The sequence below is a fragment of the Cupriavidus sp. 01L43 genome, from assembly GCF_056399925.1.
Genome location: NZ_JBFTSH010000013.1, coordinates 1 through 111075 on the forward strand (window position 1 = coordinate 1; position 111075 = coordinate 111075).

At 66.8% G+C, this 111075-nt stretch carries 112 protein-coding genes and 1 tRNA gene (1 of these 113 only partly in view); 40 read left to right on the top strand and 73 right to left on the bottom strand.

Annotated elements, in window-relative coordinates:
• Positions 1-601: 601 nt before the first annotated feature.
• The gene (locus tag AC1DP9_RS19750; protein ID WP_092299000.1) at positions 602-1378 is read right to left on the bottom strand and encodes an enoyl-CoA hydratase; all 777 of its coding nucleotides are present in this window, start codon (positions 1376-1378) and stop codon (positions 602-604) included.
• Between the two features lie 253 nt (positions 1379-1631).
• Here AC1DP9_RS19750 and AC1DP9_RS19755 point away from each other — a divergent pair, with 253 nt between their 5' ends.
• From AC1DP9_RS19755 to AC1DP9_RS19770, 4 genes are read left to right on the top strand one after another with little or no spacing between them, the layout of a single operon-like run.
• Positions 1632-2192 (top strand): lipid-binding SYLF domain-containing protein, encoded by a 561-nt coding sequence (locus AC1DP9_RS19755; protein ID WP_477108280.1) that lies wholly within the window; start codon positions 1632-1634, stop codon positions 2190-2192.
• Positions 2193-2214: 22 nt separating this feature from the next.
• Positions 2215-3519, top strand: a complete 1305-nt coding sequence (locus tag AC1DP9_RS19760) for an LssY C-terminal domain-containing protein (RefSeq protein WP_477108281.1) — start codon at positions 2215-2217, stop codon at positions 3517-3519.
• Positions 3516-4742 carry an LssY C-terminal domain-containing protein gene (locus AC1DP9_RS19765; RefSeq protein ID WP_092299006.1) on the top strand — a complete coding sequence of 409 codons (1227 nt, stop codon included), beginning with the start codon at positions 3516-3518 and terminating at the stop codon, positions 4740-4742. The genes AC1DP9_RS19760 and AC1DP9_RS19765 overlap by 4 nt, the downstream gene beginning before the upstream one ends.
• Positions 4729-5802, top strand: coding sequence for a lipase family protein (locus AC1DP9_RS19770; RefSeq protein WP_477108282.1), 1074 nt, complete (start codon positions 4729-4731; stop codon positions 5800-5802). The genes AC1DP9_RS19765 and AC1DP9_RS19770 overlap by 14 nt, the downstream gene beginning before the upstream one ends.
• 17 nt (positions 5803-5819) lie before the next feature.
• Here AC1DP9_RS19770 and AC1DP9_RS19775 read toward each other — a convergent pair whose 3' ends face one another.
• Complete coding sequence (locus tag AC1DP9_RS19775) at positions 5820-6044, bottom strand: hypothetical protein (RefSeq protein WP_255370941.1); 225 nt, start codon at positions 6042-6044, stop codon at positions 5820-5822.
• Positions 6045-6351: 307 nt separating this feature from the next.
• Here AC1DP9_RS19775 and paaG point away from each other — a divergent pair, with 307 nt between their 5' ends.
• The 3 genes from paaG to paaK are packed head-to-tail and all read left to right on the top strand — an operon-like array spanning position 6352 to position 8964.
• Positions 6352-7176, top strand: a complete 825-nt coding sequence (paaG, locus tag AC1DP9_RS19780) for a 2-(1,2-epoxy-1,2-dihydrophenyl)acetyl-CoA isomerase PaaG (protein ID WP_477108283.1) — start codon at positions 6352-6354, stop codon at positions 7174-7176.
• 52 nt (positions 7177-7228) lie between these two features.
• Positions 7229-7663 (top strand): hydroxyphenylacetyl-CoA thioesterase PaaI, encoded by a 435-nt coding sequence (gene paaI / locus AC1DP9_RS19785; protein ID WP_441593351.1) that lies wholly within the window; start codon positions 7229-7231, stop codon positions 7661-7663.
• The gene (gene paaK / locus AC1DP9_RS19790; RefSeq protein ID WP_477108284.1) at positions 7660-8964 is read left to right on the top strand and encodes a phenylacetate--CoA ligase PaaK; all 1305 of its coding nucleotides are present in this window, start codon (positions 7660-7662) and stop codon (positions 8962-8964) included. The genes paaI and paaK overlap by 4 nt, the downstream gene beginning before the upstream one ends.
• A 21-nt stretch (positions 8965-8985) precedes the next feature.
• Here paaK and mltA read toward each other — a convergent pair whose 3' ends face one another.
• Complete coding sequence (mltA, locus tag AC1DP9_RS19795) at positions 8986-10080, bottom strand: murein transglycosylase A (RefSeq protein WP_255370934.1); 1095 nt, start codon at positions 10078-10080, stop codon at positions 8986-8988.
• 179 nt (positions 10081-10259) lie between these two features.
• On the opposite strand from mltA, the gene AC1DP9_RS19800 reads away from it, so the two are divergent.
• Positions 10260-10457, top strand: a complete 198-nt coding sequence (locus AC1DP9_RS19800; RefSeq protein ID WP_092299023.1) for a hypothetical protein — start codon at positions 10260-10262, stop codon at positions 10455-10457.
• A 13-nt stretch (positions 10458-10470) separates the two neighbouring features.
• On the opposite strand, the gene apaG is transcribed toward AC1DP9_RS19800, so the two are convergent.
• Complete coding sequence (gene apaG, locus AC1DP9_RS19805) at positions 10471-10845, bottom strand: Co2+/Mg2+ efflux protein ApaG (protein ID WP_092299026.1); 375 nt, start codon at positions 10843-10845, stop codon at positions 10471-10473.
• Between the two features lie 260 nt (positions 10846-11105).
• Here apaG and rpe point away from each other — a divergent pair, with 260 nt between their 5' ends.
• From rpe to AC1DP9_RS19845, 8 genes are all read left to right on the top strand, one after another.
• On the top strand, positions 11106-11807 hold the full coding sequence (gene rpe / locus AC1DP9_RS19810; RefSeq protein ID WP_092299461.1) for a ribulose-phosphate 3-epimerase: 702 nt from the start codon (positions 11106-11108) through the stop codon (positions 11805-11807).
• A 17-nt stretch (positions 11808-11824) separates the two neighbouring features.
• Complete coding sequence (gene gph / locus AC1DP9_RS19815; protein WP_092299029.1) at positions 11825-12571, top strand: phosphoglycolate phosphatase; 747 nt, start codon at positions 11825-11827, stop codon at positions 12569-12571.
• 448 nt (positions 12572-13019) lie between these two features.
• Entirely contained in the window at positions 13020-14537 is a 1518-nt protein-coding gene (gene trpE, locus AC1DP9_RS19820; protein WP_092299031.1) for an anthranilate synthase component I, read from the top strand.
• Between the two features lie 23 nt (positions 14538-14560).
• A complete protein-coding gene (locus AC1DP9_RS19825; protein ID WP_441593356.1) occupies positions 14561-15130 on the top strand; it encodes an aminodeoxychorismate/anthranilate synthase component II in 570 nt (189 codons plus the stop codon).
• Positions 15131-15186: 56 nt separating this feature from the next.
• Positions 15187-16215 carry an anthranilate phosphoribosyltransferase gene (gene trpD / locus AC1DP9_RS19830; RefSeq protein WP_092299037.1) on the top strand — a complete coding sequence of 343 codons (1029 nt, stop codon included), beginning with the start codon at positions 15187-15189 and terminating at the stop codon, positions 16213-16215.
• Positions 16216-16221: 6 nt separating this feature from the next.
• Complete coding sequence (trpC, locus tag AC1DP9_RS19835) at positions 16222-17025, top strand: indole-3-glycerol phosphate synthase TrpC (RefSeq protein WP_441645326.1); 804 nt, start codon at positions 16222-16224, stop codon at positions 17023-17025.
• A 15-nt stretch (positions 17026-17040) separates the two neighbouring features.
• A complete protein-coding gene (locus tag AC1DP9_RS19840) occupies positions 17041-17694 on the top strand; it encodes a CYTH domain-containing protein (RefSeq protein WP_092299043.1) in 654 nt (217 codons plus the stop codon).
• A gap of 17 nt (positions 17695-17711) precedes the next feature.
• Complete coding sequence (locus tag AC1DP9_RS19845) at positions 17712-18485, top strand: uracil-DNA glycosylase (protein WP_441593361.1); 774 nt, start codon at positions 17712-17714, stop codon at positions 18483-18485.
• A 14-nt stretch (positions 18486-18499) separates the two neighbouring features.
• Here AC1DP9_RS19845 and AC1DP9_RS19850 read toward each other — a convergent pair whose 3' ends face one another.
• From AC1DP9_RS19850 to AC1DP9_RS19875, 6 genes are all read right to left on the bottom strand, one after another.
• On the bottom strand, positions 18500-18790 hold the full coding sequence (locus AC1DP9_RS19850; protein ID WP_477108285.1) for an acylphosphatase: 291 nt from the start codon (positions 18788-18790) through the stop codon (positions 18500-18502).
• A 171-nt stretch (positions 18791-18961) separates the two neighbouring features.
• The gene (locus tag AC1DP9_RS19855) at positions 18962-21319 is read right to left on the bottom strand and encodes an FUSC family protein (protein WP_477108286.1); all 2358 of its coding nucleotides are present in this window, start codon (positions 21317-21319) and stop codon (positions 18962-18964) included.
• Between the two features lie 106 nt (positions 21320-21425).
• Positions 21426-23249, bottom strand: a complete 1824-nt coding sequence (locus AC1DP9_RS19860; RefSeq protein ID WP_477108287.1) for a M61 family metallopeptidase — start codon at positions 23247-23249, stop codon at positions 21426-21428.
• A 76-nt stretch (positions 23250-23325) separates the two neighbouring features.
• On the bottom strand, positions 23326-24327 hold the full coding sequence (gene acuI / locus AC1DP9_RS19865) for an acrylyl-CoA reductase (NADPH) (protein ID WP_477108288.1): 1002 nt from the start codon (positions 24325-24327) through the stop codon (positions 23326-23328).
• A 121-nt stretch (positions 24328-24448) separates the two neighbouring features.
• Positions 24449-25207 (bottom strand): DsbC family protein, encoded by a 759-nt coding sequence (locus AC1DP9_RS19870; RefSeq protein ID WP_454757357.1) that lies wholly within the window; start codon positions 25205-25207, stop codon positions 24449-24451.
• 58 nt (positions 25208-25265) lie between these two features.
• Complete coding sequence (locus AC1DP9_RS19875; RefSeq protein ID WP_477108289.1) at positions 25266-26573, bottom strand: UbiH/UbiF family hydroxylase; 1308 nt, start codon at positions 26571-26573, stop codon at positions 25266-25268.
• Positions 26574-26712: 139 nt separating this feature from the next.
• On the opposite strand from AC1DP9_RS19875, the gene ychF reads away from it, so the two are divergent.
• Complete coding sequence (gene ychF, locus AC1DP9_RS19880; protein ID WP_092299064.1) at positions 26713-27804, top strand: redox-regulated ATPase YchF; 1092 nt, start codon at positions 26713-26715, stop codon at positions 27802-27804.
• An 80-nt stretch (positions 27805-27884) separates the two neighbouring features.
• On the opposite strand, the gene AC1DP9_RS19885 is transcribed toward ychF, so the two are convergent.
• The 3 genes from AC1DP9_RS19885 to AC1DP9_RS19895 are packed head-to-tail and all read right to left on the bottom strand — an operon-like array spanning position 27885 to position 30513.
• Complete coding sequence (locus AC1DP9_RS19885) at positions 27885-28385, bottom strand: GDYXXLXY domain-containing protein (protein WP_092299067.1); 501 nt, start codon at positions 28383-28385, stop codon at positions 27885-27887.
• Entirely contained in the window at positions 28382-29500 is a 1119-nt protein-coding gene (locus AC1DP9_RS19890; RefSeq protein ID WP_477108290.1) for a DUF4401 domain-containing protein, read from the bottom strand. Before AC1DP9_RS19890 ends, AC1DP9_RS19885 begins: the two co-directional genes overlap by 4 nt.
• A complete protein-coding gene (locus AC1DP9_RS19895; RefSeq protein ID WP_477108291.1) occupies positions 29497-30513 on the bottom strand; it encodes a DUF2157 domain-containing protein in 1017 nt (338 codons plus the stop codon). Before AC1DP9_RS19895 ends, AC1DP9_RS19890 begins: the two co-directional genes overlap by 4 nt.
• 173 nt (positions 30514-30686) lie before the next feature.
• Here AC1DP9_RS19895 and AC1DP9_RS19900 point away from each other — a divergent pair, with 173 nt between their 5' ends.
• Entirely contained in the window at positions 30687-31460 is a 774-nt protein-coding gene (locus tag AC1DP9_RS19900) for a 5'-methylthioadenosine/adenosylhomocysteine nucleosidase (protein ID WP_441645318.1), read from the top strand.
• A gap of 22 nt (positions 31461-31482) precedes the next feature.
• Here AC1DP9_RS19900 and AC1DP9_RS19905 read toward each other — a convergent pair whose 3' ends face one another.
• Positions 31483-31725: a GlsB/YeaQ/YmgE family stress response membrane protein gene (locus AC1DP9_RS19905; protein WP_092299079.1), complete on the bottom strand. Its 243-nt coding sequence runs from the start codon at positions 31723-31725 to the stop codon at positions 31483-31485.
• 171 nt (positions 31726-31896) lie between these two features.
• Between AC1DP9_RS19905 and hemA the strand changes: the two genes are divergently transcribed.
• The 6 genes from hemA to AC1DP9_RS19935 all read left to right on the top strand — a co-directional run bounded on the left by hemA (position 31897) and on the right by AC1DP9_RS19935 (position 37012).
• Positions 31897-33201, top strand: coding sequence for a glutamyl-tRNA reductase (gene hemA / locus AC1DP9_RS19910; RefSeq protein ID WP_092299082.1), 1305 nt, complete (start codon positions 31897-31899; stop codon positions 33199-33201).
• Between the two features lie 133 nt (positions 33202-33334).
• On the top strand, positions 33335-34417 hold the full coding sequence (gene prfA / locus AC1DP9_RS19915; protein WP_477108292.1) for a peptide chain release factor 1: 1083 nt from the start codon (positions 33335-33337) through the stop codon (positions 34415-34417).
• 203 nt (positions 34418-34620) lie between these two features.
• On the top strand, positions 34621-34944 hold the full coding sequence (locus AC1DP9_RS19920) for a hypothetical protein (protein ID WP_092299088.1): 324 nt from the start codon (positions 34621-34623) through the stop codon (positions 34942-34944).
• 167 nt (positions 34945-35111) lie between these two features.
• The gene (prmC, locus tag AC1DP9_RS19925; protein ID WP_477108293.1) at positions 35112-35996 is read left to right on the top strand and encodes a peptide chain release factor N(5)-glutamine methyltransferase; all 885 of its coding nucleotides are present in this window, start codon (positions 35112-35114) and stop codon (positions 35994-35996) included.
• Between the two features lie 78 nt (positions 35997-36074).
• Positions 36075-36386: a Grx4 family monothiol glutaredoxin gene (gene grxD, locus AC1DP9_RS19930; RefSeq protein ID WP_092299094.1), complete on the top strand. Its 312-nt coding sequence runs from the start codon at positions 36075-36077 to the stop codon at positions 36384-36386.
• A gap of 2 nt (positions 36387-36388) precedes the next feature.
• Positions 36389-37012, top strand: coding sequence for a UbiX family flavin prenyltransferase (locus AC1DP9_RS19935; protein ID WP_092299097.1), 624 nt, complete (start codon positions 36389-36391; stop codon positions 37010-37012).
• A gap of 87 nt (positions 37013-37099) precedes the next feature.
• Here the strand turns inward: AC1DP9_RS19935 and AC1DP9_RS19940 are convergent, their stop codons facing one another.
• From AC1DP9_RS19940 to AC1DP9_RS19950, 3 genes are all read right to left on the bottom strand, one after another.
• Positions 37100-37330 carry a hypothetical protein gene (locus AC1DP9_RS19940; protein WP_477108345.1) on the bottom strand — a complete coding sequence of 77 codons (231 nt, stop codon included), beginning with the start codon at positions 37328-37330 and terminating at the stop codon, positions 37100-37102.
• A 198-nt stretch (positions 37331-37528) separates the two neighbouring features.
• Positions 37529-39049, bottom strand: a complete 1521-nt coding sequence (gene amaB, locus AC1DP9_RS19945) for an L-piperidine-6-carboxylate dehydrogenase (protein ID WP_477108294.1) — start codon at positions 39047-39049, stop codon at positions 37529-37531.
• A complete protein-coding gene (locus AC1DP9_RS19950; protein WP_477108295.1) occupies positions 39046-40257 on the bottom strand; it encodes a saccharopine dehydrogenase family protein in 1212 nt (403 codons plus the stop codon). Before AC1DP9_RS19950 ends, amaB begins: the two co-directional genes overlap by 4 nt.
• A gap of 148 nt (positions 40258-40405) precedes the next feature.
• Between AC1DP9_RS19950 and AC1DP9_RS19955 the strand changes: the two genes are divergently transcribed.
• Positions 40406-40855, top strand: a complete 450-nt coding sequence (locus AC1DP9_RS19955) for an Lrp/AsnC family transcriptional regulator (RefSeq protein WP_092299110.1) — start codon at positions 40406-40408, stop codon at positions 40853-40855.
• Between the two features lie 56 nt (positions 40856-40911).
• Entirely contained in the window at positions 40912-41721 is an 810-nt protein-coding gene (gene dapB / locus AC1DP9_RS19960) for a 4-hydroxy-tetrahydrodipicolinate reductase (RefSeq protein ID WP_441593373.1), read from the top strand.
• A gap of 160 nt (positions 41722-41881) precedes the next feature.
• On the opposite strand, the gene AC1DP9_RS19965 is transcribed toward dapB, so the two are convergent.
• From AC1DP9_RS19965 to AC1DP9_RS19985, 5 genes are all read right to left on the bottom strand, one after another.
• Positions 41882-42634 carry a hypothetical protein gene (locus tag AC1DP9_RS19965; protein WP_477108296.1) on the bottom strand — a complete coding sequence of 251 codons (753 nt, stop codon included), beginning with the start codon at positions 42632-42634 and terminating at the stop codon, positions 41882-41884.
• A 98-nt stretch (positions 42635-42732) separates the two neighbouring features.
• A complete protein-coding gene (locus AC1DP9_RS19970; RefSeq protein ID WP_092299119.1) occupies positions 42733-43005 on the bottom strand; it encodes a hypothetical protein in 273 nt (90 codons plus the stop codon).
• Between the two features lie 187 nt (positions 43006-43192).
• Entirely contained in the window at positions 43193-44707 is a 1515-nt protein-coding gene (locus AC1DP9_RS19975; protein WP_092299122.1) for a chloride channel protein, read from the bottom strand.
• An 80-nt stretch (positions 44708-44787) separates the two neighbouring features.
• Positions 44788-45768, bottom strand: coding sequence for a Bug family tripartite tricarboxylate transporter substrate binding protein (locus tag AC1DP9_RS19980; protein ID WP_092299125.1), 981 nt, complete (start codon positions 45766-45768; stop codon positions 44788-44790).
• Positions 45769-45819: 51 nt separating this feature from the next.
• Entirely contained in the window at positions 45820-47325 is a 1506-nt protein-coding gene (locus AC1DP9_RS19985) for an acyl-CoA synthetase (protein WP_477108297.1), read from the bottom strand.
• 120 nt (positions 47326-47445) lie between these two features.
• Here AC1DP9_RS19985 and AC1DP9_RS19990 point away from each other — a divergent pair, with 120 nt between their 5' ends.
• From AC1DP9_RS19990 to AC1DP9_RS20000, 3 genes are all read left to right on the top strand, one after another.
• Positions 47446-48366 (top strand): LysR family transcriptional regulator, encoded by a 921-nt coding sequence (locus AC1DP9_RS19990; RefSeq protein ID WP_477108298.1) that lies wholly within the window; start codon positions 47446-47448, stop codon positions 48364-48366.
• A 74-nt stretch (positions 48367-48440) separates the two neighbouring features.
• Positions 48441-48971, top strand: coding sequence for a winged helix-turn-helix transcriptional regulator (locus AC1DP9_RS19995; protein WP_477108299.1), 531 nt, complete (start codon positions 48441-48443; stop codon positions 48969-48971).
• Entirely contained in the window at positions 48964-50331 is a 1368-nt protein-coding gene (locus AC1DP9_RS20000) for an MATE family efflux transporter (protein ID WP_477108300.1), read from the top strand. The genes AC1DP9_RS19995 and AC1DP9_RS20000 overlap by 8 nt, the downstream gene beginning before the upstream one ends.
• 12 nt (positions 50332-50343) lie before the next feature.
• Here AC1DP9_RS20000 and AC1DP9_RS20005 read toward each other — a convergent pair whose 3' ends face one another.
• From AC1DP9_RS20005 to AC1DP9_RS20020, 4 genes are all read right to left on the bottom strand, one after another.
• Positions 50344-51819 carry an efflux transporter outer membrane subunit gene (locus tag AC1DP9_RS20005; RefSeq protein WP_092299463.1) on the bottom strand — a complete coding sequence of 492 codons (1476 nt, stop codon included), beginning with the start codon at positions 51817-51819 and terminating at the stop codon, positions 50344-50346.
• A complete protein-coding gene (locus AC1DP9_RS20010; RefSeq protein ID WP_477108301.1) occupies positions 51816-54989 on the bottom strand; it encodes an efflux RND transporter permease subunit in 3174 nt (1057 codons plus the stop codon). The genes AC1DP9_RS20005 and AC1DP9_RS20010 overlap by 4 nt, the downstream gene beginning before the upstream one ends.
• Before the next feature lie 13 nt (positions 54990-55002).
• Positions 55003-56196, bottom strand: a complete 1194-nt coding sequence (locus AC1DP9_RS20015; protein WP_092299143.1) for an efflux RND transporter periplasmic adaptor subunit — start codon at positions 56194-56196, stop codon at positions 55003-55005.
• A gap of 171 nt (positions 56197-56367) precedes the next feature.
• Complete coding sequence (locus AC1DP9_RS20020) at positions 56368-58794, bottom strand: carbohydrate-binding family V/XII (RefSeq protein WP_477108302.1); 2427 nt, start codon at positions 58792-58794, stop codon at positions 56368-56370.
• Positions 58795-59082: 288 nt separating this feature from the next.
• Here AC1DP9_RS20020 and AC1DP9_RS20025 point away from each other — a divergent pair, with 288 nt between their 5' ends.
• Positions 59083-60216 (top strand): metallophosphoesterase, encoded by a 1134-nt coding sequence (locus AC1DP9_RS20025; RefSeq protein ID WP_477108346.1) that lies wholly within the window; start codon positions 59083-59085, stop codon positions 60214-60216.
• Between the two features lie 57 nt (positions 60217-60273).
• Here AC1DP9_RS20025 and ettA read toward each other — a convergent pair whose 3' ends face one another.
• A complete protein-coding gene (ettA, locus tag AC1DP9_RS20030; RefSeq protein ID WP_441593380.1) occupies positions 60274-61941 on the bottom strand; it encodes an energy-dependent translational throttle protein EttA in 1668 nt (555 codons plus the stop codon).
• 169 nt (positions 61942-62110) lie between these two features.
• Here ettA and AC1DP9_RS20035 point away from each other — a divergent pair, with 169 nt between their 5' ends.
• From AC1DP9_RS20035 to AC1DP9_RS20055, 5 genes are all read left to right on the top strand, one after another.
• Positions 62111-62953: a hypothetical protein gene (locus AC1DP9_RS20035; RefSeq protein WP_477105951.1), complete on the top strand. Its 843-nt coding sequence runs from the start codon at positions 62111-62113 to the stop codon at positions 62951-62953.
• Between the two features lie 10 nt (positions 62954-62963).
• Positions 62964-63455, top strand: coding sequence for a hypothetical protein (locus AC1DP9_RS20040; protein ID WP_477108303.1), 492 nt, complete (start codon positions 62964-62966; stop codon positions 63453-63455).
• Positions 63456-63661: 206 nt separating this feature from the next.
• A complete protein-coding gene (locus AC1DP9_RS20045; RefSeq protein ID WP_477108304.1) occupies positions 63662-63964 on the top strand; it encodes a hypothetical protein in 303 nt (100 codons plus the stop codon).
• A 74-nt stretch (positions 63965-64038) separates the two neighbouring features.
• Positions 64039-64260: a hypothetical protein gene (locus AC1DP9_RS20050; RefSeq protein WP_092299156.1), complete on the top strand. Its 222-nt coding sequence runs from the start codon at positions 64039-64041 to the stop codon at positions 64258-64260.
• 49 nt (positions 64261-64309) lie between these two features.
• Positions 64310-64813, top strand: coding sequence for a M48 family metallopeptidase (locus tag AC1DP9_RS20055; protein WP_211942914.1), 504 nt, complete (start codon positions 64310-64312; stop codon positions 64811-64813).
• Positions 64814-64852: 39 nt separating this feature from the next.
• Here the strand turns inward: AC1DP9_RS20055 and AC1DP9_RS20060 are convergent, their stop codons facing one another.
• From AC1DP9_RS20060 to petA, 11 genes are all read right to left on the bottom strand, one after another.
• Entirely contained in the window at positions 64853-65749 is an 897-nt protein-coding gene (locus AC1DP9_RS20060) for an endo alpha-1,4 polygalactosaminidase (RefSeq protein ID WP_477108347.1), read from the bottom strand.
• A gap of 63 nt (positions 65750-65812) precedes the next feature.
• The gene (locus AC1DP9_RS20065; protein ID WP_477108305.1) at positions 65813-66493 is read right to left on the bottom strand and encodes a DUF2894 domain-containing protein; all 681 of its coding nucleotides are present in this window, start codon (positions 66491-66493) and stop codon (positions 65813-65815) included.
• A complete protein-coding gene (locus AC1DP9_RS20070) occupies positions 66486-67133 on the bottom strand; it encodes an OmpA family protein (RefSeq protein ID WP_477108306.1) in 648 nt (215 codons plus the stop codon). The genes AC1DP9_RS20065 and AC1DP9_RS20070 overlap by 8 nt, the downstream gene beginning before the upstream one ends.
• On the bottom strand, positions 67130-69025 hold the full coding sequence (locus AC1DP9_RS20075) for a DUF802 domain-containing protein (RefSeq protein ID WP_441645026.1): 1896 nt from the start codon (positions 69023-69025) through the stop codon (positions 67130-67132). The genes AC1DP9_RS20070 and AC1DP9_RS20075 overlap by 4 nt, the downstream gene beginning before the upstream one ends.
• Positions 69026-69035: 10 nt before the next feature.
• Complete coding sequence (locus AC1DP9_RS20080; RefSeq protein WP_477108307.1) at positions 69036-69734, bottom strand: DUF3348 domain-containing protein; 699 nt, start codon at positions 69732-69734, stop codon at positions 69036-69038.
• 81 nt (positions 69735-69815) lie between these two features.
• Positions 69816-69891, bottom strand: a tRNA-Thr gene (locus tag AC1DP9_RS20085).
• 50 nt (positions 69892-69941) lie between these two features.
• A complete protein-coding gene (locus AC1DP9_RS20090; protein WP_092299231.1) occupies positions 69942-70430 on the bottom strand; it encodes a ClpXP protease specificity-enhancing factor in 489 nt (162 codons plus the stop codon).
• A 27-nt stretch (positions 70431-70457) separates the two neighbouring features.
• Positions 70458-71069 carry a glutathione S-transferase N-terminal domain-containing protein gene (locus tag AC1DP9_RS20095; protein ID WP_008643086.1) on the bottom strand — a complete coding sequence of 204 codons (612 nt, stop codon included), beginning with the start codon at positions 71067-71069 and terminating at the stop codon, positions 70458-70460.
• Between the two features lie 244 nt (positions 71070-71313).
• Positions 71314-72057, bottom strand: a complete 744-nt coding sequence (locus AC1DP9_RS20100; RefSeq protein ID WP_092299234.1) for a cytochrome c1 — start codon at positions 72055-72057, stop codon at positions 71314-71316.
• Between the two features lie 37 nt (positions 72058-72094).
• A complete protein-coding gene (locus tag AC1DP9_RS20105; RefSeq protein WP_477108308.1) occupies positions 72095-73498 on the bottom strand; it encodes a cytochrome b in 1404 nt (467 codons plus the stop codon).
• Between the two features lie 2 nt (positions 73499-73500).
• Positions 73501-74118 carry a ubiquinol-cytochrome c reductase iron-sulfur subunit gene (gene petA / locus AC1DP9_RS20110; protein WP_092299240.1) on the bottom strand — a complete coding sequence of 206 codons (618 nt, stop codon included), beginning with the start codon at positions 74116-74118 and terminating at the stop codon, positions 73501-73503.
• A 218-nt stretch (positions 74119-74336) separates the two neighbouring features.
• Between petA and mscL the strand changes: the two genes are divergently transcribed.
• Positions 74337-74771 (top strand): large conductance mechanosensitive channel protein MscL, encoded by a 435-nt coding sequence (gene mscL / locus AC1DP9_RS20115; protein WP_477108309.1) that lies wholly within the window; start codon positions 74337-74339, stop codon positions 74769-74771.
• Between the two features lie 25 nt (positions 74772-74796).
• On the opposite strand, the gene AC1DP9_RS20120 is transcribed toward mscL, so the two are convergent.
• Complete coding sequence (locus AC1DP9_RS20120; protein ID WP_092299246.1) at positions 74797-75543, bottom strand: Nif3-like dinuclear metal center hexameric protein; 747 nt, start codon at positions 75541-75543, stop codon at positions 74797-74799.
• Between the two features lie 20 nt (positions 75544-75563).
• On the opposite strand from AC1DP9_RS20120, the gene AC1DP9_RS20125 reads away from it, so the two are divergent.
• On the top strand, positions 75564-76757 hold the full coding sequence (locus AC1DP9_RS20125) for a Do family serine endopeptidase (RefSeq protein ID WP_477108310.1): 1194 nt from the start codon (positions 75564-75566) through the stop codon (positions 76755-76757).
• Positions 76758-77112: 355 nt separating this feature from the next.
• On the opposite strand, the gene AC1DP9_RS20130 is transcribed toward AC1DP9_RS20125, so the two are convergent.
• From AC1DP9_RS20130 to AC1DP9_RS20260, 27 genes are all read right to left on the bottom strand, one after another.
• Entirely contained in the window at positions 77113-78255 is a 1143-nt protein-coding gene (locus AC1DP9_RS20130; RefSeq protein WP_477108311.1) for a porin, read from the bottom strand.
• Between the two features lie 254 nt (positions 78256-78509).
• Positions 78510-79298 carry a twin-arginine translocase subunit TatC gene (gene tatC / locus AC1DP9_RS20135; RefSeq protein ID WP_092299256.1) on the bottom strand — a complete coding sequence of 263 codons (789 nt, stop codon included), beginning with the start codon at positions 79296-79298 and terminating at the stop codon, positions 78510-78512.
• Positions 79299-79392: 94 nt separating this feature from the next.
• On the bottom strand, positions 79393-79908 hold the full coding sequence (gene tatB, locus AC1DP9_RS20140; RefSeq protein ID WP_477108312.1) for a Sec-independent protein translocase protein TatB: 516 nt from the start codon (positions 79906-79908) through the stop codon (positions 79393-79395).
• Positions 79909-79985: 77 nt separating this feature from the next.
• Positions 79986-80222 (bottom strand): Sec-independent protein translocase subunit TatA, encoded by a 237-nt coding sequence (gene tatA / locus AC1DP9_RS20145; RefSeq protein WP_092299262.1) that lies wholly within the window; start codon positions 80220-80222, stop codon positions 79986-79988.
• A gap of 152 nt (positions 80223-80374) precedes the next feature.
• Positions 80375-80731, bottom strand: coding sequence for a histidine triad nucleotide-binding protein (locus AC1DP9_RS20150; RefSeq protein WP_092299265.1), 357 nt, complete (start codon positions 80729-80731; stop codon positions 80375-80377).
• A 36-nt stretch (positions 80732-80767) separates the two neighbouring features.
• Positions 80768-81160, bottom strand: coding sequence for a DUF4870 family protein (locus AC1DP9_RS20155; RefSeq protein WP_092299268.1), 393 nt, complete (start codon positions 81158-81160; stop codon positions 80768-80770).
• A 72-nt stretch (positions 81161-81232) separates the two neighbouring features.
• Entirely contained in the window at positions 81233-81619 is a 387-nt protein-coding gene (locus AC1DP9_RS20160; protein ID WP_477108313.1) for a phosphoribosyl-ATP diphosphatase, read from the bottom strand.
• A 2-nt stretch (positions 81620-81621) separates the two neighbouring features.
• Entirely contained in the window at positions 81622-82023 is a 402-nt protein-coding gene (gene hisI, locus AC1DP9_RS20165) for a phosphoribosyl-AMP cyclohydrolase (RefSeq protein ID WP_092299274.1), read from the bottom strand.
• A gap of 2 nt (positions 82024-82025) precedes the next feature.
• On the bottom strand, positions 82026-82796 hold the full coding sequence (gene hisF / locus AC1DP9_RS20170) for an imidazole glycerol phosphate synthase subunit HisF (protein ID WP_092299276.1): 771 nt from the start codon (positions 82794-82796) through the stop codon (positions 82026-82028).
• Between the two features lie 68 nt (positions 82797-82864).
• Positions 82865-83608, bottom strand: coding sequence for a 1-(5-phosphoribosyl)-5-[(5-phosphoribosylamino)methylideneamino]imidazole-4-carboxamide isomerase (hisA, locus tag AC1DP9_RS20175; protein WP_477108314.1), 744 nt, complete (start codon positions 83606-83608; stop codon positions 82865-82867).
• 184 nt (positions 83609-83792) lie between these two features.
• A complete protein-coding gene (gene hisH / locus AC1DP9_RS20180; protein ID WP_177219986.1) occupies positions 83793-84446 on the bottom strand; it encodes an imidazole glycerol phosphate synthase subunit HisH in 654 nt (217 codons plus the stop codon).
• On the bottom strand, positions 84443-85066 hold the full coding sequence (locus AC1DP9_RS20185; RefSeq protein ID WP_092299282.1) for a YchE family NAAT transporter: 624 nt from the start codon (positions 85064-85066) through the stop codon (positions 84443-84445). Before AC1DP9_RS20185 ends, hisH begins: the two co-directional genes overlap by 4 nt.
• A 97-nt stretch (positions 85067-85163) precedes the next feature.
• Positions 85164-85751 carry an imidazoleglycerol-phosphate dehydratase HisB gene (gene hisB, locus AC1DP9_RS20190; RefSeq protein ID WP_092299285.1) on the bottom strand — a complete coding sequence of 196 codons (588 nt, stop codon included), beginning with the start codon at positions 85749-85751 and terminating at the stop codon, positions 85164-85166.
• 7 nt (positions 85752-85758) lie between these two features.
• Positions 85759-86859: a histidinol-phosphate transaminase gene (gene hisC / locus AC1DP9_RS20195; RefSeq protein WP_092299288.1), complete on the bottom strand. Its 1101-nt coding sequence runs from the start codon at positions 86857-86859 to the stop codon at positions 85759-85761.
• A gap of 39 nt (positions 86860-86898) precedes the next feature.
• Positions 86899-88236 carry a histidinol dehydrogenase gene (gene hisD, locus AC1DP9_RS20200; protein WP_092299291.1) on the bottom strand — a complete coding sequence of 446 codons (1338 nt, stop codon included), beginning with the start codon at positions 88234-88236 and terminating at the stop codon, positions 86899-86901.
• A 38-nt stretch (positions 88237-88274) separates the two neighbouring features.
• The gene (hisG, locus tag AC1DP9_RS20205) at positions 88275-88949 is read right to left on the bottom strand and encodes an ATP phosphoribosyltransferase (protein ID WP_092299294.1); all 675 of its coding nucleotides are present in this window, start codon (positions 88947-88949) and stop codon (positions 88275-88277) included.
• A gap of 42 nt (positions 88950-88991) precedes the next feature.
• Positions 88992-90242, bottom strand: coding sequence for a UDP-N-acetylglucosamine 1-carboxyvinyltransferase (gene murA, locus AC1DP9_RS20210; RefSeq protein ID WP_092299297.1), 1251 nt, complete (start codon positions 90240-90242; stop codon positions 88992-88994).
• Positions 90243-90299: 57 nt separating this feature from the next.
• A complete protein-coding gene (locus tag AC1DP9_RS20215) occupies positions 90300-90551 on the bottom strand; it encodes a BolA family protein (protein ID WP_092299300.1) in 252 nt (83 codons plus the stop codon).
• Positions 90552-90595: 44 nt separating this feature from the next.
• Positions 90596-91366 carry an ABC transporter permease gene (locus AC1DP9_RS20220; protein WP_369823521.1) on the bottom strand — a complete coding sequence of 257 codons (771 nt, stop codon included), beginning with the start codon at positions 91364-91366 and terminating at the stop codon, positions 90596-90598.
• Positions 91367-91440: 74 nt separating this feature from the next.
• Positions 91441-92391: an ABC transporter ATP-binding protein gene (locus AC1DP9_RS20225; RefSeq protein ID WP_092299306.1), complete on the bottom strand. Its 951-nt coding sequence runs from the start codon at positions 92389-92391 to the stop codon at positions 91441-91443.
• Positions 92392-92661: 270 nt separating this feature from the next.
• Positions 92662-92964, bottom strand: coding sequence for an STAS domain-containing protein (locus AC1DP9_RS20230; RefSeq protein ID WP_441593416.1), 303 nt, complete (start codon positions 92962-92964; stop codon positions 92662-92664).
• 137 nt (positions 92965-93101) lie between these two features.
• Positions 93102-93737, bottom strand: a complete 636-nt coding sequence (locus AC1DP9_RS20235; RefSeq protein WP_092299312.1) for an MlaC/ttg2D family ABC transporter substrate-binding protein — start codon at positions 93735-93737, stop codon at positions 93102-93104.
• A gap of 236 nt (positions 93738-93973) precedes the next feature.
• Positions 93974-94885, bottom strand: coding sequence for an MlaA family lipoprotein (locus AC1DP9_RS20240; RefSeq protein WP_477108315.1), 912 nt, complete (start codon positions 94883-94885; stop codon positions 93974-93976).
• Positions 94882-95436 (bottom strand): outer membrane lipid asymmetry maintenance protein MlaD, encoded by a 555-nt coding sequence (gene mlaD / locus AC1DP9_RS20245; RefSeq protein ID WP_092299318.1) that lies wholly within the window; start codon positions 95434-95436, stop codon positions 94882-94884. The genes AC1DP9_RS20240 and mlaD overlap by 4 nt, the downstream gene beginning before the upstream one ends.
• A gap of 38 nt (positions 95437-95474) precedes the next feature.
• Entirely contained in the window at positions 95475-96251 is a 777-nt protein-coding gene (gene mlaE / locus AC1DP9_RS20250) for a lipid asymmetry maintenance ABC transporter permease subunit MlaE (protein WP_092299321.1), read from the bottom strand.
• Entirely contained in the window at positions 96248-97099 is an 852-nt protein-coding gene (locus tag AC1DP9_RS20255) for an ABC transporter ATP-binding protein (RefSeq protein WP_255370940.1), read from the bottom strand. The genes mlaE and AC1DP9_RS20255 overlap by 4 nt, the downstream gene beginning before the upstream one ends.
• 134 nt (positions 97100-97233) lie before the next feature.
• Positions 97234-98355, bottom strand: coding sequence for a tripartite tricarboxylate transporter substrate binding protein (locus AC1DP9_RS20260; RefSeq protein WP_477108316.1), 1122 nt, complete (start codon positions 98353-98355; stop codon positions 97234-97236).
• A 194-nt stretch (positions 98356-98549) separates the two neighbouring features.
• On the opposite strand from AC1DP9_RS20260, the gene AC1DP9_RS20265 reads away from it, so the two are divergent.
• The 3 genes from AC1DP9_RS20265 to AC1DP9_RS20275 all read left to right on the top strand — a co-directional run bounded on the left by AC1DP9_RS20265 (position 98550) and on the right by AC1DP9_RS20275 (position 99986).
• Positions 98550-99074, top strand: a complete 525-nt coding sequence (locus AC1DP9_RS20265) for a GNAT family N-acetyltransferase (protein WP_477108317.1) — start codon at positions 98550-98552, stop codon at positions 99072-99074.
• Between the two features lie 145 nt (positions 99075-99219).
• A complete protein-coding gene (locus AC1DP9_RS20270; protein WP_477108318.1) occupies positions 99220-99651 on the top strand; it encodes an STM2901 family protein in 432 nt (143 codons plus the stop codon).
• On the top strand, positions 99651-99986 hold the full coding sequence (locus AC1DP9_RS20275; RefSeq protein ID WP_144200380.1) for a DUF1493 family protein: 336 nt from the start codon (positions 99651-99653) through the stop codon (positions 99984-99986). The genes AC1DP9_RS20270 and AC1DP9_RS20275 overlap by 1 nt, the downstream gene beginning before the upstream one ends.
• Before the next feature lie 346 nt (positions 99987-100332).
• Here AC1DP9_RS20275 and AC1DP9_RS20280 read toward each other — a convergent pair whose 3' ends face one another.
• The 7 genes from AC1DP9_RS20280 to AC1DP9_RS20310 all read right to left on the bottom strand — a co-directional run.
• Positions 100333-101796, bottom strand: coding sequence for a glutamate synthase subunit beta (locus AC1DP9_RS20280; protein ID WP_477108319.1), 1464 nt, complete (start codon positions 101794-101796; stop codon positions 100333-100335).
• Positions 101797-101917: 121 nt separating this feature from the next.
• Positions 101918-106585 (bottom strand): glutamate synthase-related protein, encoded by a 4668-nt coding sequence (locus tag AC1DP9_RS20285; RefSeq protein WP_477108348.1) that lies wholly within the window; start codon positions 106583-106585, stop codon positions 101918-101920.
• A gap of 378 nt (positions 106586-106963) precedes the next feature.
• The gene (locus AC1DP9_RS20290) at positions 106964-107695 is read right to left on the bottom strand and encodes a transposase (RefSeq protein ID WP_477108320.1); all 732 of its coding nucleotides are present in this window, start codon (positions 107693-107695) and stop codon (positions 106964-106966) included.
• A gap of 80 nt (positions 107696-107775) precedes the next feature.
• Complete coding sequence (locus AC1DP9_RS20295; RefSeq protein WP_477105957.1) at positions 107776-108912, bottom strand: deoxyguanosinetriphosphate triphosphohydrolase; 1137 nt, start codon at positions 108910-108912, stop codon at positions 107776-107778.
• A 52-nt stretch (positions 108913-108964) separates the two neighbouring features.
• Positions 108965-110071: a 3-dehydroquinate synthase gene (aroB, locus tag AC1DP9_RS20300; protein ID WP_092299348.1), complete on the bottom strand. Its 1107-nt coding sequence runs from the start codon at positions 110069-110071 to the stop codon at positions 108965-108967.
• The gene (locus AC1DP9_RS20305; RefSeq protein ID WP_092299352.1) at positions 110068-110640 is read right to left on the bottom strand and encodes a shikimate kinase; all 573 of its coding nucleotides are present in this window, start codon (positions 110638-110640) and stop codon (positions 110068-110070) included. Before AC1DP9_RS20305 ends, aroB begins: the two co-directional genes overlap by 4 nt.
• Positions 110641-110900: 260 nt before the next feature.
• Positions 110901-111075, bottom strand: the 3' portion of a protein-coding gene (locus tag AC1DP9_RS20310) for a type IV pilus secretin PilQ (RefSeq protein WP_092299355.1). The gene runs 1958 nt beyond the window's last position; 175 of the gene's 2133 nt are visible here — the last part of the coding sequence; the start codon falls outside the window, past its right edge; it ends in the stop codon at positions 110901-110903.

Sequence of the window (111075 nt, forward strand, 5' to 3'; positions counted from 1 at the left end):
TCAATACCTGTGTGGTGCCGAAGCACCTCGCTCTTTCGAGCGGTCGCTCACTCTCAGAAAACTGACTCGATCCATTCCGAAGAACGAACCGAACATGTTTTACTGTGCGAGCACTTAATAACTTTTGAAGCAACACGCAGACCGAAGTCCACGTGGCGTTCGCCATCAAGCGCCCACACTTATCGGTTGTTTGGTTGTTAAAGAACTGGCCACACCGGCTTTGCCGGGGGCGGTACTGCTTGTCTGCGCTGCGTCGTTTGCGTTGCAGCAGAGAAACGAGATTATGAAGAACAACCTGCGTTTCGTCAACAGGTCAGCGAAGTTTTTTTCGCTGCGGTCAGCGCTGGAAAACTCCTCAGCCCGACCACCCATCAACCCCGCAACCCTTGTCGCTGCTGCGTTTGCAGCGCGGTTTGTGTTGCGAGGGGACGAATAGTAGGCCCGTTTCCAAGGCTTTGCAACACGCTTGTCATGCCACCGTGCGTGACAAGCGCGCATTATCCAGACAAACCCTTGATCGATAAGGAAATTCCACTCCGCAGAATATTTTTGCCGCGGGATAATACCCCTCAACTGGCCTCGGGTATTCCCTAGTCAGTACTCAACGATGCTTGAAATCAGGTGCGCGTTTCTCCACAAACGCGGCCATGCCTTCCTTCTGGTCTGCCGTGGCGAAGGTGGCGTGGAACAGCCGGCGCTCGAAGTGGACGCCTTCATTCAGTGTCGTCTCATAGGCGGCGTTCACGGATTCCTTGATCATCATGACCACGGGCAGCGAATAGCTCGCGATGGCGTCCGCCGCGGCGAAGGCTTCCTCGAGCAACTTGTCGGCGGGCACCACGCGCGATACCAGCCCGGCACGTTCCGCCTCCGCCGCGTCCATCATGCGGGCCGTCAGGCACAAATCCATCGCCTTGGCCTTGGAGACCGCGCGCGGCAGGCGCTGGGTGCCGCCGGCGCCGGGCATGGTGCCGAGCTTGACCTCGGGCTGGCCGAACTTCGCGCTATCCGCGGCGAGGATGATGTCGCACATCATCGCCAGTTCGCAGCCGCCACCCAGCGCATAACCGGCCACCGCGGCAATCACGGGCTTGCGGATGCGCCGGATGGTTTCCCAATTCCGGGTGATGTAATCGCCCTTGTAGACGTCGATAAACGAATATTTCGCCATCATCCCGATATCGGCACCCGCCGCGAATGCCCGCTCGCTGCCGGTAATGACGATGCAGCCGATCGCCTCGTCCTGGTCGAAGGCGGTCAGCGCGGCGCCGAGTTCGTCCATCAGCGCGTCATTCAGCGCGTTCAACGCCTTGGGACGGTTCAGCGTGACCAGGCCAACGCGCCCGCGCGTTTCCACCAGGATGTTCTCGTACGACATGTCTGCTCCTCTTTCTCTCTAATAAATGGGTTGGTCTGCTGCCAGCGCACGATACTGGCGCGGGGGCGGCTGAATGGTCAAGCGGGAAGACCGGCGCGACGCTTGCGCGGCGCCATACCGTCGCCTAATCTGAACCCACGATTTTGCGGTAACACTTACAAAAAGCGCCGCACCTCCTATTGCGCCGAGCGGCATCCCAGATGCTTTGCCAGCATCCGCATTCGACCCCGTCGATGCGGAGAAGGGAGCCATCATGAATCGTCGCACGGCCACATTCTCCTTAATCCCCCTGATCGCCTTCCCCGGCCTCGCCTTTGGCGCGAGCAAGGCGGAAGAGCAGGCTGAAGTACGCAAGGCTGCGCAAAATGCCCTGAATGCGCTTTACAAGGCGCAGCCGGCGGCGCGCAAGCAGGTCGAGTCCGCCGCCGGCTACGCCGCGTTCAGTAACTTCGGCATGAAGATCCTGCTGGCGGGGAGCGGCAAGGGGGAAGGCATCGCCGTCAACAACAAGACCAAGTCCATGGTCTATATGAGGATGGTCGAGTTGCAGGCCGGGTTGGGCATCGGCGTGAAGAAATTCCAGATGGTCTGGGTGTTCGAGAACGACAAGGCGCTGAACGAATTCATCAACTCTGGCTGGACGATTGGGGGGCAAGCCACCGCCGCCGCGAAAACCGGTGACAGCGGCAGCGCCTTCCAGGGCGCGGTGGCCGTCGCGCCGGGGATCTGGGTCTACCAGATCACGGACAGCGGGCTGGCCGTCGAACTGACGGCCAAGGGCACCAAGTATTACAAGGATGAAGACCTGAACTGAGTCGCCCTGCGCGTGCGTCGCCATGTCGCCCGGGCATTCGCGGGCCGGACTGGCCGCCTGGGTGGCGGCGACCATCGGCATGGCCGTGCTCGTGACCGGTTGCGCCGGCCCGGCGCCCGAGTCCGGCGCCGGCTACCGGGACCGCATGCGGTCACGTTCGGACAGCGGCGTCAACGTGTCGGTCTCGGTCCTGTCCGCGACGGAGAGCGAAGCGCTCTACGGGGTGCCGCTGGCGAAGCGGGGCATGCAGCCGGTCTGGGTCGAGATCGGCAATGAGACAGATCGCCCGATCTGGCTCATGTACGTAGGACTGGACCCCAGCTTCTTCCCCAGCTCCGAAGCCGCCGATGTCTTTGCCGCCGACGCCTCCCGCGAAGCGCGGCGCGAGGCCGCCGAGCGATTTGGCCGCCTCGCCTTCCGCAACCCGGTACTCCCCGGCCAAACCCGTTCGGGCATGGTCCTGACCCACCTCGAGGAAGGCGTCAAGCTGATCCAGCTCGACCTCGTCGCCAAAGACCACGCCCACGCCTTCTCGATCTTCACCGTCGTGCCGGGCTTTCGCGGCGATTACCAGACCAGCGCCGTCTTCCGCCGCGAGGTCTATCCGCCCGACCAGATTCGGGACTACGACGATGACGACGCCTTCCGCGCGGCGCTCGAGGCCCTGCCCTGCTGTGCCACCAACGAGGGCGGCAGCAAGCCCGCCGATCCGCTCAACCTGGTGATCGTTGGCGGGCTGGACGATGCCTTCCCGGCCCTCGTGCGCCGCGGCTGGCGGCCGACGGAGACCAAATGGTCGGGCGCCATCATGCGAGTTGTCTCATCGGCACTCTCAGGCGAGCGCTACCTCAACGCGCCCGTCAGCGACCTCTACCTGTTCGGCCGCCCGCAGGACCTCGCGCTGCAGAAGGCGCGCGACACCATCCACCAGCGCAACCACCTGCGGCTCTGGCTCAGCCCCCTGCGCTATCGCGGCAAGCCGGTCTGGGTCGGCCAGATCAGCCGCGACATCGGCAGCCGCCTGACCATCCACTCGCCCACGCTGACCACGCACAAGATCGACCCGGATGTCGATGAAGCCCGCACCGCGCTGGCCGAGGACATGGCGTATTCGCAAAGCCTGGTGATGATCGGTTACGCCTCGGGCGTCGGCGCCGCCCCGCCCGAGCAGCCGCGCCAGAACCTGACCACGGACCCGTACTACACCGATGGGGACCGCCTGGTGATGGTGTTCGACCGCCGGCCCGTGTCGCTGGACAGCATCCAGTTCTTCCGCTGGCAGGACCACGACGCCCAGCGCCGGGCCACCCCGGGGATCGGCCGATGACCCTGCGGCGATTCTCCCTGCGCTGGCTGCCCGCGCTCTTCCCGATGACGTTCCTCGCCTGGCTGCTGGCCGGCTGCTCCACCTGGCAGCCGCCAACCACAGACGCGGTGACCGCGCTGCGCGCCCGCGCGGAGACCACGTCCAAGCAGGGCATCACGCTCCGCGCCGCCGTGCTGAGCCAGGCCGACACCGACCGGATGTTCGGCATCGACATCCGGGGCACGGGGGTCCAGCCGGTATGGATCGAGGTGGAGAACGCCTCCGAGCGGTCAATGATCCTGCTCCGCACCGGCACCGATCCGGACTACTTCTCGCCGCTCGAAGTGGCGTGGTCCGTGCATAGCTGGTTCGACCGCAAGTCCAACGCGCGGCTGGACGAGTGGTTCAACCGGCAGGGCTTCCGCAATCCGATCCCGGCCGGCGCCACCCGCTCCGGCGTGGTGTTCACCAATCCGTCGCGCGGCACCAAGCTGCTGAATGTCGACCTGCTCGGCGATCAAACCCTGATCGCCTTCACGCTGTTCCTGAGCGTGCCGGACGATGCCAGCCACCCGGACTTCTCGCGCAAGCTGTTCGCCTATCCGCCCGCCGCCGTGACGGACTATCCCGACCTCGGCAGCCTGCGCGCCGCGCTGGAGCGCCTGCCCTGCTGTGCGACGGACGCCGCCGGGCAGGGCGTGGGTGAGCCGCTGAACGGCATCGTCGTCGGCGCCGTGGCGGATTTCAGCGCGGCCATGATCCGCCGCAACTATCGGCGCAACCAGCAGGACTTCGACAACGCCCAGCGCGTGTTCGGCCGGATTCCGGACGCGGTGCTGCGCAAGCAGGCGCAGGCGGGGGCGCCGGCCACGTGGATCCGCGTCTGGCTGGCGCCCATCAGCTATCAGGGGCGACCGGTGTACCTGCTGCAGGTTGGCCGCCCGGTGGGCGGACGCTTCGCGGCGGCCGATGTCGCGCAGCTGATGCATGGGGATGTCGATGAGGCGCGCAACCTGATGGTCCAGGACTGCATGTATTCGGAGGGCCTGGAGAAGCTGGCCTTCGTCCGGGGCCCCACGCCGGTGCCGCTGGCGCAGGAGCGGGCCACCTTCAGCGGCGCCCACTACCACACCGACGGGCGGCGCGCGGTGATGTTCTTCGTGCTCCGCCCGCTCAGCCTGTCGGACATCGACATCCTGGACTGGGAGCCGATCGTCGAAGGGGAGTCCCATGCGCGCGAGTAGCCTAGCGTTGGTACTGGCGTTGGCCTTGGCGGGCTGCGCCTCGAAGCCGCTGGTGCCCTACTCCACCGAGACCCCGCCGCTGGTCCTGCTGCCCGCCGCCGCCGCCGGCGTGGGCGATGGGCGGGCGCGCTTCCGCGAGATCTTCTGCGCGATCCTGCAGACCCGCCAGCAGACCGTGCCCGACTATCGCCCGTGCGAGGAAGCCCTGACGCGCGTCGGCACGGAGCCGTCCGGCACCGGCAAGCCGGCCGACCTCGGCCCTGCGCGCCGGCCACTGGTGGCGATGGTCGTGCCCGGCATCGGCTTCAATTGCTTCGCGCCGTGGCTGAATCCGCCCGATGCCGTGGGCAAGCACCTGCGCGAGTTCGGCTATGACGGGGCGATGCTGTCGGTCGATGCGCTGTCCAGTTCGGCCTACAACGCGCGCCAGATCCGCGACGCGGTCATGGCCACGCCGCTCGACCCCGCTGGGCCGCGACTCGTACTGATCGGCTATTCGAAGGGCGCGCCGGACATCCTCGAGGCCCTGGTCAACTACCCGGAGATCCTCGGCCGCGTGGCGGCGGTGGTCAGCGCGGCGGGCGCGGTGGGCGGCTCGCCGCTCGCCAACGATGCCGAGCAATATCAGGCGGACCTGCTCCAGCACTTCCCCGGCTCCACCTGCCAGCCCGGCGATGGCGGCGGCGTGATGAGCCTGCGGCCGGCCGTCCGCAAGGCCTGGCTGGCGGCACATCCGTTGCCGGCGGGGCCGCGCTACTACTCACTGGTGACGTTTCCCCAGCCGGGGCGTATTTCGTCGATCCTGACGTCGAGCCATGAAAAGCTGGCGCAGATCGATCCCCGCAATGACAGCCAGATGCTGTTCTACGATCAGGTGATTCCGGGCAGCACGCTGCTGGCCTACGTCAATGCGGACCATTGGGCACTCGCCGTGCCAATCGCCCGCACGCGCACCACCGTCGCCGCGCTGTTCGTCACGCAGAACGCCTACCCGCGCGAGGCGCTGTCAGAGGCGCTGCTGCGCTATATCGACGAGGAACTGGCGGGACCAGCGCGCTAGATCCAGAGATCCGCCTATTAATACTTGATGTCGCGCGCGGTCTCCCGGCCCTGCTGCTTGGTCTGGCGCTTGTCCTGCCGGCACTGCGGATTGCTCTTCTGGTCGTTGGCGCGGCAATCCTGCTTCGTCTCCCGCGATCCCTGACGGGTGTCCTGGCGCACGTCGCGCCCTTCGCGGCGTTGCTGGGCCTGCTCGGTGGCCGAGGCCGTGGCGGGCACCACGGGTAATACCAGCGCCGCCATCAAGACGGCCAGCCATGGATTCCATTTGCGCATACGGGCCTCGCAGAGGTGATGAAAGCGCTAGCTCACGCGCTAACCGTAGTCGAAGGGCAAGAATTGTCAAATCTGCGAGGGGATGGCAGTCGGCCTGATCGAGGCGGCTGCGCGTAACCCCATCTTGCGCCCAATCCGCAGGCCTACTATTATTTGCCGACCGACTGGTCGGTTTATTTAATTGCGCGCGATGGCTGTCTACAATGGCCGGGCGCGCATCGTGGCGTCAGATCCACTCACCGACCCGGAGAACAATATGGCGCAGGAGACAACCATGCCCCCATCCTCATCGTCGGCCACGGCCCGGGCGACGCTCGACGCCGGCCCGATCCTGCTGCGCTGGCAGGGCGACGTGGCCGTGGTCACGCTGAACCGCCCCGACAAGCTCAACAGCTTCACGCACCAGATGCACGAGGCGCTGGTCGCCGCGCTCGACCACGTGGAAGCCGGCGGCGCCCGCGCCCTGCTGCTGACCGGTGCCGGACGCGGTTTCTGCGCCGGCCAGGATCTTGCCGATCTCGATTTCACGCCCGGCCACAGCACCGACCTCGGCGAACTGATCGACACCTGGTTCAACCCGCTCATCCGCCGCCTCCAGGCGCTCCCGCTGCCCGTGGTGGCGGCCGTCAATGGCACGGCAGCCGGCGCTGGCGCCAACCTCGCGCTGGCCTGCGACATGGTGCTGGCGGCCCGCTCGGCCTGCTTCATCCAGGCCTTCGTGAAGATCGGTCTGGTGCCGGACTCCGGGGGCACCTGGCTGCTGCCCAAGCGGCTCGGCATGGGCCGCGCGATGGGGCTGGCGATGACCGGCGACCGCCTCAGCGCTGACGAAGCCGAGAAATGGGGCCTGGTCTGGGAAGTCATGGACGACCCCCTGCTGGCCGAACAGGCGATGGCGCTGTCCACCCACCTCGCCGCCCAGCCCACCCGCGCGCTGGCGGCGATCAAGCGGGCGATGTACGCCAGCGCCACGAACACGCTCGACACCCAGCTCGACCTCGAACGCGACCTCCAGCGCGACCTCGGCCAGTCGCACGACTACACGGAAGGCGTGAACGCCTTCCTGGCGAAACGCGCCCCGCACTTCACCGGCCGATAGCCCGCTGCCCAAAATCGCCCCCTATATATATAGACAGCCCGAGGAGACCCGCTTGCCCCAAGACCCCCAGGCCCTGGCCGAAGCGGCCGCCGCCGCCATGTATGAGGCCGATGCGTGCAGCCGCTGGCTCGGCATCGTCGTGGAAGCCGTGCGCCCCGGGTACGCCCGGCTCTCGATGCCGGTGCGGCCCGAATTTCTCAACGGCCACGGCATCTGCCATGGCGGGCTGATGTTCACGCTCGCCGATTCCAGCTTCGCGTTCGCCTGCAACAGCCACAACATCAACACCGTGGCCGCCGGCTGTTCGATCGAGTTCCTGCGCCCGGTGCACGGCGGCGACGTGCTGACGGCCGAGGCCCAGGAGCAGGTGCTGTCCGGCCGCCACGGCGTCTACGACATCCGCGTGTCCAACCAGGCCGGCGAGCCGGTGGCGATGTTCCGGGGCAAGTCCGCCCAGATCAAGGGCCACGTGGTGGAGCCGACATGAGCGCGCGCCTCACCGACCTGCCGCTGGAGCCCATCGAGACCGCCAGCCGGCAAGACCTCCAGGCCCTGCAGCTCGATCGCCTGAAATGGTCCGTGCGCCATGCCTACGACCATTCGCCGGTCTATCGGCGCAAGTTCGACGCCGCCGGGGTCCATCCGGACCAGATCCAGTCGCTGGCGGACCTGGCGCGCTTTCCGTTCACCACCAAGCAGGACCTGCGCGACCACTACCCGTTCGGCATGTTCGCCGTGCCGCAGGACCAGATCGCGCGCATCCACGCGTCCTCCGGCACTACGGGCAAGCCCACGGTGGTCGGCTACACACTGCGCGATATCGACACCTGGGCCACGGTCATGGCGCGCTCGATCCGCGCCTCCGGCGCGCGGCGCGGCGACAAGGTCCACGTCAGCTACGGCTACGGCCTGTTCACGGGCGGGCTGGGCGCGCACTACGGGGTGGAAAAGGCCGGACTGACGGCAATCCCGTTCGGCGGCGGCCAGACCGAGCGCCAGGTGCAACTGATCCAGGACTTCAAGCCCGAAATCATCATGGTCACGCCCAGCTACATGCTGGCGATTGCCGATGAATTCGAGCGGCAGGGCATCGACCCGGCCAGCACCTCGCTGCGCATCGGCATCTTCGGCGCCGAGCCGTGGACGCCCGAGATGCGCCTGGCCATCGAGCGCCGCATGGGCATCTCGGCGGTCGATATCTACGGATTGTCCGAGGTGATGGGCCCCGGCGTGGCCAACGAATGCGCCGAGACCAAGGACGGCCCGACGATCTGGGAGGACCACTTCTACCCCGAGATCATCGACCCGGACACCGGCGAAGCGCTACCCGATGGCGAGTTCGGCGAACTGGTCTTCACCTCGCTGACCAAGGAGGCGATGCCGGTGGTCCGCTACCGCACGCGCGACCTCACGCGGCTGCTGCCGGGCACGGCGCGCGCCGCGTTCCGCCGGATGGAGAAGATCACCGGCCGCACCGACGACATGATGATCGTGCGTGGCGTGAACGTGTTCCCGTCGCAGATCGAGGAATTGATCCTGAAGCACGCCGAACTGGCGCCGCACTACCAGTGCGTGCTGGGCAAGGAAGGGCCGATGGATACGCTGACGGTGCGCGTGGAATGCGCCCACGGCGCCGAGCCCGAGGGGGCGCAGCACGCCCGGTCGGGGCTGGTCCACGATATCAAGGCGTATATCGGCGTCACCGCCGCCATCGAGATCCTGCCCGAAGGCGGCGTGGAGCGGTCGGTGGGCAAGGCGCGGCGCATCGTGGATCAACGGCCGCGCTAGCCCGAAGTGGAAGGCTGCCGCTTAGCTGCGCGGCATCAGCACCCACATCCGGCCGCCCTGCTTCATGCGGCCGGCCGTCTCGCCGGCGGCGTCGCCGGCACCCCAGAAGAAGTCGGCCCGCACGCCGCCCTTGATGGCCGAGCCGGTGTCCTGCGCGAACATCAGGCGCTGGATCGGTTCGGTCGAGAGCGGCCGGGTGGTCGAGAGGAACACCGGCACGCCCAGCGGAATCGTGGCCGGATCGACGGCAATCGACCGCTCGGCCGTCAGCGGCACGCCCAGCGCGCCGACCGGGCCGTCGTTGTTCGCGGGGAGTTCGCGGAAGAAGACGTAGCGCGGATTGACGTTGAGCATCTCCTCCACGCGGGCCGGATTGGCGCGCGCCCACGCCTTGATGCCCTGCATCGTGGCCTGCGCGGACGTGATCTCGCCCCGGTCGAGCAGCCATTTGCCGAAGGACCGGAACGGCTGGTCGTTGGTGCCACCGAAGCCGACGCGCATCACCGAGCCATCGGGCAGCCGGATACGGCCCGAACCCTGAATCTGGAGGAAGGCGGCTTCCACGGCGTCGTCCACCCACACCACCTCGTTGCCGCGCAGCGCCGGGTTGCGCAGCAGCTCGGCCCGGGCCGGCAGCGCGCCCTTGCCCAGTTGCGGCGGACGGCGGTACAGCGGAATCTGGAAGGTGCCCTGGCGCGTGCGCGATCCGTGCAGGATCGGCTCGTAATAGCCGGTGATCAGGCCGCTATCGGTGCCGTCGCCATTGATCACGCGGAACGGCTGGAAATGGGTCTCGAAGTACTCGCGCATGGCGGCGAGGTCGCCGGCATCCACCATCAGGCCGACCGCGCAGACGCGGTTCCAGTCGGCGCGCTTCTTCAGGGCCTGGCAGCTGGCCTGCAGCGCGGGCCAGGCGGCGCGCACGTCGTCCTGGCTCCAGCCGCCGATCTCGGCCCAGCTCGCCGGCTGCAGCCGGCCGGCGTTGGCGGAGGGCGGGGGCGTCGGGGTGCCGGGCGTGCCGCCCGGGCCTTCCACGCGCGGCGGCGGGCCGCTCATGCAGCCGGCCAGCAGCACGGCTGCCCCGGCCAGCGCCAGCCACGTGCGCCATCCAGCCATGGATGTCACCGATTTCCCGCCCGTTGCCGGCCGGTTGCACGGAGATACCGCCCCAAAGGATTCCTGATATGCCATCGTCTTCGTTGTTAGCACCGTGCGCGCGCTGCACGGCGGCACGCATGTCCTACAATCTCGTACCTGTCTGACCGATCCACGCCTCGATCCCGATCCTGATCCCGATGAGCCAGTTCTTCGAAGACCATCCCACCCTGCTGCTCGCGGCCGAAGCCGGCGTGGCGCTGTTGCTGCTGATCTTCATCGTGGTCTGGACCATGGGCACGGCGCGCAAGCATCCGCGCCCGAGCCGCGCGCCCAAGGATCATCCATCCCGGACCGCCGAGGCACCGAAGGACGCAGACCCGCCGCCCGCCGCCTGAGTTCCCGCCAGTCTTAGTGGAGCATGCGCGGCAGCACCAGCGCGAACTCGGGAATCGGCACCTCGAAGCGATGGCCATCCTCGGCCACGCAGAAGTACAGGCCCTTCATCGACCCCACCGGGGTGGAAATCGTCGCCCAGCTCGTGTATTCGAAGTGCTCGCCCGGCTTGAGCAGCGGCTGATGGCCCACCACGCCGAGGCCGGCCACTTCCTGCGCGGCGTTGTCGCTGTCCGTGATGGTCCAGTGGCGCGAAATCAGCTGCGCGGCCACTTCGCCGGTGTTGTGGATGGTGATGGTGTACGCGAACGCGAAGCGTCCGCGATCGGGGTCCGACTGGTCGGGCAGGTACTGGGTGCGTACCGCCACGGAAAAAGCGTACTCGCTCATTGCTGGCTCATGCGTCGACCGGGATCGACGGATCGGATGGAGGATCGGGGCGGCCTGCGGCGCCAGGCGCCACGGTCGGGTGTCCGCATTGTGCGGCAAGGCCCCGGCAGGGGCAAGCGGGCGGATTTTGGGCGTGGTTGGGCGGGATTCTGGGTGGCGCCGGCGCCGGGGGCCCGGTCCGGCGTAAAATACGCGCCATTCCCATGCCGACGATCCGGATGCCGGCCGGGCCACCCGCCCCGCCCGCACCGCCCCACACCATGAGCACGCCCACCTATCGCATCGCCCCGTCCATCCTGTCCGCCGACTTCGCCCGCCTGGGCGAGGAAGTGCGCCGCGTCACCGAAGCCGGTGCCGACTGGATCCATTTCGACGTGATGGACAACCACTACGTGCCGAACCTGACCGTGGGCCCGCTGGTCTGCGAGGCCATCCGCCCGCACGTGACCGCCCCGATCGACGTGCACCTGATGGTGCGCCCGGTAGACCGCATCATCCCGGACTTCGCCAAGGCGGGCGCCAATATCATCACCTTCCACCCGGAGGCGAGCGATCACATCGACCGTTCGCTGGCCCTGATCCGCGACCACGGCTGCCAGGCCGGCCTGGTGTTCAACCCGGCCACGCCGCTGCACCACCTGGACCACGTGATGGACCGCCTGGACGTGATCCTGCTGATGTCCGTCAACCCGGGCTTCGGCGGCCAGTCGTTCATTCCCGAGACACTGAACAAGCTGCGCGCCGTGCGCGCCCGCATCGACGCCTACACGGCCCGCACCGGCCGGCAGATCCTGCTGGAAGTGGACGGCGGCGTGAAGGTGGACAACATCGCCGAGATCGCCGCGGCCGGCGCGGACACCTTCGTGGCCGGCTCCGCCGTGTTCAGCAAGCCGGACGCCGATGGCGGCTACCGCGGCGTCCTCGGCCAGCTGCGCGACGCGCTGGCCACGGCTGGCCGTTGAGCGGGCGGGCCGGACAGATGGGTCTTGAAATCCTGCGCCGCACGGACTGGAGCGGCATCGAGGCGGTGATCGTCGATCTGGACGGCACCATGGTCGATACGGCGGGCGACTTCCACGCCTCCGTCAACGCGATGCTGCTGGCGTTGGCGCACCTGCATCCGCACCTGGGGCCGGTGGCGCCGATGTCCACCCAGGAGATCGTCAGCTTCGTCGGCAAGGGCTCGGAAAACCTGATCCGCCGGGTGCTGGACGCGCGCTTCTCGCCGCTGCACGCCAACGGCCTGTTCGCCGAGGCCTACGCGCTCTATGACCGCGAGTACGTGCGCATCAACGGCCAGTTCTCGGCGCTCTACCCCAATGTGCGCGAGGGGCTGGCGGCGCTGAAGGCGGCCGGGTTGCGGCTGGCCTGCGTGACCAACAAGCCCTGGAATTTCACCGAACCGCTGCTGGCCAAGACCGGCCTGGCGCCGTTTTTCGAACTGGTCTACGGCGGCGACGCCTTCGCGCTGCGCAAGCCCGATCCGTTCCCGCTGCTCAGGGTGGCCGAGGCATTCCGCCTCGATCCGGCCGCCGTGCTGGCCATCGGCGACTCCGAAAACGATGCGCAGGCGGCCCGCGCGGCCGGCATGGGTGTGCTGTTGGTGCCATATGGCTACAACCATGGGAACCCTGTACAAGGCGTTGACGCCGATGGTATAGTCCCCGACATTGCCCGCGCCGCAGCGCTTGTTACCGCACAGCGCGCACAGCGGGTACCACGCTGAAAACTCCATGTTTCTCAACCGCAAACGCATCTTTTCTGGCAGTGATCGGCAGGCCTGGCCCTGGCGTCGCTGGCGCGCCTCTGAACAGGCGTAAAGTGCGTTCGCGAGTCACCTGACGGACTTGCCGGGCCGGGCCAAGCTGCTTCACGCGGCCAGCCGTCCCCGACGAGTTCCGGTTCCGCCGGACCCGGCCCCGCCACACCAGGCCGGCCTCCGCGCCGATCCCCAGATCCCTCCGCCAGCGCCGTAGCCGCATGTGCTACGGTTAGCTCAAGAACGCGCCGCACGCCACGCCCGGCCGTGTGCGCGCTTGTGCGCCTTCGTGCAAGCCCTTCGCACCACGGTCCGCCCCCGGGGCGGGTTGCCAGCGTTGCCAGCCCTCCCCTGCCGACACAAGCGGTGCCGCGCCCCACATCCGATACGCGGGTGCCGCAAGAAGAGGATCGACATGACCGAACTGGAATTCAAATCGCTGGCCGACCAGGGCTACAACCGTATTCCGATCATCGCCGAGGCGCTGGCCGACCTGGAGACGCCGCTCTCGCTCTATCTGAAGCTGGCTCAGTCGCAAACGCGCGGCGTGAACACCTTCCTGCTGGAATCGGTGGTGGGCGGTGAGCGCTTCGGCCGCTATTCGTTTATCGGCCTGCATGCCCGTACGCTGCTGCGCGCCTACGGCCAGCGCGCCGAGGTGGTCACCGACGGCAAGGTCGTCGAGACCCATGAAGGCAATCCGCTCGACTTCATCGCCACGTTCGAGAGCCGCTTCAAGGTGGCCATGCGCCCCGGCCTGCCGCGCTTCTGCGGCGGCCTGGCCGGCTACTTCGGCTACGACGCGGTGCGCTATATCGAGAAAAAGCTCGCCGACAGGCAGAAGCCGGACGATCTCGACCTGCCCGACATCCAGCTGCTGCTGTGCGAGGAACTGGCGGTCATCGACAACCTGTCCGGCAAGCTCTACCTGATTGTCTACGCCGACCCGACCACCCCCGAAGCCTACCCGCGCGCCCGCCAGCGCCTGCGCGAACTGCGCATGAAGCTGCGCCAGCCGGTGGACGTGCCGGTGACCAGCCCGTCCGTGCAGTCCGAGGTCTACCGCGAATTCGCCAAGGCGGACTACATCGCCGCCGTGCACAAGGCCAAGGAATACATCATGGCCGGCGACATGATGCAGGTGCAGATCGGCCAGCGGCTGGTCAAGCCGTACCGCGACTCGCCGCTGTCGCTGTACCGTGCGCTGCGCTCGCTGAACCCGTCGCCCTATATGTATTTCTACAATTTCGGCGACTTCCAGGTGGTGGGCGCCTCGCCGGAGATCCTGGTGCGCCAGGAAACCCGCAAGATGGGCACCAACGGCGATGCCGACAGCAAGCACATCGTGACGATCCGCCCGCTGGCCGGCACGCGCCCGCGCGGCAGCACGCCCGAGCGTGACGCCCAGCTCGCCACCGAACTGCTCAACGATCCGAAGGAGATTGCCGAGCACGTGATGCTGATCGACCTGGCGCGCAACGACATCGGGCGCATTGCCGAAACCGGCACGGTCAAGGTGACCGACAAGATGGTCATCGAGAAGTACTCGCACGTGCAGCACATCGTCAGCTCGGTGGAAGGCACGCTGCGCGAGGGCATGAGCAATCTGGACGTTTTGCGTGCCACCTTCCCGGCCGGCACGCTGTCCGGCGCGCCCAAGGTGCGGGCGATGGAAATCATCGACGAACTGGAGCCCCGCAAGCGTGGCATCTACGGCGGCGCGGTGGGCTACCTGTCGTTCGGCGGCGAAATGGACCTCGCCATCGCCATCCGCACCGGCATCATCAAGGACGGCAATCTCTATGTGCAGGCTGCCGCCGGCATTGTCGCGGACTCGGACCCCGAGGCCGAATGGAGGGAAACCGAGGCGAAGGCGCGCGCCGTGATCCGCGCCGCCGAGCAAGTCCAGGACGGCCTGGACGCCGACCTCTGACCCCAGGAACTGGAGAAACGACCATGCTGCTGATGATCGACAATTACGACTCGTTTACCTACAACCTGGTGCAGTACTTCGGCGAACTCGGCGCCGATGTGCGGACCTACCGCAACGACGAGATCACCCTCGAGGAGATCGAGGCGCTCAACCCGGAGCGCATCTGCGTGTCGCCGGGCCCGTGCAGCCCGAAGGAAGCCGGCATCTCGGTGGCCGTGCTGCAACACTTCGCGGGCAAGATCCCGCTGCTGGGCGTGTGCCTCGGCCACCAGGCCATCGGCGAGGCATTTGGCGGAAAAGTGATTCGCGCCAAGCAGGTGATGCATGGCAAGGTCAGCACCATCGAAACCACCCAGGAAGGCGTGTTCGCCGGCCTGCCCCGGCACTTCGACATCACGCGCTATCATTCGCTGGCGATCGAGCGGGAGACCCTGCCCGATTGCCTGGAAGTGACCGCGTGGACGCCGGACGGCGAGATCATGGGCGTGCGCCACAAGACGCTGGCCGTGGAAGGCGTGCAGTTCCACCCGGAATCGATCCTGTCCGAACACGGCCATGCGCTGCTGGCCAACTTCCTGAAGGTGCCGCGATGAGGCGGCTCGATCCCGCAACGTTCGCCCCCGCCCCCGACCCTATTCAAGAATCCGCCATGTCCATCACGCCGCAGGAAGCGCTGACGCGCTGCATCGAACACCGCGAGATCTTCCATGACGAGATGCTGCACCTGATGCGGCAGATCATGCAGGCGCAGATCTCCCCGGTGATGGCGGCCGCCATCCTGACCGGGCTGCGCGTGAAGAAGGAAACCATCGGCGAGATCTCGGCGGCGGCGCAGGTGATGCGCGAGTTCGCCAACAAGGTGCCGGTGACGGACCGCGACAATTTCGTCGATATCGTGGGAACGGGCGGCGATGGGTCGCATACGTTCAACATCTCCACGGCGTCGATGTTCGTGGCGGCAGCCGCCGGCGCGAAGATCGCCAAGCACGGCAACCGGGGCGTGTCGTCCAAGTCGGGCAGCGCCGATGTGCTGGAGGCGCTGGGCGTGAACATCATGCTCACGCCGGAGCAGGTCGGCCAGTGCATCGAGCAGACCGGCATCGGCTTCATGTTCGCGCCGACGCACCATCCGGCCATGAAGAACGTCGCCCCGATCCGCAAGGAGATGGGCGTGCGCACCATCTTCAACATCCTCGGCCCGCTGACCAACCCGGCGGACGCCCCCAATATCCTGATGGGCGTGTTCCACCCGGACCTCGTCGGCATTCAGGTGCGCGTGATGCAACGCCTGGGCGCCAAGCACGCCATCGTCGTGTACGGCAAGGACGGCATGGACGAGGTCTCGCTCGGTGCCGCCACGCTGGTCGGCGAACTCAAGGATGGCGAGGTGCGCGAGTATGAGATTCACCCGGAGGACTTCGGCCTGTCGATGATCTCCAACCGGGGCCTGAAGGTGGCCGATGCCGTGGAATCGAAGGAGATGCTGCTCGAAGCGCTGACCGATGTGCCGGGTACGCCGCGCGAGATCGTCACACTGAACGCCGGCACCGCGCTCTACGCGGCCAACGTGGCCAGCTCGATCGAGGACGGCATCGAACGCGCCCGCAAGGCCATCGCCAGCGGCGCCGCCCGCGAGAAGCTCGACCAGTTCGTGCGTGCCACGCAGCAATTCAAGTAATCCGCCATGTCCGACATCCTGCAAAAAATCCTGGCCGTGAAGGCCGACGAAGTGGCCGCCGCGCGCAAGAAGCGCGACCTGCCCAGCCTGCGCGCCGAGGCCGAGGCCCTGCGCACCGAGCCCGGCCTGGCGCCGCGCGGCTTCGAGCGGTCCCTGCGCGAGAAGATCGCGGCGGGCCACGCGGGCGTGATTGCCGAGGTCAAGAAGGCGTCGCCGTCCAAGGGCGTGCTGCGCGAGCATTTCGTGCCCGAGGCCATCGCGGAGAGCTACGCCAGCCACGGCGCGGCCTGCCTGTCCGTGCTGACCGATGTGAACTTCTTCCAGGGCCATGCCGATTTCCTGAAGCGCGCGCGCGGGGCCTGCCCGCTGCCGGCGCTGCGCAAGGACTTCATGGTCGACCTGTATCAGGTCTACGAGGCCCGTACCTGGGGCGCCGACTGCATCCTGCTGATCGTGGCCGCGCTGGACCCGGGCCTGATGGCCGAACTGGAAGCCTGCGCGCTGGAACTGGGCATGGACGTGCTTGTGGAAGTGCACGGCGCCGACGAACTGGACCACGCGCTGCGCCTCAAGACCCCGCTGGTCGGCGTGAACAACCGCAATCTGCGCACCTTCGAGGTCTCGCTGGACAACACGCTGGACCTGCTGCCGTCGATGCCGCCGGAGCGGCTGGTGGTCACGGAGTCCGGCATCCTCGGCCCGGCCGATGTGAAGCGCATGCGCGACGCCAACGTCAACGCGTTCCTGGTGGGCGAGGCGTTCATGCGCGCGCCGGATCCGGGCGTGGAACTGGCACGGCTGTTCGCATAACGACGGATCGCTGCCATGCCGCGTGAAATCGAACTGAAGCTGGCCGTGCCAGACGCCGCGCTGGCGGCCGTGGCCGCGTGGCTCGATGCCAACGGCGAGGCGCGCGGCGAAACCACGTTGCTCAACGTCTACCTGGACACGCCCGCGCGCGACCTCGCCCGCCAGCGTGCCGCGCTCCGACTGCGCCAAAAGGGCGACCAGAAGGGCAGCCAGTGGCTCCAGACGCTGAAGACCGCCGGCAGCAGCCAGGGCGGGATGGCCTCGCGCAACGAGTGGGAGTGCGACGTGGCCGGCGAGGCCATCGAGCTGTCCCGCTTCCCCGACGAGGCGCGCGCCGTGCTGGCGCCGCTGGCCGACCATCTGGCGCCGGTATTCCGCACCGATTTCGTCCGCCGCACATGGATCGTCATGCAGGACGGCGCGCGCATCGAAGCCGCGCTCGATACTGGCAAGATCACCGCGCCGGGGCAGGCCCAGGTCGAGACCATCCAGGAACTCGAACTCGAATGGCTGCCGGGCGATGACAACGGCGGGGCCGACGACAGCCAGCTTGCCGAAGCCGCGCTGCGCGCGTTCGCCGCGCGGCTGTCCCATGTGGCGCCGCTCACCCCGTCCGATCTGAGCAAGGCCGCGCGCGGCTATCGCCTGACAGGCGGCGAACTCTCCTGACTCTCTCCCCTCCCCGCATGCAAGCCGACTTCTTTGCTGCACCCGTGGCCGCCGAGCCTCCTGCCATCGCCCCTTTGCAAACCCAGGTCGATGCGCTGCCCGCCGCGTGGCGCACCCTGCTCGCGCCGTGCCTCGGCCATGCCGCGTGGGACGAGTTGGCGCGCTTTGTCGATGGCGAGCGCGCCGCCGGCAAGCCGGTGTTTCCGCACGCGGTCTTCCACGCGCTGCACCTGACCCCGCCCGATGCCGTCAAGGTCGTGATCCTGGGGCAGGACCCGTATCACGGCACCGGCGTGGTCGGTGGCGCGGAGATTCCGCAGGCGCACGGGCTGGCGTTCTCGGTGCCCGAGGGCGTCAAGGTGCCGCCGAGCCTTCGCAATATCTTCAAGGAAATCGGTGCCGAGTACGGCGCCGAGCCCACGCGCGCCTCCGGCAATCTGGAGGGCTGGGCGCGCCAGGGCGTGCTGCTGCTGAACACCGTGCTGACCGTGGAGCAAGGCCAGGCGGCCAGCCACGCCAAGCGCGGCTGGGAGGCGGTGACCGATTGCCTGATCCACGCGCTGGCGGCGTCGCAGCCCAATCTCGTGTTCCTGCTATGGGGCAGCCATGCGCAGGCCAAGCGGGCACTGCTCGATGGGCAGACCGCGCACACGCATTGCGTCCTGGAGGCGCCGCATCCGTCGCCGCTGTCCGCGCATCGCGGATTCCTGGGTTGCGGGCATTTCCGGCAGGCCAATGACTGGCTGGAACGGCATGGCCGGGCGCCGATTGATTGGCTGAAGGCCGACTAAGCGCTGTCTAATATTTAAGCAGTCGGCAGCCAGCGGAACCCGCTGAAGGGCCCTTCGTCGTCCGCCGGGGTCATCTCCACCTTCGACACCTGCGCGGCCGGCGGGCCCGCCGCCATCCACGTCCGCAGCGCCTCAAGCCGGTCACGCGGCCCCTGCGCGATCACCTCGACCGTGCCATCGGTCCGGTTGCGCACCCATCCCACCAGCCCCAGCGCCACGGCGCGGTCCGCGCAGGCCGCGCGATAGCCCACGCCCTGCACGCGGCCATGGGCGATGAGATGCCAGGTTTCATGGATGGCTGTCATCGGTGATTCTCCGTTTGAGGTGCTGCGGGCGCCTGCCCTCTCCCCCAGCCCCTCTCCCGGAGGGAGAGGGGAGCAAACCATTACCCTTCAGCCGCTGCCTGTGGTCTCCCCTCGCCCGCTTGCGGGAGAGGGGCCGGGGAGAGGGTCGGCGCATCCAGTCGCACGGTTCTTTCAATCCTTCTCCGCCATCGATCGGCCAATCGCGCCGGTGCGCAGCGCGATCTTGGCGGCGTCTTCGCGCAGCGCGCGCAGGCGGCGCTCCAGCACCGCGTTGGCGGCGCGGCCGGTCGAACTCGCGCCCGACTCGGCAGGTTGCGCGGCGGCATCGCGCTCGTCCGCGCCGATCTCGCCCGCCGCGGCGGCCTGGACCAGCACGTCCGCCTTGCGCCGATCCGCCGAATCGGCGATCCGTGCGCGGCGCTCGCTGGCTTCGTCGTCATCGGCGGCGGCCCCTGCGACCAGTTCGTGCGGCGGCAGGCCCACCCCGGCGACGGCAGTTTCCGTCGGCGTGCGGATAAAGCCAGCGCCGCGCGGCCCGTGCCGCTCCTCGCCCGCCAGCCGTTCGCTCGCCAGCGTCAGGCTGCGCGTGGCGGCTTCCGTGGCCTGCTCGATGGCCGCCTCGGCCGCCGGCACGTCCAGTTCCTCGTAGTGCTGGCGCACCTGGATGCGCGCCGCCGCCACATGCGCCGCCACCAGATAGTTCTGATTGATGAAGCGGCTCAGGTTGTCCACGGCGCGGTGCCGGCTGCGCGGTTCGTCGAGCATGCGCTGGAACGAGGCGATCAGCGCCGACAGGTTGTCCATGAACTGCTTGCGCTGTACGCGGTAGGCAAAGTCGTCCTGGGCGCGGCGCAGCAGCAGGTCGCGCGTGGCGGCGATATAGCGCCGGTTGGCCTGAAGCACGTTCTCCACCAGCTTCGGAATCGCCCGGTATTCCCAGCTCGGCAGCACAAAACTGAAGATGGACGCGATCACGCCGCCGATCACCGTATCGATCAGCCGCTCGCCTACCACGGTCTGGCTGCCCGGCATCAGCAGGTTGATCTGGATCAGCACCTGCACGCAGGCGGCGATTGCCGTGTAGCGGTACTTGATGGTGGAAAACGCCGAACTGGCCACCAGTGCCACGTAGAGCACCGCCAGCAGCGCCAGCGGCTCCGTCACCACGCGCAGCACCACCACGCTGATCAGGCAACCAATCAGCGTGCCGATCAGCCGGTCGTTGTAGCGCTGCTTGGTCAGGCTGTAGTTCGGCTTCAGGATTACGACAATCGTGAGAAGAATCCAATAGCTGTGCGACGCATACGGCAGCCGGTCGCCCAGCCAGAGCCCCACCGCCACCGCCATCGTGATGCGCAGCGAGTAGCGAAACGCCGGCGAGCGCCAGCGCAGGTTGTCCAGGATCACGCCCAGCTCGTACTTCTGGCGGGTCAGGAACGGTGTCATGTCCGACCCCGGCATCACCTTGGCCGGCTCCACCGGTGTGCGGGACGCCTCGTGCAACTGGCCGACCAGCGTGATGGCGCCGCGAATCATCTCAACCGTCTCCGCGACCGCCGTCATGGCCGCCGCCGACACGTGGTGATGTCGTAATTGTTCGATTTCCGTCGTCACGGCGCGCAGGTCGGGGCCGTAGTCATGGGCGCTGTACGAAGGCTTGCCGCGTGTGACGTCGTAGGCGATTTCCTCGAGATCCTTGCCCAGCCCACGTACCAGTCGCCGTATCGCGTCCAGCGCCGGCGTGCCACCGAAGGTCTGGCGCAGCAAGGGATAGTCGGTGTTGGTGGAAAGGATGTACTCGTAGAGATCGAGCATCCGCAGGTGCACGCGTACCAGCAGGCCGTCACGCTTGGTGCGGTTTCCACGCAGCACCAGATCGCGCGCCGCCTGCTGGCGCTCGGCCACCACGATCTGCTGGCGCACCAGCTGGTTGAACTGTTCCTCGTAGTCGGTGCCGGCATCGTAGAAACCTGCCTTGATCTCGAGGTAGTGAGACATTTCGTACAGCGACTCGGCCAGGATCTGCTGGCGCGTGCGCCGCTCCATGACCCAGCTGACCGCCATCGCATAGGCCATGTAGGCCACCGCCCCGGCCCCGAACAGCCCGGCATGGACGAACGCCTTCTGGAGCACGAAGTCCTCGTTGACGGTGAGCGTCATGACGAACAATGCCGAAAACTGCAACGGCATGGTCTTGTTGCCATAGACCGTCATCATGCCGGCGAGGAAGGTCACCAGCACCAGCACCCACGGCAGCACGCGCGGGAACGGCGTGGCCAGCGCCACCACGGCGGTCACGGCGGTACACAGCAGCACGCTGGCCAGCATCTCGTTGAACTTGTGGTTCAGCGGGCTGGGCAGGTCCATCAGGCTGGTGCAGAGCGCGCCCATCGACACGACCATGGCGCTGGGCAGGTCCATGACCTGCATGGCCAGCAGCGTGGCGCCGATGACCCCCGTGGCCGAGCGCAGGCCACGGTAGATATAGTGGGAGAACAGAAACGTACGAGGATCGTGCGCGTATTCCATGGGGCGATGTTGGGCTGGCGGACGATGGCGACGTTGGGGCAGCGGGGGCAATTGTCGACTGTCGACTGGCGCCCGGTGTCAGGACCCGGGCGCCGTCATCGGCCGGTTACTGCCCCAGCCAGCGCGTGCGGGCCGCATGCTTGCCGGGCTCCACGTTCACTTTGTACTGCATGGCCGGCTCGCGCGCCAGCGTGACGGGCAGCACCTGGAGTTCATCGCGCCGGAACAGGTGGAGCTGCACGGCGTCGCCGGGCCGGTAGCGCGCCAGTTGCTTGTCGAGCTGGCCGGGCGCCAGCCGCAGGCCGTCCAGCGCCACGAGCAGGTCACCCGCCGAGACGCCGGCGGCCTGCCCCGCCCCGCCGTCGAGCACCTGGCTCACGCGCACCCAGCCTTCCTCGTTGCGGGTCTTGATACCCAGCGCCGCGCCGGCAGATGGCTTGCCCGGCTCGACCTTCTCGGCCTTGATGCCGAAGGCGCGGAACAGCGGCGGCAGGTTGATCTCGCCCGTGCCCTCGGTCAGTGCCCGCAGCAGCGTGCCGAGCCGCAGCCCGGTCACCTGATCGAACAGGGCATGGACCTCGGCCTCCGTCACGCCGCGCTGGGTGGCGCCCGGCGCGTAGAAGTCGCGGCCGTAGCGCTGCCAGAGCGCGCGCATGATGTCATCGAGCGATTTCCGCCCGCCGGTCTTCTCGCGGATGGTCAGGTCCAGCGCCAGCCCTACCAGCGAACCCTTGGTGTAATAGCTGACGATGGCGTTCGGCGCGTTCTCGTCCTGCCGATAGTATTTCGTCCAGGCATCGAAGGCGCTGTCGGCCACGCTCTGCTTGGTGCGGCCGTTGCCACGCAAGACGCCGTTCCAGGTCTTGGCCAGCATCTCGACGTACTGGGTGGTCGAAACCAGCCCCGTCCGGGCCAGGATCAGATCGTCGTAGTAGCTCGTAAATCCTTCGAACAGCCACAGCAGCGGCGTATAGGTTTCCTGCGCGAGCTGGTACGGCACGAACGCCGCCGGCTTGATCCGCTTGACGTTCCAGGTGTGGAAGTACTCGTGGCTGCACAGCCCCAGGAAGGTGCGATAGCCCTCGCTGGTCTCGGCGTTGCCGCGCACCGGCAGGTCGCCGCGCGCGCACATCAGCGCCGTGCTGGCGCGGTGCTCCAAGCCGCCGTAGCCGTCAGTGGTCACCATCGTCATGAAGACGTAGCGGCGATTGCTGTCCAGGAACGGCGCGCGGGCCGAGCGCGGCTCGAACAGCCGGATCTGGGCCTCGCAGATCTGTTTCAGGTCGCGGCAGACGCGTTGCAGGTCGAGGTTCGGCACCTTGCCCGTGAACACCACGTCGTGCTGGGCGCCGCAGGCACGGAAGCTGGCCATGGCGAACGTGCCCATCTCCACCGGATGGTCGATCAGTTCGTCGTAGTTGGCTGCCTGATAGCGCCCAAAGCCGTAGCGGCGCGCGCCGCCGGGGCCGCGCGCCTCGGGCAGCGCCGTGGCGACGCGCCAGTCGGCATACGCCTCGCCGGCGGGCGCATGGAGATCGACGGTGCACGGCTGGTCGTCCTGCCCCACCACGCGCAGGAACACGGAGCTGCCGTTGAAGAAGCCGTGGGTGGTGTCGAGGTGCGCGCTGCGCACCGACAGGTCCCAGGCATAGACCTCGTATTGCAGGACCAGCGGCCCGGCATCGGCAGCCACCGGTGCGGCTTGCCAGCTCTGCTTGTCGAGCTTGGTCAGTGGCACCGCCGCCCCGCCCGCATCGGCCCGAATGCGGACGATGTTGCGCGCGAAGTCGCGGATCATGTAGCTGCCGGGAATCCACGCGGGCAGCGTGAAGACCTGGCCGGCGGGGTCGGGGACGTCCACCGTCACGGTCACGGCGAACAGATGGGCTTCGGGCTGAAGCGGGGCGATGGCGTAGCGGATCGGCGTCATGGTTGTGATTGTAGCGCCACGCCCCGTCACCCTTCGAACGTGGACTTGTCTTGTGGGCGTTCCCTCGGACGTTCCCTCAGGCGTTCACATCGACCACCACGCGGCCGCGCATGCCGCCCGCCATGATCTGGCTGGCGGCGTCGATGGCCTCGCCCAGCCGGATCTCACGCGTGATGGCCTGGAGCCGGTCCGGGGCCAGATCCCGCGCCAGCCGCTTCCACGCGGTTTCGCGCAGCGACATCGGCGCCATCACGCTATCGATGCCGGCCAGCGTCACGCCGCGCAGGATGAACGGCGCCACCGAGGCCGGGAAATCCATGCCCTGCGCCAGCCCGCACGCCGTGACCACGCCGCCGTAGCGCACCTGGGCGCAGGCGTTGACCAGCGTGTGCGAGCCGACCGAATCCACCACGCCCGCCCAGCGCTCCTTCTGGAGCGGCTTGCCCGGCGCGCCCAGTTCGGCCCGGTCGATCACGTCGGCGGCGCCCAGCGCACGCAGGAAATCCGCCTCGGCGGTCTTGCCGGTGGAGGCCACCACGCGATAGCCGAGCTTCGACAAAATGGCGATGGCCACCGAGCCCACGCCGCCCGAGGCGCCCGTGACCAGCACCTCGCCATCGCCGGGCTTCACGGGCCCAAGCGCGCCGCCGCGCTCCAGCGCCAGCACCGACAGCATGGCCGTGTAGCCGGCCGTGCCGATCGCCATGGCCTGCCGCGACGTGAACGCGTCGGGCAGCCGCACCAGCCAGTCTCCCTGCAGCCGCGCGCGCTGCGCCAGGCAGCCCCAGTGCGTCTCGCCCACGCCGAAGCCGTTCAGCACCACGCGGTCGCCGGTGCGCCAGCGCGGGTCGCTCGAATCGAGCACCGTGCCGGCGCCGTCGATCCCCGCCACCATCGGCCACTTGCGCACCACCGGCGCGCGGCCCGTGATTGCCAGGCCGTCCTTGAAATTGATCGTCGAATAGTCGACGGCCACCAGCACGTTGCCGTCCACCGGCAGCGCGGATTCATCGAGTTGGGTGACGGCGGCGGCCGTCTTGCCATCGGTCTGGGTCAGCAGCAAAGCCTGGAACGTCATGGTGTCTCCTCGATCTCTTTGATTTTTCAGGGAATTTGGTAACGCAGCGCAGGCGCCGGAAAGCAAAACGGCCGGACAGTGCCGGCCGCTTCAGACAGCCGGGAGGGTCCGGCGCCACGCGTTACTTCTTGAGACTGGCGAGCTTGCGCTCCAGCGTGGCGATGTCCGCCGCGCCCGGGATGCGCGTGCCGTCGGTGAAGAACACTGCCGGCGTGCCCGAGATATTCAGGCTCTGGCCCAGCGCCAGGTTCTCGTCCACCGGCGTCTTGCAGCTGCCGTTGCCGGTGATGGCCACGTGGTTCAGCATCCAGTCGCGCCACACCTTGGTACGGTCTGTTGCACACCAGACCTGCTTGGCCTTGGTGGTCGAATCGGGCGACAGCACCGGGTAGAGGAAGGTGTAGACCGTGATGTTGTCCATCTGCTGGAAGGTCTGTTCGATCTTCTTGCAGTAGCCGCAGTTCGGGTCCGAGAACACCGCCACGGTGCGGCTGCCATCGCCCTTCGTCCATTTGATGGCGCGCGCCAGCGGCAGATCGGACCACTTGATCTTGTTCAGCTCGGCCAGACGCTCCTCGGTCAGGTTGGTGTTGGTCTTGGTGTCGATGACCTCGCCATTGATGATGTACCGCCCGGTGGCATCGGTGTAGACGATCTGGCCGCCCACGTTGACTTCATACAAACCCGGTACCGGCGCCTTGGTCACGCTCTTCACCTCGGCGCGGCCGCCCAGCATCTTCTGGATGGACGCCTTGATGCGGTCCGTGCCCGGCTCGTCCGCGGCCAGCGCGTGCAGGGCGTAGCCGCCCAGGGCCAGGCCACCGGCCAGGGCAGCAAGGGCGCCCATGCGGGCGGAACGGCGGCGGAACAGTTGCAACATGGTGACTCCAGGGTTCGGGTGCCTTGTCGGCAGAATCTTTAAATAGTGGTTGGCCGGCTCAGCCCAGCGCGCGGCCGATCAGGAAGCGCTTGAGCAGCCCCTGGCCGCCCACGGCGCGCATGCCGGCGTTGCGTATCAGCCGCGCGGGCGCGCCCGGCAGCGAAAACAGCCGGTGCAAGCCATCGGTGGCGGCAGTCAGGGAGAGCAGGTCCGTGGCGCGTGCACGCTCGTAGCGGCGCAACAGGCGCAAGTCGCCTTCCGATCGGAACGGTTCTTTGTCGGCCATCACGCGCCCAAGTTCCGTCACATCGCGTAAACCAAGATTCATGCCCTGCCCGGCCAGCGGATGGACCACATGCGCGGCATCGCCGACCAGCGCCACGTGCGGCTGGACGAACTGCTCGGCACGCTGGAGCACCAGCGGGAAGCCCTTGGCCGGCGTCAGGCAGCGCAGCGTGCCGAACCGGGCGCCGACCGCCCCGTTGGCCACCTGGGCCACGGTGGCGGCGAGGGCCTCGGGGGACAGCGCGACGAGGTCCTGCGCGTGGGCTTCATCGGCGGACCAGACCATCGACACGCGGTTGCCGGGCAGCGGCAGCATGGCGACGATCTCGCCATTGGCGAGTTCCTCGTCGGCCATGAGCTTCTCGGGCGCGCCCAGGAACCACTGCCATGCGGTTTCCTGATGCGGCAGTTCGCAGGCGAAGTTCGCCACCACGCCAAGCTGGCGGTAGCGCCGCTGGCTGGTGCCGATATGGCATTGCTGGCGCACCCAGGAGCGCGCGCCGTCGGCGCCGACCACGCAGTTGGCGCGCACGCGGGCGCCGCTGGCGAGGGTCAGGGTCACGCCGTCAACGTCACGATCGAGCCCTTCGGCCGCCTCATCGAACCATTGCACCTGGTGCTGGAAGCGTAGCGCGGTGTCCAGCACGCGCTCCACATGGCTCGACTCGATGATCCAGGCCAGTTGCGGCACGGCGGCGGCGTAAGCCGAGAAATGGAGATCGCCATGCGGCGAGGGGCTGGCCTCCGCGGCGCTGACGTCGCCGAAGACGCGCATGTCACGCACGGGCTGCACGCGGGCCGGGTCGAGGGCCTCCCAGACGCGCAGCCGCTCCAGCAACTGCTGCGAACTGGACGAGAACGCATAGATGCGGCTGTCCCAGTCGTCCTCCCCGGTGCGCGCGGTCTCGCCCACGGGGCGGGGCGCGACGAGGGCCACCTGCATGCCCTGCTGGGCCAGCAGCAGTGCGCAGGCCTTGCCGACGATGCCACCGCCGACCACGGCAATCTGAAAGCGGGAGGATGGAGTCGAGGGCATGGAATGGGAGGCGGCGCGACGCGCCGGTGCGGCTGATCCGGTCATGCCTCGATTATAGCGACGTGACGTGCGCGCCATCGGAGACAATCGCACAAGCCGTGGCGGGCCGCCCGCCGAGGGATAAAGGCTGGCCAAGGGTGGCCATCCGCTAGAATACAGCCTTTGCTATTTCCAGCCAGACACCATGAGCCTCAAATGCGGCATCGTCGGCCTGCCCAACGTCGGCAAGTCCACGCTGTTCAATGCCCTGACCAAGGCCGGCATCGCCGCCGAAAACTATCCGTTCTGCACCATCGAACCCAATGTGGGCGTCGTGGAAGTGCCGGATCCGAGGCTTACGAAGCTGGCTGACATCGTCAAGCCAGAGCGCATCCTGCCGGCGACGGTGGAATTCGTCGATATCGCCGGCCTGGTGGCGGGCGCGTCCAAGGGCGAAGGCCTGGGCAACCAGTTCCTGGCCAATATCCGCGAAACCGACGCCATCACGCACGTCGTGCGCTGCTTCGAGGATCCGAACGTGATCCACGTGGCGGGCAAGGTCGATCCGCTGTCGGACATCGAAGTCATCAACACCGAACTGGCGCTGGCCGACCTGGCCACGGTGGAAAAGGCCCACGCGCGCTATATCAAGCCCGCCCGCGCCGGTGACAAGGAAGCGCTGCGCCTCGTGGCAGTGCTGGAGAAGGCACAAACCGTGCTCGATCAGGCCAAGGCCGTGCGCACGCTGGACCTGTCGCCCGAGGAATGGGAAGCCATCCGCCCGTTCTGCCTGATCACCGCCAAGCCGACGATGTACGTGGCCAACGTGCGCGAAGACGGCTTTGAGAACAATCCGCACCTCGACGCAGTGCGTGAGCACGCCAAGCTGACCAATTCGCCGGTCGTGGCCGTCTGCGCAGCCATCGAAGCCGAGATTGCCGACCTGGAAGACGCCGACAAGGCCGAATTCCTTGCCGACCTGGGCATGGAAGAACCCGGCCTGGACCGCGTAATCCGCGCCGGCTTCACGCTGCTGGGCCTGCAGACTTACTTCACGGCAGGCGTGAAGGAAGTCCGCGCCTGGACGATCCACGTGGGCGACACCGCCCCCAAGGCCGCCGGCGTGATCCACACCGACTTCGAACGCGGCTTCATCCGCGCGCAAACCATCGCCTACGATGACTTCATCCAGTTCAAGGGCGAACAGGGCGCGAAGGAAGCCGGCAAGATGCGCGCCGAAGGCAAGGAATATGTGGTGAAGGACGGGGACGTGATGAACTTCCTGTTCAACGTCTGAGGCAGGCGTAACAAACCCGAGAAAACCCGGCAGATGCCGGGTTTTTTGCTTGAGGGCGCAGCGCGAGCCCTCGCTCGCGGCTACAACGGCTTCAACTGTTCATCCCGCATGCCCACCAGCAGCGCCTGACCGCTGCTATCCAGCCGGAATTCGCCGTAGCGGGCCTTGGCGAACCGCTCCGCCTGTCCTTCCTGGAAGAACCACGCGTCGGTGGAGACCTGCACGATCGGGCCGCCCCAGCGCGAGGGGACGTTCTGGACGCGCAGGCGCCGCTCGCCCTCGGCCAGCGGCTGGCCGTTCTGCAGCCGGACCAGTTGCCCGACCCCGGCGGCGTCGCGGCGGATCACCACTTCGGTCTCCCGCTCGCGCGGGGACTGGGCGCGGGCCTGGGCGGCGGCGATTTCCAGCCCGAGGGCGAAATTCAGCGCCATGTAGTCGCCCTGCATGAGGGACCTCGGGTCCACGGGTGCCAGCCGAAGGTAGACGACCTCCCCATGCGACAGCACCCGTTCCTTGCCGACGATGACCGCCCCGGCCACGCCGATCACCAGCAGCCATGCCACCACGATCCATCGTTTCATGGTCGCGCCTCCATCCGTCGCATCACGATCCGAACCGCCAGCAGCAGCACGCCGGCCGCCACCAGCGTGGCGGACTTGGCCAGCAGCGTCCACTGGAGCGAGCCGTAGTACCAGACAAAGCCCGCGATGAGCGCCGCGATGCCGAGCCCGAGCCATGGCAGCGACCCGCGCCGCAGGGCCAGCGCCAGTACCAGCACCCCAGCGCCGACGGCCGGCGCCATCACCATCAGCGTGGCGAAGGCCAGCGTCACACCCAGCACCGCCGCACCGACGCGCGGCTCGACATGCAGGCGCCGGCATTCGAACAACGCGAACATCAGCAGCACCGCCTCGGTCAGCGCCCCGGCCAGCCACGGCGCGAGCAGGCGCGGTGCGCCACGTTCATCGAAAACCCCAGCCAGCGGATGGTTTGCCCCGGTGACCAGCAGCGCCGCCGCCAGCGCGAAGACCAGCGTGGCGTCCGCGCCGGGCTCCCATCGCCCATGGTCGCCGCGCGCCGCCAGCCAATGCTCTTTCAGCACGAAGACGGTGACCACCGCGCAGGCCAGCGGCATCAGCCATCCGAGCGACCACGGCAGCACGACCCAGCCGTAGTGCCGGGCGCCGGCCAGCGCGATATTCAGCGCGAACGCCAGCGCCGTCCACGCGCCGAGCGCCACCACGAAACGATGGAGCCGGTTCGGCACGATGGCGTACAGCGCCACCTCGAACACGGCCACCGCGAGCCAGAACGCCGCGCGGTCCACCAGCCACTCGCCGCCGAGCATCTGGGCCGTGCCGAAGATCGCCATGCCCTGCCCGCCCAGGCTCAGGGCCAACGCGAACTGGCAGAGCGCGATGCGCCCGCTGCCCTCGCCGGCCATCCGGTACAGCAGCACGGCCCCGCCCAGCATCAGGAGCCCGGTCACGAGCATGGCCGGGCCGTTGCCGCTCGTTGCCGCGAACACCGAGCCGAGCAGGAATACCTGGAAGAACAGCGCGCCGAGCCAGCCCGCCGCGCCCATCAGCAGGCGAATGGGCCACGGCGTGCGCTGCGTGGCCACGTACTCTCCCTCGACCACGCCCTGTGCTGTGAGGTCGTCCCAGAGCTTTCGCTCCACCGCTTGCGCGCTCACGCCGGCCTCCCGCTGGCGTCACGCCATGCCCGCAGCAGCCATGCCGCCGCCGCAGCAGCCAGCCCTACCGTGACCAGCCCGAGCAGCAGGAAGATGCCGAAGTCGCCATGGCCCTCGGCGAGCAGGCGCCCCAGCGCCGACACCACCAGCCCGATGCCGGCGAGACAGGCGAGGCTCAGCACGACGATGTCGAACGACGCGCGCCGCCGGAACCAGGCGCCGAGCCCGGCCAGCGCCACCGCGCCGGCCACTAGCCCCACCGCCTCCACGCGATGGACCAGCACGCTCGTCAGGCCCAGCCAGGCCGCATATCCACAGGCGAGCACGGCGATCAGGCGCGGGCCGGCATCGCCCCGAAAACCCCAGCGGGCCGCGCGGGCCGCCAGCACGTACCAGATCACCAGTTGGATGCAACACGCCAGCAGCAGGAACAGCGTGGTCTCGCGCGCATGGCGCCCCGAAAACAGCAGGTCGAACATGCTGCCCACGCCCAGCCGCACACTGCCATAACGGAGCAGCGCCACGTTGCCGACCACGATCACCAGCCACCAGTGCGGCGCCGCCCGCGCGGCCAGCGCCCATGGCACGGCCAGCAGCGTCCACAGGGCGAACAGTTGCCAGGCATCGGCGCCGGTCTGGTAAGTCTGGCCGATCACGGCCATCCAGACCCCCGACACCACCTGCGCGCCAGCCAGCGCGGCCTGCCCGATGCCGTCCCCGGCCGGCCGCCATGCCGCCAGCGCCGCAAGCCCGGTCAGCACGCCCGCCAGCAGCCCGAACTTGGCGAACTTGTGCAGCGCCTCCCAGTTGAACGCGAAGAAGACGATGACGCCGGCACAGAGCAGCGCGGTGCCGAGCGCCAGCAGCGCCCGCTCAAGCCAGCGGTACCAGTCCGCCCGTACCGGCAAGGTGCGGGCCCACGCGGGCGCAAGGCTTTCCGCGCCAAGGCGATCCTGGGCGCGCCAGTCGGCCAGCGCCTGCTGGGCCATGCGTCGATCTGAAAGGGGTTCCAACGGAATTCTCCCGGGCTGGAATGCGATGGAAAACGATGGAATGCGAACGCAAGCGCACTGTAGCAAAGCGGCCTGCCCGTGCCTATGAGAGGGTTCTGAAAACGCGGCGCCCCGCTTCCGCCGCGCTCCCGGCGCCGGTATGCTGGCGCCTTTCTCATCCAATCCGGGCAGCCATGACCCTCGGCATCCTTGCCGCGCTCCACGACGAAGTCGATGGACTGATCGCCGCCATGCGGCACGAAGACGCGCGCGCCACCGTGCGCACCATCGGCATGCGGGACTACTACGCCGGCACGCTCCACGGGCAGTCCGTGGTGCTGGTGCTCGCGCGCGTGGGCAAGGTGGCGGCGGCGGCCACCACGGTCACGTTGATCCGCGAGTTCGGCGTCGACGAGATCGTGTTCACCGGGTTGGCCGGCGGCGTGGGGCCCGAGGTGCGCGTGGGCGATATCGTCGTGGCGGACCGCACCCTCCAGCACGACCTGGACGCCCGCCCGCTGTTCCCGCGCCACGAGGTGCCGCTGCTGGCGCGCGCCGATTTTCCGGCCGATGCGGCGCTGACGGCGGCGCTGCGGACGGCGGCCGACGACTTCCTGCGCCTCGACCTCGCCACCGAAGTGCCGGACGGCGTGCTGGCCCGCTTCGGCGTGGCCGCACCGCGCCTGCACGTGGGCATGGTGGCCAGCGGCGACCAGTTCATCAACGCCCCGGCGGCCGTGGCCGACCTGCGGGAAAGACTGCCGGGCCTGCAGGCCGTGGAGATGGAAGGCGCCGCGCTGGCCCAGATCTGCTACGAATACGGCGTGCCCTATGCAGTCATGCGTACCGTATCGGACCGGGCCGACGATGTCGCGCATGTGGACTTTTCGGCATTTTTGCGCGACGTGGCGAGCCACTATTCGAGCGCGATCCTGCGGCGCTTCCTGTCCGCGCGGGGTCAAGCCTAGGCAGCCGGCGGGGCGGACAGCCCTACCGTCGCGGGCGCGCCACACCCCAGACGCCGACCAGCAGCGCCGCGCCGACGATCGCGGCGGTCCAGCCCGAGAGCTGGCCGTCGGTAAACAAGTGGGCCGCGCGCCCGCCGTAGAAGGCGCCCAGCGCGCCGAGCACACCCAGCACCAGCGCGGCCGGCAGGCTCACGACCCGCCCGGCCGGGTGCATCTGGCGTCCCGCCAGGCCCACGATCGCCCCCACCACCACCAAGCCGAGCATCGGCACCCCCTATTTGATCCGGATTCGGCCACCACCGCGTGACCGCGCCGTAACAATACTGGCGTTTTGGCGCACTTGGAACAAAACGCCCCCTCGCCCTGCAAAATCGCGGCCCGGCGGTATAATGGCCATCGCTTCCGGCTACGATCCGGATGGCAACGAACCCCACAAATGCAACTGCTCGCGATCGGCATCAATCACACTACGGCACCCGTCTCGCTCCGCGAGCGTGTGGCGTTTCCGCTTGAGCAGATCAAACCGGCCCTGGGCGCCCTGCGCACCCACCTGGCCGGCCGCAGCGGCACCGAGGCCGCCATCCTCTCCACCTGCAACCGTACCGAGATCTACTGCGCCACCGATGTGCTGCAGCCCGGTGCGGACGGCTTCGAGCACACGCTGCGGTGGCTGGCCCAGCACCACAACGTGCCGGCCGGCGAACTGGCCCCCCATCTGTATGCCCTGCCCCAGTCCGAAGCCGTGCGTCACGCGTTCCGCGTGGCCAGCGGACTCGACTCGATGGTGCTCGGCGAAACGCAGATCCTGGGCCAGCTCAAGGACGCGGTGCGCACCGCTGGCGAGGCCGGCGCGCTTGGCACCTACCTGAACCAGCTGTTCCAGCGCACCTTCGCCGTGGCGAAGGAAGTGCGCGGCCAGACCGAGATCGGCGCCCATTCGGTGTCGATGGCTGCCGCCGCCGTGCGGCTGGCGCAGCGGATTTTCGAAAGTGTTTCGACCCAGCGCGTGCTGTTCATCGGCGCGGGCGAGATGATCGAGCTGTGCGCCACGCACTTCGCCGCGCAGATGCCGCGCCAGATCGTGGTGGCCAACCGCACCGTCGAGCGTGGCGAGCGGCTGGCCGAGCAACTGGCCGAACAGGGCCTGACCACGCAGGCCATCCGCCTGCAGGATCTGGGCGAGCGGCTGCATGAGTTCGACATCGTGGTGTCCTGCACCGCGAGTTCGCTGCCGATCATCGGCCTGGGCGCCGTGGAGCGCGCGGTCAAGCGCCGCAAGCATCGCCCGATCATGATGGTCGACCTGGCCGTGCCGCGCGACGTGGAACCCGAGGTGGCGCGCCTGAACGACGTGTTCCTGTACACCGTGGATGACCTCGGCGCCGTGGTGCGCGAGGGCAGCGCGCTGCGCCAGGCCGCCGTGGCGCAGGCCGAGGCGATCATCGAAAGCCGCGTGCAGAACTTCATGCACTGGCTGGAGACGCGCAGCGTGGTGCCGGTGATCCGCGAGATCCAGTCCAACGGCGAGGCCATGCGCCAGGCCGAACTCGAACGCGCGCGCCGCATGCTGGCGCGTGGCGACGACCCCGAAGCGGTACTGGAAGCCCTCTCCGGTGCGCTGACCCGCAAGTTCCTGCACGGCCCCACCCACGCGCTGAACCACACCCAGGGCGAAGACCGCGAGGCGCTGCTGCGCCTGGTGCCGGGCCTGTTCCGCCACAGCAGCCACTCCGAGCGCTAGCCGCGCTCGTCCCCGGCCGGCCGCGCCGGCCCGCTGGCGTCATTGCCAGCCCCTCGGTTCGCCGCTCGGTTCGCCCCTTACGGCGCCGCGCAGGCCTCCCCCTCATCGCGCCCCAGTTTCCTTTCGGATCCCCATGAAAGCCAGCATGCTCAACAAGCTCGACCAACTGGCCGAGCGACTCGATGAAGTCAACGCCCTGCTTGCCCGCGAGGACGCCACGGCCAACATCGACCAGTACCGCAAGCTCTCGCGGGAGCATGCCGAGCTGTCGCCGGTGGCCGAGCAATACGGCCAGTACCGGCAGGCGCAGGAGGATCTGGCCACGGCGCAGGCGTTGCTGGACGACCCCGAGATGAAGGAGTTCGCCGCCGACGAGATCGGCGCGGCGCGCCAGCGGCTGGAAGACCTCGCCGCCAGCCTTCAGACCCTGCTGCTGCCAAAGGATCCCAACGACGACCGCAACCTGCTGCTGGAAATCCGCGCCGGCGCCGGCGGCGAGGAAAGCGCGCTGTTCGCCGCCGACCTGCTCCGCATGTACACGCGCTATGCGGAACGGCAGCGCTGGCAGGTGGAGGTGATGAGCGAGTCCGAGTCGGACCTGGGCGGCTACAAGGAAGTGATCGTGCGGATTGCCGGCGACGCGGCGTTCTCGAAGCTGAAGTTCGAGTCGGGCGGGCACCGCGTGCAACGCGTGCCGGCCACCGAGGCGCAGGGCCGCATCCACACCTCGGCCTGCACCGTGGCGGTAATGCCGGAGGCGGACGAGGTGGGCGAGGTGGAGATCAACCCGTCCGACCTGCGCGTCGATACCTTCCGCGCGTCCGGCGCGGGCGGCCAGCACGTGAACAAGACCGATTCGGCGGTGCGGCTGACCCACCTGCCCACCGGCATCGTGGTGGAGTGCCAGGACGACCGCAGCCAGCATCGCAACAAGGACAAGGCGATGAAGGTGCTGGCGGCGCGCATCAAGGACATGCAGCTGCGCGCGGCGCAGGCCAAGGAAGCCACCACGCGGCGCAACCTGATCGGCACGGGCGACCGCAGCGACCGCATCCGCACCTACAACTTCCCGCAGGGCCGCGTGACCGACCACCGCATCAATCTCACGCTCTACAAGATCGACATGATCATGGACGGGGACCTCGACGAATTGCTCGCCTCGCTCTCCGCCGAACACCAGGCCGACCAGCTCGCCGCGCTCGGCGACGAGGGCTGATTTTCATCGCGCAGTGATGATTTCATCACCCGTGGGCAAGGGTTTGTAACGGAGGTAAATGCTTGAAACAGCACTGGCCCGCCAAAACGCGGTGTCTATAATCGATTCGACCAGACCGCCCCCATGCGTCACTTTCCGCACCTGGTGGCATACGAAGTCTGGGCCGAAGTCGACTCCTCAAAACAGACACCAAGGATGAAATCATGAAGAAACTGCTCGCCCTGTTGATGATCACTGCCGCCATGGCGGCTTGCAGCAAGAAGGAAGACGCCCCGGCCGCCAACGCCGACGCCGCCATGCAGAGCGCTGCCGAATCGGCCAAGGCCGCCGCCAGCGATGCCGCCGCCGCCGCAGCAAACGCCGCGGACGCCGCCAAGGCCGCCGCGAGCGGTGCCGCCGCCGATGTCTCGGCCGCCGCCGAACAGGCCAAGACCGATGCCGGCCACGCCATGGCCAACGCCAAGGAAGCCGCACGCGATGCCGTGAACACCACGGCAGACAAGGCCAAGGAAACCGTCAATAAGTAATTGGTCCATATGGAATCACGCCGCTCGCGCGCCCGCGCGTTGCCAAATCGGCTTACACTGAGCGGCTAATACCGGGCGCCCTTGTGGCGCCAGCAAAGAACCCCGTCGCGCCAGGTCCCGACGGGGTTTTTTGCACCCGCTCTCCCAGTTTCAGCCATCTATTTCCGATGTCTTCCACACCGTCGGGCGCCCTGTCGCCCGCCCCCACGCTGCGCGAAGCCCAGACGCTGGCTGCGATGACCGGCCTGCCGGCGCTCGAAGCCCGCATGCTGCTGTCCCACGTGACCGGCCTCACGCGTACGCAACTCATCACGCGTGATACCGACCATCTCAATGCAGCACAACGTGATGCATTCTCCACGTTGATGGCGCGGCGGCTGGCCGGTGAGCCGATGGCCTACCTGCTGGGCGAGCGCGAGTTCTTCGGCCGCACTTTCCGCGTGACGCCCGATGTGCTGATTCCGCGTCCTGATACCGAGATAGCCGTGGAAATGTCGCTGGCGCGCGTGGCCCATGTGCACGCGCCGCGTGTGCTGGACCTCGGCACCGGCTCCGGCATCCTGGCTGTGACGATTGCCCGCGAGCGCTCCGACGCCGAGGTCTGGGCGACCGATATCTCGCCGGGTGCGCTGATGGTGGCCCAGGACAACGCCCGCGCGCTCGAGGCGCATGGCATCCACTTCCTGGTGTCGGACTGGTACGAAGCCGTGCCGGACACCCTGCGCTTCCACCTGATCGTCAGCAATCCGCCCTACATCGCCTCTGGCGACCCGCATCTGGTGGAGGGCGACCTGCGTTTCGAGCCGATCGACGCCCTCACCGACCACGAGGACGGCCTGTCCGACCTGGCCACCATCATGGCCGGCGCGGCGGATCGCCTGCTGCCCGGCGGCTGGCTGCTGATGGAGCACGGCTACGACCAGGGCGCGGCCACGCGGGCGCTGCTTGAGGCGGGTGGATTTACCGAGGTGGCCACCGCCCGCGACCTCGCCGGGCAGGAGCGGTGCAGCGGCGGGCGATGGTCGGGCGAATCCGGTAAAATTCCGACCTGACATCCGCTTCGGCGGAAATCCCCATCCCAGACACTGGCGACGCCACACGGCGCCGCGCGCAACCGGAAGCTACACACCATGAGTGACGTACAACAGAAGATCGACCAGATCGTGAAGGGCAGCCCCGTGGTCCTGTTCATGAAGGGCACGGCGCAGTTCCCGATGTGCGGCTTCTCGGGCCGTGCCATCCAGATCCTGAAGGCCTGCGGCGTGGACACCCCGACCACGGTCAACGTGCTCGAGGACGAAGGCATCCGCCAGGGCATCAAGGAATATGCGAGCTGGCCCACGATTCCGCAGCTCTACGTGAACGGCGAGTTCGTCGGCGGCTCGGACATCATGATGGAGATGTACCAGAACGGCGAACTGCAATCGCTGCTGAAGTCGTAATCATGCCCGTACCGGATGGCGCCGTGCCGCAACGGCTGATCGTCGCCATCACGGGCGCAACGGGCGCCATCTATGGCGTCCGGCTGCTGCAGGTGCTGCAAGGCGTGGCGGGGGTGGAAACCCATCTGCTGATCTCGCCCGCCGGCGTGATGAACCTCCAGCACGAACTCGATATCAGCCGTGCCCAGGTGGAGTCGCTGGCAGGCGTGGTGCACAACGTGCGCGACATCGGCGCGACCATCGCCAGCGGATCGTTCCGCGCCCATGCGATGGTCGTGGCGCCCTGCTCGATGCGCACGCTCGCCGCCATCGCCCATGGCCTCTCCGACAACCTGATCACCCGCGCGGCGGACGTCACGCTCAAGGAACGGCGCAAGCTGGTACTGATGGTGCGTGAAACGCCGCTGAACCTGGCGCACCTGCGCAATATGACGGCGGTCACGGAGATGGGCGGGATCGTGTTCCCGCCGGTGCCGGGCTTCTACCAGAAGCCGCAGACGATTGCGGAACTGGTCGACCATACGGTCGGGCGCGTGCTCGATCTCGTCGATCTGCCAGAGATCGGCCAGTCGCTCACGCCAAGTTGGGGCGGGCTGAACCCGGCTGCGGCCGACGCCGGCAACTAGGGCTCTGCCCGCTTCTGCTTGTTCTACCTGCTTCTGCTTCTGCTTCTTCTTCTACCCGCTTCTTCCACCTGCTAGTTTGGCGACGGCTTACCAGCCGCCGCGATAGTAGCGTCGGCCGCCGCCGTAGTAGCCGCGATGGTAGCCACCGCCGTATCCGCCGTAGTAGTACGGCGCGGGGCGCACCACCACGGCGGGCGGGCCCACATAGACCGGCGCTGGCGCCACGGCCACCGGGGCTGGCTCGATGGCCGGGCCATACGGCGTGGGATACACCGCGCAGCCACCCAGCAGCGCCGCGCCTGTGGCGGCCAGACCCATCACAATCGTTCTTGTCGTTCCCATCGCATCGTCCTTGAGAGTGCCAGGCATTGCCTGCGGCAGCGCCTACCCTCATAAACGTTATACGGGGCGGTCTGGTAATACAGCGTCAACTTGCTGTAACCCGTGTTACGAGTCGCAACATCTTCCTGCACGTAAATCGGCGAACAGCGATGGACGCGATCGGCACGGGAGCGATTACAGATCGAAGCGAATGCCCTGTGCCAGCGGCAATGCATCGCCGTAGTTGATGGTATTGGTCGCCCGGCGCATGTAGCCCTTCCACGCATCGGAGCCGGACTCGCGCCCGCCGCCGGTGGCCTTCTCCCCGCCGAAGGCGCCGCCGATCTCGGCGCCGCTGGTGCCGATGTTCACGTTGGCGATGCCGCAGTCGCTGCCCGCCGCCGAGACGAACAGTTCCGCCTCGCGCAGGGACTCGGTGAAGAGGCACGACGACAGCCCGTGCGACGCCGCGTTGTTCAGCGCGATGGCCTCGTCGAGCGAGGTGTACGGCATCAGGTAGAGGATGGGCGCGAAGGTCTCCGTCAGCATGGTGTCGTGCTGGGTGTCGGTCAGCACCAGTGCGGGCCGCACGTAGCAGGCGTGCGGATAGCGGTCCGCCAGCAGCCGTTCGCCGCCATGCACGACGTTGCCCTGCGCGCGGCAGGCGGCCAGCGCGTTGGCCATGGTGTCGCCGGCGGCCATGTCGATCAGCGGGCCGACCAGCGTGCCCGCCTGCAGCGGATCGCCCACCGGCAGCCGCGCGTAGACCTGGCGCAGCCGGTTGGTCACGGTCTCGATCAGGTCGACGTGGACAAAGGCGCGCCGCAGCGTGGTGCAACGCTGGCCGGCGGTGCCGGCTGCCGAAAAGGTTATCGCGCGGATGGTCAGTTCCAGGTTGGCCGATGGCGCGACGATGGCCGCGTTGTTGCCGCCCAGTTCGAGGATGGTGCGCTTGAACCGCCCGGCGCAGGCCATGCCCACCTCGCGGCCCATGCGCGTGGAGCCGGTGGCGCTGATCAGCCGCACGGCCGGATGCTGCACGAGCTGCGCGCCGAGCGTGCGCCCGCCCGGCAGCACCACGCAGAGGCCGGCGTGCTGGGGCGCCGCCTCATCGAATACCCGATCGAGCAGCGCCTGCGCGGCCAGCGCGCACAGCGGCGTCTTCTCCGACGGCTTCCAGACCACGCCGTTGCCGCAGACCAGCGCCAGCGCCGCGTTCCACGCCCACACCGCCACCGGGAAGTTGAACGCCGAAATCACCCCGCACAGCCCGAACGGATGCCAGGTCTCGCGCATCGCGTGCGCGGGGCGCTCCGAGGCAATCGTCAGCCCGTGAAGCTGGCGTGAGAGTCCGACGGCAAAGTCGCAGATATCGATCATCTCCTGCACTTCGCCGAGTCCTTCCTGGAGGATCTTGCCGGACTCCAGCGCCACCAGCCGCCCCAGCGCGGCCTTGTGCATGCGCAGCGCCTCGCCGAAGCGCCGCACCACCTCGCCACGCGCCGGGGCCGGGGTCAGCGCCCAGGTGGTCTGCGCCGCGTGCGCGCGGGCGATGCGGGCATCGGCGTCGGCCACGGGGCAGGCCGGCAGGTGGCCGAAGATTTCCCCATCGACGGGCGAGCGCAGCGCAAGGGCCTCGCCCGCGCCATGCGAATCGTCCCAAGGCTGGCGCAGGCCCATGGCCTGCCAGCATGCGGCTATGTCCTGCGCTTTCATGCGAGCGTCTCCTGTAGCGGGTGGTGGCTGTAATGCTGGCCAAACCGGTTGGCCAGGAAGCGATCGAGCGGCATGGCTTCCTGCGGCACGAAGCCGGACTGGGGCAGCACGCCCGTCGCCACGAGGTCCAGCGCCGTGCAGATGCCAGCCGCCGTGGTGAGCTGGATGGCGTTGACGTGCCCGATGCCGCCAAAATCCTCCATCCCGCCGATCCGCGCCGAGAAGGACGCCTGCGTCAGCGGCCCCCGCCCACCCTGTCCGCCATGGCCACCCTGCCCGGCTTTGGCGCCGGGATGCCCCGTGGCGCTCGCGAACACGATCACCACATCCTGTTCGGTCACCGGAATGGCGTGCTCGAAGATCTCGCGCAGCCAGCTCCGGCGCTCGCGCAGCCGCAGGTCGTTCAGCAGCAGCTTCATCTGGGCGCAGTGCCCCGGGTAGCGGATCGACTTGTAATCGACATGGCGCGCGCGGCCCGCCAGGGTATCCGGCAGCGTGCCCAGGCCCCCTGAGGTATTAAAGGCTTCGTACTCGATGCCGTCCAGCGCGAAGGACTCCTGGCCCTCCAGCGCCGGCAGTTCCACGCGGCGGCCATCGACAATGGCCTCGCACGGGTTGCAGTACTCGTTGATCAGCCCTTCCGTGCTCCAGGTGAGGTTGTACTTGAGCGCGTTGCTCGGGTAGCGCGGCAGCGCACCCACGCGCATGCGCAGGTCGAGCAGGTCGCCGCCGTCCCGCAGGAAGCGCCGCGCCAGATCGTTGCCCACCACGCCGATAAATCCCGGCGCCAGGCCGCACTGCGGCATCAGCACCGAGCGCGCGCCTTGGGCCAGTTGGCGGATGGCGTGGGTGGCCGCCACATCCTCGGTCAGATCGAAGTAATGCACGCCGAGCCGCGCGGCCACGGTGGCCACGTGGATGGCCGCGTGGAACGGCAGCGCGTTGAGCACGGCATCGGCGCCAGCCAGCAAGGCGGCGCAAGTGCCGGGCTCGGTCGGGTCCCCGGCGCGCACGGCGATCTGGCGCGGCAGGCCGTCCAGCCGGTGCGGGTCATGGTCGACCAGACAGACGCGGTAGTCGCCGGTGTCGGCGAGCATCGTCGCGATCACACGGCCGATCTTGCCGGCGCCGAGCACGACGACCGACAGCGGCCGGGGCGACTGGGTCAGGTCCCGTGCTGCGCCGGGACCGAGGTTGGATGGTTGCATGATGGCTCCCCCGTCAAGAATGCGTGAATCCGTGAGGGAAGTATGGGCAGCGGCGCGCACGTTTTGTAGCTGCAAGATCGACGAAAACGCCCCATAATCGGACGTATCGACGATCCATCCTGACGAAACGTCACCCCGAGCGAACACCATGGCAGACCTCGACCAGACCGACCGGCACCTGCTGTCCCTGCTGCAGGGCAACGCGCGCGAGAGCGCAGCCAATCTCGCCCGCGTGCTGGGCATCGCCCGGACCACAGTGGTGGCGCGCATTGCCCGGCTCGAAAAGTCCGGCGTGATCGCCGGCTTTGGCGTGCGGCTGGGCGGGCGGATGGAGGACAACGCGATCCTGGCCTTCTGCGGCCTGTCCGTGCAGCCGAAGGCCGCGCCCACGGTCGTCCGGGCGCTGCAACGCTTCCCCGAGATCGAGGAGCTGAACTCGGTCAGCGGCCCGGTGGACTACATGGCCGTGATCCGCTGCGATACCCACGCCCGCCTCGACAAACTGCTAGACGAGATCGGCATGCTCGATGGGGTGAATCACACCACCACGTCGATCGTGCTGGCGCGCAAGATCGACCGCCGACGCGCGGCCGGATAGCGCGCTATGCTTGGGCGCTTTGGTCAGGCGCTTTGGCCAACATTAAGGAGATGACGATGAGCGATCGGATTCGCGTTGCCGTGGGCGGCGTCACCGGCTGGGCCGGCGGCGAACTGGCGCGCGGCGTGGCGCACGCGCCGGACATGACGCTGGTAGCCGGCCTCTCGCGCGGCGCCGCCGGGCAGCCGCTGGCGCAGGTGACCGGCCATGCGGACACCCCCGGCGTGGCCGCCGCCAGCATCGAGGCGCTGGGCGCCACGCCCTACGACGTCTACGTCGAATACACCAAGCCGAACATCGCCAAGCACAACATCCTGCAGGCGCTGGCGCATGGCGCGCACGTGGTGGTGGGCACGTCCGGGCTGACCGACGACGACTACGCCGAGATCGACGCCGCCGCGCGGCAGGCCGACCGTGGCGTGCTCGCCTGCGGCAATTTCGCGATCACGGTGGTGCTGTTGCAGAAGTTCGCCGAGATGGCGGCGCGCCACCTCGACCACTGGGAAATCATCGACTACGCCAAGGCGGGCAAGGTCGATGTGCCGTCCGGCACGGTGCGCGAACTGGCCTTCCGGCTCGGCGAGATCAAGGCCGCCACGCAGGTGGTGCCGGTGGATCAGGTCAACGGGCCGAAGGAAACGCGCGGCGCGACGATGTCCGGCTCGCAGGTCCATGCGGTGCGGCTGCCCGGGTACCAGTTGGGGGTCGAAGTGATCTTCGGTGCGGACGGCCAGCGCCTGCACCTCAAGCACGAGGCGGGCGATGGCTCGAAGCCGTATGTGTCCGGCGCGCTGCTGGCCATCCGCAAGGTGCGCGGCCTGCGCGGGCTGGTGCGGGGGCTGGATAAGGTGATGGAAGGGCTGTAGGCACCGGGGAAGGCCGGCGCGAATTGGATGCGCCGCCCCTCTCCCCCGGCCCCTCTCCCGCAAGCGGGCGAGGGGAGCAAACCGGCGGTGTTCCTCCCCTGTCCCTTTGGGAGAGGGGTCGGGGGAGAGGGCGAGCGCCCGCTACCCGACTACACCCCAATCACCAAGAACCCGGGTTCACCGGCTTGGCCGGTTCCTTCTTCGACTTGTCGGCCTTCTCTGACTTGTCCGATTTCTTCGCAGCCGGCGCCGAAGCCGGCGGAGCGAGCGCCTTGTCCACCTCGGCATCGCGGTTCGCCATCAACGCACGCGCCTGCGGCAGCATCAGCTCGATGGTGCCCTCGTTCGGATTCTCGGGAATCGCGTACAGCTCCACGGTGAGCGGGCGCCGCATCCAGCCGGCGTGGATCGCCTTCACGGGCTTGCCGGCCTTGTCCTTCATGTCTTCCTGTTCCTGCCGGAACGGCTTGCCATAGCGCGCGGTCAGCGACTGGACTGCGGCGTCCTGCGAGCGGATGCCGTCGGTCGGCACGATTACGCCGACCAGCGCGTTGCCATCGACGAACGCCACCAGGCGCGCACCATCCATGAACGCGGGACGCTTGTCGCGCGGCACGCCCACCTGGCGCATCACGCCGTCGCCGCGCAATTCCACGCAGAACGCGGTCACGTCGCGGCCATCGGGGGTGCGATGGTCGGCGCAATCGGGCAGTGTGGGCAGCGGATTGCCGATCTCCAGCACGTGGAGCATCGGCGCCAGCAAGTCATTGGCGGACGGCGTGGTGGATGTGGACGGAGCGGCGGGGGCGGCGGGGGTGGCGGCAGGCTGCGACGCGGCGGCCTTCGGTGCGGCATGGGCGGCCGTGGCCGCCAGCAGGGCGGCGGCGGCCAGCCCGGCGAGGGAAACTCTCAAAACTGACTCCTGAAATCGGCTCCGCATTGGAGCCCACCCCGTGGCAGGGGTTCCAGCCGCGACCTTACCACGGCGCGCAAGAGCGCTTAATAGCGCACTTAGTAGAGCACTTGTTTCAGGTAATGGCAGCCGACCAGGGCGATGCCGATGACCACGGCCCAGAGCATGAGGCGCGGCACGATGCTCGGCGGCAGTTGCGTCGACGGCGTGCGCTGGACCAGCGGCGTGCGCATGCGGGAATTGGTTTGCAGCCCGCGCGTGTGCCAGATCGCCGTGTCGGCGCCCAGATCCTGCACGATCGGACGATGCGTGGCGGTCGATGTCGTCGGCTTGGTGGCCGGGCGCGTGCCGGCCGGTCGTTGCGATCCCATTCCAGCTCCCCCTCAGAAGATTCCCGACGCATCGCGGTGTGCCGCCGGTACACAGCGCGGCCGGGAAGTCTGCTGCTGCCGGTCCGCGCGCGGCACATGGTATGCCATCGCCAGCCCCCACGCCACAACGGCCAAGGGGGGCGATGCGAAACTGAGACACCCCCGCGGAAACGCGCCCGCCAGGAGGTCAGCCCGGGGCGGCCTTGCGGCCGATGGCCATCGCCTCGCGCCGGAACGCATGACCCATGTGGTGATAGAACGGATGCGGGTTGAACTGGCGCGACAGGAACGACGCCAGCAGCGACGACGCCAGCAGGAACAGCGTCAGGTCCTGCGTCCGCGTCATCTCCATGACGATCACGCTGGCGGTGATCGGCGCCTGCGTGGCGGCGGCCAGGAAGGCGGCCATCGACACCAGCGCCAGCACGCGCGGCTCGGTCATGCCCGAGAGGAAGTGCGACACGGTCTCCCCGATGCCCGCCCCGATGGCCAGCGCCGGCGTGAAGATCCCGCCCGGAATGCCGGCGAAGTACGACACCACCGTGGCCCCCAGCTTGGCCAGCCCGAACCACAACGTGTGGTGGGACTCACCATTGATGAGTGCCGACGCCTGCTCGTAGCCAGTGCCGAAAGTGGCGCCGGCCGTGGCCCAGCCCAGCGCCGCCACCACCAGCCCGCAGCCGAATGCCACCCAGATGGGATGGTCGACCACCCACGCGCGCCAGCGCGACGGCGTGAGCCCCGGCACGCCCGCAATCAACACCTTGGCGAACAGCCCGCCGAACACGCCGTTGACCACGGCGCAGAGCAGCACCGGGCCCCAGGCGTCGTGGAGCACCAGCATCGGCACCTTCACGTTGAAATACGGGTTGTTGCCGAGCACGGCCAGCGACAGGAACCCGGCCGTCAGCACGCCGGACAGCACCAGGCGGTCCCAGCGCACGGCGGTACCGCGTCCGAGTTCCTCGATGGCGAACACCACACCGGCCAGCGGCGTATTGAACGCGGCGGCCAGCCCGCCCGCCGCGCCGGCGGCGATCAGCGCATTGGGATGAAAGCCGATCCGGAAGCGGAACTTGTCCTGGCACCAGCGGCCCCAGGCCAGCATCGCCGCCGCGCCCACCTGCACCGATGGGCCTTCGCGGCCCACCGAGGCGCCGGCCATCAGCGCGCCAGTGGTCAGCAGCACCTTCCACATCGACTGGCGGAACGACACCAGCACGCCCTGCGCCACCCCATCGGGCGGCAGCGTGACGGCGGCAATTACCTGCGGAATGCCGCTGCCGCGCGCCTGCGGGGCGAGGCGGATGGTCAGCCAGCGCAGCGCGGCCAGCCCGAACGGCAGCAGCACGAACGCCAGCCACGGCGTGGCCGTGGTCACCTGCGCGTTCCAGCGCAACGCCAGTTCGGCGATATAGGCGAAGACGATGGAGAACAGCGCGACGCAGCCGGCGCCGCACATAAACACGCCGTAGCGCAGCGACGTGCGCGAGATGCGGCTGACCTGGCGGGTCTTGCGCCGGGCCGCGTGGCGGGCCTGCAGGTGCAGCGCGCGCAGGCGGCCGGTCTCGGCGGCGGCGCGGGAATCGGCGGACGGGGGGGACGTCGGGGAATCTGACGAGGGAGGCGAAGCGGACGAAGGCGGCGATGCAGGCGAATCGGACGAAGCGGACGGATCTGGCGGCTCGGCGGAATCGGTCATGGCGGGGGCGGTGAGGATCGAAACGTCCCCGTACTATACGCCCCCACCCTCCCCCAAGCTGCCCCGGTCGCCCCGTCGGCTCAGTCCAGGCTGATGTGGTTGGCCCGGATGACCTTGCCCCAGTTGTCGCGGTCGGCGGCCACGTAGCGGTCGATCTCGGCCTGCGTGCGCGGCGCCTGCACGACCAGCCCCAAGGCGCCGAAGGTGCTGCGGAACTGCGGATCGACCAGCACGCGCGCGGCGGCGGCCTGGAGCCGGGCCACGGCCTCGGGCGGGGTCTGCGCCGGCACGGCGAGCCCGAACCACGTGGCGGCGTGGAAGCCCGGATAGCCGCTTTCGGCCACCGTCGGCACGTTGGGCAGCACGTCCAGTCGCGCGTTGCTGGTCACGGCCAGCGCCTTGAGCTTGCCAGCCTTGATATGGGGCAGCGAGGTGCTGACCACATCGACCATCAACTGGGTGTCATTGGCCAGCAGCGCCGACAGCGCCGGCGCGCTGCCGTTGTAGGGCACGTGGGTCATGTCGATGCCCAGCTCGGACTTCAGCATCTCGGTGGCCAGTTGCAGCGGGTTGCCGAGCCCCACGGACGAGTAGTTGAGCTTGCCGCCAGCCGCCTTGGCATAGGCCGCGAAGTCCCGGATATTGGCCGCCGGCACCTGCGTGTTTGTGACGACTACCAGCGGCACCTCGATGCCGATGGCGATGACCTTGAAGTCCTTCGGGTCATAGCCGGTCTTCTTGTACAGCATGGGATTGAGCACCATGCTCGCGCTGGTCCCCATCAGCATGGTGTAGCCGTCCGGCTGCGCGCGCGCCACGCTTTGCGTGCCGACCATGGTGTTGGCGCCGGGGCGGTTCTCCACCACCACGGGCTGCTTCAGGTCGCGCGCCATGCCTTCGGCCAGCGCCCGGCCGAACTGGTCCGTGGAGCCGCCCGGGGTGTAGGGCACCACCAGCTTGACCGGCCGCTCGGGCCAGGCCGCGAAGGTGGCCGGTGCGTGGCCGATGGCCAGCGCAAGGCCGAACGCCCCCGCCGCCAGTTGGGCGAATGTGCGATGCATGGTTGTCTCCTGTTTGTATTTATATAGAGGGCGGGTGCGCCGGGCCGGGGTTCAGACCCGCCGCTGGCGCCCCGCCCAGTGCTGGTCGCGCAGCCGGCGCTTGGCCAGCTTGCCGGTCTCGTCGCGCGGCAGGCGCGCGGTGATCTCGATCGTCCGGGGCACCTTGAAGCCCGACAGCCGCGCCTTGAGCCAGTCGATCACGGCCGCCGGCACGATCTCCGCGCCCGGCATCGGCTCGATCACGCCGTGGAGCCGCTCGCCGTATTCGTCGTCCGGCACGCCGAACACCACGCAGTCGGCCACGCCCGGATAGCGCACCAGTTCATGCTCGATCTCGGCCGGGTAGATGTTCACGCCGCCCGAGATGACCATGTCCGACGCGCGGTCGCAGATGAACAGGTAGCCATCGGCATCGAGGTAGCCGAGGTCGCCCAGCGTGACCCGGCCTTCTCGGTCGATGGCCCGGCGCGCGGCGTCGTTGTTCAGGTAGGTGAAGTCCGGGTAGGCCGGCTGGCGCACGTAGACCAGGCCGGTTTCGCCGGGCGCGCACGGCTGGCCGGCTTCGTCGAGGATGCGCACGCTGGCGGCATCGACAGGCCGGCCCGCCGTGCCGGGCCGCTGCGCGGCGTCCTCGGGCGTGGCGACGGTAATCATGCCGGCCTCGCTCGACGCATAGGTCTCGTGGATCACCGGCCCGAACCATTCGATCATCGCCCGCTTGACCTCGGGCGAGCACGGCGAGCCGGTGGACGCCACGAAGCGGATCGACGACAGGTCGTAGCGCGCGCGCACCTCGGCCGGCAGCTTCAGCAGCCGCACGTACATGATCGGCACGAGGTAGAGCACGTCGATGCGGTGTTCCTCCACCAGCGCCAACACCTGCTCGGCGTCGAAGCGCGGCGTCAGCACCAGCCGCTTGGCCATCTGCAGGGCGTTCTGGATGAACACGCCCGGCGCGCTGTGATAGAGCGGCGCGGACATCAGCGCGCGGCAGCCGGGCACCACGCCGATGGCCTTGGCCACCACCGAGCGCATGCGGGTGAGCTGGTCGTCGAGTTGGTCCAGCGGCACGGCTTCGCGCAACACGCCCTTGGGGCGGCCGGTGGTGCCGGAGGTGTAGGCCAGATGGCCGCGCGGGGCCACACGCGGGCCGTCGTACGGGGTCTGGCTGGCAAGCCAGGGTTCGTATTCGATGGCGTCAGCGGAGGTGCCGGGATGCGTGCCACCCACCGCCAGCACGGCCACCCCGGCGGGGATCACCGCGTTGAGGGCAGGCAGCAGGTCCGCATGGGCGATCAGCACGCGCGCGCCGCTGTCTTCGAGCAGGAAGCGCACTTCCTCGGCCGTGAAGTGCCAGTTGATCGGGCAGTAATAGGTGCCGGCGGTACGACACGCAAAGATCACATCGGCGAAGACCGGGTCGTTGCGCAGCAGCACGGCCACCACGTCGCCCTCCTGCAAACCCAGCCGTCGCAAGCCGCCCGCGAGGTGCGTGCCGCGTGCCAGTACCTCCGTGCCGGGTCGGTGCAGCGATTCGAACCAAAGGTCTGCGGGCATGCGGTCTCCATCTCAACATTCGACAAGCGGTCCATCGTAAAGCCCACCGCTGAGATCGACAATCCGGTAGTTCGGAATCACAATGTTGCGCCAGACTTTACAATCTTTCAGACACCTCGCATGGACCTCAACCTGATTCAGGCCTTCGTCGACATCGTGGAAGCCGGCAACCTCGCCGAGGCGGGCCGGCGGCGCGGCGTCACGCGCTCGCAGATCAGCCGGCAGCTCGGGCAGCTCGAGGATCAGGCCGGCACGCAACTGCTGCGGCGGACCACGCGGCGGTTGGAGATGACGGACTCGGGGCAGTCCCTTTACGAGCATGGCCTGCGCATCCTGCAGGAAGTGGCGGCGGCGCAGGCCGAGATCGACAGCCTGGGCAAGACCCTGCGCGGCCATGTGCGGGTCAGCGTACCCACCGGGCTCGGCGACGCCTTTATCGCCCCGCTGCTGCTGCAGTTTGCCGAGCGGCACCCGGGCATCTCGCTGCGTGTGTTCTTCGCCAACCGCGTGACAGACCTGATTGCCGCCGAGATCGACGTGGCACTGCGCGTCACGTCCGAACCGCCGCTGGACACTGTGGCGCGCGAGGTCTGCGCCATCCGCTGGCAGTTGTGCGCCTCGCCGGGCTACCTCGCCCAGGTGCCGCCCGTGCGGGAGCCGGCCGATCTCGCCGCATGCCGATTTCTCTGTCCGCCCTACACAACCAGACGATTCTCATTGACCTTGGGCCGCGATAGCTGCAATGGGCCGGAACGATGTAGCGTCGAGATCACCCCCTACCTGCAGTCGGAACACTTTCCTTTCCTGATCCGGGCCGTGCGCGAGGGCCATGGCATCAGCCTGCTGCCGGTCTACGCCGGCTGGGAGGATGTGCGGCGCGGCTCACTGGTGCCGGTGCTGCCAGACTGGAAGCCCGAAGGACTGGGCAATCGGCTCTACATCATCACCACGCCGAATCCGCATCCGTCGATGGCCACGCGGGCGCTGATTTCGTTCCTGCGGGAGGCGGTGGCCGGGCTCGACGTCTTCAGCACATCCTAGAAAACGGGCTGGCAAACTTTCAATTTGCAAGCTATTCTCTCCTCAACTTGCAGATCAAAAGTAAAAGAGGAGACATGGCCCCCACCGATTTTTCCAACATGCCCTGCCCCGTGGCGCGCTCGATGGCGATGCTCGGCGAGCGCTGGGCGATCCTGCTGATGCGCGAGGCCTACTACGGCAGCACGCGCTTCGACGAGTTCGAACGGCACCTCGGCATTGCGCCGAACATTCTCAGCGCGCGGCTCAAGACGCTGGTCAGCCATGGCCTGCTGGAGAAGTCACCGGCGCCGGGCGGCGGCGCGCGCCATATCTATACGCTGACCCAGATGGGCCGCGACTTCTTCCCCGTGTACGTGTCGCTCAAGCAGTGGGCGGAGCGCTGGCTGGCCGATGAGAAAGGGCCGCCGACGATCTTCGAGGACAAGCGCGACGGCGGCGAGATCGTCGCCGGCGGCCTGACCCGGCCCGATGGCAGCACGATCACCGCGGACGACCTGCGCGTGCGGCCCGGCCCCGGCGCGGGCCGCTACATCCGCGCGCGCTTCGGCGACGCGGACGACCAGATCGAAGCCGGCGCAGGCAGCGAGGCCATCGACCATGAATAAGCCCGATGCCCTCACCCTCGGCGCGAGCGCCCAGGCCCCTGCCGACCCCGTTCCCGCCTCCGAACTCGCCCGCCGCATCGCCGTGCTCGCCGCGCCGACCAGCCTGGTGGCCTTCCTCCAGGCGGGCGCGCAGTTGATCGAAACCTGGCTGGCCGCGCGCCAGGGCACCGCCTCGCTGGCCGGCTGGGCCGTGGTACTGCCGTTCGCACTGCTGCTCCAGCAGATGTCCGCCGGCGCGATGGGCGGCGGCGTGGTGTCCGCCATCGCCCGCGCGCTCGGGGCCGGCAAGCGCGAGGACGCCTCGTCGCTGGTCATGCACGCGGTGATCATCGCCGTGGTGGCAGGGCTGGTCTTCGCCGTGGCGCTGGCCGGCTTCCCGCACGCCGTGCTCGGCGCCGTGGCCGGCCCCACCGCCGCCGAGGCCGCCGCGACCTACGCGATCTGGCTGTTCGGCGTGGGGGCGATTCCCGCGTGGCTGACCAACACGCTGGCCTCGGTGCTGCGCGGCGGCGGGCGCCACGCGCTGGCCGCGCGCGTGCTGTGCGTAATGTGGATCGTGTTCCCGGTGCTGTCGTGGTATTTCGCCGAGCGTATGGGCATGGGTCTCGCCGGCATCGGCGCGGCGCTGGCGGCGGTGTCCTGGGCGGCCTCGCTCGCCATGGCCTGGGTGGTGATGCGCGGGGGCGCTGGCTTTGTGCCGACGCTGCGCGTGCGGCCCTCGGGCGCGCTGTTCCATCGCATCCTGTCGGTCGGGCTGGTGGCGTGCGCGCTGGCCTCGGTGGCCAACCTGACGACCATCCTCGTCACCGCGCAGCTGCGCCACTACGGCACCTCGGTGGTGGCCGCGTATGGCATTTCGGCGCGCCTGGAATTCCTGATGATTCCGCTCGCGTTCGGCGTGGGCTCGGCGCTGACCGCGCTGGTCGGCCGTGCCGTAGGCGCCGGGGACTGGCATACCGCGCGCCGCACGGCGTGGGTGGGCGCACTGATCGCGCTGGTCATCGCGGGGGCCGTGGGCGCTGCCGTGGGACTGGCGCCGATGTCGTTCGCGTCGCTGTTCACCGACGATGTCGAAGTCCGCGAGATTGCCGCGCGGGCGCTGTCCTGGGTGGGGCCGGCCTTCGGCGGCTTCGGGCTGGGCATGGCGCTCTACTTCGCCTCGCTGGGCGCCGGGCGGATGCGCGGCCCCATCGCCGCCGGGCTGTGCCGCATCGCGCTGGCGGCCGGTGGCGGCTGGCTGCTCGCCAATGTGGCGGGGATGGGCATCGACGGCCATTTCCTCGGCGTGGCGCTGGGCATCACGGCCTACGGGCTGGTGACGGCGCTGGGCGTGCGGCGCGGCGAGTGGTCGCCGCGCTGAGGGAAGGGACTTCTATTTAGCGGGAGGAGGCGGAGGCGGCACAGTGGCGCGGGCGTCGCCGGTCAGGCCGGCGTCCCGCACGTCGCTCGGGATGGCCGGCCAGCCGCCACCAAGCGCCTTGTACAGCGAGGCGGTGCCGGTCAGGACATCGACCTGCCCCTGGATCGCCGCCAACTGCACCGTGAACAGCTTCTCCTGGGCGTCCGTCACTTCGAGATAGCTGGAATAGCCGCCCTCGTAGCGCGCGCTGGACTGGTCCGCGTAGATCAGCAGGCTCTGCTCCTGCCGGCGCAGGCTGCCGAGCCGGTTACGGGTCTCGATGCCGTTGGACAGCTGGTTGTTCACATCGGCCAGCGCATTAAGCACGCTGAACTGATAGCCGAGCATGGCCTGGTCGCGCACCGCTTCGGCCGTATTCACCTGCCCCCGGATCGCCCCGCCCTGAAACACCGGCTGGGCGAGGTTGGCGCCAAAGCCCCAGATCTGCGAGGCGCTCTGCCACAGGCCCGCCGGCGAGGTGGCCAGCGCGCCGAAAAACCCCGACAAATTGACCGACGGCAGGAACAGCGCCAGCGCGGCGCCCACCTGTGCGTTGGCGGCCACGGCGGTTTGCTCGGCCTGCAGGACGTCCGGCCGGCGCGCCAGCAGCGCGGCAGGCAGGTCGGCGCCGATGGCCGGCGCCGTCAGCTCGTTCACCGGCTTGCCGCGCTCCACCGGCCCCGGCTCGCGGCCCAGCAGCACGGACAACGCGTTCTCGGTCTGGGCGATCGACGTGCGCAGCGGCGGGATGGTCGCCTCGGTCGAATAGAAGTCGTTCTCGGCCTGGGACAACTCCACCTGCGAGATCACGCCGCCCTGATAGCGTTGCTGGAAGATGTCGAGTGCGCGGCCGCGTGCGTCGAGCGTGGCGCGCGCCACCTCGAGCTGCGCATCGAGCCCGCGCAGCGTGGCGTAGCCCTGCACCACCGAGGCCGCCAGCGCCAGCACCACGCCGCGCCGGGTGTATTCGGCATTCCACAGGCTGGCTTCGGCCGACTCGGCCTGTCGGCGGATGCGGCCCCAGAGGTCGATCTCCCAGCTGGCGTTCAGCAGCGCCTCGTAGCTGTTGCGCGGGCCGCCCAGCGCTGCGAACGGCGTGCCGTTGAACGAGCCGCTTTTCTGCCGCGCCGCCGAGGCGGTGGCGTTCAGCTGCGGATAGAAGCCCGAGCGCGCCACCATCAGCTGGCCCCGGAATTCGTCGATGCGGGCCGCCGCGATGCGCGCGTCGTAGTTGCTGCGCAGCGCCGCCTCGACCATCGCGGTCAGCACCGGGTCGTTGAAGCTGTTCCACCAGTCGCTGTCGGCGGCCACGGTCAGCACGCCGCTGTCGATCCGGTAGTTGGGCGGCTCGGCCGCCTCCGGCCGCGCGTAGTCCGGGCCGATGGCGCAGCCGCCCAGGATCGCCAGACAGGCGGCCGACATCGCAGTGCTACGCAGTACGGCATTCATGATGGCTCCCCGGCGCTCGGTGAAGGATGCGAAGTGGATGGCGCCGCGGCCTTGCGCGGGCGGCGCGCCGCCCACTTGTCGGCGGCCGTGCCCACCAGCCACGAGAACAGCGGCACGAACAGCAGCGCGAGCGAAGTGGCCGCGATCATCCCGCCGATGATGCCGGTGCCGATGGAATGCCGCGAATTCGACCCCGCCCCCGAAGCGATGAACAGCGGCACCGCGCCGAGGATAAAGGCGAGCGAGGTCATCACGATCGGCCGCAGCCGCAGCTTGGCGGCCTCCACGGCGGCATCGGCGTGGGAGAGCCCTTCCTTGTGCTTCATCACCGCGAATTCCACGATCAGGATGGCGTTCTTCGCCGCCAGCCCGATCAGCGTCACCATGCCGATCTGGAAGTACACGTCGTTCGACAAGCCCCGCAACAGGATCGCCATCAGGGCGCCGAAGATGCCGAACGGCACGGCGGTCAGGATCGACAGCGGCAAGGACCACGACTCGTACTGTGCCGCCAGGATCAGGAACACCATGACGATGCCGAACACGAAGACGATGGTGGTGGTATTGCCGGATTTCTTCTGCTCGAAGGCCTCGCCGCTCCAGGCGAAGCTGTAGCCGGCGGGCAGCACCTCCCGCGCCACCGCCTCCATGGCCGCCAGCGCCTGGCCCGAACTGTGGCCGGGCGCGGCATCGCCGGTGATCTTGGCCGCCGGGAAGTTGTTGAAGCGCGAGAGCAGGTCCGGCCCGCTGGAGTAGTAGGTCTTCAGCAGCCCGGAGACTGGCGCCATCTTGCCGTCCCGCCCGCGCACGTACAGGTATTCGAGATTCGTCGGCGTGGCCCGGTACTGCGGCTCGGCCTGCAGGATCACCTGCCACACGCGGCTGTACTGCGTGAACTGGCTGACGTAGAGCGAGCCGAATTGCGTCTGCAGCGTGCCGTAGACATCGGCAATCGGCACGCCCATGGTCTCGGCCTTTTCCTTGTCCACCTCCACCCGCATCTGGCGCGACGCCGACTGGATCGTGCTGGTCAACCGGCCCAGTTCCTTGTGCGCGGCCGCTGCCTGGATGAAGCGGCGCGTCACGCCTTCCAGCTCGGCCGTGTTGCCGGTGCCCCGGTTCTGGATCCAGAACTCGAAGCCGCCCTGCGAGCCCAGCCCGGGAATCGACGGCGGATTGACCGGAATGATCACCGCCTCGGGAATCGCGCGCAGCTTGGGCGTCATCTCGGCCAGCATCGCCGGCACGCCCAGATCGGCGGAACCGCGATCCTTGAAGCTCTTCATGCCGACGAACACCGTGCCGGCGTTGGTCTTGTACTGGCTGTCGATGAAGCTGTAGCCGGTCAGCGCGGAGGCATCCTCCACGGCCGGGTGCTTGCGGAACATTTCGGCCACCTGCGAGGTGACCTTCTCGCTGCGGTCCAGGCTGGCGGAGTCCGGCATGATCACCGCCACGAGGATGTAGCCCTGGTCCTCGGACGGCACGAAGGCCGTGGGGATGTGCGCGAACAGCTGCCACGTGGCCAGCAGCATCGCCCCGAAGATCGCCAGCGCGACCACCGCGCGCCGCATCACCGTGCGCACCCAGCTGCCGTAGTGGTGCACCAGGCGGTCGAACCGCTCGTTGAACCAGACGAAGCCGCGCCACGGCGTGTGGTGCCCCGGCTTCAGGATCAGCGCCGCCAGCGCCGGCGAGAGCGTGAGCGCGCAGAAGCCCGAGATGACCACCGAGATGACGATGGTCAGCGCGAACTGCCGGTAGAGCTGGCCGGTCGTGCCCGAGACGAAGGCCACCGGGATGAACACCGCCGAGAGCACCAGCACGATGGCGATGACCGGCCCGGTGACCTCCTCCATCGCCCGCAGGGTGGCCTCGCGCGGGGAGAGCTTGAACTCGGCCATGTTCCGCTCGACGTTCTCTACCACCACGATGGCGTCGTCCACCACGATGCCGATCGCCAGCACCAGCGCGAACAGTGTCAGCAGGTTGATCGAGAAGCCCAGCGCCAGCAGGCCGGCAAAGGTGCCGATGATCGACACGAACACGGCCAGCACCGGGATCACCGTCGCCCGGATGTTCTGCAGGAAGATGAAGACCACCAGCACGACCAGGATCACGGCCTCGACCAGCGTATGGACCACTTCCTCGATGGAGGCGCTGACGAACTCGGTGGTGTCCAGCGAGACCTTGTACGCCACGCCGGCCGGGAAGGTCTTGGCCATCTCGTCGAGCGTCTTGCGCACGTCGTTGGCCACCTGGAGCGCGTTGGAGCCGGGCTGCTGGTAGACCGCGATGATCGTCGCCGGCTTGCCGTTCAGGGCCGAGCGCAGCATGTACTGCTGCTGGCCGATCTCGGCGCGGCCCACGTCCCGCAGCCGCACGATGGCGGCGCCCGTGGCATCGGCACGCAGGATGATGTTCTCGAACTGCTCGGGCGTGGTCAGCCGGCCCGGTGTCACCAGCGGGAACGACAGCTCCACCGGGTTGGCGTTCGGCGACTGGCCGACGCTGCCGGCGCCGAACTGCTCGTTCTGGCTCTGCACCGCGTTCTGCACGTCCTTGCTGGTGATGCCGAGCGCCGCCATGCGGTCCGGCCGCAGCCAGATGCGCATGGCGAGGTCCGCCGAGCCCATGATCTGCGCCTGGTTGGCGCCGTTGACGCGCTTGATGGCGTCCAGCACGTACAGGTTCGCGTAGTTGTTGATGTACTGCTGGTCGAAGCGGCCATCCGGCGAATAGATCCCGATCAGCAGCAGGAAGCTGGTGGAGCGCTTCTCCACGTTGATGCCGGTCTTCTGCACCGCCTCGGGCAGCTGCGGCAGCGCCAGGTTCACCCGGTTCTGCACCTGCACCTGGGCGGTGTCCGGGTCGGTGCCGATGTCGAAGTAGACGTTGAGCGTCATCGAACCGGTGGGCGATGACGTGGACTGCATGTAGATCATGTTGTCCGCGCCGTTCACCTGGGTCTCGATGGGCGCGGCCACGGTCTGGGCGACGGTGTCCGAGTCGGCGCCCGCATAGGTGGCGCTGACCGTGACCTGGGGCGGGGTGATGTCCGGGTACTGGGCGATCGGCAGCGCGAACATCGCCACGCCGCCGCCGATGACGATGATCATCGACATCACCACCGCGAAGATCGGCCGCTTGACGCAGAAGGCGGAAATCATGGGGCGCTCCGGTTCAGGTCTTGGCCGGGGCCGGGGGGGCACTGGCCGGGGCACTGACGGGGCGGCTGCCCTCGCCGACCGCCGCCGGCGGGGCCTCGCCGGTCACGCGCACCGGTGCGCCGGCCGCGAGCTTGCCGGCGCCGTCCACCACCACGGTCTCGTTCGGCTCGAGCCCCTTGGCGATGCGCCACATCGAGCCGGACAGCTCGCCCACCATCACCGGACGCGGCTGGGCCTTGTTGTCCTTGTCCACCACGTAGACCAGATCGCCCTTGGGGCCATGCATGACCGCGCGCTGCGGCACGACGATGGCGCCGGGCCGGCTCGCGCCACTGACCAGCACGCGCACGAACTGGCCGGGCCGCAGCTGGCCGCCCGGGTTCGGCATCAGCGCGCGCACGAGGTAGGTGCCGGTGTTCTGGTTGTACGTGGCATCGGCGAAGGTGATGCGGCCCTTTTGTGGGTACTCGCTGCCATCGGCCATGATCACGGTCACCGTGTATTGATCGTCGTGCGGCACCACCAGCGACTTCGCCTCGCGCTGGGCGCGGAACTCGAGCGTCTGGGGCTCGGAGATGCTGAAGTTGATCCGCATCGGCTGGAGCGTGGAGACCGTGGTCAGCAGGCTGTTGGACGTGCTGACATAGGCACCCACCGGCAGCACGGCGAAGCTGGACACGCCATCCACGGGCGAGCGCACGTAGGTGTAGGACAGGTTCAGTTCCTGGGTCTTCACCTCGGCCTGGGCCTGCTCCACGCCGGCGGCGGCCTCGTGGAAGTTGCCGTTGGCGTCGTCGAGATCCTTCTGCGAGAGCGCGTTGCGCGCCGCCAGCGGCTTCACACGGGCGAGGTTGGCGCGGGCCACCTCGAACCGGGCCTTCTGCTGGGCCAGTTGCGCCCGGGCGGCGTCCAGCTGGACCTGGAACGGCTTGTGGTCGATCTCGAACAGCAGCTGGTTTTCCTTGACCACCGCGCCTTCGGTGTAGTTGCGCTTGATCAGGAAGCCGGCCACGCGGGCGCGGATATCGACGGCCTGGTCGCTCTCGGTCTGGCCGACGAAATCGAAGGTCACGGGCAGGTCCTGCGCCGCCGTCTTGACCACCTGCACCGGCACGGCCTGCTGGGCTGCCGGCGGGGGTTCGGATTTCTTGCAGGCACCCAGGCCGAGCGCGGCAACGGCCAGGACGATGGGGAAAACCAGTTTCATGTGCCGCTCCGCTGCGGTTGGGTCTCGCTGCGCGGCGGCGTGCCGCACAACGTTCGTGTGGGCAGGTTAAAGCGGTGTCGGCGGCGCCACCATTCAATCTTTTCGTCGCCGCCTTCAACAAAATCGTTCGATGCAGTCTCTGCGGACAGGCGGGTTCGAGACTGCGCGCGATCAGCGCCGGAAGCCGTGGAAGCGACCGCCTCCGCCGCCGAATCCGCCGCCACCGAAGCGCCCGCCCCCGCCCTGGAAGCCGCCCCCGCGGCCCTGCCACTGCTGCGCGGAATTGCCGAAGCGTTGCTGGCCGACATCGCGCGCCTGCCGCTGCTGGTCGAGCCGGTTCTGCACGTCGCTGTTTGGCTGCACCGGCTGCCAGCCGTTGGGGGTGTGCTGCTGCCAGCCATCGTCGGTGCGCTGGTAGACGTTGCCGTCGTGGCCGGCGTAGACGTTGCCGTTGTTCCACGCCACGGCATTGTTCTTGTTCGGATTGACCACCACACCGCGGCTGCCGGCGGTGTGGTCGCCGGTCTGGGTGTTGCCGGCCACGCCGAACTCGGCGGCGCCAGCCCGGCCGGTTTGCGCGTTGTAGCCCGCCACCTGCCGGCCGCCCGCGTAGTTGCCCGTGTACTCGTTGCCGACCACGCCGCCGCGCCCGGCGCCTTCGCGCCCGGTGGATGGATTCGAGAACGAACCCTGCCGCCCGGCGGCGTAGTCGCCCGAATACGGATTGAATGCGGCGCCCCGGCTGCCCTGGTAGCGCGCGCCGGTGGCCGGGTTGTAGCCGGACCCCGCCGTGCCGCGCCACTGGGTGCCGGTCCACGCGTTCCAGCCCTGGGCGTGCGTGACCGTGCCCTGGCCCCATCGGCCATAGAAATTCGCCTGATTCACGTTGACGTAGTTCCAGCCGTAGCCGCCGCCCCACCAGTACGGGCCCCAGTACGGCGACGCCGCGCCCCAGATGGCGCCGGCCGCGAAGCCGAACGCGAAGCCCTCGGTCACGCCCACGGCAAACCCGGCGCCATAGCCGTAGGTGGCGGGGTAACCGTAGTAGTAGGCGCCCACATAGGGCGGATAGACATAGCCGGTGCCGTAGACCACGGTGCCGTCGGGGTTGACCACCACGCCCATGTAGCCGGGGGTGTAGCCGACCACCACCGCCTCAGGCGTGACCGAGTAGATCCGCACGTAGGTGACGTAGTAGATCGGCGAACTCGGCGGGATGGTGTAGATGGCGGACGGCACCTCGGTGGCCACATGCCACGGTCCGCCCGGCACGCTCGCCGTGAACCAGACGCCGTTGGCCACGGCGTAGTAATGGTTGCTATCCACCTCGATCACCGGCGTGCCCGTGTTCACCGCGTATTGCAGCGAGGTGCCGGTGATCGGCACGAACTTCGGCGTGCCGTCATAGACCACGGCCACCGTGGCCTTGGCCCGCGCCACCGATGCCGTCTGCGGAATCGTGGCGGCGATCTCGGCCTCGCGCGCCTGCGGCGTGCCCGGCACCGAGACCAGCACGTTGGCCTTGGGATCCTGCGGGGAGATCTTGGCGAAGTCGGCCGGTAGCTGATTGCCAGCCACGTGCGTCCACGGCCCGGTCAGCATTGGCGCGCGGAACCAGCGGCCCGAGAGCAGCACGTAAGACTGGTTGGTGGATGGATCGACGAAGACCGCGTGATCGGCGTTGGACACCGTGAGCAGGCTGGTGCCGCCCACCGGGGTCATCTTCGGCTCGCCGCTGGTGACGATCAGTTCGGCCGGCTGCGTGGCCAGCAGCACGGCCGGCGCCTGCGCGGGCGGCTTGCCGCTGGCCGGCAACATCGGATCGGGCTTCGGCTCGGCCTTGTTTGCCTGGATCTTGCTGGCCGCGCCGAGCAGGGCCGCCGGCGGCGACGGCACCACGGCCCACGCGCCGCCCGCCGACTCGGACTTGTACCAGTAACCGGCGGCGTTGAGCCAAAGCTCCCCGCCCGCTTCGCGCAACAGCAGGGCGCGGCTGTTGATCGCCCGCTCCAGCGACGTGCCGCCCACGGCGCGCCACGCGGGTTCACCATCGACATGCACCAGCAAGGTCGGCGTGGTGGCGAACAGGATCTGCGGCACGTCGTTCTTCACCGACACGCGCACCGCGCGGCCCAGTTGCTGGGACACCGCGTAGCTGGCCTGCAGTTGATCCAGCGGCACCGTCAGCCCCTTGGCCGGCAGCCGCGCGATGACCGCCTGGCGCACCGTGTCGGCCGCGTCGGGGCGCGTGGGGACTTCCACGCTTTCGATCTCGATCTGGGAGAGCTGGACCAGCGCCGAGGGCTTGTCGATGTCGGCCGTCGCGGAGAAATGCACCACGCCGTAGGTCGGCGTGCCGTCGCGCGGGCCCACCGCCACGGCGGCGCGGCCCGACATGCGGGTGCCATCCCATTTCTCGATTTCTGGCTGATAGAGCTCGATGTGGTCGCCGGCGGTATCAAAGTTGCGCGGCCACGTGAGTGGCGTGAGCGGCGAGCGCGCCGGCGGCTGTGCAGCCAGGATTGGCGCGGTGGCGCCCAGCAAGGCCAGGGCGACCATCGCCCGGCAGGACAACCCACGCATGAAGCGGAACGACATGGCGACTCCGTCGAATTGCGCAGCATCCGGCACAAGGGGGCTGCTGAGAGGAATCTAATGGAGGCGCTGAGGCGGGACAATCCCTGTCGAAAACATTCATTTCGTACGTTGAATCCGCGCAGATCACCGCAGCACTGGGTACGGTTTGGGCCGCCCGGCCTGAGGCCAGGTGTGCATCTTGCTTCGCTTGAGAATCCCCTGAATCTGGCACCCTGCCCTTGAAGCCGCGTTATGCCAGCCTCACCTTCCTCGGATAACTACGATGCCTAAGGCCATCCGATGAGCGCCCTGCCGCCCCGCCGTTCGATTCTCTTTGCCGCCTCCATCACGGCGCTGCTGCATGGCTATATCGGCGTGCGGCTGTTGCCGGACCTGCCCGTGCCGATGGCCGTGGCCTGCCTGGGCGCGCTCTGGCTCGTCATCTCGGCCCTGCTGCTGCCCACCGCGCTGCTGGCGCGGCGCCTGACGCCGCCCTGGGCGGACCGGGTTTCCTGGCTCGGCATGCTGGCAATGGGATTTTTCTCAACGCTGCTGATCCTGACCGTGGCGCGCGACCTGTTCCTGCTCGGGACGCTGGCCGTGGGCTGGCATCCGCCCGCCCTGCTGCCCGACAGCGCGGCCGCCGTGGTGGGGCTGGCGCTGCTGGTCAGCGTGATCGGCTATTTCAATGCGCGCGGGCTGGCCCGGGTGGTCGAGGTGGATGTGCCGATTCCCAACCTGCCCGAGGCGCTGCACGGCTTCACGATCGCCCAGATCAGCGACATCCACGTCGGCCCGACGATCAAGAAGCCCTACCTGGACCGCATCGTGGACCGCGTGAACCAGTTGCAGGCCGATGCGGTGGCCGTGACCGGCGACCTCGTGGACGGCACCGTGCGCGAGCTGGCCGACCACACCGCACCGCTGGGCCGGCTATCGGCCAAACACGGGGCCTTCGTCGTGACCGGCAACCATGAGTACTACTCGGGCGCCGAAGCGTGGATCGTTGAACTACGCCGATTGGGCCTGCGCGTGCTGATGAACGAGCATGTGGTGGTGGAGCGCGACGGCGCGGCGCTGGTGCTGGGCGGCGTGACCGACTATTCGGCAGGCCACTTCATCGATAGCCATCGCAGCGACCCGGTGCAGGCGCTGGCCGGCGCGCCGGCGCACGCGGCAGTGCGGGTCCTGCTGGCCCACCAGCCACGCACCGCCCCGGCGGCGGCGGCGGCGGGCTTCCAGCTGCAATTGTCCGGACATACCCATGGCGGGCAGTTCTGGCCGTGGAACCTGTTCGTGCCGATGCAGCAGCCCTATGTGCATGGGCTGAACCGGCATGAAAACCTGTGGGTCTATGTGAGCCGCGGAACGGGCTACTGGGGGCCGCCGAAACGCTTCGGGGCGCCTTCGGAGATCACGAAGGTGAGGCTGGTGCGGGGGTGATGCGGGGGTGATGCCTGCGGATTCCCCTCCCCCGCGCGGGGGAGGGGAATCCCACGATCAACGTACGATCGGCTTGTAGCGGATGCGCTTCGGCTTGGCGCCTTCCTCGCCGAGGCGGCGCTTCTTGTCCGCCTCGTATTCCTGGTAGTTGCCGGGGAAGAATTCCACGTGGGAATCGCCCTCGAACGCCAGGATGTGCGTGGCGATGCGGTCCAGGAACCAGCGATCATGCGAGATCACCATCACGCAGCCCGCGAATTCCAGCAGCGCATCTTCCAGCGCGCGCAGCGTTTCCACGTCGAGATCGTTCGACGGTTCATCGAGCAGCAGCACGTTGCCGCCCGCGATCAGCGTCTTGGCCATGTGCAGCCGGCCGCGCTCGCCGCCGGAGAGCGTGCCCACATGCTTCTGCTGGTCGCCGCCCTTGAAGTTGAAGCGGCCGATGTAGGCGCGCGACGGCGTTTCGTAGCGGCCCACGGTCAGCACGTCCGAACCGCCCGAGATTTCCTCGAACACGGTCTTGTTCGGATCCAGCGCGTCGCGGCTCTGGTCGACGAACGCCATCTTCACGGTCGGCCCGATCTTGATCTCGCCGCTATCCGGCTGCTCCTTGCCGGTCAGCATGCGGAAGAAGGTGGACTTGCCGGCGCCGTTCGGCCCGATGATGCCGACGATCGCGCCCGGCGGCACCTTGAAGCTCAGGTTGTCGATCAGCAGGCGGTCGCCATAGCCCTTGCTCACGCCGTCGAACTCGATGACCTCGTTGCCGAGGCGCTCGCCCACGGGGATGAAAATCTCCTGGGTTTCGTTGCGCTTCTGGTATTCCTGGCTGTTCAGTTCGTCGAACCGCGCCAGACGCGCCTTCGACTTGGCCTGCCGGCCCTTCGGGTTCTGACGCACCCACTCCAGTTCCTTGTTCAGTGCCTTCTGGCGCGCCGACTCGGTCGACTCTTCCTGCTTCAGGCGCTGCTCCTTCTGGTCCAGCCACGAGCTGTAGTTGCCCTTCCACGGAATGCCGTGTCCGCGATCCAGCTCCAGGATCCATTCGGCGGCGTTGTCGAGGAAGTAGCGATCGTGGGTCACGGCCACCACGGTGCCCGGGAAGCGCGTGAGGAACTGTTCGAGCCAGTCCACGGACTCGGCGTCCAGGTGGTTGGTCGGTTCGTCGAGCAGCAGCATGTCCGGGCGCGACAGCAGCAGGCGGCACAGCGCCACGCGGCGCTTCTCGCCACCGGACAGATGGCCGACCTTGGCTTCCCACGGCGGCAGGCGCAGCGCATCGGCGGCGATATCGAGCTGGAGGTCGACGTTGTTGCCGTCGCTGGCGGCCAGGATGGCCTCGTATTTCGCCTGATCGGCGGCCAGGGCGTCGAAATCGGCGTCCGGCTCGGCATAGGCCGCATAGATCTCGTCGAGCTTCTTGCGCGCCTCGAACACGCCGCCGAGCGCCTCTTCCACGGACTCGCGCACGGTCTGCTCTGGATCGAGCTGCGGTTCCTGCGGCAGGTAGCCGATGTTCAGGTTCGGCATCGGCGTGGCTTCGCCCTCGATCTCCTTGTCCAGGCCAGCCATGATCTTCAGCACCGTGGACTTGCCCGAGCCGTTCAGGCCCAGCACGCCAATCTTGGCGCCGGGGAAGAAGGACAGCGAAATGTCCTTGAGAATGTGACGCTTGGGCGGAACGATCTTGCCCACGCGATTCATGGTGAAAACGTACTGTGCCATGGAGGTGTGCGGTGTGTGACTAGGAATGGCGGGAGTGTAGCAGGCGGATGGGCGGGGCCGGCGTGCCGCGGGCACGGCAAAAATGGCGCCCAATTTCAGACTCGTCTCATTGCAGAGGCAAGGAGCGGTTCGGAGAATCAGGCGGGTTCACCACTGGATCGGACCCGACATGGCAAAACTATTGCGCCGCAGCGGCGCGGCAATGGGCGCGCAAATCACGCTCATCGCTGGAAACCAACTCCCTTTCAGGGTCTCGGGCCTGGGCCCGAACCGCAGGCATCTCGCCTTCCGGAGCAGCGACTCCACCTTGAGAATCCTCCCGCTCAAGGTCAATGACCGGGATATCGAGCAACAACTGAAGATCGAAGTCAGCGAAACCGGCATCGTGAGCCGGCGGGTGGTGCATGTCGATGCCTATATATATGGCACCACCCAGCGGGATGCGAATACGCCGAGGCTGACGGTGGAGGTGTTGCCAAGGCTGGAACTACCGGATGCGGGGACCGAGGCGGGGATTCTGGCGCGGATGTTGGTGGTGGAGAACGCGAACCCCGATAGCGACAAATTCAGCAGTCTGGATGAGGCGCTCAAGTGCATGCAATGGATGGTGCATGTCATGCGTAATCGGCTACGCCTCGGGGCAACACATTTTGCAGCGCGCGGTGCCACCAGCTTGACCGATCTTATCAAGGCACCCAATCAGGTAGAGGGTTTCGAAAGCTACCCGATCATTGCGGACCGTCCGGCGCTTCTGCTGAACAAAACCATGAACATTGCGAACGACGGTACGCACGCAAAAAACGCGGCCTTCCGAACCTACGTGGAAAATGCGATAGCGGTCGCCAGTGGAAAGCATTTTGGAAACGACCCATCTGCCGGCGAGATGTACGCATGGCGAACGCTTCCGTCAAAGCCACCGGGGCCCAATTTCGAGCCATTTCAACAACTTGGAGGCCAGCAGTTCTACACATTGACCAAGTCGTTTCTTGCGCAGTTGAATGCCAAAAAATAGGGCGACTTCCATGAGAAAGACAATCCTGGCTCTCTTGGCCTTCTGCTCGATAAATGCCATGGCCAAAGACAAGCTACCGGACGCCGTTTCGGAAACCGCAACGGGACGCACAAGAGCTTCGACGAACCCCTATTACAGGGATCCCGCTAAAGCCATTCGCTATCTGGTCGCCAGTAGCGGCAAGAACCAACAGCGCAATCGATTTTGCACTGTTGGCTACAGGATGCCGCAAGGATATTTAGTGGTCTGGACCTTGTGGGAGGAGGAGCGAACCCTCCTGCTCTGGCGAGGAAGCTCTGACGCGGACATGCGGCTGGCCGGCTTGGCAATGGCGCGCCACAGCCTAATGCTCGGCCGCGACACCGTAGCCACCGAGAACGACATCAACGGCAGCACCTATCTCGTCACAGTCGACTGGTGGATCTCCATCGCCAATGACTGCCGCAAGCACGGCGAGCAGTACGAAATCGAGCCGTTCGCGATCACGGAGCCGCGTCAATGAAAATAGCGCCTTGGGGCTTCCTGCTATTCGCACTTCTAGGGTGGAGCAGTACACAAGCGAATCATGATCTACCTGATGCTGTTGCCGGCAATGCCTCCGGGCGGTTCAGAGTCTCCGCTGATCCGGGCTACCTAGACCCAAGGGCGACAATCAAGTACCTCCTCGCGATAGAGAGAGCAAACCGAGAGCGGAATCGCTTTTGTGTCGTGGGCTACAAATTCCCCAGCGGCAACGAACTGGCCTGGGTGGTCTGGGAAGAAGAACGGCTGATGATGCTCTGGGACCCCAGCCTCTACGCCGACACCCGATTGAAGGCCCTGACAAGGGCCCGCCGAAATCTCAAACTCGGCCGCGACACCGTTGCCACCGAGAACGACATCAACGGCAGCACGTATATCGTCACGGTGGACTGGTGGATCTCCATCGCCGATGACTGTCGCAAGCATGGCGAGCAGTACGAAATCGAGCCGTTCCGGATTGCCCCGTCGAAAACCAGCGATCCACGCTGATTCGTGGGCATCGTTACAATGTCGCCTTTGTCCCGCGAATCCCGCGAGGCCTCCGACACTCGGTCCGAATTGCCATGAAAGCTGCTCTTACCCTCAAGTTCAAGTGCAAGAAGTGCACCAAACCCGTCACACTGTATCTGCAAAAGACGTCGGCCTGCTCGCACATCCTGCCGTACCAGGGTTTCTGCAAGTGCGGCGAGATGATGCGCCATGCCACCGGGGACAAGGACGCCGTCGAGTCGTTCGTCAACTCGGTGGATAACAGCTGGATGCACCATCACCATCATCACCACTAAATAGGAAGGGTCTGTGAGCGAAGGCTGGCGCCCCGGCGTGAAGGATCCGATGCGCTTCCTGGGTGGTTATCCGCCCGGGGTGCTCGACCAGGTGCGCGCGTTGATCGCGGCGGGCGGGCTGGGGGATCACCTTGCGCGGCGCTATCCGGCGCCGCACACGGTCCAGACGGATCGCGCGCTGTACGACTACACGTCGGACATCAAGCAGGAATACCTGCGCAGCGCGCCGCCGCTGCACAAGGTGGGCTACGACGCGCGCCTCGACACCGCGCAGCACGCGCTCGGCCTGCACACCGCCATCTCGCGCGTGCAGGGCGGCAAGCTCAAGGCCAAGAAGGAAATCCGCGTGGCGTCGCTGTTCAAGGAGGCGCCAGCGGACTTTCTCCGCATGATCGTCGTCCACGAACTGGCCCACCTGAAAGAGAGCGACCACAACAAGGCGTTCTATCGGCTCTGCGAGCACATGGAGCCACGCTATCACCAGCTCGAATTCGACACGCGGCTATTCCTGGCGTGGCGCGAGCTGGAGAAAACCGGCAAGACGCCAGACTGAGGCGGCTCGCCGGCCTCCCCCGGCCTGAATTGCAACAGCCTAGTCGCAGGTGTAGCGGAAGTTATCGTTCAGCTTCAGCGGCAACACCACCGTACGCAGGTTCAGCGCCTGCGCCTTGGCGCAGAGCGCAGGCCGCCGCGCGGGGTCCTTCCATTTCGCGGCATATTCCACATTGAACACGGCCTTGCCCTGCGTGGTGAACGCCGCATAGACCCCGCACTCGTTGTACTGGAAACACTGCTCATTGACCGCGAAGTCGAAATCGCCGGCAAGCTGGGCGACCTGATCGATATCGTTCTTGAGGCCGATGGCCAACCCGCGCGCGTGCGCCTCGGTGGCCAGGAAGCGGTTGTACTCGAGCTGCGTCGCGGCGGTCAGCGGCACGCCGGGGTTGTTGGTGTAGCCGTCGACATTGTCCGTGTCGATGCCGTCGCACCCCTTCGCCTTCGCGAGGTCCATCCGCGCCGTCATGATCTTGCGGACGTTGGCGGAACGCGTGTCGAGCCAGCGCTCGCCCGCCCAGCCATCGAGCGGGTTGCCCTGGTCAGCGGCCGTGAATTGAGAATAATCCGAACGCCAGTTCTCGCTGCTACCGGCGGAGAAGTAGCAGACCACGCGCTTGCCTTGGGACTTCAGCGTGTCGATGGTGGCCTGCGGGGTGTCGAAGAGGTCGAAATCGAACACGACGGCGTTGTACGACGTGTTGAGCTTGCCCTGGAGCTGGAGCTGCCACGTGTCCGTGGCGGCCGGCATCCAGCGTGTGGTGGGAAGTGCGCTGGCGCTGGCGGTAGCCTTGCTCGTCGTGGCGGTCACCTCCGAGACGCGGACGACGGAACCGCCGTCGTCATCGCCCCCACCGCCGCAGGCGGCAAGCGTTGCCACGGCCACCGCCGCGGCGAGGCGCGCGAGGTCGCCCATGCCCTGATTGTTATCCATCATTGACCCTTCCTGTTGTTATCCCAACTGTATGCGGCACATTATGCGTGCAAGCATGGGCGATCAGGCAAGGGGGTCGGCATCGGCGGCACGGCGCTTGACGCGCGGCCGTTTTGGGGCGCTTGCGGCACGGCGTGCTGTCGGCTCGGCGGGCGCGCCGCCGGGGCTCATCTGCTCGAGCCACGCCAGGCCATCGACATAGGACAAGAAACGCTGGAAATAGCCCGGCGATACGTCCTGCATCAGCGCAAGTGCGCCATGCACAAGATGATTCGTATTGAGCGGCCCGGCGTTCGCCGGCACGCTGTCCAGTGCCTCGCGCAACTGGCGGTCGGCGCTGACGCGCGCCCAACTGTCGCGGAAATAGTCGATCAGGGCCGGCGCCGGCTCGGGACCGCGTTGCGCGCCAGCGACAGGTGGCAGCGCACTGGCTGAGGACCGCGCAGCGATGTATTCCACGAGTCCGCCGAGCGGGCTGGCGTCTGGCTTGGCCGGCCGGTCAGCGCGTGGGGCGGCTTGCGTGAGGGCATCGCCAAAGGACGCCACGAGGTGCGCAAGCCGTGCATCGAGCAGTTCGCGCGCTTCGCCATGCTGGGTCGCCGAGCGCCGCGCCAGCGCTTCCAGGAATCGGAAGCGCACCGGGTCGATCCGTTCGGCGCCGCGCTCGCGCCAGGCGGCGAGGCGGGCGCGCGGATCCTGGCGCGGGTCCTGGTGCGGGTCCTGGTGCGGGTCCAATTCAGCCATGAGACTTTGCCGCACCCGTGGACACTCTCGGAATCGGCGCGATCTCCACGCGGCGGTTTTTGGCGCGGCTCGCGACGTCGGCATTCGGCACCACCGGCTGCTCGGCGCCGAACGCGGCAGAGAACACCATCGCGGCGGGAATGCCCGCATCGATTAGCGCGCGCGTCACAGTCAGTGCGCGCTGGGCAGACAATTCCCAATTGTCGGCAAAGCGGCGATTGCTGTCGCGCATCTGGGTGTCATCGGTATAGCCGCTCACCATCAGGATCTCGTCGCGCGCATGCAGATAGGCCCCCAGCGGCGCAGCGAGCCCCTTCAGCAACTCGCGCCCTTCTGGCTGCAACTGGTCCGAATTCACCGCGAACAACACGTTCCCGCTGATGCCGATGCGCCCGTTCACGAGCGTCACACGGCCCGCCGAAAGCGGCCCCGCCAGCGCCTTCTCGAGCGTCTCGCGCCGCTGCATCTCCTCCTGCCGCTGCTTGACCTCGGCTTCGAGCCGGGCCGACAGCTCCATCTGGAAGCCGATCACCCCAAGCAAAATCAGCACGAAGCCGCCCAGTAGCACCGACATCAGGTCACCGAAGACGGCCCAGACGGGCGCCGTTGACTCCACGCCGGCGTCGAGGTCCTCACTCATGCGGCCTCCGCGCCCGGTCCGTTGGCCGCGCCCGGCGCTGCCAGCCGTTGCAGGTCTTCCAGGATTTGCTTCTGCGACAGCATGCTGAGATCGACCACTTCCCGCGCCTGCGCCACGTAGTAGGCGAGCTGCTCGTCGCTGCGCGTCATCGACTTGTCGAGCGCAGCCTCGATGCGTTCCAAGTGTGCGACCAACTGCCCGTTGGCATCGCTGAACACCTGCACGGCGGCGCCGAACGACTCGCCAAGGCTGGCGGTCTCGACGGCGCTGCACGACACCTGCGCGGCAATCGTCGCCATGCGTCCGGATTCGGACTCGACCGTCTCGGCAAACCGGGCACCGACGCGCTCGAGCAGCTCCGCCGTGGTCGTCACGAGGCCGTCAACCGCGGCGCGCTGGCCGGTGGAGGCATGGTTCACGGCATCGAGCAGCGTCTCCAGCGAGGCCAGCAGGCGCCCACGTTCGGCGAGCATCGCGTTGTCGCGCGCGAGGCCGTCGGAGAGCTTCTCCCGCAGTTCCTCGATGATGGCGGCCGCTGCCTTGGGGGCCGCCGTCGTGGCCTCGACGAGGCGAGACACTTCCGCAATCGTCTCACTGGCCTGGGCTTGCGTCTGCGTGGCGATGGCGGCGGCCATGGCGCCGAGCGCATCGGTCCACGCGGCCAGGCGCTGTTCGTCGCGAGCCAGCAACTGGGCCTGAAGATCAGCGTGCGACTGGCTCACCGTCGCCGCCAGCGATGCTGATTGCGATGCGAAACTGGCCGAAGTGCCAGCCAGTGCTTGCTGGTTCTCGCGTACCAGGGCTTCACCGAAGGTATCGAGCGATTGGCGGAGGTCGCGCGTCAGGGCTTCGCTTGCGTGTCGATGGTCGCCCAAGGCCTGCTGCCAGACATCGGCGACATTGGCAGTGGTTGTCGCGAACTGGGTCGAGATGCCTTCGAGTTGTTGCTGCACCGTCCCAGAGACGGTCTCGCGCAATGCCGACATCTCCTGCGCGAGACCGGCCATCGTCTCCCTGACGGCGGGCTCGACCACCGCGCTGACTACGCGCGCGCTCTCGGCAATACTGGATTTCAAGCTTTCTTCGACGGAGGACGCCAGCCGCGTGTAAGTCGCTTCGGTCGAACCGTGAAACGCCTCCTGGCTCGCGGCAAGGCGCTCGGCCAGGGTCCGGCTCTGGCGCTCCATCGTGGCCATCATGTCTTGCAGACGGTCGACCAGCGTCGGCATGACCTCGGCCTGACGCTGCACGAGCCGGAACATCTCATCGCGCTGATGGCTGCGCGAGAACGGGCGCAGCGTGGTGGCGATGCGGGTGTCGAGTTGCCGCACGGCTTCGATGCGCTCGCGCCGACACAGCGCCGCGATCAGGCCCAGCATCGCCGACGTGGCAACGCCCGCGACCGAGGTACCGAACGCGAAACCCAGCCCCTTCACCGGTGCCGCCAGCGAAGCACGCATGGCTTGCAGGTCCGTCGCCCCTTCCAGTGCCATGCCCGTGCCGCGCAGCGTGGCCACCATGCCGAGGAAAGTGCCGAACATGCCGAGCAGGACTAGCAATCCGACGAGATACGGCGTCAGCGTCGGCGCGGGGAGCGTCACGCGCTCGCCCTCGACGCGCAGCCGGACGGCATCGCGCAGACCGGCTGGAAGCGTGTCCAGCCACTGGCCGAGACCCGCCGGTTTCTCGGACAAATTCGAGACCGCATGCGCCAGCGAGGCCGTCGCCTGCCGATAGCACTGGAGTTCGAACGCGCCAGTCACGTAGAAGGCACCGATCACCAACGTCACGGCGAGGGCGAGCGCGTTCGCGCCCGCGTAGCCGGCACCGATCCAGCAAACCACGGCGAGACCGGCAACAAAAGCGACGATATGGGGAAGAATTCTGTTCATGTCTATGCAGTTAGCCAGCGCGCAGGGCGGCGAGCAGCCCTTCGACCGGTTCAAAACGGATGTCCAGTTCGGCAAGCAGGACAGCCTGCATGTCTTTGCGGAACTGCGTGAGCCAGGCGCCGGGCGCATGCTCATGGGCTTGGCGCAAGTGCTCGAAATGGGTTTCCAACAGCGCCGGCACGCTCGCCAGCAGGCTCTGCTCGCGCGCACCCACCACGCGCTCCATGACGGTATCCACCATCGCCAGCTTCGCCATCGCGGGCTGCCGGGCGGTCAGCGCCCTGCGTAGCCGGCCTCGCAATATGCCGATTTCCGTCGCCATGGTTTGTTGCGTGGTCAGATAGCGGTGGCGATAGACAGCAAAATCGACCGTGGCGTCAGGCGACTCCGCCGGCACGGCTGGGCGCCCCGGCCCACGACGCCGCGCGCTTGATGTGCCGTCATCGACAATCGCATTGGCCAGCGCCGCGCGCACGCGCACGGCATCACGCGCCTCGGCATTCCCCGGGCGCGGCGGCAGCGACGATCCCGGCACTGGATGGCTGGTAAGTGCGGCGGACAGCGCGATGGCATCCGTCCACCCGAGCCATTGGCTTAGCTGGTGGGAGAGGGAACTGGCAGGTTCCGCAGCATCGACGTGGATCAGGCGAGACAGGAGCCGAACGAGCGTCGGGCCGCTATGGGCAGTGCGCCGTGGCAGATGGGACATACCGCCGGTTTCCGATCGAAAAACCAAGCAGTTTACAACGGACAAGGGGTTACAGCGCTTGCTGTAACCCCTTGTTTTATCTGGTGCCGGCTGCAGGACTCGAACCCGCCACCTGATGATTACAAATCAACTGCTCTACCTGATGAGCTAAGCCGGCATTTTGTTGCAGACCGCGATTCTACTGCATGCGATCCACTTTGACGATGGCTACTTCACCACCTTCAGCGACGGCTTCTTGCCTCCGATTCGCGGTACCGGGGGCGGAGTCGGATCGTCGTCCGTGCCGCCCTGTTCGGCCGTGACCGGCGTGTCTGCATCCACCGGTGCCAGCTTCGGCGGGGGATTGTTTTCACGCTCGGTGGCGGCCTGCGTCTCGGGGATGCTGCGCTCCACCGGGAACGCCATGCCCTGGCCATTTTCCCGCGCGTAGATCGCCAGCACGTTTTCCACGGGCACGTCGATCTTGCGGGAAACACCACCAAAGCGCGCGCTGAATCCGATCCACTCGTTACCCATGTCCAGCCCGCTCGTCGCGTCGAAACTCACGTTCAGCACGATCTCGTTGTTCTTCACGAATTCGCGCGGCACGTTCGTATTCCCGTCGACAAACACGGCGATATACGGCGTAAAACCGTTATCCGTGCACCACTCGTAAATGGCGCGGATCAGGTAAGGCTTGGTGGATGTTTCAGACATTACGCTTCCGGTGGCGTCGATACCGTCTTAACGACGCATGACCTTTTCAGACGGGGTCAGCGCCTCGATGTACGCCGGGCGGCTGAAGATCCGTTCCGCATACTTGAGTAGCGGCGCGGCGTTCTTCGAGAGCTCGATCCCGTAGTGATCCAGGCGCCACAGCAGCGGCGCGATGGCGACGTCGAGCATCGAAAATTCTTCACCGAGCATGTACTTGTTCTTCACGAAGATCGGTGCGAGCTGGGTCAGGCGGTCGCGAATTGCGGCGCGGGCGCGCTCGTGATTCTTCTCGGCGGCCTTGCCCTTCTCGTTCTCGAGCACGTACACGTGGGTGAACAGTTCCTTCTCGAAATTGAAGAGGAACAGGCGGGCGCGTGCACGCTGCACCGGGTCGGCCGGCATCAGCTGCGGGTGCGGGAAGCGCTCGTCGATATACTCGTTGATGATGTTCGATTCGTACAGGATCAGGTCACGTTCGACGAGAATCGGCACCTGGCCGTACGGGTTCATCACCGAAATGTCTTCCGGCTTGTTGAACAGATCAACGTCGCGAATTTCAAAATCCATGCCCTTTTCGAACAGGACAAGGCGGCAACGTTGGGAAAACGGGCAAGTCGTACCCGAATACAACACCATCATGGTTGAATTCCTTGGGTGTAAAGTCGCCGGATGCAGTGCATGACGGCGAACTTGGCAGCGCTAGATCGGACAGGGCAAACATTCTGTCAGAACGCCCCATCGAAAAGCAAATAAGTTACAAATAGAGAAAGAGACGCTTGAGTCACCTAGACAGCCGATCCGCAACGGAAAAGGGCCGGCGCGGTGCTGCAACAGTGCAACTTCCGCGCCGGCCCTGCCGGCAGCCGCTGACGGCTGTTACAACTTACTTCACGTCCTTCCAGAAAGCCGCGTTCAGGCGCCAGGCAAAGACCGTGAACACGCCGAGGAACAGCAGCACCCAGACGCCCAGACGCTTGCGGTGGCTCTGCGCCGGTTCGGCCATCCAGTTCAGGTAGTTCACGATATCGGCCGCGGCCTGGTCATATTCCTGCGTGCTCAGCTTGCCCGGCGTGACCTGCTCGAAGCCCGCGAACTTGTGCACCTTCTGGCCGTGTTCTTCCACTTCGGCGAACTTGGCCGTGCGCTGGCCCTGCAGCTCCCACAGCACGTGCGGCATGCCGACGGCCGGGAAGACGAGGTTGTTCCAGCCCGTGGCGCGCGTGTCGTCGCGGTAGAAGGTACGCAGGTAGGTGTACAGCCAGTCGTTGCCGCGGGCGCGGGCGATGACCGACAGGTCCGGCGGCATGGCGCCGAAGAACGTCTTGGCGTCCTTCGGTGGCATCGCGATCGTCATGGTCTCGCCCACCTTGTCGGCCGTGAAGAGCAGGTTCTGACGGATCTGGTCATCCGTCAGCGCCAAGTCCCTGAGCCGGTTGTAGCGCATCATCGACGCGCCATGGCAGTTCAGGCAGTAGTTGACGAACAGCTTGGCACCGCGCTGCAGCGACGACACGTCGCTGGTGTCGAGCGGCGCCGGCTCCAGGGGGTAGCCCCCCTCGGAAGCCATCGCGGGCATGGCCGCAAAGCACGCGCCGACCAGTGCGAAGATCGAAAGCAACTTTTTCATCTTGTGTCCTTGTCCTCTTTTGGGGGTCGCGCGGCGCTTAGTGCGGATGGAACGTGACACGCTCCGGCACCGGCTTGAACTCGCCGGCACGGCTCCACAGCGGCATGGTCAGGAAGAAGGCAAAGTACAGCAGCGTACCGAGCTGCGACACCTTCTCACCCACCGGCGACGGCGGTTGCACGCCCAGGTAGCCGAGGACCAGGAACACCACCACGAAGACAATCAGAATTGTCTTATGGAAGGCGGGACGATAGCGGATGGACTTGACCGGCGAGCAGTCGAGCCAGGGCATGAAGAACAGCACGACCACGGAGCCGCCCATCACCAGCACGCCCCAGAACTTGGCTTCGATGAAGTAGAAGCCTGCCGCCAGGATCACGAGGATCGCCACCGAGCCGATCTTCACGYGCACATCCTTGCTGCGCAGGACCACCAGGCCCAGCACGATGGCGAAGAACAGCCACAGCACCGGCAGGAAGTTCGACGTCGTGGCGCGCAGCATCGAATAGAACGGGGTGAAGTACCAGACCGGCGCGATGTGCGGCGGCGTCTTCAGCGGATCGGYCGGGAAGAAGTTGTTGGCTTCGAGGAAATAGCCGCCCACTTCCGGGAAGAAGAAGATCACCGCCGAGAAGAAGAACAGGAAGCCGCCCACGCCCAGCAGGTCATGCACCGAGTAGTACGGGTGGAACGGAATGCCATCCAGCGGGATGCCGTTCTCGTCCTTCTTCGCCTTGATCTCCACGCCGTCCGGGTTGTTCGAGCCTACTTCGTGCAGCGCGATGATGTGCGCCACGACCAGGCCGAGCAGCACCAGCGGCACCGCGATCACGTGGAACGAGAAGAAGCGGTTCAGCGTGGCATCGCTCACCACGTAGTCGCCGCGGATGAACAGCGACAGGTCCTGGCCGATCACCGGGATCGCCGAGAACAGGTTCACGATCACCTGCGCGCCCCAGTACGACATCTGGCCCCAGGGCAGCAGGTAGCCCATGAACGCCTCGGCCATCAGGCACAGGAAGATCAGGCAGCCGAAGATCCAGACCAGCTCGCGCGGCTTGCGGTACGAACCGTACAGCAGCCCGCGGAACATGTGCAGGTAGACCACGACGAAGAACGCCGAGGCGCCGGTGGAGTGCATGTAGCGCACCAGCCAGCCCCACGGCACCTCGCGCATGATGTACTCCACGCTGGCGAACGCCACCGGAATGCCGGCCGCGTTGAGCGTGCCGTCCGGCTTGTAGTTCATCACCAGGAAGATGCCGGTGACGATCTGGATCACGAGGACCAGCAGCGCCAGCGAGCCGAAGAAGTACCAGAAGTTGAAGTTCTTCGGCGCGTAGTACTTGGAGAGATGATCTTCCCAGAGCTGGGTGGCAGGGAAACGGGCGTCGATCCAGCCCAGCAGCCCGGTGGTCTTGACTTCTTTTTCGGCCGCCATGATCAGGCTTCTCCTTTCTCGTCCTTGCCGATCACGATCTTGGTGTCGGACAGGAACTGGTACGGGGGGACGTCAAGGTTCTGCGGGGCCGGCTTGTTCTTGAACACGCGGCCCGCCAGGTCGAACGTCGAGCCGTGGCAAGGGCAGAGGAAGCCGGGATCGGCGCCGAGCTGGGGGTTGGCGCCAGACACGAACGGACCGGACGGCGAGCAGCCAAGGTGGGAACAAATGCCGACGACCACCAGCAGGTCCTTGTGCTCGGCACGGGAGCGGGTTTCGTTTTTGGCGTAGTCCGGCGTCTCCATCGTGAATGGCACAGCGGACTTGGGATCAGCCACCTCGCTATCGGTTTTCTGGAGCGAGGCCAGCATTTCAGGGGTGCGACGAAGAATCCAGACCGGCTTGCCACGCCATTCCACGGTCATCATCTCGCCGGGCTTGAGGCCACCGACATCGGCCTCGACAGGTGCCCCGGCGGCTTTGGCCTTCTCCGACGGTGCAAAGGTACTGACAAAGGGCACTGCTACTGCTACGCCTCCTACGCCGCCCGCGACAGATGTCGCGATCAACCAATTGCGGCGACCTTTGTCCACGTTCTTCACGTTTTGCTGGTCACTCATTCCAAACCCCAGGGGATGTCATCAATTAGATCTTGCGTCAACCAAAAATTATACCTGAGGCACATCCCTCGACGATAGGCGAACTACCGATAGCCGACTGGTCGATAATCGGTCATGGCAGCGCGAATCCCGCCCGCGGGCTTGCGCTCAGGGGTGCGATGATGCAGTCTGTGTCAAACGCAAACGTTAATCTGAAACAACAAAGCGGAGAATAACCAATGAGCATGATCAGCGAATTCCGTACTTTTGCGATGCGCGGCAACGTGATTGATCTCGCCGTCGGCGTGATCATCGGCGCAGCTTTCGGCAAGATCGTGGATTCCGTCGTCAACGACCTGATCATGCCAGTGATCGGCCGCATCATCGGCAAACTGGACTTCTCGAACATGTTCGTCGTGCTTGCGGACCCGCCTCCCGGCGTGCCGCATACCCTCGATGCACTGAAGAAGGCCGGCGTGCCGGTCTTCGCTTACGGCAACTTTCTCACCATCGTGGTGAACTTCGTCATCCTCGCCTTCATCATCTTCTTGATGGTCCGCGCCTTCAACCGGATGGCCGCGAAGCACGAGGCGCCGGCCACGCCGGCCGCCACGCCCGAGGATATCGTGCTGCTGCGCGAGATCCGCGACAGCCTGAAGACGCCGCGCGCCTGACCGCGCGCCACGCCCGGAGCCCGGCTCAGACCGGGTTCGGAATATCGATGAAGGTATGGCGCAGCCCGAAACGCTGCGCCAGATGCTCGCCCACCGCGCGGATGCCGTAGCGTTCCGTGGCGTGATGACCGGCGGCCAGATAGGCCACGCCGCTCTCGCGCGCGAGGTGGGTGGTCTGCTCCGACACCTCTCCGCTCAGGTACACATCGACGCCAGCCGCTACGGCGGCGTCGAAATAGCCCTGCGCACCGCCCGTGCACCAGCCCACCTTGCGAATCATCTGATCGGGGTCGCCAATCGCCAGCGGCTCGCGCTGGAGCACCGCACCGACATGCGCGGCCAGCGCGTGCAGCGGCATCGGCTGCGGCAGTGTACCGGTCCAACCCAGTTGATCGTCGCTGAAACGGCCGTTTGGCATGAAGCCGAGCTGCAGGCCAAGCTGCGCATTGTTGCCCAGCTCGGGATGGTTATCGAGCGGCAGGTGGAAAGCCATCAGGTTGACGTCGGCGCCAAGCAGCCGTTTCAGGCGCGCATGCTTCTGGCCGATGACCCGGGCATCCTCGTTTTTCCAGAAATAGCCGTGATGGACCAGGATGGCGTCGGCGCCGGCCTCGATCGCCGCTTCGACGAGGGCCAGGCTGGCCGTCACGCCGGTGACGACGTGGGTGACCTCCGATCTACCTTGCACTTGGAGGCCGTTCGGGCAATAGTCCTTGAAACGGGAAACTTCCAGTAGATCGTTCAAGTACAATTCAAGCTCTTTTGTTTTCATTTTCTGCTCAAAACTCCAATATGTTGCGCCGATTCTGGCTGTTTTTCGCCCAGGCTGTCACCGTGGTGCTGGCCGTGTGGTTCGTCGTGGCCACGCTGAAACCCGAGTGGCTGCAGCGCGGGCGGGTGGCCGTGCAATCAGGCTCACCAATCGTGGCACTGAAGGAAGTGGTGCCGAGTGTGACGGGTTCCGCGGCCGAGGGCTCTTATAGTGACGCGGCGCGCCAGGCCATGCCTGCGGTGGTGAATATCTTCACGAGCAAGAACGGCTCGCGGCGGTCGCCCAATCCACAAACCGAGGATCCTTGGTTCCGGTTCTTCTTTGGCGACCGGCTGCCGGAGCGCCAGGAACCGGTGTCCAGCCTGGGCTCGGGCGTAATCGTCAGCGCCGAGGGTTATATTCTAACCAACCACCACGTGGTGGACGGCGCCGACGAAATCGAGATCGCCCTGACCGATGGGCGCAAGGCCAACGCCAAGGTCGTGGGTTCCGACCCGGAAACCGACCTGGCCGTGCTCAAGGTCACGCTCAAGGACCTGCCGGCGATCACGCTGGGCCGGATCGAGAATGTGAAGGTCGGCGACGTGGTGCTGGCCATCGGCAATCCGTTCGGGGTCGGCCAGACTGTGACGATGGGTATCGTCTCGGCGCTGGGCCGCAGCCACCTGGGCATCAACACGTTCGAGAACTTCATCCAGACCGACGCGGCGATCAACCCCGGCAACTCGGGCGGTGCGCTGGTTGACGCACAGGGCAACCTGCTAGGGATCAACACGGCGATCTACTCGCGCTCGGGTGGCTCGCTAGGGATTGGCTTCGCGATTCCTGTCTCGACGGCCAAGCAAGTGATGGAATCGATCATCTCCTCCGGCACGGTCACGCGGGGCTGGATCGGCGTGGAGCCACAGGACCTGACACCCGAGATCGCCGAGTCGTTTGGGCTCGAGGCCAAGGATGGCGCGCTGATTGCCGCCGTAGTCCAGGGCGGACCGGCGGACAAGGCTGGCGTGAAGCCGGGCGATGTGCTGGTGTCGGTCGATAACCAGGTGATCTCCGATACCACCGCGCTGCTCAATGCGATTGCGCAGCTCAAACCGGGGGCCGAGGCCAAGATGAAGGTGATCCGGCGTGGCAAGCCGGCCGAGGTCACGGTGACCATCGGCAAGCGCCCTCCCCCGCCACGGCGCGCAATGCCGCTGGATGAGGAAGAGTAGGACTGGCTGGAAGGTCGATCGGAAGCTGAAGGACTAGGTAGCCTGAATGTAAAAACCCCCGCCGGGTAGCCGGCGGGGGTTTTTTGTTGGGGCGTGTGGGTCGATGGTCGATTGTCGAGATCGGGCGCCGAGGGCACCTCCGGCTGACCGCTGCAAGCCACGAGCAGGCCGTGCAGCGCGCGTCGCACAGCTCCCAGGTAGGGGGGCCTTACGGGGCATGCCGATCAAGCCAGGGCACCTGGCATGCCATCAACCACCACCCCATCCCACACCACAAAACAAAACGCCGACATCCTTTCGGATGCCGGCGTTTTGAATCAAGCCGAATCTGATGCGGGCTTACACCCGCGTCAAATTAGAACTTGTGACGCACACCAACCACAGCGCCGAACTGGTTAGCCGAGCCGTTGGTCGTGCCGAAGCCCGAACCAGCAGCGCCCGAGCCACCCAGACCGAGGGTCGAGCCGTCCTTGTTCTTCGTGTAGGCCACGTTCAGGTAAGCGTCAGTGCGCTTCGAGAAGGCGTAGTCAGCCGAAGCCACGAAGCTCCACGGATCAGCACCCGACGAACGGAAGTCTTGGTAGTAAGCGGCGCCCGTCAGCGACAGAGCCGGGGTCAGCTGGTAACCCATGCCCAGCCAGTACAGGTTCGACACGTTGGCGTCGACCGTACCGTTTGCCAGCGTACCGCCCGGCAGACGAGCGTTCGACAGGGCGTGCGCGTAGCGGTAGCCAGCGAACACCTTAGCCGGACCGAAAGCGTACGTACCAGCCAGCGAAGCGCGTTGGATCTTGGCGCGCGTCGTGTCGATGCCCACACCCGTCGGGTTGCCCAGGTTGGTTTCGTCGAACACAGCACCGATCGAGAACGGGCCGCCTGCGTAGATCAGGCTTGCGCTGTACTCACGGCCGGTCTTGTACGAGCCCGGAACTTCGCCAGCAACGCCGGTGTAGGCGTTAGCCGTACCAACCGTGTTGGCGCCCGTGCTGTACAGCAGCGAGGCGGTCAGGCCACCGAACTTGCCGATGTACTTCAGCGAGTTGTCGGCGCGGCTGCTGAAACCAGCGTCTTGCGACGTGATCGAGTAGTTCGTCGAGATGGCCATCGGGTCGAAGGCCAGACCGAAGTCATAGAACGGGGTCTGGTGACGGCCCAGCGACAGCGTGCCGTAGTTGCTTTGCAGACCAACGAACGCTTGACGACCGAACAGACGGCCACCTTGGCCCGACGTACCGGTGTCAACGTTGAAACCGCTTTCCAGAACGAACACGCCCTTCAGGCCGCCGCCCAGATCTTCCACGCCACGCAGGCCCCAACGGCTGCCGGACATGTTGCCCGAGGTCAGGCGCACAACGTCGTGGCTACCAGCCACGTTCGGCTGGTGGTTCTGGTACTCGATACCAGCGTCAACCACACCGTACAGGGTTACGCTCGATTGGGCATACGCGCCACCGGCGGCCATGGCGGCAACGGCAGCTGCAAACAGTTTCATCTTCATATCGACACTTTCCTTGTCAACTGATTGGGAAATCTTGGTTGCCCAAGTGCTTGGGCGACGCATTAACCTTCACGTCTGCGTCGTATTATGTGACACCCCCCCTCCCCGCCAGAAGACTTTTTCGCCGTAAACACGGTTTACCAACGTGGTTTGTTGTCATCAAGCAACAACAAATGCAGCATTTTTCCCCATGTTGGTGCAAAACCGCCCATTCGGACGTGGCAGAAACATCTCCGTTACAAGTACCGGGGAACTCAGTCGGCGGGGTTTTCGCCCGGCGCGGGCGTACCAAGCGGCTGCTTGGTCACAAATCGGGCGAGCAACAGGCCCAATTCGTATAGCGCGATCAGCGGCACGGCGAGCAGCAACTGCGACATCACATCGGGCGGCGTCACCACGGCGGCGACGATGAAGGCCCCGACGATCACATACGGGCGGATCTGCTTCAGTTTCTCGAGTTCCACCACACCAAATCGCACGAGGACGATGACCACCACGGGCACCTCGAAGGTAATACCGAACGCCAGGAACGTCGTCATGGCGAAACTCAGGTATTTATCGATGTCCGTGGACATGTCCGCACCCAATGGCGCGTTGTAATGCGCCATGAAATGGAACACGGTGGGAAACACGAGGAAATAGGCAAACGCCACGCCGCACAGGAACAGCAGGTAGCTGCTGCTCACCAGCGGCATGATCAGTTTCTTCTCATGCTGATACAGGCCCGGCGCCACGAACTGCCAGACCTGGTAGAGCACCCACGGCAGCGCGATCAGGAACGCCACGAGCATCGTCACCTTCATCGGCACGAAGAACGAGCCGGTGACATCGGTCACGATCATCCTGCCGCCCTTCGGCAGCGATTCCATCAGCGGCGCGGAGAACAGGTTGAAGATCTGCGGCGCCCAGTAGATCAGGCTGAGGAAGACGATGATGACCCCCGCCACCGCCTTGACCAACCGCTCGCGCAGTTCGATCAGGTGGGAGATGAAGGTTTCCTGCTGGGTTTCGTCGTTGGGGTCTTGGGAGGGGGAGTCGCTCATGGCGTAGCCGCTTCAGCCGTGCTGGCTGGCATCGTAGTTATCGTGGCGGCCGCCGCCAGCCTGCACGGCGGCGGGACGGCGCTGCACGGCATGGTTACTCGAAGAACGAGCGGGAGCGTCCGGCGGGCGGGCGATGCCGCTTCACGCGCGCGGCGCCTGACTGCACCCACACGCGCATGTTCTGCTGGCGCTTGAACCAGATCGGCCGCGCGCCCTGCTTGACGCGCCAGCTCTTGCGTCCGTTGTGCGACTTGTGCGCGGCGTCCCAGCTCGGCACGTAGCCGCCACCCACGCCGGGGCTGCCGGTGTCGGAAGCCGCTGTGTCGGTGCCGCCCAGGGCTTCGTTCAGCGCCTGGGACTGCTCGTTCACTTCCTTGTGGATCGTGCGCTCGACATCGCGCGCGGCGTCCTCGAACTCCGTGCGCATCTTGCGCAGTTCGTCCAACTCCACCTCGCGGCTGACTTCCGCCTTCACATCATTGATATAGCGCTGCGCGCGCCCGACGAGCGCGCCCACTGTGCGTGCCACCTTGGGCAGCCGTTCGGGACCGATCACGATGAGCGCCACGGCGCCTATCAGTGCCAGCTTGGAAATGCCGAGATCGATCATGCGGACATGGAGCCAGGGACACGAGGGGGGCGGGCCGACGCGAACGCGGCCGCCATGAGGAATTCAGGCAATTCGGCTTACTGCTGACGCGACTTGTCCTTCGCTTCCACGTCGATCGTGGTGGTATCGCGCAGTTCCTTGGCCGGGGCACCCGGCTCCTCGGCCGCGTTGCCATTGCCGTCCTTCATGCCATCCTTGAAGCCCTTGACCGCGCCACCCAGGTCGGTGCCGATATTGCGCAGCTTCTTGGTGCCGAACACGAGCATGACGATGACCAGCACGATCAGCCAGTGCCAAATGCTAAACGAACCCATTTCTTGCTCCTGATGAAGCCGCGGGCGATGGAGATTGGCCGCCCGGCCCCGTAGTTCCGTCCCTCAAAGGCCGCGTCGGGCGACGGTTGCCGACGCAGCACGTGGCCGGGACGCGAGTCCCGGTCCGCTGATACCCTGGCTGCCCCGATTGCTCAGGGCGCCGGTGCCTTCCACTGTTCGCGCGGGCCGCCGAGCACGTGGACATGAAGGTGGTAGACCTCCTGCCCGCCGTCCGGACCGGTGTTGATCACCGTCCGGAAGCCGTTATCGCAGCCGGCCTGGCGCGCCAGTTCAGGCACCTTGAGCATTATTCTAGCAAGCACATCCCCATCGCCGGGTCCGCAATCCGCCAGCGAATCGACGTGAGTCTTCGGAATTAGCAGGAAGTGTACCGGCGCTTTGGGATGGATGTCGTGAAACGCGAGCAGTTCGTTGTCTTCGTACAGCTTGTTCGACGGGATCTGCCCAGCCACGATCTTGCAGAAAATGCAATTGTCCTGAGATTTCATGACGTTTTTGTTGCGTGATGTCGGATCGTCGCGTTCTCAGAACTGCTGGTCCGGATACATGGGCTTGCGATCGTTCAGATACAGCCAACCCTTGACGATACGATACAGCATCCATAGTGACAACACGCACCACATCACCCAGGCTACCGGCGCCAGCAAAATCGTGAAGAACAGGACCCAGCTCAGCGCGAACCAGAGGATCGACCACCAGAACGTGCGGATCTGCCAGGCGAAGTGCGAGGCATACAGCGTGCCGCGCGTATCGTCGCGCTTCACGTAGTTCACCACGATCGCGATCAGCGCCGTGATCCCGCCCGTCAGCCAGAAAATGGCGTAGAGCGCATACAGGATATGCGTGAGCTTGCGCAGGCTGCTCAGCCTGTCGTCCTCAGCCGTGGTCGTGACTTGCGTGGTGGTGTCAGTCGCCATCGTGCCCTCCAGCGTCCGTTGCGTGCATTGCGCGCGGCGCGGGACGATTCCCGCGCCCACATGCGCATTATGCTACGCCTTGCGGCTCGCCTTCTCGGCCAGGCCGGAAAGTCCCTCGCGCCGCGCCAGTTCGCCCACCACGTCCGCCGGGCTCAGCCCGAAGCGGGACAGCAGCACCATGGTGTGGAACCACAGGTCGGCCACCTCGTAGACCACCTTGCCGGTGGCCTCGGCGCTCAGGCCGGCGGCGCGCGCGTCCTTCGCGGCCATCACGGTCTCGGTCGCTTCCTCGCCAATCTTCTTCAGGATGGCGTCGTCGCCCTTGTGGAACAGCTTGGCCACGTAGGATTTGTCCGGATCGCCGCCGTTCTCGGGCTTGCGGGACTCGAGCGTGGCGGCCACGCGCGCCAGCACGTCGGCCAGATCTGCCGGGACGGCGGGGTTCGGGGTGTCGCTCATGGTTATTTGGCGTAGATGGTGGAGGGGTCCTTGAGCACCGGCTCCACGGTCTGCCAGTCGCCCGACTCCACATCGCCCTCGAATTTCTGGAAGAAGCACGAGTGACGGCCGGTGTGGCAGGCGATGCTGTCGACCTGCGTCACCTTCAGGAGCACCACGTCCTCGTCGCAATCCAGACGCATCTCATGGACCTTCTGCACGTGGCCCGATTCCTCGCCCTTGTGCCAGAGCCGCTTGCGCGAGCGCGACCAGAACACGGCCTCGCCCAGCTCCACGGTGCGCTGGAGCGCCTCGCGGTTCATGAACGCGAACATCAGCACATCGTTCGAGCCGACTTCCTGGACGATCACCGGCACCAGGCCGTTGTCGTCCCACTTCACCTTGTTCAGCCACTTCTTCGCCATGATCACATCCGGACGGGAATGCCCTCGCGGGCCATGAATGCCTTGGCCTCACCTACCGTGTGCTGGCCATAGTGGAAGATGCTGGCCGCCAGCACGGCGTCGGCGTGGCCCAGGCGGATGCCGTCGGCCAAGTCCTGCAGGCCGCCCACGCCGCCCGAGGCGATCACGGGCACCGGCACCGCGTCGCTGACCGCGCGGGTCAGTTCGAGGTCGAAACCGCTCTTGGTGCCGTCGCGATCCATGCTGGTCAGCAGGATCTCGCCGGCACCGCGCGTGGCCATTTCCTTCGCCCATGCCACGGCGTCCAGGCCGGTGGCCTTGCGGCCGCCGTGCGTGAAGACTTCCCAGCGCGGCGGCTCGCCCGGCGCGGAACTGCGCTTGGCGTCGATGGCCACCACGATGCACTGCGAGCCGTACTTGCCCGTGGCATCGGATACCAGTTGCGGATTGGCGATGGCCGAGGAATTCACGCTGATCTTGTCCGCCCCGGCATTGAGCAGCCGGCGCACGTCTTCCACGGCGCGCACGCCGCCACCCACGGTCAGCGGAATGAACACCTGCGAAGCCACAGCCTCGATGATGTGGAGGATCAGGTCGCGGCCGTCGCTGGTCGCGGTGATGTCGAGAAAAGTGATTTCATCGGCACCTTGCTCGTCGTATCGGCGCGCGATCTCGACCGGGTCGCCCGCGTCGCGGAGTTCGACGAAGTTGACCCCCTTGACCACCCGCCCGTTGGTCACGTCCAGGCAGGGGATGATACGTTTGGCTAACATGGGTTTCCTTGCCGCCCGCCCCTTGCCGGGTGGCGGCGTGTTGCCCGGCGCACCCGCGCCGGGGCGGCTTACTCTTCGCCCAGCTTGTCCGCGCGCGCCTGCGCCTCGGTGAAGTTGAGGTCGCCCGAGTAGATGGCACGGCCGCAGATCACGCCTTCCACGCCTTCGCGCTCCACCGCGCACAGTTGCTCGATGTCGGTCAGGTTGGACAGCCCGCCGCTGGCGATCACCGGGATCGACATCGACTGGGCCAGCTTCACCGTGGCGTCGATATTGATGCCCTGCAGCATGCCGTCGCGGCCGATATCGGTGTAGATGATGGCTTCGACGCCGTAATCCTCGTACTTGCGTGCCAGATCCGCCACTTCGTGGCCGGTCAGCTTGCTCCAGCCGTCGGTGGCGACCTTGCCGTCCTTGGCATCGAGGCCGACGATGATGTGGCCGCCGAAGGCCGAGCAGGCGTCCTTCAGGAAGCCGGGGTTCTTGACCGCCGCGGTGCCGATGATGACGTACGACAGCCCGTCATCGAGCCAGCGCTCGATGGTGTTGAGGTCGCGGATACCGCCGCCCAGCTGGACGGGGATCTCGCCACCCACCTCGGCGATGATGGCCTTGATGGCGGCCTCGTTGCGGGGCTTGCCGACAAATGCGCCGTTGAGGTCGACCAGATGCAGGCGACGCGCGCCCTGGTTGACCCAGTGACGTGCCATGGCGGCGGGATCTTCGGAAAAGACGGTGGCCTGGTCCATGTCGCCTTGTTTGAGGCGTACACACTGACCGTCCTTCAGGTCGATGGCCGGAATGAGCAACATAAGCGTGACGAGCGTGGTGGTTGTGTAAAAGGAAAAAGGCAGCGATGCCGGCGCGAGCGCCGGTGGGCTCAGGTCATGTCAGTTTGGCAGTTGGATGCGCAGTCTGGTCGGTGGCTCTGAACGATCGCTGGTCAGTATCGGGGCGCTTCGGTTCTCGGGTGCTTCTCACGCGCTTCTCGGCGCGTTACGGATTCCAGTGCACGAAATTCCGGTAAAGCTGCAAACCCATCGCGGCGCTCTTCTCCGGGTGGAACTGCGTGGCGAAAATATTATCGCGTGCCACCGCGCTGGTAAACACGCCGCCGTAGTCGGTTTCGCCCGCGATGTGCGACGCATCCTGCGCGCGCACATAGTAACTGTGGACGAAATAGAACCAGCTATCGTCCGGAATGCCCTGCCAGAGCGGGTGCGCGCGCGACTGCCGCACGCGGTTCCAGCCCATTTGCGGCACCTTGAAGCGCGAGCCGTCGGGCTGCGTCAGCCCTTCCAGCTCGAAACGGACCACTTCGCCCGGCATCAGTGCCAGGCACGGCGTGGCCGCGTTGCCAGTGCGACTTTCGGTGCTACGGTCGAACAGCATCTGTTCGCCAACGCACACGCCGAGCATCGGCTTGCTCGCGGCCGCCTCCAGCACGGCCTCCTGCAACCCGGATGCGCCCAGCGCGCCCATGCAGTCAGGCATGGCGCCCTGCCCCGGCAGCACCACGCGGTCCGCCGCGCGGATGGCCTCGGGCCGATCCACCACCTGGACATCCGCTTCCGGTGCCGCGGCGCGCAACGCCTGCGCCACCGAGCGCAGGTTGCCCATGCCGTAATCCACAATTGCTATGGTAGTCATGATTTCAAAACAGGCAACAATGTCTTCAGCCCGTCCACAATGAACTCGACGGCCAGCGCCGACAGGATCAAACCCATCAGACGCGTGCCAATATTGATTCCGGTGCGCCCCATCACCCGTGCGATGGGGTCCGCCGCGCGGAACGTCAGGTACACCACGGCCCCCAGCAACACGCCAATCCCCACCAGCACCAGCGACTGCCACCAGTGCGCGGACTTGCCGGCATAGACGATCACCGTGCTGATGGACCCTGGCCCGGTCAGCAGCGGAATCGCCAGCGGCACCACCGCGATGCTGGCCTTGGCGTCAGCCTCGTCCTCTTCCTCGGGCGTGGCCTTGGTGCGGCTGGTCTGCGCGTTCAGCATGTTCATGGCCATCATGATCATGATCAGCCCGCCACCCACCTGCAGCGACGCCACCGAGATATTGAAGAACTCGATGATCTGCTGCCCCAGCAGCGCCGAAACCGCCACCACGATCGCCACCGACATCGACGCCGTCTTGATGGTACGCAGCTTTTCCGCTTCCGTCTGCTGACTGGTCAGGCTGATGAAGAACGGGATCGCCCCGATCGGATTGATCAGCGCCAGCAGCGAGATAAAGGACTTGAGCGTATCCATCGGTTGCGGGGTCGGGTGAGCGTCAGCGGGCGCCGCAACCGGCCGGCACGCCTGCAGGTTCGGGTCGGGCCCGGCAGCGGGCCCCTCGCCTTATGCCTTAAAGCGTCCCTTTTGTCGATGGAATCGTGTTGCCCGCGCGCGGGTCAAGCTCCACCGCCATGCGCAGGGCCCGCCCGAAGGCTTTGAACACCGTTTCGCATTGATGGTGGGCATTGATGCCGCGCAGGTTGTCGATATGGAGCGTCACGCCGGCGTGATTGACGAAACCTCGGAAAAATTCGATGGTCAGGTCCACGTCGAAGCTGCCCACGCGGGCACGGGTGAACGGCACGTGGAATTCCAGGCCCGGGCGGCCCGAGAAGTCGATCACCACGCGCGACAGGCACTCATCCAGCGGCACATAGCTGTGGCCGTAGCGGGTGATGCCCTTCTTGTCGCCGATCGCCTTGGCCACGGCCTGGCCGAGCGTGATGCCGACGTCTTCCACCGTATGGTGGTCGTCGATATGCAGGTCGCCACGGGCCTCGACCTCGAGGTCGACCATGCCATGGCGGGCGATCTGGTCCAGCATGTGGTCGAGGAACGGCACGCCGGTGGCCAGCTTCTGGCGACCGGTGCCATCAAGATTCAGCGAAACGCGGATCTGCGTTTCCGAGGTATCGCGGGTGACCTCTGCTACACGCATGGTGGGATTAATCCTGCAATGAAGCAGCAAATGCTTCAAGAAACTGCGCGTTTTCTTCGGGTGTGCTGACCGTCACGCGCAGACAGTTGGCCAGCAATGCGTGCATTTTACTCACGTTCTTGATCAATACCTTCCGCGCGAGCAGTCGGTCGAACGTCTGTGCTGCATCCGTCACGCGGATCAACAGGAAGTTGGCGGCGCTCGGGAACACCGTCACGCCCGGCTGGGCGGCCATGGCCTCGGCCAGCCGGCCGCGCTCGGCACGCAGCTGGGCCGCCTGCTCGTCGAGCACATCCACATGTTCGAGCGCGAACAGCGCGGTGGCCTCGGTCAGCACGTTGACGTTGTACGGCGGGCGCACCTTGTCCAGCTGCGCCAGCCACTCGGGCGCGCCGGCCACGTAGCCGAGGCGGATCCCGGCCAGGCCCAGCTTCGACACCGTGCGCATGACCAGCAGGTTGCCGAATTCGGTCAGGCGCGGCATCCAGCTTTCCTGGGCGAACGGCTGGTAGGCCTCGTCCACCACCACCAGGCTGTGGCAGACCTCGCCCTGGGCGGCACGGACGATGGCCTCCATGTCGGCCGCATCGAACAGGTTGCCGGTGGGGTTGTTCGGGTAGGCGAGATAGATGATGGCCGGCTTGTGCTCGGCCATGGCGGCCAGCATCGCGGCCCGGTCCAGCGTGAAATCGGCGCGCAGCGGCACGCCGACGAACGCCAGCCCGGCGAACTGCGCCGACATCGCATACATGACGAAACCGGGCACCGGGGCCAGCACCTTGGCGCCGGGGCGCGCGGCGGCCAGCGACAGCATGCTGATGATCTCGTCCGAACCGTTGCCCAGCAGCACGTCCATGCCGGCCGGCACGTCCATGACGTCGCGCAGCCGGGCGCGCAGCGCCTCGCTGCTCGGCACCGGGTAGCGGTTCAGCGCCACCTCGCCGAGCCGCGCGGCCAGCTGGTCGCGCAGCACGGGCGGCAGGCGGTACGGATTCTCCATGGCGTCCAGCTTCACCAGACCGTGCGAGTCCGCCACGTGGTAGGCGCCCATGGCGCGTACGTCGTCACGGATGATGCGTTCGATCAGGGAAGGGTCTACGGCCGACATGAAAAGTCCTTTTGGTTCAAAGCGTTGCGCGCGCTGACATCAGCCGCGCTTGAAACGGTATTCCGCACTGCGGGCGTGGGCCTGGAGGCCCTCGCCATAGGCGAGTTCGGCGGCGATCTGGCCCAGCATCTGGGCGCCGGCTTCGCTGACCTCGATCAGGCTCGAGCGCTTCTGGAAGTCGTACACGCCCAGCGGCGACGAGAAGCGCGCCGTGCGCGAGGTCGGCAGCACGTGGTTCGGGCCCGCGCAGTAGTCGCCCAGCGACTCGCTGGTATAGCGGCCCAGGAAGATGGCGCCGGCGTGGCGGATCTTCTCGCTCCACTGGCGCGGATTCTCGGCGGAGATCTCCAGGTGTTCCGGGGCGATGGCGTTGGCGATCTCGCACGCCTCTTCCATATCGCGCACCTTGATCAGCGCGCCCCGGCCCGTCAGGGAGGCATGGATCACCTCGCGGCGCGGCATGGTCGGCAGCTGGCGGCGGATGCTCGCCTCCACGCGGTTCAGGTAGTCGGCGTCCGGGCACAGCAGGATCGACTGCGCCAGCTCGTCGTGCTCGGCCTGCGAGAACAGGTCCATCGCCACCCAGTCCGGGTCAGTGGTGCCGTCGCAGATCACCAGGATCTCGGACGGCCCGGCGATCATGTCGATGCCGACCGTGCCGAACACGCGACGCTTGGCCGCCGCCACGTAGGCATTGCCCGGGCCGACGATCTTGTCCACCTGCGGCAGCGTAGCCGTGCCGTAGGCCAGCGCGCCCACGGCCTGGGCGCCGCCGATCGTGAACACGCGGTCCACGCCGGCGATCTGCGCGGCGGCCAGCACCAGTTCGTTGCGCACGCCGCCGGGCGTGGGCACGACCATGACCACTTCCTTCACGCCGGCCACGCGGGCCGGAATGGCGTTCATCAGCACCGACGACGGATACGCGGCCTTGCCGCCCGGCACGTACAGGCCCACGCGGTCCAGCGGGGTCACCTTCTGGCCCAGCATCGTGCCGTCGGCCTCGGTGTATTCCCAGCTATGGCTGCCGCATTCGATCTTCTGCTTCTCGTGGTAGGCCCGCACGCGCGCGGCGGCGGCCTCCAGCGCGGCGCGGCGCTTCGGCTCCAGATCTTCCAGCGCCGCTTCCAGTTCGGATTGCGACAGTTCCAGCGCGCCCATCGAGGCCGCCTCCAGGCGGTCGAAGCGGCGCGTGTATTCGAGCACGGCCTCGTCGCCGCGCTGGCGCACATCGGCCAGGATCTCGGCCGCGGCACGGTCGATGGCCTCGTCCTCGGACGCCTCGAACGCCAGCACCTGGCGCAGCGCGTGCGCGAAGCCCGGCTCCGCCGCGTCCAGCCGGCGTATCGACAGGTTATCCATTTCGCTTTCGGTCATGACTTCCTTCCTCACGGGTCCCCGGGTGCGGCAATGCCTCAGGCGAGTGCCGCCGAGGCCCGTTCAAATGCTTCGAGAATCGGCGTGAGCCGTTCCCGCTTGAGCTTGAGCGCGGCCTGGTTGACCACCAGCCGCGACGAAATCTGCACGATCTCTTCCACTTCGACGAGGTTGTTGGCGCGCAGCGTGCCGCCAGTGCTCACCAGGTCGACGATGGCGTCGGACAGGCCCACCAGCGGGCCCAGCTCCATCGAGCCGTACAGCTTGATCAGGTCGACGTGCACGCCCTTCTTGGCGAAGTGCTCGCGCGCGGTCTGCACATACTTGGTGGCCACGGCCAGCCGCGCGCCCTGGCGCACCGCGTTGGCGTAGTCGAAGCCGGCCGGCACCGCCACCGACATGCGGCAGCGGGCGATATTCAGGTCGATCGGCGCGTACAGCCCGGTCATGCCGGTTTCCATCAGCACGTCCTTGCCCGCCACGCCGAAGTCCGCCGCGCCGTACTGCACGTAGGTCGGCACATCCGAGGCGCGCACGATGATCACGCGCACCGCCGGGTCCGACGTCGGCAGGATCAGCTTGCGCGACGTCTCCGGGTCCTCGGTCACGTGGATGCCGGCGGCCGCCAGCAGCGGCAGCGTCTCGGAGAAGATGCGGCCCTTGGACAGCGCCAGCGTAAGCTGGTCGGGCGAGGCGTTGAAAGCTGGGCTCATCGTACGTTCTTCAATTCGTCGTGCAGTGTTTCAGGGGCCGTCTCAGGCAATGCGGCGGATCTTCGCGCCCACGGCCGACAGCTTGGCTTCCATGCGGTCGTAGCCGCGGTCCAGATGGTAGATGCGGTCGATGACGGTCTCGCCATCGGCCACCAGGCCACCAATCACCAGCCCGGCCGAGGCGCGCAGGTCGGTCGCCATCACGCTCGCGCCGGACAGGCGCGGCACGCCGGTCACCACGGCCGTGTTGCCTTCGGCGGTGATGTTGGCGCCCAGGCGATTCAGTTCCTGCACGTGCATGAAGCGGTTCTCGAAGATCGTCTCGGTGATCCGCGCGGTGCCTTCGGCCACGGCGTTGAGCGCCATGAACTGGGCCTGCATGTCGGTCGGGAAGGCCGGATATTCCGAGGTGCGGAAGCTCACGGCCTGCGCGCGGCGCGGCATGGCCAGGCGGATCCAGTCGTCGCCGGTCTCGATCGTGGCGCCGGCTTCGCGCAGCTTGATCAGCACGGCGTCCAGGATGGTCGGCGGGATGTCGCGCAGCGTCACGTCGCCCAGCGTGGCCGCGGCCGCGCAGAGGAAGGTGCCGGCCTCGATGCGGTCGGCCACCACGGCATGGCGCGCGCCGTGCAGGCGGTCCACGCCCTGCACCACCAGGCGGTCGGTGCCGATGCCGTCGATCTTGGCCCCCATCTTCACCAGCAGGTTGGCCAGATCGGTCACCTCGGGCTCGCGCGCGGCATTTTCGAGGACGGTCTCGCCCTCGGCCAGCGTGGCGGCCATCAGCAGGTTCTCGGTGCCGGTCACGGTGATCATGTCCGTCACCACGCGCGCGCCCTTCAGGCGGCTGGCGCGGGCGTGGATGAAGCCGTGCTCGATGGTGATGTCGGCGCCCATCGCCTGCAGGCCCTTGATGTGCTGGTCCACCGGCCGTGCGCCGATGCCGCAGCCGCCCGGCAGGGAGACGCGGGCCTCGCCGAAGCGCGCCACCAGCGGCCCCAGCACGAGGATCGACGCGCGCATGGTTTTCACCAACTCGTACGGGGCCTCGGGCGCGTTGATGTCGGCGGCGGCCAGCGTGGCCGTGGCGCCGTCAATGTCGGCCCGGGTGCCCATCTGGCGCAGCAGCTTGAGCATCGTGCGCGTGTCCTGCAGGTTCGGCACGTTGTCGATGGTGATGGCATCGGCGGTCAGCAGGCTGGCGCACAGGATCGGCAGCGCCGCATTCTTGGCGCCGGAAACCCGGATCTCGCCTTTGAGCGGGCCGTTGCCCTCGATCTGGAATTTGTCCATGTTGTGTCGGTATTCGTTATGCAGCGTTAGGCGGCGTGATGCGTCCCTGGACGGACATCAGGCGGCGCCCGACCCGGACTTCCATTCGGCCGGGGTCAGCGTCTTCATCGACAGCGCATGGATCTCGGCGCGCATACGGTCGCCCAGCGCCGCGTAGACGCGCTGGTGCCGCTGGATCAGGCGCTTGCCGTCGAACTCGGCGCTGACGATGGTGGCGAAGAAGTGCTGGCCGTCGCCTTCCACTTCCAGATGGTCGCAGGGCAACCCTTGGGCAATGTATTCCCTGACTTGTTCCGGTGTAGGCAGCATGTCTGTCTCTTGTGAATTTGTGTCGATCGCGTGAGGGGGTAGCGTCAGTGGCGCAGCTTGTAGCCGGTGCTGAGCATCCGCAGCGCCAGCCCGGCCAGCACCGCGAACGACACGGCCACCACGGCCAGGCTCTGCAGCGGCGGCACGTCCGATACGCCGAAGAAGCCGTAGCGGAACCCGTCGATCATGTAGAAGAACGGGTTGGCGTGCGACACCGCCCGCCAGAACGGCGGCAGCGAGTGAATCGAATAGAACACGCCGGACAGGAATGTCGCCGGCATGATCAGAAAATTCTGAAACGTGGCCAGCTGGTCGAACTTTTCGGCCCAGATGCCCGCCACCAGCCCCAGCGTGCCGAGAATGCCGGCCCCGGCCAGCGCGAAGACCAGGATCCAGCCGACGTTGTACACATGCAGGTTCGCGAACCACGCCGTCACCAGCAGCACGCCCAGCCCCACGCTCAGGCCACGGATGACCGACGCCGCCACGTAGGCGCCGTACATCTCCCAGTGGGAAAGCGGCGGCAGCATGATGAATACAAGGTTTCCGGTGATCTTGGACTGGATCAGCGACGACGAACTGTTCGCAAACGCATTCTGGAGAATGCTCATCATCACCAGCCCCGGCACCAGGAAAGCGGTATAGCTGATCTGGTCGTACACCCGCACGCGGTCTTCCAGCACATGGCCGAAGATCAGCAGGTACAGCACGGCGGTCAGCACCGGCGCGGCCACGGTCTGGAACGCCACTTTCCAGAAACGCAGCACTTCCTTATAGAGCAGCGTGCGGAAGCCGACGAAGCCGCCCACGGCCATGGTGTCGAGCCGGGCCTTCTCGGTCAGGTCGGACGCCTCCGAGGCGCGATTGTCCAGATGCTCGATGGGTTGGTTCATGCCGCGGCCTCCAGCGACGCATCGGGCACCGCGCCCGGCATGTGACCTTCTCGGCGCATGATCTGGACGAACACGTCTTCGAGGTCGGCCTTGCTGATTTCCATGTCTTCCACTTCGCAGCCAGCCTCGCGCAGCGCGGCCAGGATCGGTTCGACGGCTTCATAGCCGGACAGCCGCAGCCGGTGGGCGCGCTCCCCGGGGTTGGACGGGGTGCGCAGCGCCTCCAGCGCCGGCGGCAGCGTGCCGCGCGACAGCGTGAGCACCAGTTGCAGCCCCGCGAACTGGGTCAGCAGGCTGCTGGTGCGGTCCAGCGCCACCACCTCGCCGAACTTCAACATGGCGATGCGATCGCACAGCGCCTCGGCTTCCTCGAGGTAGTGCGTCGTCAGGATGATCGTGTGGCCTTCCTTGTTCAGGCGCGAGATGAACTTCCAGAGCGTCTGGCGCAGCTCCACGTCCACGCCGGCGGTCGGTTCATCGAGCACGATCACGGGCGGCCGGTGTACCAGCGCCTGCGCCACCAGCACGCGCCGCTTCATGCCGCCGGACAACTGGCGCATGTTGGCGTCCGCCTTGCTGGTGAGGTCCAGGTTGGCCATGATTTCGTCGATCCAGTCGTCGTTGCGCGTCAGGCCGAAATAGCCCGATTGCAGCCGCAACGTCTCCCGAACCGTGAAAAACGGATCGAAAACCAGTTCCTGGGGCACCACGCCGAGCATGCGGCGCGCCATGCGGTAGTCGTCCACCACATCGTGCCCGAGCACGCTCACGCGACCCGAATCGGCGCGGTTCAGGCCCGCGAGGATCGAGATCAGCGTGGTCTTGCCGGCACCGTTGGGACCGAGCAGGCCGAAGAACTCGCCGCGCTCGACGGTGAAACTGACACCCTTGAGCGCCTGCAGGTTGCGGTAGCGCTTGCGGACATCGGTAATTTCGATGGCTTTCATGGCCGATGGTCTTGTGAGTGGCGCCTGGGCGGGCCGCCTCACTGGAGTTTGGGGGGACGTCCTTGAGGTTAGCCGCGCAGCACCTGGTGGAGCCGTATCAGGACACTTGGGGGCGACTTGGGGACGAACAACCCGGAATTATAGGGGATGCGGGGGGTGTCTCGCTTTGGCCCGACTGGCCCCGCTACCGTTCCGACGCGGCGCCGGCCGCAGCCTGACGCCGGGGCATCGCATCGGCCGCGCCAATCACGCGCAGCCATGGATGCCGGTTCAATGTCGGTGGTGGTGGTGTTCCGGGTGGGAGATCGGCGCGGGCGGCAGGCCCAGCAGGCTGTCCACCCCGTAGAGCGTGGCCAGCGAGGCCAGCTGTGGCGGCACGCCATGCAGCGCCAGCGTCTGACCCTGTGCGGCGGCGGCGCGTTGCCACGCCAGCAGCACGGCCACGGCAGCCGAATCGACCTGCGCCAGTGCGCTGCAATCGATGGCCACGTCGCCCTGGGACACGCGCGACAGCCCCTCACGCAGCACGGCGGCGGCGTTGCGGTTGGTCAGCGAAGTGCCGAGCGCAGGCATCAGATCGATCGAAGAAGGGAAAACAGAGGTTTGGAGACCCGGCGCCCACGCATATTTCTACGAGAAACAGGTCGGCGCCGAGCGGCCATTGTAGACCGGAATGGCTGCGGCGTGCTGCGCCGCAACCAGATTCCGCATCAGCTCTTGGCGTTGGCCAGCTGGCGATTGCGGTCCTGCAGGGTCTTGATGACACCGTCCACGCCCTGCTGCGTCACGATCGTGTTGAAGCTGCCCTTGTAGGCTTCGGTCAGCCACGCGCCGAGCACATTGATGTCGTAAACCTTCCAGCCCTGCGGCGTCTTCTCAAGGCGGTAATCCATCTGGATCGGCTCACCCTTGTTGATGACCTGCGTGCGGATCGTGGCGTCGGTGTCCTCGGCCGTGCCGCGGTACGGGCGGAACTGCACCTGCTGGTCGCGGATCTGGGCGATGGCGCCGGCATACGTACGGATCAGCAGCGTCTTGAACTCATCGGTAATGATCTTCTGCTGTTCCGGCGTGGCCTTCGACCAGTTGCGGCCCATGGCGATCTGCGTGGTTTTGCCGAAGTTGGCGTTCGGCAGGATCTTCTGCTCGACCAGCGCCGTGATCTTGCCGAGGTTGCCGGCCTGCATGTCCTTGTCTGACCGCACGGTGGCCATGACCTCGTTCACCACGGTCTTGACCAGCGCGTCCGGCGAGGACGTGTCCGTGGCCTGCTGGGCCTGTGCGGTGCCGGTGAAAGCCAGCACGGTGAAGACAGAAACAAAGGGGACCAACAGTCGCTTCAGCATCGTAAATATCCTTATCTATCAAGGGCTTCGCGTCGGCCAACGCACAACGTCAGGTGCCCAGGTAACCAGCGCGGCAGGCGTGGGGCTGCCAGACCGCGCATTCATTGAAACATAGGCGCTCTGGAAACGCTTAGCATCCGAGCGTCTATTGCGCCGCTTTAAAACACTTTGTTGCAGGGCTCACAGCGCTGGCACAGTCGCCGCGAACCCTTGCCAGCACTGGGCTGGCTAATCAATTACCGGCCGAAGCGCAATGCACCGCCTGGGCCGATCAGGTTCGGGGCCGGCAGCGGCATCGACTGGGCCGGCTGGGTGCCCTGGTCGGCCGGGGCTTCGCTCGCGGGCTTGTCCTGGGCCGGCGCCGCGTCGGACGGGGCGGTCGGGCTCGCCGGGCTGGCCGGTGAAGCGCCCTCCTGGTCCGGGTCATCCTGGGACGGCGGGTTGCCGTCGTAGATCAGGTACTGGCGGCGCTGCATATAGGAATCGCGCAGGAAGGCATAGCGGTCCAGCGCGGCCGCCTCGATCAGGTTCGAGGCGCCCATCAACTGCGAGCGGCCATCGACAATACGCACGCCGGCGGCCGTATTGCGCGCCCACACCGGATAGATATAGGCGGACGGGTCCATCAGGCGGTCCACCAGCATGCCGCCGGTGTCGCGCACGGTGCTCGGGCCGAACAGCGGCAGCACCAGGTACGGGCCAGACGGCACGCCCCACACGCCGAGCGTCTGGCCGAAGTCTTCCTTGTACTTGGGCAGCCCGGCCGGCGTGGCGATGTCGATCAACCCGCCAATGCCGAGCACGCTGTTGATGGCCACCCGCATGGTGTCTTCCGCCGCGCGCGATGGCTTGCCCTGCAGCAGGTTGTTCGCCGCCGAGTAGACATCGGACATATTCGAGAAGAAGTTGCCGACGGCGGTTCGGACCGGCGACGGCACGTAGTCCGCGTAGACCGTGGCAACCGGCTTCAGCGCGTATTTGTCGACTTGTTCGTTGACCGTCTGCACGCCCCGGTTCAGGGGTTCGAGCGGGTCCTTCGGATTGGCGTCGGGGCCAGTGGCGCAGCCCGCCAGCAGCAGGGCGGCAAGGGCGGCGGCACACAGTTGTCCCGGCGCCCGCGGGCGCCGATGCCTGGCACGGCGGCTCATTTCGCGCCCTCCGTGCCCGGTGCGGCCGGCAGCGCGGCGGCGCCGGAAGACGGCGCGGCAGGCGCGGCCGTGGAGCCGGAACCCCCGCCGGAGCCGGCGTCGGCAGCCTTGTTGTACAGGAACTGACCGATCAGGTTTTCGAGCACAACAGCCGACTGGGTCATCGTGATCTTGCTGCCCTGGGCCAGCATGGCGGTGTCGCCGCCGGCCTCGAGGCCGATGTACTGCTCGCCCAGCAGGCCGGACGTCAGGATCTTGGCCGAGGTGTCCTTCGGAAACTGGTACGACTTGTCCAGGTTCAGCTCGACGGTAGCCAGGTAGGACTTGTCATCGAAACGGATGGACGCCACGCGCCCCACCACCACGCCGGCGCTCTTGACCGGCGCGCGCGCCTTCAGCCCGCCGATGTTGTCGAACTGCGCCTGGACCGAGTAGGTCTCCTGGAACGAGAAGCTGCTCATGTTGCCGGCCTTGAGCGCCAGGAACAGCAGCGCGACAAACCCCACCACCACGAACAGCCCCACCCAGTAGTCGAGTGATTTTTTCTTCATGCGAGTCTCTTGTCGAATGCGTTTCGTTTGCCGCCGCGTCAGCTGAACATCAGCGCGGTCAGCAGGAAATCCAGGCCCAGCACGGCCAGCGAGGCCATCACCACGGTACGCGTGGTGGCGCGCGAGACGCCTTCCGGCGTCGGGCTGGCCTCGAAGCCCTGGTACAAGGCGATAAACGTCACCGCGATGCCAAAAATGAAGCTCTTGATCACGCCATTCAGCACGTCGGCGCGCACATCCACGCCGCCCTGCATCTGCGACCAGAACGCGCCGGCGTCCACCCCGATCAGCTGCACACCGACCAGATAGCCGCCCAGGATGCCCACGGCGCTGAAGATGGCCGCCAGGACTGGCATGGCAATCACGCCGGCCCAGAAGCGCGGCGCAATCACGCGCTGCAACGGGTTCACGGCCATCATTTCCATGGCGGTGAGCTGCTCGCCCGCCTTCATCAGGCCGATTTCGGCCGTCAGCGACGTCCCCGCACGCCCCGCGAACAACAGCGCCGAGACCACCGGCCCCAGCTCACGCACCAGCGACAGCGCCACCAGCAGCCCGAGCGCCTGCTCGGAGCCATAGCGGTTCAGCGTGTAATAGCCCTGCAGGCCCAGCACGAAGCCGACGAACAGCCCGGACACGGCGATGATCACCAGCGACAAATTGCCGACGAAGAACACCTGGTCGCTGACCAGCCGGGGCCGGCGCAGCAGCGCCGGGGACAGCGACAGCAGCGCGAAGAATATGCGCGTGGCGTGGCCGACGCCGCCTACGAAATTGCGCACGGCGGCGCCGATGCTGATGAAGAAGGCGGTCAACGGCTACCTCCGGCGGCGAAGTCTTCGGCCAGCGAGGGGCCCGGGTAGTGGAACGGCACCGGGCCATCGGCCTCGGCATGGACGAACTGGCGCACGAACGGATCGGTCGAGGCACGCAGCGCGGCCGGCTCGCCCTCGGCCGCGATCCGGCCATTGGCGATGAAATAGACGTAGTCGGCGATCTGGAACGTCTCCTGCACATCATGGGAGACGATGATCGTGGTGGCGCCCAGCGCGTCGTTGAGGCTGCGGATCAGGTTGGCGGTGAGGCCGAGCGAGATCGGGTCGAGGCCGGCGAACGGCTCGTCATACATCAGCAGCGCCGGGTCCAGCGCGATGGCCCGCGCCAGCGCCACCCGCCGCGCCATGCCGCCGGAGATCTGCGCGGGCATCAGGTCCCGCGCGCCGCGCAGCCCCACCGCGTTGAGCTTCATCAGCACGAGGTCGCGGATCATCGAATCGGGCAGGTCCGTGTGCTCACGCAACGGAAACGCCACATTATCGAAGACCGACAGGTCGGTGAACAGCGCGCCAAACTGGAACAGCATGCCCATCTGGCGCCGCACGGCGTAGAGGCCGGACTGGTCCATGGCGTCGATGTCGGCGCCGTTGAAGGTCACCCGCCCGCTGGACGGGCGCACCATGCCACCGATCAGCCGCATGACCGTGGTCTTGCCGCAGCCCGAGCCGCCCATTACGGCCACTACCTTGCCGCGCGGGAAGCGCATCGACAGGCCGGCAAGCACCGGTTTGTCGCCCGCCGCATAGGCGAAATCGACATCGGCGAGTTCGACGATGTCCGGGCTGATCAGGGACTGGGCAGGGAGGTTCGGTACGGTAGCGGTCACGTTGGCACCGGATTGGGCAGGGCGCCATTATAAGGGCTACCACCTAGACGCGCGGGTTGCTGTGTGGCGACCACTACATTCCAGTCCGGACAACAGTGTTCCCGAAATGGAACAAATCGCCGGATAGTGGCCGGTCAGGGCTCCCCGCCCTGCGTCGACTGGCGCACCAGCATCTGCCACTGGAGGGTGTCGGCGCGGATGGCCGTGGCGAACGCCTCCGGCGAATCGCGCACCGCCGTGAGCCCGGACGCCATTAGCCGCGCGCGCACTTCGCGCTCGTTGGTGACGTTGTCCAGCTCCGTGGCCAGGCGGGCGACGATGGCGCGCGGCGTCTTGGCCGGCGCCATCACGCCATACCAGGCGGTGGCGCCATAGCCATCCACACCCGCTTCCTGCAGCGTGGGCACCTGTGGCGCCAGCGGCGAGCGCTGGCCGCCGGTCACGCCGAGCAGGCGCAGCGCGCCGCTGCGCACGTGGTTCTGCACGGCTGTATACGAACAGAAGCAGGCACTGATCCGGCCGGCGAGCATTTCGAGGACCACGGCAGCCTCGCCCTTGGCCGTCACCAGCGGCACGCCGCTCGGGATGCCGCGCACGGCGTATTCGGCATAGAACTGGGACGGGCTGCCGGGCTGGCCGTAGCCATAGCTGTAGGAGCCCGGGCTCGACCGCACCGCCGTGACCCATTGCTGCGGCGTCTGCATCGGCAGGCGCCCATCGATCACGAGGAACAGCGGCATCGTGGCCACGCGCGCCACGGGCGTAAAGTCGCGCACTACGTCGTAGGGCACCGGCTCCAGGCCGGGCTGGATCAGCATGTTGGCCTGATGGAACAGCAATGTATGGCCATCGGAACTGGACTTGGCGACGACATCGCCGGCCATCGTGCCCGCCGCGCCGGGGCGATTGTCCACCTCGACCGGCACGCCCAGGCGCACCGCGAGACGCTCGGCCAGCAACCGCGCCGTGGCATCGGCCACGCCGCCGGCCGGGAACGGCACGATCATGCGGATGGGCCGCGCCGGGAACGACACGGAACGGTTCAGCAACTCGGGGCGGCTGCCATTGGGAATGCTGGCGAATTGTGCGGTGGCCAGTCCGGCGGGAGGCTGCGCGAGTGCCACTGCCGCACCGAGGAAGGCGGGCAGCATCAGGACGGCCCGCCAGGAACGGCGCGGAGCCGCCGGGGAGGCAGCGAGTGTTGGCAACTTCGTTTTACCTCGCCAAAGTCGCGACATTGTGCGCACTTCTGGCATCAATTTCCTCCGGACCACGGCACAAGGCCATGGCACCAAATCGGCTGAAAGGGATTGCGAGGCAGTCTCTTGTTATGGTTTTCTGGGCATTCTACGAACAATGCCGATGACGGCACAGACCACGTAAACCATAGCCGGGTGGACCCCAATGGGTGATCGCAGGGCGCAATGGATGGGTCTTTTATAATCGCCCGATGTCTGAAATTGTCCTGCGGCGGATGCTGGCCGCCGACCTGCCCGCCGTGCTCGCCGTCCAGGCGCAGTGCTATGCCGCCACGCTGATCGAATCCACCGACGCCCTCGCCAGCCGCATCGCGCTGTCGCCCGAAACCTGCTGGGTGGCCGCCCTGCCCGAAGGCCGGCTGGCCGCCTACCTGTTCACCCACGCCTGGCCGGAGGCCACACTGCCCCCGCTCGACGGCGTGCTGGCGCGCGACTGGCCACCCGCCGCGCTCCTCACGTGGTTCATCCACGACATGGCCGTGGCCCCCGCCGGCCAAGGCACCGGCCTGGCCGCCCGCCTCTACGCCGCCGCCGAACAACCGGCCCGCGCGCTGGGCCTGACGTCGTCACGCCTCATCGCTGTACAGTCCGCCGCCGCCTGGTGGCGCAGGATCGGGTACGCCCCGCTGACCGCACACGACGCCGCCCCGCACGCCCAAAAACTGGCCGCTTACGGCGCAGATGCAATCCTCATGGAGCGTAGGTTTGGCGGCTGACGGGAGGCTGACAGGGTGGGCGGTGGCAAGCGCGTCGCGCGTGTTTGACGTGCAGCAAGCCCGACCGGGAACTCGATGAAGTCCGATTTCTTCACCGGCGGTGTGGCGATACGGTTTCCAGCTCAACAGAGTTGGAGATCTACGTATGGGCAACACTTATCGCGATGGCATCCACGAAAACCTTTCGCCCGGAGAATTGTTCCTGCTGGTCACCATCGACGAAACCTGCAAGCAGCTTGGGATTGAAGATTTCGCTACTGTTGGAGCGATTCTGGCGGGCCAGAACTGGGTGCCCACGCGAGGTAAATTTCACGGGGCCACGCCGCGAACCTCCGTGGCTTCAAAACTCGCGCGAACCTACCTGAATTACGATCTGAAGCGAAAGATCTTGCCGACTGTCACGAATGCGAGCGTCAGACAACTCAAAGTGTTCATGACGCGAAACCTTGGCACTTTCGTCGGCCGCTCCGTTCCGGTTCTCGGCTGGGCACTCTTCGCTCGAGACGTAGCCATCATCACTGCTAACTCAGTGGGCCAGTACAACCGTTTGGTCAAAAGCGAAGACAGGGCCTTCTAATGACAGACGCCACGCTTGCGGCAGTTACTGCCTTTATCCGGCAAAGCACCGGCCTTCCGGAAGGCCAGCGCATTTCCCGCACCGACAGCCTTGAGCGCGATCTGGACCTGACCGGCGACGAAGCCTTTGATTTCATGGAGGAATTTCTCACGCACTTCGGCATCGAGCGTGGCGACTATGCGTTCCAGCGTTACTTCTGCGAAGAGGGCTTCAGCCTGCTCGAGATCCTCGCCATGCCGTTCTCACGGAAGCTTCGTCTGAAGTACGAAAAGATGCCGCTGACCGTCGGCATGCTGGAACGGGCGATCGAGTCGGGCGCCTGGGAAACGCCATGAGATCCGCGATCCGCTGGCTTGCCCAAGCTTCTTGCATCTGGGGAGTGCTTCTCCTGGCGGCTCTAGCGGGCAACTCGTATAGCTGGATGTACGAGATGGCCCCCTCGATTCCGCGTGGCGCAATCGAGGACGCCTCAGGCAACGAGGCGGTCCTGGCAACCATGGTCTTCCTGGCGATAGCGGCATGGCATGCCGGGCGAGACGCGCATCGGCGAGATGGATGGCGGTGCTGACGATCGCCGCCGCCGCTGTACCGTGGACCATGACGCTCTAGTCCACCCCGTTCACAAAACAAAAAGCCCGCCCGAGAAACCCCGGGCGGGCTCTTTACCTAGAACGCCTGCAATCAGCGCGGCAGTACCGTGTGGCCCATCAGGAAGGCGTCGACGGAGCGGGCGGCCTGGCGGCCTTCGCGGATGGCCCAGACCACGAGGGACTGGCCGCGGCGGACGTCGCCGGCGGCGAAGACCTTCGGCACGTTGGTGTAGTACGCGCGGTCGCCTTCGGTGGAGGCCTTGGCGTTCTTGCGAGCGTCCGTGTCCACGCCGAAGGCTTCCAGCATCGAGCCCACCGGGTTGGTGAAGCCCATGGCCAGCAGCACCAGGTCTGCCGGCAGCACGAACTCGCTGTCCGGCACTTCCTGCATGCGGCCGTCCTTCCACTCCACGCGGCAGGCCTTCAGGGCCTTGATCTTGCCGTTCTCGCCGATGAATTCCTTGGTGGCCACGGACCAGTCGCGCGAGCAGCCTTCGTCGTGGGAGGACGAGGTGCGCAGCTTGATCGGCCAGTACGGCCACACCAGCGGCTTGTTTTCCTCGTCCGGCGGCTGCGGCAGCAGTTCGAACTGGGTCACCGACACTGCGCCATGGCGATTCGACGTGCCGACGCAGTCGGAACCCGTATCGCCACCGCCGATCACGATCACGTGCTTGCCGTCCGCGCGGATGTCGTTCAGGGCGTCGCCGGCCACTTCCTTGTTCTGCGGGATCAGGAATTCCAGCGCGTAGTGCACGCCGGCCAGCTCACGGCCCGGCACCGGCAGGTCGCGCGGCACTTCCGAGCCGCCGGCCAGCACCACGGCGTCGAACTGCTCCATCAGCGACTGTGCCGAGATGGTCTCGCGGGCGTAGTTCACGATGCCGGCGGGCAGTTCGCCTTCGGTCACCATCACGCCAGCCCGGAACGTGACGCCTTCGGCCTGCATCTGCTCGATGCGGCGGTCGATCAGCGTCTTCTCCATCTTGAAGTCGGGGATGCCGTAGCGCAGCAGGCCGCCGATGCGGTCGTTCTTCTCGAACACCGTCACGTCATGGCCGGCGCGCGCCAGTTGCTGCGCGGCAGCCATGCCAGCCGGGCCCGAGCCAACCACGGCCACGGTCTTGCCGGTCTTGTGCGCGGGCACCTGCGGCGCCACCCAGCCCTCTTCCCAAGCCTTGTCGATAATAGCGTGCTCGATCGACTTGATGCCCACCGGCAGCTCGTTGATGCCGAGCGTGCAGGCTGCCTCGCACGGTGCCGGGCAGATCCGGCCCGTGAACTCGGGGAAGTTGTTGGTCTGGTGCAGGACCTCGATGGCCATCTTCCAGTCCTGGCGGTACACCAGGTCGTTGAAGTCCGGAATGATGTTGTTGACCGGGCAGCCGTTGTTGCAGAACGGGATGCCGCAGTCCATGCAGCGTGCACCCTGGATCTTCGCCTCGCTGTCGGACAGCGCGAAGACGAACTCCTTGTAGTGCTTCACACGCTTGACTACCGGCTCATAGCCTTCGTTCTGGCGGGGAAATTCGAGAAAGCCAGTCGCCTTACCCATGTTGCGTCCTTGGTCTAGCTGGCGCGAGGCGGCGGGGCCGGCCTCGCGTGGGGTCAGTATCTTGTTGGCGCCGCGGGCATGCCGCGCGGCGCCGTCTCGTGGGGATGGCCGATGCGCGCCGTCAGGCGGCAATCGCCTCGCGGTCGTTGTCGCGGGCGGCCTGCTCCTTGGCGTACATCTCGCCCAGGGCGCGCTTGTACTCGGTCGGGAAGACCTTGACGAACTTGCGGCGCGCCGTGGTCCAGTCCGCCAGCAGCGCCTTGGCGCGCTCCGAACCGGTGTAGCGGAAATGCTGCTCGATCAGGTTGCGCAGGATCACCTCGTCCAGCTCGCGCTTGCCGCCCTGCTTGTGCCACTGCGACTTGGGCTGGCCCTTCTCCTGGTCGGCCGAGGCGAGCACCGCCTCCAGCGCCACCATCGACGTGTTGCAGCGCTTGTCGAACAGGCCATCCTCGTCATAGACGTACGCCACGCCGCCGGACATGCCCGCCGCGAAGTTGCGGCCCGTGCCGCCCAGCACGACCACCGTGCCGCCGGTCATGTACTCGCAACCGTGGTCGCCCGTGCCCTCGATCACCGCCACTGCGCCCGAGTTGCGCACCGCGAAGCGTTCGCCGGCCACGCCGTTGAAGAATGCCTCGCCGGCGATGGCGCCGTACAGCACCGTGTTGCCGACGATGATGTTGCGCGTCGGGTCGCCGCGGAACTCGTGCGGCGTGCGCACGATCACGCGGCCGCCGGAGAGGCCCTTGCCGACGTAGTCGTTGCCGTCGCCCACCAGATCCAGCGTGATGCCGTGCGCCAGGAACGCGCCGAACGACTGGCCGGCCGTGCCCTGCAGCTGGATGTGGATGGTGTCGTCGGGCAGGCCCTCGTGGCCATACTGCTTGGCGATCACGCCGGACAGCATCGCGCCCACCGTGCGGTTCACGTTCTTCACCGGCTGGATGAACGACACGCGCTCACCCTTGTCGATGGCCTGACGCGCCTTGGCGATCAGCACATGGTCCAGCGCCTTGCCGGCTTCCACCGACAGACCGTGGTCCTGCACGTCCGTATGGAAGCGCGGCACGTCGGCGGCGAACGCCGGTTGGTAGAAGATGCGGCCGAAGTCCAGGCCACGCGCCTTCCAGTGCTCGATGCCGTTGCGCATGTCGAGCAGGTCGGCGCGGCCGATCAGCTCATCGAACGTGCGGATGCCCAGCTGGGCCATGATCTCGCGCGCTTCCTCGGCAACGAAGAAGAAGAAGTTCACCACGTGCTCGGGCTTGCCCTGGAACTTCTTGCGCAGCGCCGGATCCTGCGTGGCCACGCCCACCGGGCAGGTGTTCAGGTGGCACTTGCGCATCATGATGCAGCCCTCGGCCACCAGCGGTGCCGTGGCGAAGCCGAACTCGTCAGCGCCCAGCAGCGCGCCGATCACCACGTCGCGGCCGGTCTTCATCTGGCCGTCAGCCTGCACGCGGATGCGGTTGCGCAGGCCGTTGAGCATCAGCGTCTGCTGCGTCTCGGCCAGGCCCAGCTCCCACGGCGTGCCGGCGTGCTTGATCGACGACCACGGCGAAGCGCCGGTGCCGCCGTCATGGCCGGCGATCACCACGTGGTCGGCCTTGGCCTTCGCCACGCCGGCCGCCACGGTGCCCACGCCCACTTCGGACACCAGCTTGACCGAGATGTCCGACACCGGGTTCACGTTCTTCAGGTCGTGGATCAGCTGTGCCAGATCCTCGATCGAGTAGATGTCATGGTGCGGCGGCGGCGAGATCAGGCCCACGCCCGGCACCGAGTAACGCAGCTTGCCGATGTAGTCCGACACCTTGTGGCCGGGCAGCTGGCCGCCCTCGCCAGGCTTGGCGCCCTGGGCCATCTTGATCTGGATCTGGTCGGCCGACGCCAGGTACTCGGCGGTCACGCCAAAGCGGCCCGATGCCACCTGCTTGATCTTGCTGCGCAGCGAGTCGCCTGCCTGCAGCGGCAGGTCACGCTCGATCACATGGTCGCCCAGCAGGCCCTTGAGGGTATCGCCCTGCTTGATCGGGATGCCGCGCAGTTCGTTCCGGTAGCGCTTCTCGTCCTCGCCGCCTTCGCCGGTGTTCGACTTGCCGCCGATGCGGTTCATCGCCACGGCCAGCGTGGTGTGGGCTTCGGTCGAGATCGAGCCGAGCGACATGGCACCCGTGGCGAAACGCTTCACGATGTCCTTGGCCGACTCCACTTCCTCGAGCGGAATGGCGCGCGACGGATCGACCTTGAACTCGAACAGGCCACGCAGCGTCATGTGACGGCGGCTCTGGTCATTGATGATGTTCGCGTATTCCTTGTACGTCTGGTAGGCACCCTTGCCGTCATCGGCGCGCACCGAGTGCTGGAGCTTGGCCACCGAATCCGGCGTCCACATATGCTCCTCGCCCCGCACGCGGTAGGCGTACTCACCGCCGGCTTCGAGCATGGACTCGAGCACGGGGTTGTTGCCAAACGCGTCGCGGTGCAGACGGATGGCTTCCTCGGCAACCTCGAAGATGCCGATGCCTTCCACATTGGACGGCGTGCCGTGGAAATACTTCTGCACCAGTTCGCGCGACAGGCCGATGGCCTCGAAGATCTGCGCGCCGGTGTAGGACATGTACGTGGAGATGCCCATCTTGGACATCACCTTGAACAGGCCCTTGCCGATCGCCTTGACGAAGTTCTTGACCGCCTTCTCGGGCGACAGGTCGCCAGACAGGCCGGTGGCCATGTCGGCCAGCGTTTCCATGGCCAGGTACGGGTGGACGGCTTCGGCGCCGTAGCCAGCCAGCAGCGCGAAGTGGTGCACTTCACGCGCGGAGCCGGTTTCCACCACCAGGCCGGCGGACGTGCGCAGGCCCTTCTCCACCAGGTGATGGTGGATGGCCGACGTCGCCAGCAGTGCCGGAATCGCCACATGATCGGCATCGACGCGGCGGTCGGACACGATCAGGATGTTGTAGCCCGAGCGCACGGCATCCACGGCCTCGGCGCACAGCGACGCCAGGCGCGCCTCGATGCCTTCCTTGCCCCATGCCGTCGGATAGCAGATGTTCAGCTCGTATGCGCGGAACTTGCCACCGGTGTAGTGCTCGATGTTGCGGATCTTGGCGATGTCCTTGAAGTCCAGCACGGGCTGGGACACTTCGAGGCGCATCGGCGGGTTGATGTTGTTCAGTTCGAGCAGGTTCGGCTTCGGGCCGATGAACGACACCAGCGACATGACCATGTTCTCGCGGATCGGGTCGATCGGCGGGTTGGTCACCTGGGCGAACAGCTGCTTGAAGTAGTGGTACAGCGTCTTGTTCTTGGACGACAGCACGGCCAGCGGCGAGTCATTGCCCATCGAGCCGGTGGCTTCCTCGCCGGCCAGCGCCATCGGCGCCATCAGGAACTTGACGTCCTCCTGCGTGTAGCCGAAGGCCTGCTGGCGGTCCAGCAGCGGCGCCACGGGCTTCTTCTCGGCGGCCACATCCTCGGGCTTGGCCTCGAGTTCGTCCATCTTGATGCGCACGGCATCGATCCAGCTCTTGTACGGCTTGGCGTTGGCCAGGTTGTCCTTGAGCTCCTTGTCGTCGATGATGCGGCCCTGTTCCATGTCGATCAGGAACATCTTGCCGGGCTGCAGGCGCCACTTCTGCACCACGCGCGACTCGGGGAACGGCAGCACGCCGGCTTCGGAGGCCAGCACGACCACGTCGTCTTCCGTCACATAGAAACGGGCCGGACGCAGGCCGTTACGGTCCAGCGTGGCGCCGATCTGGCGGCCATCGGTGAAGCAGATGGCGGCGGGGCCGTCCCACGGCTCCATCATGGCGGCGTGGTACTCGTAGAACGCGCGGCGGTTGTCGTCCATCAGCGTGTGCTGTTCCCAGGCTTCCGGGATCATCATCATCATCGCGTGGACGAGCGGGTAGCCGGCCATCGTCAGCAGTTCGAGGCAGTTGTCGAACGATGCCGTATCGGACTGGCCCGGGTAGATCAGCGGCCACAGCTTGGGCAGGTCGTCGCCGAGCACCGGCGACGAGATGGCGCCCGTGCGCGCGTTGACCCAGTTGACGTTGCCCTTGACCGTGTTGATTTCGCCGTTGTGGGCGACCATGCGGTACGGGTGGGCAAGCTCCCAGGCCGGGAAGGTGTTGGTGGAGAAGCGCTGGTGCACCAGGGCCAGGGCCGAGACGGCGCGCGGGTCCTGCAGGTCGAGGTAGTACTCGCCCACCTGGGTGGCCAGCAGCAGGCCCTTGTACACCACGGTACGGGCCGACATCGACGGCACGAAGTATTCCTTGCCGTGCTTGAGCTTGAGCGCCTGGATGGCGTGGCTGGCGGTCTTGCGGATGACGTAGAGCTTACGTTCCAGCGCGTCCGTGGTCATGATGTCGCGGCCACGGCCAATGAAGATCTGGCGGATCACCGGCTCGGTGGTGCGCACCGTGGGGGACATCGGCATGTTGCAGTCCACCGGCACGTCACGCCAGCCCAGCACGACCTGGCCTTCCAGGCGCACCGTGCGCTCGAGCTCCTGCTCGCAGGCCAGGCGCGAGGCGTGTTCCTTCGGCAGGAAGATCATGCCCACGCCGTACTCGCCGTTCGGCGGCAGGGTCACGCCCTGCTTGGCCATTTCCTCGCGGTAGAACTGGTCCGGGATCTGGATCAGGATGCCGGCGCCGTCGCCCATCAGCTTGTCGGCACCCACGGCGCCGCGATGGTCGAGGTTCTCGAGGATCTTCAGGCCCTGCGAGATGATCTCGTGCGACTTGCGGCCCTTGATGTGCGCAACCATGCCGACGCCGCAGGCGTCATGCTCGTTGGCCGGGTCATAGAGGCCCTGCGCTTGCGGGCGGGCGGCGGTATCGATGGGATCGGCGGGGTGTTGCGAGTGGTCCACGGGCTGAATTCCGGTGAAGGCAGCGCGCGCGGCAAGGCAGACCGAACGGGGGTGGCTGGATGCAGGCGCCTCTTTGACGGGCGGATGGCAGGCAGCGGGACCGCAGCGGCGTACACGAGCGTGACGCGCCGCACAATGACTGTGGGTGGAGCAACTATATGAGAATCGGGAATGTATCGCAAAAATTTTAAATGGGGTCAGAACACATTAAAAATCGCCCCGGTTCAGGGCGCATTTTTAATGGGGACACATTAACTTTTGCGCACTTAATCTTCAGGCTGGTGCATTGGTGGCCGGAGCCTCGTCGAGATCTTCCTCGCTGGCGCGGCGCGGCCGGCCCTTCGGCAACGGCTGCACGCGCCGCGTGGCATGACGCTCCAGCTGCGCCAGGAAGGCTTCGTTGCCGAGCGGCCACCCGCTATGGGCATGTTTGCGCAGTGTGGCGAGCGTCTTGCCGGACAGCCCTTCGGCAGTGAGCGCGCGATAGTTCGACTGGCGCTCGAAAGGCGTGTTGCCAAGCTCCCAGTAGGCAGAGTGATCGCTCACAAGTGGGCTGGACTCGATGCCCGCGTGATGGCGGTAGCTGCTCCAGCGATCGGCTTCGGCCGTCATCACCTCGCCGGCACGCAGCGCGTTGCCTTCGGCATAGAGCATGGCCGGCAGCAGCCAGGCATTGGGTTCGATCACGGCCGAGCGGAAGCGCCCTTCCCAGAGCGTGCCGGTGCGATTGGCCACCCGGTTGAAGTGCCGCGCGTAGCGGCGGCCGACGGCCTGCATCGCCAGGCTCAGGGAATCGGGCCCCTTGGGCGTGGCCACCAGATGGATATGGTTTGGGCGCAGCGCGTAGGCATGGACGGCCAGTTCATGCTCGCGCGCGGCCATGCGCAGGCAATCGAGGTAATGGAGGTAGTCGTCCGGGCCCAGGAACACGGGCTGACGATTGTTGCCGCGTTGCAACACGAGCGCCGGCAAGCCGGCTGGGGAGAATCGGGGAAGGCGCGCCATCGGGGGATTCGAGGAACGTGAATCAGCAATCCCCGCATGATAGCCTGATCCGTCCCCATTTAATTCGGGACGTGGCGGGATCAGTCGCTCTCGCTGACGGCGAAGATCCGGCGGTGCTCGCGAATCGCGTAGCGATCCGTCATCCCGGCGATGTAATGGGCAATCAGGCGCGGCTGGTCGCCGCCATGGCTGGCCTGGTACTGCGGCGGCAACAGGCGGGAGTCCTGCATGAAGGCGCCGAAGAGGTCCGAAATGATCCGCTGGGCCTTGGCGGACATCCGCATCACCAGATAGTGCCTATATAGATGACGGAACAGGAAGCGCTTGAGCGCCGCGGCCTCCTCGTGGACCTTGGGGCTGAAGGCGACCAGCGGCCCGGCGGCGCGCACCGCATCGATATTCTTGGGGTTGGCTGCGGCGATATTGCGCCCGGTGGTCTCGATCAGGTCGACGATCAGCGTGTTGATCATGCGGCGAACCGTCTCATTGATGGCGCGCCGGCCATTGATGCCCGGGAATGCGGCCGTGACCTCGGCCCGGTGGCGGCCCCACATCGGCACTTCGTCGAGCTGTTCCAGCGTCAGCAGCCCCGAGCGCAGGCCATCGTCGATATCGTGGTTGTTGTACGCGATCTCATCGGCCAGATTGGCCAGCTGGGCCTCCAGCGACGGCTGCGCGCCCTCCAAGAAGCGCCGCCCCAGCTCCCCGAGCGCCGCCGCGTTGACCCGCGAGCAATGCTTGAGAATGCCCTCACGCGTCTCGAACGTCAGGTTCAGGCCGTTGAAGCCGCCGTAGCGCTCCTCCAGCTCGTCCACCACCAGCAGGCTCTGCAGGTTGTGCTCGAAACCGCCGTGGTTCTTCATGCAGAGGTTCAGCGCGTCCTGCCCGGCATGGCCGAACGGGGTGTGGCCAAGGTCGTGCGCCAGTGAGATCGCCTCGACCAGATCCTCGTTGACGCGCAGGTTGCGGGCGATGGACCGCGCGATCTGCGCCACCTCCAGGCTGTGCGTGAGCCGGGTGCGGAACAGGTCGCCCTCATGGTTCACAAACACCTGGGTCTTGTACTCCAGGCGCCGGAACGCGGTGCTGTGGATCACGCGGTCGCGGTCACGCTGGAATTCGCTGCGCGACGACGACGCCGATTCGGCATGCACCCGCCCCCGCGACTGCGACGAGTGGGCGGCGTACGGGGCGAGGTGGGATTCGAGGTCGGTCATGCGGCAATCCGGTGGCGAGGCTTGGGGTTGCAAGGCATGGCCGATCGCGGGTTCAGGCGACCGGTGCCTCGGTTGGGGGTTTCAACGTCGCGTGGCGCAGCGTCTCGCGCAGGTCCGCGTCGGGCACGGTGGTGATGAAAGCATCGCCAAGCTTCTTCAGCAGGATGAACTTGATGCTGCCCGCCTCGGCCTTCTTGTCCACTTTCATCAGTTCGATATAGCGGTCGATGCCGAGTTCCGGCGCCACCACGGGCAGCATGGCCGCCCGGGTCAGCTCGCGGATGCGCGCGCGCGTCTCGGTATCGATGAAGCCCAGCCGGTGCGACAGGTCGGCAGCCATGACCATGCCGCAGCCCACCGCCTCGCCGTGCAGCCACTCGCCGTAGCCCATGCCCGCCTCGATGGCATGGCCGAAGGTATGGCCGAAGTTCAGGATCGCCCGCAGGCCGCCCTCGCGCTCGTCCTGGGCCACCACGGCGGCCTTGATCTCGCAGGAGCGGCGCACGGCGTCGGCCATCAGGCTGGTATCGCAGGCGTTCAGGCCGGCGATATGGGTCTCGATCCAGTCGAAGTAGGCCGTATCGGCAATCGCGCCATGCTTGATGACCTCGGCCAGACCGGCCGCCAGCTCGCGGGCCGGGAGGGTGCGCAGGGTGTCGATGTCGGCGATCACCGCGTTCGGCTGGTGGAACGCGCCGATCATGTTCTTGCCGAGCGGGTGGTTGATGCCGGTCTTGCCACCCACCGAGGAATCCACCTGCGCCAGCAGCGTGGTCGGCATCTGCACGAACGGCACGCCGCGCATGTAGCAGGCGGCGGCGAACCCGGTCATGTCGCCCACCACGCCGCCGCCGAGTGCGATCAGCGTGGTCTTGCGGTCGGCGCCGGCGCTCAGCAGCGCATCGAAGATCAGGTTCAGGGTTTCCCAGTGCTTGAAACGCTCGCCGTCCGGCAGCGTGACCACGCGCACGGTCTTGCCGAGCGCGGCCAGCGTGGCTTCCACCCGGGCGGCGTACAGTGGGCCGACCGTCTCGTTGGTGACGATGACGGCGTGCTGGCCGCGCACGTGCGGCGCCAGCAATTCGGCGCGGTCGAGCAGACCGCCACCGATATGGATCGGGTAGCTGCGCGTCCCGAGGTCGACTTCAAGCGTAATCATGAATGGGTGTCCTGCGCCGGCTGGTCCGGCGCCGCGGGCGTGGCCGCATCGCCGTCCGGGATGGCTTCCGCGGGCGGAAACACAAAGCCGGCCATCTCAAGTTGCATCAGAACCATATTAGCAAGCTGTGCCACGGACGGCTTGCCGGTTTCGATGATGAAATCCGCCACTTCGCGGTAGAGCGGGTCGCGCTCGGCGTACAGCGCCTCGAGCCGGCCCTTGGGGTCCTGGGTCTGGAGCAGCGGGCGATTGCGGTCGTGGCGGGTGCGCAGCCACAGGTCGTGCGGGCTCGCGCGCAGGTAGACCACGGTGCCATTGGCGCGCAGCACCTCGCGGTTCTCCGGGCGCAGCACGGCGCCGCCGCCCGTGGCCAGCACGATGCCCTGGCGCGAAGCCAGCTCGGCAATGATGTGCGCCTCGCGGTCGCGGAAGCCCGCCTCGCCCTCGTGCTCGAAAATAATCGGAATCCGCACGCCGCAACGCGCCTCGAGCTCATGGTCGGAGTCGAAGAACGGGTAGTTGAGACGCCGGGCCACGGTGCGGCCGACGGTAGTCTTGCCGGCGCCCATAAGGCCAACGAAGAAGAGATTCGGGCGAGTGGCTTGCGCGGTCACTGGGGTATCGAGGTCAAGCAGGCGTGGTGCCTGGCGGCTTCGCATTATCGCCCCGGCCGGGACTTTCGCAAAACAGGTGATGACAATACATCACGCGGCATCGCGCGCTTCCGGCCTGGCTGCCTGACGACGCCGCCAATGAAAAAAGGCCGCGTCGGCAAGCGACGCGGCCTCTCAGTCTACTGCATCCGGGCCCGGTACTGCACCCGGCGCGGTTATTTCAGCGACACGTTGTCGTTCAGGATACGCGGCGTCAGGAACACCAGCAGCTCGGTGCGGTTGTTGACCTTGGCGTTGTTCTTGAACAGGTAGCCGATCACCGGGATATCGCCCAGGAACGGCACCTTGTTGTAGTTGTTGCTCTCTTCCTGGCTGTAGATACCGCCAATC

Excerpts from the sequence above, each read along its gene's own strand:
- AC1DP9_RS20040 (WP_477108303.1), top strand. The coding sequence starts at position 62,964 with ATGAGAAAGACAATCCTGGCTCTCTTGGCCTTCTGCTCGATAAATGCC.
- murA (WP_092299297.1), bottom strand. The coding sequence starts at position 90,242 with ATGGACAAATTCCAGATCGAGGGCAACGGCCCGCTCAAAGGCGAGATC.
- AC1DP9_RS19770 (WP_477108282.1), top strand. The coding sequence starts at position 4,729 with ATGCGCGCGAGTAGCCTAGCGTTGGTACTGGCGTTGGCCTTGGCGGGC.
- prmC (WP_477108293.1), top strand. The coding sequence starts at position 35,112 with ATGTCTTCCACACCGTCGGGCGCCCTGTCGCCCGCCCCCACGCTGCGC.
- AC1DP9_RS20080 (WP_477108307.1), bottom strand. The coding sequence starts at position 69,734 with ATGTCCCATCTGCCACGGCGCACTGCCCATAGCGGCCCGACGCTCGTT.
- AC1DP9_RS20015 (WP_092299143.1), bottom strand. The coding sequence starts at position 56,196 with ATGAAACTGGTTTTCCCCATCGTCCTGGCCGTTGCCGCGCTCGGCCTG.
- aroB (WP_092299348.1), bottom strand. The coding sequence starts at position 110,071 with ATGATTACGCTTGAAGTCGACCTCGGGACGCGCAGCTACCCGATCCAT.
- AC1DP9_RS19900 (WP_441645318.1), top strand. The coding sequence starts at position 30,687 with ATGACCCTCGGCATCCTTGCCGCGCTCCACGACGAAGTCGATGGACTG.
- apaG (WP_092299026.1), bottom strand. The coding sequence starts at position 10,845 with ATGAGCGAGTACGCTTTTTCCGTGGCGGTACGCACCCAGTACCTGCCC.
- AC1DP9_RS20185 (WP_092299282.1), bottom strand. The coding sequence starts at position 85,066 with ATGGATACGCTCAAGTCCTTTATCTCGCTGCTGGCGCTGATCAATCCG.
- hisI (WP_092299274.1), bottom strand. The coding sequence starts at position 82,023 with ATGGCGAAGAAGTGGCTGAACAAGGTGAAGTGGGACGACAACGGCCTG.
- mltA (WP_255370934.1), bottom strand. The coding sequence starts at position 10,080 with ATGGCTGGATGGCGCACGTGGCTGGCGCTGGCCGGGGCAGCCGTGCTG.
- AC1DP9_RS20120 (WP_092299246.1), bottom strand. The coding sequence starts at position 75,543 with ATGAAAACAAAAGAGCTTGAATTGTACTTGAACGATCTACTGGAAGTT.
- AC1DP9_RS20010 (WP_477108301.1), bottom strand. The coding sequence starts at position 54,989 with ATGATTTCCGCCTTCTGCGTCAAGCGGCCGATCTTCGCGGTGGTGATG.
- AC1DP9_RS20215 (WP_092299300.1), bottom strand. The coding sequence starts at position 90,551 with ATGCTGCCTACACCGGAACAAGTCAGGGAATACATTGCCCAAGGGTTG.
- AC1DP9_RS20225 (WP_092299306.1), bottom strand. The coding sequence starts at position 92,391 with ATGAAAGCCATCGAAATTACCGATGTCCGCAAGCGCTACCGCAACCTG.
- hisC (WP_092299288.1), bottom strand. The coding sequence starts at position 86,859 with ATGTCGGCCGTAGACCCTTCCCTGATCGAACGCATCATCCGTGACGAC.
- hisB (WP_092299285.1), bottom strand. The coding sequence starts at position 85,751 with ATGCGTGTAGCAGAGGTCACCCGCGATACCTCGGAAACGCAGATCCGC.
- trpE (WP_092299031.1), top strand. The coding sequence starts at position 13,020 with ATGACCGAACTGGAATTCAAATCGCTGGCCGACCAGGGCTACAACCGT.
- AC1DP9_RS20150 (WP_092299265.1), bottom strand. The coding sequence starts at position 80,731 with ATGAAATCTCAGGACAATTGCATTTTCTGCAAGATCGTGGCTGGGCAG.
- AC1DP9_RS20125 (WP_477108310.1), top strand. The coding sequence starts at position 75,564 with ATGTTGCGCCGATTCTGGCTGTTTTTCGCCCAGGCTGTCACCGTGGTG.
- AC1DP9_RS20000 (WP_477108300.1), top strand. The coding sequence starts at position 48,964 with ATGAATAAGCCCGATGCCCTCACCCTCGGCGCGAGCGCCCAGGCCCCT.
- AC1DP9_RS19955 (WP_092299110.1), top strand. The coding sequence starts at position 40,406 with ATGGCAGACCTCGACCAGACCGACCGGCACCTGCTGTCCCTGCTGCAG.
- AC1DP9_RS19905 (WP_092299079.1), bottom strand. The coding sequence starts at position 31,725 with ATGCTCGGCTTGGTGGTGGTGGGGGCGATCGTGGGCCTGGCGGGACGC.
- gph (WP_092299029.1), top strand. The coding sequence starts at position 11,825 with ATGGGTCTTGAAATCCTGCGCCGCACGGACTGGAGCGGCATCGAGGCG.
- AC1DP9_RS20280 (WP_477108319.1), bottom strand. The coding sequence starts at position 101,796 with ATGGGTAAGGCGACTGGCTTTCTCGAATTTCCCCGCCAGAACGAAGGC.
- AC1DP9_RS20220 (WP_369823521.1), bottom strand. The coding sequence starts at position 91,366 with ATGGCCGTGGGCGGCTTCGTCGGCTTCCGCACGCTGCTCTATAAGGAA.
- AC1DP9_RS19750 (WP_092299000.1), bottom strand. The coding sequence starts at position 1,378 with ATGTCGTACGAGAACATCCTGGTGGAAACGCGCGGGCGCGTTGGCCTG.
- AC1DP9_RS19885 (WP_092299067.1), bottom strand. The coding sequence starts at position 28,385 with ATGAAACGATGGATCGTGGTGGCATGGCTGCTGGTGATCGGCGTGGCC.
- tatA (WP_092299262.1), bottom strand. The coding sequence starts at position 80,222 with ATGGGTTCGTTTAGCATTTGGCACTGGCTGATCGTGCTGGTCATCGTC.
- mscL (WP_477108309.1), top strand. The coding sequence starts at position 74,337 with ATGAGCATGATCAGCGAATTCCGTACTTTTGCGATGCGCGGCAACGTG.
- AC1DP9_RS19845 (WP_441593361.1), top strand. The coding sequence starts at position 17,712 with ATGCAAGCCGACTTCTTTGCTGCACCCGTGGCCGCCGAGCCTCCTGCC.
- AC1DP9_RS20070 (WP_477108306.1), bottom strand. The coding sequence starts at position 67,133 with ATGAGTGAGGACCTCGACGCCGGCGTGGAGTCAACGGCGCCCGTCTGG.
- AC1DP9_RS20065 (WP_477108305.1), bottom strand. The coding sequence starts at position 66,493 with ATGGCTGAATTGGACCCGCACCAGGACCCGCACCAGGACCCGCGCCAG.
- AC1DP9_RS20270 (WP_477108318.1), top strand. The coding sequence starts at position 99,220 with ATGGGCAACACTTATCGCGATGGCATCCACGAAAACCTTTCGCCCGGA.
- AC1DP9_RS20100 (WP_092299234.1), bottom strand. The coding sequence starts at position 72,057 with ATGAAAAAGTTGCTTTCGATCTTCGCACTGGTCGGCGCGTGCTTTGCG.
- AC1DP9_RS19825 (WP_441593356.1), top strand. The coding sequence starts at position 14,561 with ATGCTGCTGATGATCGACAATTACGACTCGTTTACCTACAACCTGGTG.
- mlaD (WP_092299318.1), bottom strand. The coding sequence starts at position 95,436 with ATGAAGAAAAAATCACTCGACTACTGGGTGGGGCTGTTCGTGGTGGTG.
- AC1DP9_RS19940 (WP_477108345.1), bottom strand. The coding sequence starts at position 37,330 with ATGGGTCTGGCCGCCACAGGCGCGGCGCTGCTGGGTGGCTGCGCGGTG.
- AC1DP9_RS19995 (WP_477108299.1), top strand. The coding sequence starts at position 48,441 with ATGGCCCCCACCGATTTTTCCAACATGCCCTGCCCCGTGGCGCGCTCG.
- trpD (WP_092299037.1), top strand. The coding sequence starts at position 15,187 with ATGTCCATCACGCCGCAGGAAGCGCTGACGCGCTGCATCGAACACCGC.
- AC1DP9_RS19855 (WP_477108286.1), bottom strand. The coding sequence starts at position 21,319 with ATGGAATACGCGCACGATCCTCGTACGTTTCTGTTCTCCCACTATATC.
- tatB (WP_477108312.1), bottom strand. The coding sequence starts at position 79,908 with ATGATCGATCTCGGCATTTCCAAGCTGGCACTGATAGGCGCCGTGGCG.
- AC1DP9_RS19975 (WP_092299122.1), bottom strand. The coding sequence starts at position 44,707 with ATGACCGATTCCGCCGAGCCGCCAGATCCGTCCGCTTCGTCCGATTCG.
- AC1DP9_RS19760 (WP_477108281.1), top strand. The coding sequence starts at position 2,215 with ATGTCGCCCGGGCATTCGCGGGCCGGACTGGCCGCCTGGGTGGCGGCG.
- AC1DP9_RS19870 (WP_454757357.1), bottom strand. The coding sequence starts at position 25,207 with ATGTTGCAACTGTTCCGCCGCCGTTCCGCCCGCATGGGCGCCCTTGCT.
- AC1DP9_RS20265 (WP_477108317.1), top strand. The coding sequence starts at position 98,550 with ATGTCTGAAATTGTCCTGCGGCGGATGCTGGCCGCCGACCTGCCCGCC.
- hemA (WP_092299082.1), top strand. The coding sequence starts at position 31,897 with ATGCAACTGCTCGCGATCGGCATCAATCACACTACGGCACCCGTCTCG.
- AC1DP9_RS20160 (WP_477108313.1), bottom strand. The coding sequence starts at position 81,619 with ATGAGCGACACCCCGAACCCCGCCGTCCCGGCAGATCTGGCCGACGTG.
- dapB (WP_441593373.1), top strand. The coding sequence starts at position 40,912 with ATGAGCGATCGGATTCGCGTTGCCGTGGGCGGCGTCACCGGCTGGGCC.
- AC1DP9_RS19850 (WP_477108285.1), bottom strand. The coding sequence starts at position 18,790 with ATGACAGCCATCCATGAAACCTGGCATCTCATCGCCCATGGCCGCGTG.
- hisA (WP_477108314.1), bottom strand. The coding sequence starts at position 83,608 with ATGTTGCTCATTCCGGCCATCGACCTGAAGGACGGTCAGTGTGTACGC.
- AC1DP9_RS19775 (WP_255370941.1), bottom strand. The coding sequence starts at position 6,044 with ATGGCGGCGCTGGTATTACCCGTGGTGCCCGCCACGGCCTCGGCCACC.
- AC1DP9_RS19765 (WP_092299006.1), top strand. The coding sequence starts at position 3,516 with ATGACCCTGCGGCGATTCTCCCTGCGCTGGCTGCCCGCGCTCTTCCCG.
- AC1DP9_RS20290 (WP_477108320.1), bottom strand. The coding sequence starts at position 107,695 with ATGGCGCGCCTTCCCCGATTCTCCCCAGCCGGCTTGCCGGCGCTCGTG.
- prfA (WP_477108292.1), top strand. The coding sequence starts at position 33,335 with ATGAAAGCCAGCATGCTCAACAAGCTCGACCAACTGGCCGAGCGACTC.
- hisD (WP_092299291.1), bottom strand. The coding sequence starts at position 88,236 with ATGACCGAAAGCGAAATGGATAACCTGTCGATACGCCGGCTGGACGCG.
- AC1DP9_RS20155 (WP_092299268.1), bottom strand. The coding sequence starts at position 81,160 with ATGGCGACTGACACCACCACGCAAGTCACGACCACGGCTGAGGACGAC.
- tatC (WP_092299256.1), bottom strand. The coding sequence starts at position 79,298 with ATGAGCGACTCCCCCTCCCAAGACCCCAACGACGAAACCCAGCAGGAA.
- ychF (WP_092299064.1), top strand. The coding sequence starts at position 26,713 with ATGAGCCTCAAATGCGGCATCGTCGGCCTGCCCAACGTCGGCAAGTCC.
- AC1DP9_RS20060 (WP_477108347.1), bottom strand. The coding sequence starts at position 65,749 with ATGGATAACAATCAGGGCATGGGCGACCTCGCGCGCCTCGCCGCGGCG.
- AC1DP9_RS19755 (WP_477108280.1), top strand. The coding sequence starts at position 1,632 with ATGAATCGTCGCACGGCCACATTCTCCTTAATCCCCCTGATCGCCTTC.
- AC1DP9_RS19860 (WP_477108287.1), bottom strand. The coding sequence starts at position 23,249 with ATGACGCCGATCCGCTACGCCATCGCCCCGCTTCAGCCCGAAGCCCAT.
- AC1DP9_RS19980 (WP_092299125.1), bottom strand. The coding sequence starts at position 45,768 with ATGCATCGCACATTCGCCCAACTGGCGGCGGGGGCGTTCGGCCTTGCG.
- ettA (WP_441593380.1), bottom strand. The coding sequence starts at position 61,941 with ATGGCACAGTACGTTTTCACCATGAATCGCGTGGGCAAGATCGTTCCG.
- AC1DP9_RS20235 (WP_092299312.1), bottom strand. The coding sequence starts at position 93,737 with ATGCTGAAGCGACTGTTGGTCCCCTTTGTTTCTGTCTTCACCGTGCTG.
- petA (WP_092299240.1), bottom strand. The coding sequence starts at position 74,118 with ATGAGTGACCAGCAAAACGTGAAGAACGTGGACAAAGGTCGCCGCAAT.
- AC1DP9_RS20275 (WP_144200380.1), top strand. The coding sequence starts at position 99,651 with ATGACAGACGCCACGCTTGCGGCAGTTACTGCCTTTATCCGGCAAAGC.
- AC1DP9_RS20075 (WP_441645026.1), bottom strand. The coding sequence starts at position 69,025 with ATGAACAGAATTCTTCCCCATATCGTCGCTTTTGTTGCCGGTCTCGCC.
- paaK (WP_477108284.1), top strand. The coding sequence starts at position 7,660 with ATGAGCGCGCGCCTCACCGACCTGCCGCTGGAGCCCATCGAGACCGCC.
- AC1DP9_RS20230 (WP_441593416.1), bottom strand. The coding sequence starts at position 92,964 with ATGCCTGCGCTCGGCACTTCGCTGACCAACCGCAACGCCGCCGCCGTG.
- AC1DP9_RS20295 (WP_477105957.1), bottom strand. The coding sequence starts at position 108,912 with ATGACCGACCTCGAATCCCACCTCGCCCCGTACGCCGCCCACTCGTCG.
- AC1DP9_RS20095 (WP_008643086.1), bottom strand. The coding sequence starts at position 71,069 with ATGATGGTGTTGTATTCGGGTACGACTTGCCCGTTTTCCCAACGTTGC.
- amaB (WP_477108294.1), bottom strand. The coding sequence starts at position 39,049 with ATGAAAGCGCAGGACATAGCCGCATGCTGGCAGGCCATGGGCCTGCGC.
- AC1DP9_RS20090 (WP_092299231.1), bottom strand. The coding sequence starts at position 70,430 with ATGTCTGAAACATCCACCAAGCCTTACCTGATCCGCGCCATTTACGAG.
- AC1DP9_RS19935 (WP_092299097.1), top strand. The coding sequence starts at position 36,389 with ATGCCCGTACCGGATGGCGCCGTGCCGCAACGGCTGATCGTCGCCATC.
- hisG (WP_092299294.1), bottom strand. The coding sequence starts at position 88,949 with ATGAGCCCAGCTTTCAACGCCTCGCCCGACCAGCTTACGCTGGCGCTG.
- hisF (WP_092299276.1), bottom strand. The coding sequence starts at position 82,796 with ATGTTAGCCAAACGTATCATCCCCTGCCTGGACGTGACCAACGGGCGG.
- AC1DP9_RS19875 (WP_477108289.1), bottom strand. The coding sequence starts at position 26,573 with ATGACCGGATCAGCCGCACCGGCGCGTCGCGCCGCCTCCCATTCCATG.
- AC1DP9_RS19800 (WP_092299023.1), top strand. The coding sequence starts at position 10,260 with ATGAGCCAGTTCTTCGAAGACCATCCCACCCTGCTGCTCGCGGCCGAA.
- AC1DP9_RS19920 (WP_092299088.1), top strand. The coding sequence starts at position 34,621 with ATGAAGAAACTGCTCGCCCTGTTGATGATCACTGCCGCCATGGCGGCT.
- grxD (WP_092299094.1), top strand. The coding sequence starts at position 36,075 with ATGAGTGACGTACAACAGAAGATCGACCAGATCGTGAAGGGCAGCCCC.
- AC1DP9_RS20050 (WP_092299156.1), top strand. The coding sequence starts at position 64,039 with ATGAAAGCTGCTCTTACCCTCAAGTTCAAGTGCAAGAAGTGCACCAAA.
- trpC (WP_441645326.1), top strand. The coding sequence starts at position 16,222 with ATGTCCGACATCCTGCAAAAAATCCTGGCCGTGAAGGCCGACGAAGTG.
- AC1DP9_RS19840 (WP_092299043.1), top strand. The coding sequence starts at position 17,041 with ATGCCGCGTGAAATCGAACTGAAGCTGGCCGTGCCAGACGCCGCGCTG.
- AC1DP9_RS19950 (WP_477108295.1), bottom strand. The coding sequence starts at position 40,257 with ATGCAACCATCCAACCTCGGTCCCGGCGCAGCACGGGACCTGACCCAG.
- AC1DP9_RS20260 (WP_477108316.1), bottom strand. The coding sequence starts at position 98,355 with ATGCCAGAAGTGCGCACAATGTCGCGACTTTGGCGAGGTAAAACGAAG.
- AC1DP9_RS20055 (WP_211942914.1), top strand. The coding sequence starts at position 64,310 with ATGCGCTTCCTGGGTGGTTATCCGCCCGGGGTGCTCGACCAGGTGCGC.
- paaG (WP_477108283.1), top strand. The coding sequence starts at position 6,352 with ATGCCCCCATCCTCATCGTCGGCCACGGCCCGGGCGACGCTCGACGCC.
- AC1DP9_RS20285 (WP_477108348.1), bottom strand. The coding sequence starts at position 106,585 with ATGGTTGCGCACATCAAGGGCCGCAAGTCGCACGAGATCATCTCGCAG.
- AC1DP9_RS19970 (WP_092299119.1), bottom strand. The coding sequence starts at position 43,005 with ATGGGATCGCAACGACCGGCCGGCACGCGCCCGGCCACCAAGCCGACG.
- AC1DP9_RS20005 (WP_092299463.1), bottom strand. The coding sequence starts at position 51,819 with ATGAATGCCGTACTGCGTAGCACTGCGATGTCGGCCGCCTGTCTGGCG.
- AC1DP9_RS20035 (WP_477105951.1), top strand. The coding sequence starts at position 62,111 with ATGGCAAAACTATTGCGCCGCAGCGGCGCGGCAATGGGCGCGCAAATC.
- AC1DP9_RS20305 (WP_092299352.1), bottom strand. The coding sequence starts at position 110,640 with ATGGGCGCCGGCAAGACTACCGTCGGCCGCACCGTGGCCCGGCGTCTC.
- AC1DP9_RS20020 (WP_477108302.1), bottom strand. The coding sequence starts at position 58,794 with ATGTCGTTCCGCTTCATGCGTGGGTTGTCCTGCCGGGCGATGGTCGCC.
- rpe (WP_092299461.1), top strand. The coding sequence starts at position 11,106 with ATGAGCACGCCCACCTATCGCATCGCCCCGTCCATCCTGTCCGCCGAC.
- AC1DP9_RS19990 (WP_477108298.1), top strand. The coding sequence starts at position 47,446 with ATGGACCTCAACCTGATTCAGGCCTTCGTCGACATCGTGGAAGCCGGC.
- acuI (WP_477108288.1), bottom strand. The coding sequence starts at position 24,327 with ATGACGTTCCAGGCTTTGCTGCTGACCCAGACCGATGGCAAGACGGCC.
- hisH (WP_177219986.1), bottom strand. The coding sequence starts at position 84,446 with ATGACTACCATAGCAATTGTGGATTACGGCATGGGCAACCTGCGCTCG.
- AC1DP9_RS19985 (WP_477108297.1), bottom strand. The coding sequence starts at position 47,325 with ATGCCCGCAGACCTTTGGTTCGAATCGCTGCACCGACCCGGCACGGAG.
- AC1DP9_RS20130 (WP_477108311.1), bottom strand. The coding sequence starts at position 78,255 with ATGAAGATGAAACTGTTTGCAGCTGCCGTTGCCGCCATGGCCGCCGGT.
- AC1DP9_RS20240 (WP_477108315.1), bottom strand. The coding sequence starts at position 94,885 with ATGAGCCGCCGTGCCAGGCATCGGCGCCCGCGGGCGCCGGGACAACTG.